This window comes from Psychrobacter sp. M4 (genome assembly GCF_055699795.1).
This window is the reverse complement of the sequence record NZ_CM146740.1, coordinates 2,018,505-2,133,847: the sequence shown is the minus strand read 5'-3', so window position 1 is coordinate 2,133,847 and position 115,343 is coordinate 2,018,505. Positions and strand designations below refer to the sequence as shown.

Annotated in this window: 104 protein-coding genes, 1 tRNA gene and 1 pseudogene (2 of these 106 cut by a window edge); 47 read left to right on the top strand and 59 right to left on the bottom strand. The window is 44.0% G+C overall.

Annotated elements, in window-relative coordinates; translation table 11 throughout:
* Nucleotides 1-848, bottom strand: the 5' portion of a protein-coding gene (otsB, locus tag ACR63N_RS08730) for a trehalose-phosphatase (RefSeq protein ID WP_367107483.1). 76 nt of this gene lie to the left of the window's left edge; only the first 848 of its 924 coding nucleotides appear in the window; its start codon is at nt 846-848; its stop codon lies beyond the left edge, outside the window.
* 382 nt (nt 849-1,230) lie between these two features.
* Between otsB and ACR63N_RS08725 the strand changes: the two genes are divergently transcribed.
* The 3 genes from ACR63N_RS08725 to ACR63N_RS08715 all read left to right on the top strand — a co-directional run bounded on the left by ACR63N_RS08725 (nt 1,231) and on the right by ACR63N_RS08715 (nt 3,171).
* Nucleotides 1,231-1,884 carry a glutathione S-transferase gene (locus ACR63N_RS08725; protein WP_472781876.1) on the top strand — a complete coding sequence of 218 codons (654 nt, stop codon included), beginning with the start codon at nt 1,231-1,233 and terminating at the stop codon, nt 1,882-1,884.
* A gap of 107 nt (nt 1,885-1,991) precedes the next feature.
* Nucleotides 1,992-2,708, top strand: coding sequence for a DarT1-associated NADAR antitoxin family protein (locus ACR63N_RS08720; protein WP_367110176.1), 717 nt, complete (start codon nt 1,992-1,994; stop codon nt 2,706-2,708).
* Nucleotides 2,709-2,733: 25 nt separating this feature from the next.
* On the top strand, nt 2,734-3,171 hold the full coding sequence (locus ACR63N_RS08715) for an SRPBCC family protein (protein ID WP_367110175.1): 438 nt from the start codon (nt 2,734-2,736) through the stop codon (nt 3,169-3,171).
* Nucleotides 3,172-3,186: 15 nt separating this feature from the next.
* Here ACR63N_RS08715 and ACR63N_RS08710 read toward each other — a convergent pair whose 3' ends face one another.
* Both ACR63N_RS08710 and ACR63N_RS08705 read right to left on the bottom strand, forming a co-directional pair.
* Nucleotides 3,187-3,504, bottom strand: coding sequence for a DUF1244 domain-containing protein (locus tag ACR63N_RS08710; RefSeq protein WP_472781875.1), 318 nt, complete (start codon nt 3,502-3,504; stop codon nt 3,187-3,189).
* A gap of 158 nt (nt 3,505-3,662) precedes the next feature.
* Nucleotides 3,663-3,938, bottom strand: a complete 276-nt coding sequence (locus ACR63N_RS08705; protein ID WP_472781874.1) for a M48 metallopeptidase family protein — start codon at nt 3,936-3,938, stop codon at nt 3,663-3,665.
* Nucleotides 3,939-3,977: 39 nt separating this feature from the next.
* Between ACR63N_RS08705 and ACR63N_RS08700 the strand changes: the two genes are divergently transcribed.
* The gene (locus ACR63N_RS08700) at nt 3,978-5,015 is read left to right on the top strand and encodes an AAA family ATPase (protein ID WP_472781873.1); all 1,038 of its coding nucleotides are present in this window, start codon (nt 3,978-3,980) and stop codon (nt 5,013-5,015) included.
* A 7-nt stretch (nt 5,016-5,022) separates the two neighbouring features.
* Nucleotides 5,023-6,009, top strand: coding sequence for a hypothetical protein (locus ACR63N_RS08695; RefSeq protein ID WP_472781872.1), 987 nt, complete (start codon nt 5,023-5,025; stop codon nt 6,007-6,009).
* A 164-nt stretch (nt 6,010-6,173) separates the two neighbouring features.
* On the opposite strand, the gene ACR63N_RS08690 is transcribed toward ACR63N_RS08695, so the two are convergent.
* Nucleotides 6,174-6,248 (bottom strand) — tRNA-Gly (locus ACR63N_RS08690).
* A gap of 270 nt (nt 6,249-6,518) precedes the next feature.
* Between ACR63N_RS08690 and ACR63N_RS08685 the strand changes: the two genes are divergently transcribed.
* Nucleotides 6,519-8,177 carry an alpha-keto acid decarboxylase family protein gene (locus ACR63N_RS08685; RefSeq protein WP_472781871.1) on the top strand — a complete coding sequence of 553 codons (1,659 nt, stop codon included), beginning with the start codon at nt 6,519-6,521 and terminating at the stop codon, nt 8,175-8,177.
* Between the two features lie 168 nt (nt 8,178-8,345).
* Here ACR63N_RS08685 and ACR63N_RS08680 read toward each other — a convergent pair whose 3' ends face one another.
* The 8 genes from ACR63N_RS08680 to ACR63N_RS08645 form a co-directional block, all read right to left on the bottom strand.
* Nucleotides 8,346-8,711 carry a hypothetical protein gene (locus tag ACR63N_RS08680; protein WP_472781870.1) on the bottom strand — a complete coding sequence of 122 codons (366 nt, stop codon included), beginning with the start codon at nt 8,709-8,711 and terminating at the stop codon, nt 8,346-8,348.
* A 124-nt stretch (nt 8,712-8,835) separates the two neighbouring features.
* Nucleotides 8,836-9,291, bottom strand: coding sequence for an acetyl-CoA carboxylase biotin carboxyl carrier protein (locus tag ACR63N_RS08675; protein ID WP_472781869.1), 456 nt, complete (start codon nt 9,289-9,291; stop codon nt 8,836-8,838).
* 210 nt (nt 9,292-9,501) lie between these two features.
* The gene (locus tag ACR63N_RS08670; protein ID WP_367111473.1) at nt 9,502-10,689 is read right to left on the bottom strand and encodes an NRAMP family divalent metal transporter; all 1,188 of its coding nucleotides are present in this window, start codon (nt 10,687-10,689) and stop codon (nt 9,502-9,504) included.
* 46 nt (nt 10,690-10,735) lie between these two features.
* Nucleotides 10,736-11,470, bottom strand: a complete 735-nt coding sequence (gene pxpA / locus ACR63N_RS08665) for a 5-oxoprolinase subunit PxpA (protein ID WP_367104241.1) — start codon at nt 11,468-11,470, stop codon at nt 10,736-10,738.
* Nucleotides 11,460-12,383 carry a 5-oxoprolinase subunit C family protein gene (locus ACR63N_RS08660; RefSeq protein WP_472781868.1) on the bottom strand — a complete coding sequence of 308 codons (924 nt, stop codon included), beginning with the start codon at nt 12,381-12,383 and terminating at the stop codon, nt 11,460-11,462. Before ACR63N_RS08660 ends, pxpA begins: the two co-directional genes overlap by 11 nt.
* A 64-nt stretch (nt 12,384-12,447) precedes the next feature.
* Entirely contained in the window at nt 12,448-13,158 is a 711-nt protein-coding gene (gene pxpB, locus ACR63N_RS08655; protein WP_472781867.1) for a 5-oxoprolinase subunit PxpB, read from the bottom strand.
* Nucleotides 13,159-13,206: 48 nt separating this feature from the next.
* On the bottom strand, nt 13,207-14,556 hold the full coding sequence (gene accC, locus ACR63N_RS08650; protein ID WP_472781866.1) for an acetyl-CoA carboxylase biotin carboxylase subunit: 1,350 nt from the start codon (nt 14,554-14,556) through the stop codon (nt 13,207-13,209).
* Nucleotides 14,557-14,624: 68 nt separating this feature from the next.
* The gene (locus ACR63N_RS08645) at nt 14,625-15,167 is read right to left on the bottom strand and encodes an acetyl-CoA carboxylase biotin carboxyl carrier protein (RefSeq protein WP_472781865.1); all 543 of its coding nucleotides are present in this window, start codon (nt 15,165-15,167) and stop codon (nt 14,625-14,627) included.
* Between the two features lie 106 nt (nt 15,168-15,273).
* On the opposite strand from ACR63N_RS08645, the gene ACR63N_RS08640 reads away from it, so the two are divergent.
* Nucleotides 15,274-15,678 carry a RidA family protein gene (locus tag ACR63N_RS08640; RefSeq protein WP_367104246.1) on the top strand — a complete coding sequence of 135 codons (405 nt, stop codon included), beginning with the start codon at nt 15,274-15,276 and terminating at the stop codon, nt 15,676-15,678.
* A 34-nt stretch (nt 15,679-15,712) separates the two neighbouring features.
* Here ACR63N_RS08640 and ACR63N_RS08635 read toward each other — a convergent pair whose 3' ends face one another.
* From ACR63N_RS08635 to ACR63N_RS08605, 7 genes are all read right to left on the bottom strand, one after another.
* Nucleotides 15,713-16,357 carry a CDP-alcohol phosphatidyltransferase family protein gene (locus tag ACR63N_RS08635; protein WP_367109157.1) on the bottom strand — a complete coding sequence of 215 codons (645 nt, stop codon included), beginning with the start codon at nt 16,355-16,357 and terminating at the stop codon, nt 15,713-15,715.
* Nucleotides 16,347-17,030 carry an ATP-binding cassette domain-containing protein gene (locus tag ACR63N_RS08630; protein ID WP_472781864.1) on the bottom strand — a complete coding sequence of 228 codons (684 nt, stop codon included), beginning with the start codon at nt 17,028-17,030 and terminating at the stop codon, nt 16,347-16,349. The genes ACR63N_RS08635 and ACR63N_RS08630 overlap by 11 nt, the downstream gene beginning before the upstream one ends.
* 145 nt (nt 17,031-17,175) lie before the next feature.
* The gene (locus ACR63N_RS08625) at nt 17,176-18,975 is read right to left on the bottom strand and encodes an ABC transporter permease (RefSeq protein WP_472781863.1); all 1,800 of its coding nucleotides are present in this window, start codon (nt 18,973-18,975) and stop codon (nt 17,176-17,178) included.
* Nucleotides 18,972-20,279 carry an ABC transporter substrate-binding protein gene (locus ACR63N_RS08620; protein ID WP_472781862.1) on the bottom strand — a complete coding sequence of 436 codons (1,308 nt, stop codon included), beginning with the start codon at nt 20,277-20,279 and terminating at the stop codon, nt 18,972-18,974. Before ACR63N_RS08620 ends, ACR63N_RS08625 begins: the two co-directional genes overlap by 4 nt.
* 330 nt (nt 20,280-20,609) lie before the next feature.
* Nucleotides 20,610-22,811 (bottom strand): FAD-dependent oxidoreductase, encoded by a 2,202-nt coding sequence (locus ACR63N_RS08615; RefSeq protein ID WP_472781861.1) that lies wholly within the window; start codon nt 22,809-22,811, stop codon nt 20,610-20,612.
* 287 nt (nt 22,812-23,098) lie between these two features.
* Entirely contained in the window at nt 23,099-24,565 is a 1,467-nt protein-coding gene (locus ACR63N_RS08610; protein WP_472781860.1) for a sensor histidine kinase, read from the bottom strand.
* Nucleotides 24,566-24,755: 190 nt separating this feature from the next.
* Entirely contained in the window at nt 24,756-25,457 is a 702-nt protein-coding gene (locus ACR63N_RS08605) for a response regulator transcription factor (protein ID WP_367109162.1), read from the bottom strand.
* A 259-nt stretch (nt 25,458-25,716) separates the two neighbouring features.
* Between ACR63N_RS08605 and ACR63N_RS08600 the strand changes: the two genes are divergently transcribed.
* On the top strand, nt 25,717-26,163 hold the full coding sequence (locus ACR63N_RS08600) for a hypothetical protein (protein WP_367109163.1): 447 nt from the start codon (nt 25,717-25,719) through the stop codon (nt 26,161-26,163).
* 392 nt (nt 26,164-26,555) lie between these two features.
* Complete coding sequence (locus ACR63N_RS08595) at nt 26,556-29,039, top strand: penicillin acylase family protein (RefSeq protein WP_472781859.1); 2,484 nt, start codon at nt 26,556-26,558, stop codon at nt 29,037-29,039.
* An 88-nt stretch (nt 29,040-29,127) separates the two neighbouring features.
* Here the strand turns inward: ACR63N_RS08595 and ACR63N_RS08590 are convergent, their stop codons facing one another.
* Together ACR63N_RS08590 and ACR63N_RS08585 are read right to left on the bottom strand one after the other, a co-directional pair.
* Nucleotides 29,128-30,258 carry an ArsO family NAD(P)H-dependent flavin-containing monooxygenase gene (locus ACR63N_RS08590; protein WP_367104256.1) on the bottom strand — a complete coding sequence of 377 codons (1,131 nt, stop codon included), beginning with the start codon at nt 30,256-30,258 and terminating at the stop codon, nt 29,128-29,130.
* 107 nt (nt 30,259-30,365) lie between these two features.
* Nucleotides 30,366-30,995: a TetR/AcrR family transcriptional regulator gene (locus tag ACR63N_RS08585; RefSeq protein WP_367104257.1), complete on the bottom strand. Its 630-nt coding sequence runs from the start codon at nt 30,993-30,995 to the stop codon at nt 30,366-30,368.
* A gap of 281 nt (nt 30,996-31,276) precedes the next feature.
* Here ACR63N_RS08585 and ACR63N_RS08580 point away from each other — a divergent pair, with 281 nt between their 5' ends.
* The 5 genes from ACR63N_RS08580 to ACR63N_RS08560 all read left to right on the top strand — a co-directional run bounded on the left by ACR63N_RS08580 (nt 31,277) and on the right by ACR63N_RS08560 (nt 39,194).
* Complete coding sequence (locus ACR63N_RS08580) at nt 31,277-32,428, top strand: acyl-CoA dehydrogenase family protein (RefSeq protein WP_367109167.1); 1,152 nt, start codon at nt 31,277-31,279, stop codon at nt 32,426-32,428.
* Nucleotides 32,429-32,617: 189 nt separating this feature from the next.
* Nucleotides 32,618-33,826: an acetyl-CoA C-acetyltransferase gene (locus ACR63N_RS08575; RefSeq protein WP_367104259.1), complete on the top strand. Its 1,209-nt coding sequence runs from the start codon at nt 32,618-32,620 to the stop codon at nt 33,824-33,826.
* Between the two features lie 206 nt (nt 33,827-34,032).
* Nucleotides 34,033-36,225, top strand: a complete 2,193-nt coding sequence (locus ACR63N_RS08570) for a 3-hydroxyacyl-CoA dehydrogenase NAD-binding domain-containing protein (protein WP_472781858.1) — start codon at nt 34,033-34,035, stop codon at nt 36,223-36,225.
* Nucleotides 36,218-37,276 (top strand): CaiB/BaiF CoA transferase family protein, encoded by a 1,059-nt coding sequence (locus ACR63N_RS08565; RefSeq protein ID WP_472781857.1) that lies wholly within the window; start codon nt 36,218-36,220, stop codon nt 37,274-37,276. The genes ACR63N_RS08570 and ACR63N_RS08565 overlap by 8 nt, the downstream gene beginning before the upstream one ends.
* 232 nt (nt 37,277-37,508) lie before the next feature.
* Nucleotides 37,509-39,194: an AMP-binding protein gene (locus ACR63N_RS08560; RefSeq protein WP_472781856.1), complete on the top strand. Its 1,686-nt coding sequence runs from the start codon at nt 37,509-37,511 to the stop codon at nt 39,192-39,194.
* Nucleotides 39,195-39,237: 43 nt separating this feature from the next.
* Here the strand turns inward: ACR63N_RS08560 and ACR63N_RS08555 are convergent, their stop codons facing one another.
* The gene (locus tag ACR63N_RS08555) at nt 39,238-41,058 is read right to left on the bottom strand and encodes a sigma 54-interacting transcriptional regulator (RefSeq protein ID WP_367110149.1); all 1,821 of its coding nucleotides are present in this window, start codon (nt 41,056-41,058) and stop codon (nt 39,238-39,240) included.
* 409 nt (nt 41,059-41,467) lie between these two features.
* On the opposite strand from ACR63N_RS08555, the gene ACR63N_RS08550 reads away from it, so the two are divergent.
* The 6 genes from ACR63N_RS08550 to ACR63N_RS08525 all read left to right on the top strand — a co-directional run bounded on the left by ACR63N_RS08550 (nt 41,468) and on the right by ACR63N_RS08525 (nt 46,426).
* Nucleotides 41,468-41,767: a phenol hydroxylase subunit gene (locus ACR63N_RS08550; protein ID WP_472781855.1), complete on the top strand. Its 300-nt coding sequence runs from the start codon at nt 41,468-41,470 to the stop codon at nt 41,765-41,767.
* Between the two features lie 50 nt (nt 41,768-41,817).
* On the top strand, nt 41,818-42,828 hold the full coding sequence (locus tag ACR63N_RS08545; protein ID WP_472781854.1) for an aromatic/alkene monooxygenase hydroxylase subunit beta: 1,011 nt from the start codon (nt 41,818-41,820) through the stop codon (nt 42,826-42,828).
* 53 nt (nt 42,829-42,881) lie between these two features.
* On the top strand, nt 42,882-43,151 hold the full coding sequence (locus ACR63N_RS08540; RefSeq protein ID WP_367104266.1) for an MmoB/DmpM family protein: 270 nt from the start codon (nt 42,882-42,884) through the stop codon (nt 43,149-43,151).
* A 66-nt stretch (nt 43,152-43,217) separates the two neighbouring features.
* Nucleotides 43,218-44,735, top strand: a complete 1,518-nt coding sequence (locus tag ACR63N_RS08535; protein WP_472781853.1) for an aromatic/alkene/methane monooxygenase hydroxylase/oxygenase subunit alpha — start codon at nt 43,218-43,220, stop codon at nt 44,733-44,735.
* Nucleotides 44,736-44,947: 212 nt separating this feature from the next.
* The gene (locus ACR63N_RS08530) at nt 44,948-45,310 is read left to right on the top strand and encodes a phenol hydroxylase subunit P4 (RefSeq protein ID WP_472781852.1); all 363 of its coding nucleotides are present in this window, start codon (nt 44,948-44,950) and stop codon (nt 45,308-45,310) included.
* Between the two features lie 57 nt (nt 45,311-45,367).
* Nucleotides 45,368-46,426 (top strand): 2Fe-2S iron-sulfur cluster-binding protein, encoded by a 1,059-nt coding sequence (locus tag ACR63N_RS08525; RefSeq protein ID WP_472781851.1) that lies wholly within the window; start codon nt 45,368-45,370, stop codon nt 46,424-46,426.
* A gap of 97 nt (nt 46,427-46,523) precedes the next feature.
* Here the strand turns inward: ACR63N_RS08525 and ACR63N_RS08520 are convergent, their stop codons facing one another.
* From ACR63N_RS08520 to ACR63N_RS08460, 13 genes are all read right to left on the bottom strand, one after another.
* Nucleotides 46,524-47,822, bottom strand: coding sequence for a M20 family metallopeptidase (locus ACR63N_RS08520; protein ID WP_472781850.1), 1,299 nt, complete (start codon nt 47,820-47,822; stop codon nt 46,524-46,526).
* Between the two features lie 96 nt (nt 47,823-47,918).
* On the bottom strand, nt 47,919-48,695 hold the full coding sequence (gene pcaD / locus ACR63N_RS08515; RefSeq protein ID WP_472781849.1) for a 3-oxoadipate enol-lactonase: 777 nt from the start codon (nt 48,693-48,695) through the stop codon (nt 47,919-47,921).
* A 50-nt stretch (nt 48,696-48,745) separates the two neighbouring features.
* Nucleotides 48,746-49,981 (bottom strand): 3-oxoadipyl-CoA thiolase, encoded by a 1,236-nt coding sequence (gene pcaF, locus ACR63N_RS08510; RefSeq protein WP_367107456.1) that lies wholly within the window; start codon nt 49,979-49,981, stop codon nt 48,746-48,748.
* An 11-nt stretch (nt 49,982-49,992) separates the two neighbouring features.
* Entirely contained in the window at nt 49,993-50,667 is a 675-nt protein-coding gene (locus ACR63N_RS08505) for a 3-oxoacid CoA-transferase subunit B (RefSeq protein WP_472782729.1), read from the bottom strand.
* Nucleotides 50,668-50,714: 47 nt separating this feature from the next.
* Nucleotides 50,715-51,434 (bottom strand): 3-oxoacid CoA-transferase subunit A, encoded by a 720-nt coding sequence (locus tag ACR63N_RS08500; RefSeq protein ID WP_472781848.1) that lies wholly within the window; start codon nt 51,432-51,434, stop codon nt 50,715-50,717.
* Between the two features lie 87 nt (nt 51,435-51,521).
* Nucleotides 51,522-52,718 (bottom strand): benzoate/H(+) symporter BenE, encoded by a 1,197-nt coding sequence (benE, locus tag ACR63N_RS08495; protein WP_367111493.1) that lies wholly within the window; start codon nt 52,716-52,718, stop codon nt 51,522-51,524.
* 97 nt (nt 52,719-52,815) lie between these two features.
* Complete coding sequence (locus tag ACR63N_RS08490; RefSeq protein ID WP_472781847.1) at nt 52,816-53,595, bottom strand: 1,6-dihydroxycyclohexa-2,4-diene-1-carboxylate dehydrogenase; 780 nt, start codon at nt 53,593-53,595, stop codon at nt 52,816-52,818.
* A gap of 96 nt (nt 53,596-53,691) precedes the next feature.
* Entirely contained in the window at nt 53,692-54,708 is a 1,017-nt protein-coding gene (gene benC, locus ACR63N_RS08485; RefSeq protein ID WP_367107454.1) for a benzoate 1,2-dioxygenase electron transfer component BenC, read from the bottom strand.
* 22 nt (nt 54,709-54,730) lie between these two features.
* Nucleotides 54,731-55,228, bottom strand: coding sequence for a benzoate 1,2-dioxygenase small subunit (gene benB / locus ACR63N_RS08480; protein ID WP_367104277.1), 498 nt, complete (start codon nt 55,226-55,228; stop codon nt 54,731-54,733).
* Between the two features lie 75 nt (nt 55,229-55,303).
* On the bottom strand, nt 55,304-56,698 hold the full coding sequence (benA, locus tag ACR63N_RS08475; RefSeq protein WP_367104278.1) for a benzoate 1,2-dioxygenase large subunit: 1,395 nt from the start codon (nt 56,696-56,698) through the stop codon (nt 55,304-55,306).
* A 167-nt stretch (nt 56,699-56,865) separates the two neighbouring features.
* Complete coding sequence (gene catA / locus ACR63N_RS08470; RefSeq protein ID WP_472781846.1) at nt 56,866-57,789, bottom strand: catechol 1,2-dioxygenase; 924 nt, start codon at nt 57,787-57,789, stop codon at nt 56,866-56,868.
* 129 nt (nt 57,790-57,918) lie between these two features.
* Nucleotides 57,919-58,209: a muconolactone Delta-isomerase gene (catC, locus tag ACR63N_RS08465; protein WP_367104280.1), complete on the bottom strand. Its 291-nt coding sequence runs from the start codon at nt 58,207-58,209 to the stop codon at nt 57,919-57,921.
* A gap of 91 nt (nt 58,210-58,300) precedes the next feature.
* Nucleotides 58,301-59,473 carry a muconate/chloromuconate family cycloisomerase gene (locus ACR63N_RS08460; protein WP_472781845.1) on the bottom strand — a complete coding sequence of 391 codons (1,173 nt, stop codon included), beginning with the start codon at nt 59,471-59,473 and terminating at the stop codon, nt 58,301-58,303.
* Between the two features lie 241 nt (nt 59,474-59,714).
* Between ACR63N_RS08460 and ACR63N_RS08455 the strand changes: the two genes are divergently transcribed.
* Nucleotides 59,715-60,644, top strand: coding sequence for a LysR substrate-binding domain-containing protein (locus ACR63N_RS08455; RefSeq protein ID WP_367104282.1), 930 nt, complete (start codon nt 59,715-59,717; stop codon nt 60,642-60,644).
* Between the two features lie 100 nt (nt 60,645-60,744).
* Here ACR63N_RS08455 and ACR63N_RS08450 read toward each other — a convergent pair whose 3' ends face one another.
* The 4 genes from ACR63N_RS08450 to ACR63N_RS08435 form a co-directional block, all read right to left on the bottom strand.
* Nucleotides 60,745-61,419 (bottom strand): flavin reductase family protein, encoded by a 675-nt coding sequence (locus ACR63N_RS08450; RefSeq protein ID WP_367109183.1) that lies wholly within the window; start codon nt 61,417-61,419, stop codon nt 60,745-60,747.
* 83 nt (nt 61,420-61,502) lie between these two features.
* A complete protein-coding gene (locus ACR63N_RS08445; protein WP_367104284.1) occupies nt 61,503-62,585 on the bottom strand; it encodes a TRAP transporter substrate-binding protein in 1,083 nt (360 codons plus the stop codon).
* 156 nt (nt 62,586-62,741) lie between these two features.
* Nucleotides 62,742-63,809, bottom strand: a complete 1,068-nt coding sequence (locus ACR63N_RS08440; RefSeq protein ID WP_472782728.1) for a TRAP transporter substrate-binding protein — start codon at nt 63,807-63,809, stop codon at nt 62,742-62,744.
* Between the two features lie 101 nt (nt 63,810-63,910).
* On the bottom strand, nt 63,911-64,477 hold the full coding sequence (locus ACR63N_RS08435; protein WP_367107448.1) for a TetR/AcrR family transcriptional regulator: 567 nt from the start codon (nt 64,475-64,477) through the stop codon (nt 63,911-63,913).
* 189 nt (nt 64,478-64,666) lie between these two features.
* Between ACR63N_RS08435 and ACR63N_RS08430 the strand changes: the two genes are divergently transcribed.
* The 13 genes from ACR63N_RS08430 to ACR63N_RS08370 all read left to right on the top strand — a co-directional run bounded on the left by ACR63N_RS08430 (nt 64,667) and on the right by ACR63N_RS08370 (nt 77,975).
* On the top strand, nt 64,667-65,497 hold the full coding sequence (locus ACR63N_RS08430) for an alpha/beta fold hydrolase (protein WP_367104287.1): 831 nt from the start codon (nt 64,667-64,669) through the stop codon (nt 65,495-65,497).
* A 15-nt stretch (nt 65,498-65,512) separates the two neighbouring features.
* A complete protein-coding gene (locus tag ACR63N_RS08425; protein WP_367104288.1) occupies nt 65,513-65,821 on the top strand; it encodes a bifunctional 3-phenylpropionate/cinnamic acid dioxygenase ferredoxin subunit in 309 nt (102 codons plus the stop codon).
* Complete coding sequence (locus ACR63N_RS08420; RefSeq protein WP_367107447.1) at nt 65,818-67,059, top strand: NAD(P)/FAD-dependent oxidoreductase; 1,242 nt, start codon at nt 65,818-65,820, stop codon at nt 67,057-67,059. Before ACR63N_RS08425 ends, ACR63N_RS08420 begins: the two co-directional genes overlap by 4 nt.
* Nucleotides 67,060-67,117: 58 nt before the next feature.
* On the top strand, nt 67,118-68,005 hold the full coding sequence (locus tag ACR63N_RS08415) for a VOC family protein (RefSeq protein ID WP_367104290.1): 888 nt from the start codon (nt 67,118-67,120) through the stop codon (nt 68,003-68,005).
* A gap of 79 nt (nt 68,006-68,084) precedes the next feature.
* On the top strand, nt 68,085-68,870 hold the full coding sequence (locus tag ACR63N_RS08410) for a 2-keto-4-pentenoate hydratase (RefSeq protein WP_367107446.1): 786 nt from the start codon (nt 68,085-68,087) through the stop codon (nt 68,868-68,870).
* A gap of 44 nt (nt 68,871-68,914) precedes the next feature.
* Entirely contained in the window at nt 68,915-69,862 is a 948-nt protein-coding gene (locus tag ACR63N_RS08405) for an acetaldehyde dehydrogenase (acetylating) (protein WP_367107445.1), read from the top strand.
* Nucleotides 69,859-70,890, top strand: a complete 1,032-nt coding sequence (dmpG, locus tag ACR63N_RS08400; protein WP_367107444.1) for a 4-hydroxy-2-oxovalerate aldolase — start codon at nt 69,859-69,861, stop codon at nt 70,888-70,890. The genes ACR63N_RS08405 and dmpG overlap by 4 nt, the downstream gene beginning before the upstream one ends.
* A gap of 5 nt (nt 70,891-70,895) precedes the next feature.
* Nucleotides 70,896-71,864 (top strand): NAD(P)H-dependent flavin oxidoreductase, encoded by a 969-nt coding sequence (locus ACR63N_RS08395; RefSeq protein WP_367104294.1) that lies wholly within the window; start codon nt 70,896-70,898, stop codon nt 71,862-71,864.
* A gap of 139 nt (nt 71,865-72,003) precedes the next feature.
* Nucleotides 72,004-73,854, top strand: coding sequence for an AMP-binding protein (locus ACR63N_RS08390; protein ID WP_472781844.1), 1,851 nt, complete (start codon nt 72,004-72,006; stop codon nt 73,852-73,854).
* Nucleotides 73,855-73,902: 48 nt separating this feature from the next.
* Nucleotides 73,903-75,234: an aromatic ring-hydroxylating oxygenase subunit alpha gene (locus ACR63N_RS08385; RefSeq protein ID WP_367104296.1), complete on the top strand. Its 1,332-nt coding sequence runs from the start codon at nt 73,903-73,905 to the stop codon at nt 75,232-75,234.
* Nucleotides 75,221-75,769 carry a 3-phenylpropionate/cinnamic acid dioxygenase subunit beta gene (locus tag ACR63N_RS08380; RefSeq protein ID WP_367107442.1) on the top strand — a complete coding sequence of 183 codons (549 nt, stop codon included), beginning with the start codon at nt 75,221-75,223 and terminating at the stop codon, nt 75,767-75,769. The genes ACR63N_RS08385 and ACR63N_RS08380 overlap by 14 nt, the downstream gene beginning before the upstream one ends.
* A gap of 62 nt (nt 75,770-75,831) precedes the next feature.
* The gene (locus tag ACR63N_RS08375) at nt 75,832-76,611 is read left to right on the top strand and encodes an SDR family NAD(P)-dependent oxidoreductase (RefSeq protein ID WP_367104298.1); all 780 of its coding nucleotides are present in this window, start codon (nt 75,832-75,834) and stop codon (nt 76,609-76,611) included.
* A gap of 263 nt (nt 76,612-76,874) precedes the next feature.
* Nucleotides 76,875-77,975, top strand: coding sequence for a hypothetical protein (locus ACR63N_RS08370; protein WP_472781843.1), 1,101 nt, complete (start codon nt 76,875-76,877; stop codon nt 77,973-77,975).
* 114 nt (nt 77,976-78,089) lie between these two features.
* On the opposite strand, the gene ACR63N_RS08365 is transcribed toward ACR63N_RS08370, so the two are convergent.
* The 3 genes from ACR63N_RS08365 to ACR63N_RS08355 form a co-directional block, all read right to left on the bottom strand.
* Nucleotides 78,090-78,929: an IclR family transcriptional regulator gene (locus ACR63N_RS08365; protein ID WP_367104300.1), complete on the bottom strand. Its 840-nt coding sequence runs from the start codon at nt 78,927-78,929 to the stop codon at nt 78,090-78,092.
* Nucleotides 78,930-79,006: 77 nt separating this feature from the next.
* Nucleotides 79,007-80,266 carry an MFS transporter gene (locus ACR63N_RS08360; protein WP_367109186.1) on the bottom strand — a complete coding sequence of 420 codons (1,260 nt, stop codon included), beginning with the start codon at nt 80,264-80,266 and terminating at the stop codon, nt 79,007-79,009.
* 161 nt (nt 80,267-80,427) lie between these two features.
* Nucleotides 80,428-81,582 carry an acyl-CoA dehydrogenase family protein gene (locus ACR63N_RS08355; protein WP_472781842.1) on the bottom strand — a complete coding sequence of 385 codons (1,155 nt, stop codon included), beginning with the start codon at nt 81,580-81,582 and terminating at the stop codon, nt 80,428-80,430.
* A 353-nt stretch (nt 81,583-81,935) separates the two neighbouring features.
* Here ACR63N_RS08355 and ACR63N_RS08350 point away from each other — a divergent pair, with 353 nt between their 5' ends.
* From ACR63N_RS08350 to ACR63N_RS08315, 8 genes and pseudogenes are all read left to right on the top strand, one after another.
* Entirely contained in the window at nt 81,936-82,712 is a 777-nt protein-coding gene (locus ACR63N_RS08350) for an enoyl-CoA hydratase (RefSeq protein ID WP_367104303.1), read from the top strand.
* Between the two features lie 103 nt (nt 82,713-82,815).
* Entirely contained in the window at nt 82,816-84,399 is a 1,584-nt protein-coding gene (locus tag ACR63N_RS08345; protein ID WP_472781841.1) for a 3-hydroxyacyl-CoA dehydrogenase, read from the top strand.
* A gap of 83 nt (nt 84,400-84,482) precedes the next feature.
* Complete coding sequence (locus ACR63N_RS08340) at nt 84,483-85,685, top strand: 3-oxoadipyl-CoA thiolase (protein WP_367104305.1); 1,203 nt, start codon at nt 84,483-84,485, stop codon at nt 85,683-85,685.
* 47 nt (nt 85,686-85,732) lie between these two features.
* Complete coding sequence (locus ACR63N_RS08335; RefSeq protein ID WP_472781840.1) at nt 85,733-87,460, top strand: fatty acid--CoA ligase; 1,728 nt, start codon at nt 85,733-85,735, stop codon at nt 87,458-87,460.
* A gap of 99 nt (nt 87,461-87,559) precedes the next feature.
* Nucleotides 87,560-88,030 (top strand): acyl-CoA thioesterase, encoded by a 471-nt coding sequence (locus ACR63N_RS08330; RefSeq protein WP_367104307.1) that lies wholly within the window; start codon nt 87,560-87,562, stop codon nt 88,028-88,030.
* 172 nt (nt 88,031-88,202) lie between these two features.
* A complete protein-coding gene (locus tag ACR63N_RS08325) occupies nt 88,203-89,195 on the top strand; it encodes a hypothetical protein (RefSeq protein WP_472781839.1) in 993 nt (330 codons plus the stop codon).
* A gap of 34 nt (nt 89,196-89,229) precedes the next feature.
* Nucleotides 89,230-89,367, top strand: a pseudogene (locus tag ACR63N_RS08320) (nitronate monooxygenase); the annotation flags it as partial.
* Nucleotides 89,368-89,808: 441 nt separating this feature from the next.
* Nucleotides 89,809-91,491, top strand: a complete 1,683-nt coding sequence (locus ACR63N_RS08315) for an NAD-dependent malic enzyme (RefSeq protein ID WP_367109192.1) — start codon at nt 89,809-89,811, stop codon at nt 91,489-91,491.
* Nucleotides 91,492-91,567: 76 nt separating this feature from the next.
* Here ACR63N_RS08315 and ACR63N_RS08310 read toward each other — a convergent pair whose 3' ends face one another.
* From ACR63N_RS08310 to pqqA, 6 genes are all read right to left on the bottom strand, one after another.
* The gene (locus tag ACR63N_RS08310; RefSeq protein WP_472781838.1) at nt 91,568-92,647 is read right to left on the bottom strand and encodes a dipeptidase; all 1,080 of its coding nucleotides are present in this window, start codon (nt 92,645-92,647) and stop codon (nt 91,568-91,570) included.
* 9 nt (nt 92,648-92,656) lie between these two features.
* On the bottom strand, nt 92,657-93,808 hold the full coding sequence (gene pqqE, locus ACR63N_RS08305; RefSeq protein ID WP_367106896.1) for a pyrroloquinoline quinone biosynthesis protein PqqE: 1,152 nt from the start codon (nt 93,806-93,808) through the stop codon (nt 92,657-92,659).
* Complete coding sequence (gene pqqD, locus ACR63N_RS08300) at nt 93,805-94,101, bottom strand: pyrroloquinoline quinone biosynthesis peptide chaperone PqqD (RefSeq protein WP_367104312.1); 297 nt, start codon at nt 94,099-94,101, stop codon at nt 93,805-93,807. The genes pqqE and pqqD overlap by 4 nt, the downstream gene beginning before the upstream one ends.
* The gene (gene pqqC, locus ACR63N_RS08295) at nt 94,098-94,853 is read right to left on the bottom strand and encodes a pyrroloquinoline-quinone synthase PqqC (RefSeq protein ID WP_472781837.1); all 756 of its coding nucleotides are present in this window, start codon (nt 94,851-94,853) and stop codon (nt 94,098-94,100) included. Before pqqC ends, pqqD begins: the two co-directional genes overlap by 4 nt.
* A 192-nt stretch (nt 94,854-95,045) precedes the next feature.
* A complete protein-coding gene (pqqB, locus tag ACR63N_RS08290) occupies nt 95,046-95,957 on the bottom strand; it encodes a pyrroloquinoline quinone biosynthesis protein PqqB (protein ID WP_472781836.1) in 912 nt (303 codons plus the stop codon).
* A gap of 70 nt (nt 95,958-96,027) precedes the next feature.
* Entirely contained in the window at nt 96,028-96,102 is a 75-nt protein-coding gene (gene pqqA / locus ACR63N_RS08285; protein ID WP_201500340.1) for a pyrroloquinoline quinone precursor peptide PqqA, read from the bottom strand.
* A gap of 577 nt (nt 96,103-96,679) precedes the next feature.
* On the opposite strand from pqqA, the gene ACR63N_RS08280 reads away from it, so the two are divergent.
* From ACR63N_RS08280 to ACR63N_RS08270, 3 genes are all read left to right on the top strand, one after another.
* Entirely contained in the window at nt 96,680-97,117 is a 438-nt protein-coding gene (locus ACR63N_RS08280; protein WP_367106900.1) for a DUF2231 domain-containing protein, read from the top strand.
* Nucleotides 97,114-98,409, top strand: coding sequence for a PQQ-dependent sugar dehydrogenase (locus tag ACR63N_RS08275; RefSeq protein WP_472781835.1), 1,296 nt, complete (start codon nt 97,114-97,116; stop codon nt 98,407-98,409). The genes ACR63N_RS08280 and ACR63N_RS08275 overlap by 4 nt, the downstream gene beginning before the upstream one ends.
* A 518-nt stretch (nt 98,410-98,927) precedes the next feature.
* Nucleotides 98,928-101,564: a membrane-bound PQQ-dependent dehydrogenase, glucose/quinate/shikimate family gene (locus ACR63N_RS08270; protein ID WP_472781834.1), complete on the top strand. Its 2,637-nt coding sequence runs from the start codon at nt 98,928-98,930 to the stop codon at nt 101,562-101,564.
* 117 nt (nt 101,565-101,681) lie between these two features.
* Here ACR63N_RS08270 and cadR read toward each other — a convergent pair whose 3' ends face one another.
* Entirely contained in the window at nt 101,682-102,095 is a 414-nt protein-coding gene (cadR, locus tag ACR63N_RS08265; protein WP_367104318.1) for a Cd(II)/Pb(II)-responsive transcriptional regulator, read from the bottom strand.
* Nucleotides 102,096-102,263: 168 nt separating this feature from the next.
* On the opposite strand from cadR, the gene ACR63N_RS08260 reads away from it, so the two are divergent.
* Nucleotides 102,264-104,411: a heavy metal translocating P-type ATPase gene (locus tag ACR63N_RS08260; RefSeq protein WP_472781833.1), complete on the top strand. Its 2,148-nt coding sequence runs from the start codon at nt 102,264-102,266 to the stop codon at nt 104,409-104,411.
* Here ACR63N_RS08260 and ACR63N_RS08255 read toward each other — a convergent pair.
* The 9 genes from ACR63N_RS08255 to ACR63N_RS08215 all read right to left on the bottom strand — a co-directional run bounded on the left by ACR63N_RS08255 (nt 104,388) and on the right by ACR63N_RS08215 (nt 113,618).
* Nucleotides 104,388-105,989 (bottom strand): sensor histidine kinase, encoded by a 1,602-nt coding sequence (locus ACR63N_RS08255; RefSeq protein ID WP_472781832.1) that lies wholly within the window; start codon nt 105,987-105,989, stop codon nt 104,388-104,390. The two genes, ACR63N_RS08260 and ACR63N_RS08255, sit on opposite strands and share 24 nt — an antisense overlap.
* Before the next feature lie 52 nt (nt 105,990-106,041).
* A complete protein-coding gene (locus ACR63N_RS08250) occupies nt 106,042-106,701 on the bottom strand; it encodes a response regulator (protein ID WP_472781831.1) in 660 nt (219 codons plus the stop codon).
* 321 nt (nt 106,702-107,022) lie between these two features.
* Complete coding sequence (locus ACR63N_RS08245; RefSeq protein WP_472781830.1) at nt 107,023-107,688, bottom strand: c-type cytochrome; 666 nt, start codon at nt 107,686-107,688, stop codon at nt 107,023-107,025.
* Nucleotides 107,689-107,737: 49 nt separating this feature from the next.
* Nucleotides 107,738-109,339, bottom strand: a complete 1,602-nt coding sequence (locus ACR63N_RS08240) for a flavin monoamine oxidase family protein (RefSeq protein WP_367106907.1) — start codon at nt 109,337-109,339, stop codon at nt 107,738-107,740.
* A gap of 69 nt (nt 109,340-109,408) precedes the next feature.
* Nucleotides 109,409-110,782, bottom strand: coding sequence for a c-type cytochrome (locus tag ACR63N_RS08235; protein WP_367106908.1), 1,374 nt, complete (start codon nt 110,780-110,782; stop codon nt 109,409-109,411).
* A gap of 78 nt (nt 110,783-110,860) precedes the next feature.
* Complete coding sequence (locus tag ACR63N_RS08230; RefSeq protein WP_367106909.1) at nt 110,861-111,103, bottom strand: YceI family protein; 243 nt, start codon at nt 111,101-111,103, stop codon at nt 110,861-110,863.
* Between the two features lie 169 nt (nt 111,104-111,272).
* Nucleotides 111,273-112,067, bottom strand: coding sequence for a PAP2 family lipid A phosphatase (locus tag ACR63N_RS08225; RefSeq protein ID WP_367106910.1), 795 nt, complete (start codon nt 112,065-112,067; stop codon nt 111,273-111,275).
* A 48-nt stretch (nt 112,068-112,115) separates the two neighbouring features.
* Nucleotides 112,116-112,589, bottom strand: coding sequence for a diacylglycerol kinase (locus ACR63N_RS08220; protein ID WP_367106911.1), 474 nt, complete (start codon nt 112,587-112,589; stop codon nt 112,116-112,118).
* Between the two features lie 432 nt (nt 112,590-113,021).
* The gene (locus tag ACR63N_RS08215; protein ID WP_367106912.1) at nt 113,022-113,618 is read right to left on the bottom strand and encodes a PepSY domain-containing protein; all 597 of its coding nucleotides are present in this window, start codon (nt 113,616-113,618) and stop codon (nt 113,022-113,024) included.
* A 353-nt stretch (nt 113,619-113,971) separates the two neighbouring features.
* Between ACR63N_RS08215 and ACR63N_RS08210 the strand changes: the two genes are divergently transcribed.
* Nucleotides 113,972-114,952: a CorA family divalent cation transporter gene (locus tag ACR63N_RS08210; protein ID WP_472781829.1), complete on the top strand. Its 981-nt coding sequence runs from the start codon at nt 113,972-113,974 to the stop codon at nt 114,950-114,952.
* Between the two features lie 56 nt (nt 114,953-115,008).
* On the opposite strand, the gene ACR63N_RS08205 is transcribed toward ACR63N_RS08210, so the two are convergent.
* On the bottom strand, nt 115,009-115,343 hold the 3' portion of the coding sequence (locus ACR63N_RS08205) for a sensor histidine kinase (protein WP_472781828.1). 1,012 nt of this gene lie beyond the right edge of the window; 335 of the gene's 1,347 nt are visible here — the last part of the coding sequence; the start codon falls outside the window, past its right edge; it ends in the stop codon at nt 115,009-115,011.

The following is a 115,343-nucleotide window of genomic DNA, read 5'->3' as shown; positions in this document are numbered from 1 at the left end:
TGTACAGAAACATGTGATTGACAAAATGCCAAAAAGCTTTTTAGTAACATTGTCACCTCGTCAATATCATTGACGTAATAATGCGCACAGGTAGGCTCAGTACCGACTTTGATACCCATGCCTCCTATGCCTTGTACCGCAGCAAATCCTACCTCATCAGTAATATCATCGCCGATAAAAATAGGAAAAAGCGCATGATCAGTTTGTATTTTGTCTAACAAGACCTGAATAGCTGTACCTTTATCAGCGCCTTTGGGCATAATCTCCCAAACATATTTACCTTGTTTTAATAGCCAATCTGGATAGCGCTCTAGCGCTGTTGACATGATCGTAGAAGCGACATCTTCTAGGTCAGGGTTTTGCCGATAATGCAGGGCAACGGAGTAGGGTTTGTCCTCTATGGTCAAGTCAGGGTAGGGCATGCACACTTGCGTGATAGCTTGCTTTACCTCACTCAGCTTAGCAGTATCAACCTGCACAGCGCTTATCATGTCATCAGCACTATTTTTGAGTGCTATCTCTAAACCGTGCGTGGCAGCAATGGGTAGGCTAAGAGGAGATAACATCTGCTTGGCTTCCCCAAGACTGCGTCCGGTGATTGCTGCGATTTTAACGCCGTAATCTTGCAGGTCTTGTAAAAGCGCCAGAGTGGTAGGGGGAATAATGCTGTCTTTGGGATTGAGAGTAAAAGGGGCTAGCGTGCCATCGATATCTACAAATAAAACATAATTTTCTATAGAAAAAGGCTGACTAGGAGCTTCTAGTTGAATGGATAAATAGTCAATAAATCTGTTTGGCTGAATATATAGAGCCGATTTATTCAAGCTTCGATTTCTTCCTGAAGTCACGGTTTTTCCTTTTAATAACTTTGCTCTTTAATATTGTTTCGCTGGACGGTTAACGTTTAGCTTTATTTTATTTTGATTTAAGTTTAACAGTGCCGCTGCTACAGATACCGTTATAGTATGATGACAAAAATGTTCAATTTGGTATCAATTTTTTTAGTATGGGTCTTTAAATTGCTTTAAATCATTATATTTATTCAGAAAAACCAACTGGTTATATATAGTTAAGGTATTAAGATATCTGGTAAAGTACCAGCTGTTAAGTATTTTGAAACTCAAACACGTCATTGTAGAGAAGGGTTGGCATTGCTATCATGAGTCTTAATAATCTTTGTCTTTAAGTCCACTGCACTCACTGATATCAATACAACTGTGAAAAATAACTATGACTTCCTCTCTGCATCGACTGTACTCTTTTCGCCGCTGTCCTTATGCTATGCGCGCTCGTCTGGCTATTTTATTTGCCGATCTGCAAGTAGAGCTACGAGAGATAGTTCTAAAAAATAAACCGCCGCAAATGCTGACGATCAGTCCAAAAGGTACGGTGCCAGTTTTGCAGCTAATTGACGGTACGGTGATTGAAGAAAGCTTTGATATCATGATATGGGCGCTTGATCAAAATGATCCGCAGGGCTTGCTTGATACAGAAGTTTTGGTGCAAGCTAATGCGCTGATCGATAAAAATGACAATGAGTTTAAATATTGGCTAGATCGTTATAAATACGCTGATCGTCATACCGATCTGACCCAGACCGAGTATCGGCAAAGGGGTGAGAAGTTTTTACAGATTTTAGAGGAGTTGCTAACTAAAAATTCTTTTCTGCTAGGAGATAGTGTAAGCATTGCCGATATTGGCATCATGCCTTTTGTCCGTCAGTTTGCTCATGTCGATCGCGAAGTTTTTTATAATCTGCCTTACCCCAATTTGCAGCGCTGGCTACAAGAGTGGCTTGCGCATCCGATCTTTTTACAAGTGATGACGAAGTATCCCCCTTGGCAAGAGGACGATGAGGTGGTGGTTTTTCCTGATTGTACTTAGTTTACTAACTAACATTTAATATCATTTATATCAAACCTATTATCAAAGCCTATTTATAGCCAACTATTGATATAATGCCCAACGCTCTCTAATTAAGATGACCAACTATGCAACAACAAAACGCTGTAGAACAACGTCCCGTATTTATGCCTAGGGTTAACAGTGACAAACTGGTAAAAACAGACATGATTCGCGTTGAGCGCCATGTGGGGTTCGCCAGTCGCCAGAAGAAAAAATCCATCAATGATCTGCATCAAGTCATTCGCAAAAAGTATGGGTTTAACCATGTGTTGGAGCTATCTAGTAAATCGGGCAATAAGTTAAGTTTTTTGCTCAGTCCGCTGACCCTAAAGCTTACCGATGAACATAATGGCAGCCAGCATAGTGTTGAGAACATCTTTTATGCCAGCAAGGTTTTTGAGCAGGGTGGCCCCTATACTGACTTGTTAGATGTCCCGCCAAGACAGGCCAAAAAAGACGAGCGCTTGCATAGCTCAGGCAAACTTATCGGCTACAATGATTTTGGGATAGAGTGGCAGGTAGAGCCATTGACTATGTTTTTTGACTGGCTGTATGTCAATGCGCTCAAGCAAAATACGCAGCTGCACACAGAGGTTATGCAGTATCAAGCCTTTACCGATATTGAGTTTAATCCCAAAAAGTCTATTGACGGCCCAGCTTATGCGCTAGCTTTGTTTGTAGCACTTAATAAACGAGAATTGCTCGATAACGTTGAAGACCCAGTAGCCTTTTATGACTTATGTGAGTCGTTTACAGTGAGTAATACTGAGCATCTTTTGGATAAGGCGAGCGATCTATTTTAATCAACCTAACCGAAGAGATCATATTATGTTTAAAATAAAGGTAGAACGCATTGTCAACAAACCAATTGATGAGGTCTTTGAGGCGCTAAGTGACCATGCCAATTATGCGTTATTTAAAGCGGTAGGTGTGGCTACCTTATTGAACCAAGGCGACGATGAGCGCAATGGCGTCGGCGCGCTACGATCGGTACAAACGGGCGCCTTTAAAGTATGGGAGCGTATCACCGCATTTGAGCGCCCCACGCATATGCAGTATCACATCGAAAAATCTAGGCCGATGAAAATAGCACACGACAAAGGCAGCATTGATCTAAAAGATTTGGGAGATGGCACCACGCAGGTGACCTGGGTGTCTGAGGGCCGAGTCATGGTGCCACTCATAGGGCGGTTATTTGATCGCAAAATGCAAAAACAAGGCACCATAGTATTCAATAGCATGCTTAAATCTTTAGAGAGCCGCTAAGAGTACCAACTCTGGTTACTCTTTATTATCCTTGTTCTTGGCAGCTTCAATTTCATTAAAACGCGCTAATTGCTCCGGTGTGGCTTTTTTCTGATATTTTTCCTTCCACTCAGAGTAGGGCATACCATAAACAAGCTCGCGCGCGTCTTCATAGTCGATGTCCATACCACGCTCTTCACCAGCCGCTACATACCATTTGGACAAACAATTACGACAAAAGTCGGCAAGGTTCATCAGATCAATGTTTTGGACATCTTTCCGCTCGTCTAGATGCGCTAGTAGGCGACGAAAGGCGGCGGCCTCTAATTCGGTGTTTGATTCTAATTTTGCCATAAGATTTTCCTTATTGTTGATGTGTGTTTGTGGTTATATGTGGTGTTTTTAAAGCAATGATAACCTTTGATCTTATTATATACTGAATACCGCGATCGCTGTGCTGTTCAATAGACCCTAAAGCCATTCAGTTTTGATATTCCTTCACACTATCAAAGCTATTCATTTAAATAAAGCTCAGCCATACTATCAAGCTCAGTTTTTACAGCTCTCGAATGCGGCATGACCTGAGTTAATAGCCGCCAAAATCGTTCACTGTGATTGTGCTCTTTGATATGACACAGCTCATGCAATATCACATAGTCGATACATTCTTTATGCGCTTTAACCAAGTGCGGATTGAGGACTAAGGTGCCTTGAGCCGAGCAGCTACCCCATTGTTTTTCATCCTGATACTTTAGAGAGGTATTCCCTATTACATCTAAGTGTGTCAATATTATGTATATACCATCTCCAACCAAATAAGAATATTTATGAAGAATTTTATAAAAAGCATTAGAATAAAAAAATTATTTGATGAAAAAGAAGTTAATTGGGAACTAAAGAAAATCAATGTTCTAGTTGGTAAAAATGGCTTGGGTAAATCCACTATTCTCAGATTGATTAACTCAGCAATTACTCGAGAAGATCATGATGTATTAGACTTATGTGAAGAAATATTAATTAATATGCAAGACGGGAAACAATATATTTCTCGTAATAATAATAAAATAAATTTTGAGGTATTGAGTGAAGTGTTTAACGAAATGTTAAATGAGATAATAGAGAGCGACAGTAAAATCAGAAAAGGACACAAAATTTCAATTAAAGAACGTATCGCTAATAATAAACAAGAAGAAGATTATGTTTCTAGAATCACTATAGATTTATTTGAAAAAATCAATGCTAGAGCGATAAATAGTGAAGACGATGCTTTAAATAAATTTTTTACAGTTAAGAATAGCAAAAAGAGTAAGAATGAAGTTAAGAAGAATAGTGAGGAAAGAATGAAAGTAGAGTTTATTTCTACTATAAATATGAGCGCGAACTCAGTCAATAATATAACCACGAGTAGTGGAAGTAAGACGACGTTTCTTGATCTTGAAATTGATAATGAAATAAAAAGACTCAATAAAAGTGAGGAAAATAAAAATATTTTACAAGATAAACTTACCAATGCATTGAATAACTTATTTGAAGAAACAAATAAGAAAGCAGTATTTAATGGAGACGAAATAGAAATAAGACTAAATAACCAAAGAGATATAAGTTATAAAAATCTCTCATCTGGAGAGAGACAAGTAGTATTTATATTTTTAAAAATTATAAATGGAGGTGTAGATAACTCTATAATACTAATGGATGAACCAGAAATATCATTACATCTTTCTTGGCAAGAAAAGTTATTAACGGAAATTACAAAAGTAAATGATACAAGTCAAATTATAATAGTAACTCATAGTCCTGCTATGGTTATGAATGGCTGGTTAGATAGTTTTGTAGATATGAAAAATATAACAACAGAAGTGTAGTGTTGATATGTCGGAATTTAGAGATTTTCTTACTGATAGGAACTATATTAGCTCTTACAATGTATTTCTGTCTGGGAGTACTGTAGATAAAGATAAAGGTATTATCTATGTAGAAGACGCTTCTGATTGGAAGTTTTGGGAAGAGTTTATTGGATACTATTACCCTAACGAATACACGTGTCGCCCATCTTCTAAAGATAGTAAAACAGTAACTGGGAAGAGGTTCTTAGAAACTATATACGACAAGGCCAACGAGAAAGTAATAATAGCTGTCGATAGTGATTATGACTATATAGCTTCAAAAGCTCAGGCTAACCATATTTTTAACTATAATAAATACATTGTTCATACATATGGCTTTAGTAGAGAGAGCGTGCAGCTTGAAAAACGGCATTTACAAAATTTTTTTGAAAGATGTAGATTAACACTACCCAATACAGTGAACTTACTAGATTTCATAGACAAATTTTCTAAAATATCGCTTAGTGCCTTAGCTAGATATACAGTTCTATTAGAGCAAGTTGATTATAGTAATACATATGAAAATGAATTTAACGCTTGTTTCAATATTCTTGATAAGAAACTTATTGATGTTAATTTGAATATAGATTTATCTGCTATAGATGAAATAGAGAACAGCCTTGATGTGTTTTTCTATGAAAAAAATATATTAGAAAATAATACAGACGAAGCAGAGAATTTCTTAAAGAGAATAGGAGTTAATGAGGAGAATGCATATAGGTTTGTGTCAGGACATGTGCTCTTCAATCTAATGAAAAAAATACACAAAGACTCACTATTACAACTAATGAAGGATGAAATTGTAAAGGTTAAAGAAGAAGTGGATAGAAAATCGATTAAAAGTAAGGTTAGTCATGTAACGAACCTGTTCAAAAACTCATTTAGCTTCGATACCTATTGTAATATGCGTTATGTAGATCCTAATGACGAGGTTCACAGGCTTATACTGTCAGCTATTGACAATATAAAATGATAATTGTTTTTTAAAACTAGATTCTTTTAGATCTTAGAAGTCAGAATCTAGGAAAAGGTAGCTTAGGTTTAAAAAATCTATACAATCCCCAAATTTTAACCAAAAAAAAGCCCCACCACTCAAATAAGAGTAGTGGGGCTTTTAGTGCTTTTGCAAGCTGTATTTGGAGCGGGATAAGAGATTCGAACTCTCGACCCCAACCTTGGCAAGGTTGTGCTCTACCACTGAGCTAATCCCGCTTAAATTATCAAATATATAACCTAGCCATAATAAACCTAGATATGCTTTGATAACAAAGGCGTATTATACGCGATTTTTTATGACTGTCAATATCCACAACAACAATTAACTAAATTAGTAATACAGCTCTTTATGTTGGCTTTAAAACTATGATATAAACTATTCTTATAGTAAGCATTCCAAAAAGTTAAACTTGAAGTATCGGATAAAGCAATATAGCTATAGTGGCTATGATAATTTTTTGACAACAACAATTAAGGACAATAACTATGAGTAAACCTTATACTATCGCTGATTATCTGTTTGACCGTATCGCTGAGGCGGGAGCTACTGAGATTTTCGGTGTACCAGGCGATTATAACCTAAGTTTTTTAGATAACATTCTTGAGTCGGACAAACTGCGCTGGGTTGGTAATACTAACGAGCTAAATGCAGGCTATGCTGCTGATGGTTATGCACGCGAACGCGGCTTTGCTGCTATGGTAACGACGTTTGGGGTAGGAGAGTTATCAGCCATCAATGCAACCGCTGGCTCATATGCAGAGTATGCCCCAGTGCTACACATCGTAGGAACGCCTACTGTGGAGCAGCAAAATGCTAGGCGCCGTATTCATCACTCACTTGGCGACGGTGTGTTCAACCACTTTATCAAAATGGTGGAGCCTGTAACGGTGGCTCGTGCGCAAATCACCCCAGAAAATGCCGCTTCTGAGATTGATAGAGTCATTCGCGTAGCCCTAAAAAAGCATCGTCCAGGCTACTTAATGTTATCGCCGGATGTCGCGAAGATGCCTATTTATCCTCCTACGACTAAGCTTGACGATAGTCAAGAAAACATCACCAGTCAAGCGGCACTGAGCGCCTTTAGACAAGCACTAATAGAGTTTTTGCCCAATAAAACCACCACTTTGATGGCAGATTTGATGGTGCATCGTTTGGGACTACAAGATCAGCTCAAAGCTTTGATTGCGGATACGAAGATTCCTTATACCACTTTGTCATGGGGCAAAACCTTGCTTGATGAACAAAGCGCGCGCTGGGCGGGCACTTATGCGGGCATGGCGTCGCGGCCTGTGGTTAAAGATGCGGTAGAAAACTGCGAGTGTTTGATCAAAATCGGTGTCAATTATACGGATACCTCGTCAGTAGGGTTCAGCCAAGATATCGATGAGAAGGTCGTAGTTGATTTGCATTATGAACGCGCTAGTATCGGTGGTAAGAACTTTGCTCCTATATCTTTAAAAGACTCGCTACAAACGCTCCATGAAGTCCTAACCTCTGGTATAGAGATCACACCCAAACTATTATCAGATGAATTACATCCGCATAAGCAACAAGGCGGTGATGACGAGGCCATTCTTCAAAATGACTTATGGCACATTGTTGCAGATCATCTGCAAAGCGATCATCTGGTGTTCGCTGATCAAGGTACGGCCTATTTTGGCATTAGCGACGTCCGTCTGCCAGCAGGCGTGACGTGTTACGGTCAACCGCTTTGGGGCTCTATTGGTTATACGCTGCCAGCAAGTTTAGGCGCTAGTATGGCCTCACCCAATAAGCGCGGTGTACTGCTAATTGGTGATGGCTCAGCGCTACTGACCATACAAGAGATTGCAGTCATGATCAAAGAGCGTACTAATCCTATCATTTTGCTGGTGAATAATGATGGTTATACGGTTGAGCGCGCCATTCATGGTGAAAACCAACGTTATAATGATATTCCGTACTGTGATTGGCAAGCGATGCCCAAAGCCTTTGGCGGCAATGATGACAATACCTTGTTGCTAAACGCTAAAACCGCAGGCGAGTTAAAAGAGGCACTCAAAAAAGCCAATGAGACTACTGATAAACTCGTTATGCTAGAAGTCATGGCCGATAAACATGATGTCCCTTCTTTATTAGCGGATATCGCAAAAGCGCTTACCTAAGCGGTTTAGCAAGACATCAGTACTTTTATAAATACAGACTTGTAGTGACAGACATATAATCGCAATTTAAGACCCTGTTCAATTGATAATATTGGCCAGGGTTTTTAGCTTCTTTGGAAGTTGATTTTATACTAAATACTAAATGGCTAGACATCAAATAAAACAGTATTAAAAGTGCAGTTTTACCAAAGCGCTAGGCACGCTTTGATTAACGCCGTCTAGACCAAATTTATTGCGCCAGTAGCTGTATTCTATGCCTACCTCTATCCGGTTGTCGATACCGAGGGCTTCTTGCAAGTTGTATTTGATTTGTGGATTGATATGCAATTGATCTTTAAGATCGTCGTTGTTAAATGAGTAGTCGACATAACCATCAACGACAAAATTATTCTTCTCCCAGCCATAGGTCAAGGTGATTTGTTGATCATCAGCATCATTAGGACCAGAGTTATTGTTAAAAACATGATATAGCGAAGCTGAGGCATATTTCATGCCTTCAATAGGGATGTTGAGATCAGCGCCGATACCAACCATGTAATTGTCCTGGTTAAAGCCGCTACTGTTTGACCCAAATTCATACTGAGCCGCAAAATTCACTTGTTTAACAAAACCCTCATCATAAGATTATGCGATTTCTCTATTTAATAACGAATAATAATTACTCAGCCAATTGCAAAATAGGCTGGCCATATTCTACTACTTGTCCTTCTTCGACTAAAACTTCACTAACTACCCCGGATTTATCACTGATGATAGGAAGCAATTTAGTTAGCACTTCAACAAAACCAATGGTTTGCTCCACTTCAATAGCGTCGCCTTTTTTCATCAAGTTGTCCGTTGCTCCATCAGCACTTAAGTGCATATAGCCGACGTAAAGGGAGAGTACTTGCACTGACTCTAAGTCTTTAAGGTCTTGATTATTTGTATCAAAAGAGGAGGTGTTCTTATCTCTTGTAGAGTTTAATGACGAGTCTATATTGTTTTGAGTAGGGCTCTTAGTAGCATGAGAGCGATTAACCACGCTAATAGATTGGTCATGGTCTTCAATCGTTATTTTATGCACTTGGCTTGATTCTACCAATGTTACCAAACGCTCAACGGCGGTAATATCCATAATATTATCCTTATCTGCTATTTAAAATTTTCCTACGTTTGAAATTGAAATGAATTTTTAATCCAGCTTTGAAAATTTACATAGGTTTTATGGAAATTCTATTTAAAGAATTTCCCTTGCAAAGCTAAAATTGCAGTGCAATTTTTAAACGCTTCTTAGGGTTAAAAACCCAGTCTACGTCTACTATTCGAAATCATTTGACTTAAATCCCTAACTAAAGCCTAAATACTGAGCAATAGTCATCGCACTGAGCACACTCATAGCGATGGCGATAACCCAACCAAAGGCGGCAATCCAAATCGGATGTTTGTAATTACCAATGATGTTTTTTCTATAAGCGGCGATAAGGATAATCACCATCGCGATTGGGAGTACCAAACCATTTAGCGTACCGACTAGCACCAGCACTTGCGCCGGTTTACCAATAGTGGCAAAAATCAAGGTGGAGATGACGATAAAGCCAATAATAAAGAAACGCTTATAAGTCTCAATGAAAGGATGAAAGTTGGTCATAAAAGACACTGACGTATAAGCTGCACCAATGACAGAAGTTACAGAGGCCGCCCAAATGACGATGCCGAAGATAATTTTACCGACATTGCCTAAGATATATTGAAAAGGTGACATAGCGGGGTTTGAGGGGTCTAAAGCGATACCTTTCGAGACCACACCTAAGACGGCAAGGAACAAGAACACCCGAATAACCGAGGCAATTAAAATACCGGAGACTGAGCTTCTAGTGACCGAATCAAGATTTTCCTCTCCGCTCACGCCTGCTTCTAATAAGCGATGCGCGCCTGAGAAAGTAATATAACCACCGACCGTACCGCCGACTAAAGTGACGATAGCAACTGCATCAATTTTATCAGGCATGATGGTTTTGCTGACCGCTTCTGCTAATGGCGGGTCGGATTTAAAGACGACGTAGATAATTAATATGATCAGAATAAAGCCCATCAGCTGGGCAAATTTATCCATGATAGGCCCAGTCTCTCGCCCTAAAAAGATAGCTACCGCAATGACTCCGCTGATGAGCGCGCCGGTAATGGGGGAGATATTAAACACTGACTCCATGCCCAGTCCCGCGCCGCCAATGTTACCGATATTAAAGGCAAGACCGCCGGCGATAATTAAAAAAGACAGCAAATAGCCGACACCTGGAAACACTAAATTGGCAATCTCTTGCGCGCGTTTCTTGGAGACGGCAACCACACGCCAAACGTTAAGCTGTACTCCAATATCCATAATAATAGAGATTAAAATGACAAAACCGAAGCTTGCCATCAAGCTTTCGGTAAAGGTAGCGGTTTGGGTTAAAAACCCGGGTCCTACCGCTGAGGTTGCCATCAAAAAGGCCGCGCCCAAAATGGCGGTATTGTGTTTTTTTAAGGTACTCATAAACGTCCTTGTTTAGGGTTTTTACTATATAGTGATTATATGACCGCTACGCCGATATCTCGATACCTTGCTGCTGGAGCTGCTCTTTGATGTCTTTGGCGAAGGCAACCGCATGTTCACTATCACCATGCAGGCAAATACTTTGCGCCTCGACGGGCACCTTTTTGCCGTCAACACTGGTCACGACCCCTTCGGTAATCATCTCTAGTGCATGACGACTGGCCTCTTTAGGATCAGTGATCAAAGCGTTGTCTTTGGTCCGTGATACCAGCGAGCCATCGTTTTCGTAGTTTCTATCGGCGAATACCTCAGAGATGACTTGCATATTGTGCGCTTTGGCGGCTTTGACTAACTGACCGCCTGATAAGCCCATAATCTTGAGACTTGGGTCAAAGCGTTTAATCTCACTGACCACAATATCCGCCAAGTCTGCATCAACAGCGGCTTGGTTATAAAGAGCGCCGTGCGGTTTGACGTAATCAAGCTCCACGCCAACCATATCGCATACTGCTTTGGTGGCACCAAGCTGGTAGCTTATTAAAGCGCGGTAGCCATCCTCGTCTAGGTCTTGCTGAACCCGGCCAAAGTTTTCTTTGTCATCAAGGCCTGGATGCGCGCCGACGCGCACATTGTGTTGTTTCGCAAGCTTAAGGGTAGCGAGCATCTCGGCATAAGAGCCGGCGTGCAGACCACAGCTCACATTGGCGGAGCTGACTATGGTGAGCAATTTGTCGTCTTGGCCGCAGCCTTCTGCGACATCAGCATTTAGATCAATTTTCATGAGCGTACTCCTTGATTCGTGCGATATAACGTTGTCTTTGTTGGCGCTGCTCTAAAGCATCTTCTATGGTTACCAGCTGAAACTGACACTCCTTACCGTAGCGAATTTGCGCCAGCAGTCCAATATCAGCGTCGATTACGCTGGCGATTTTGGGATAACCGCCCGTCGTTTGCGCGTCAGCCATTAGGACGATAGGTTGTCCTTGCGGTGGTACTTGAATCATACCGATATCGACGCCATGCGAGCTCATTTGTAGCGGCGCGCCCAGCTCAAGTGGCTTTTCGCCTTTAAACCGGTAACCCATGCGGTTACTACTGGTTTCTATTTTCCAGCTTTGCTCAAAAAACAACTTCTGGGAGTCTGAGGTAAAGCAGTCGTACTCGCTGTTTTTGACGACTCGAATGATACGAGTATCGGGTAGGGCAGTAACGCCTATCACTGGCAGATGAGCAGATGTTTTAATATTAATCGTATCATTTTCTTGAATCATCCGACCTTTAAAGCCGCCAAAATCTGCTTTGTCATTGGTGCTAGAAGAATTTAAAATTGGCTTAACATCAAAGCCGCCATGGACACAAAGATAGCTATACATGCCTTTTAGGGAACGCACTAGTTTTAAGGTTTGTCCGGCTTTGGCATTGATGCGCCAGTAGCAAGCGATACGCTTATCATCTAAATACGCTTCATAGATAGCGCCTGTGATACAAAAAGCAGTGTCCTCGGTAAATTCCAGCGTCAAACTGCCTAAAGTAATCTCTAAAGTGGGTTCATTTAACGAATTTTTGATTAAAGCATTACCCGCTTCAAAGGCCCAGCGATCCATCACGCCATTCTTACCCACGCCCATACTGCGATAGCCAAACCTACCGAGGTCTTGAATACTAGCAAGGGCATTGCAGGCTAAAACTTTCATCACTACCGCCTATTTATTATCGTCAATTTGTTGTTCTAATTTATCGTTTGCTACGCTTTATGCATCACTCATAAATATCAATAGCAGTAAATTTAAGCGTATCGCCAGCATTTAATAGCGTGGGCGATTCTTTGGCTAAATCAAATAACTTGGTCTCGGTTTGTCCCAACAACTGCCAACCGCCTGGAGAGGCAAAAGGGTAGATGCCGGTTTGCTCACCGCCAATACCGACTGAGCCTGCTGGAACTTTGGTACGCGGATTGGTATGTCTTGGAAAGTAAAGCGCTTCCGACAAGCCGCCAAGGTAGGGGAAGCCGGGCTGAAAACCAATAAAGTAAACGGTATAAGTTGCGGCGGTATGCTTCTCGACGACCTCTTCAATAGATAAACCTAATTCAGCTGCCATAGCTTTTAGATCAGGACCAAATTCGCCGCCATAATGTACCGGAATCTCGACGTGTTTGCCTTGTATTTGTTTTTGCTCGGTATTGATGCTTAATTCGGTGAGTTTTTGTTGCAGATTTTGCAGCTCTTTATAAGTCAAAGGGGTGGTAAACACGCTGAGCGTATTCATTCCAATAACCACCTCGCTAACCTCGGGTATCTGCTGAACCGTATCTGCCAGCGCCCAACACTGTTGCTGCTTCTCAAGCGTGGTCGGCTTGGGAAAAAATAATACCAGATTGGTTTCGCTACAAAGTTGCCACTGCAGCGGCTCAAATGCTGTTGTATCTTTAGCGGTACTGTCTGTAACGGTTGCGTCTTGAGTAGCCATAGATCGCAATTCCTTGTTTAATAATCTTGCTCAATAATTTTTTATTCACTAATCAATATTCTCTGCTATCCACTGCGATAAATAATGAATACTCACTTGGCCTTTATTAAATTCAGGGTCAGCAAATAGTTTTTGGTGCAGGGCAATATTGGTATCGATGCCTTCGATTGTGGCTTCTGCTAATGCTGCTTGCATCTTATCAATAGCTTGCTCTCGCGTTGGCGCGTGGACGCAGATTTTGGCGATCAAGCTGTCGTAAGAGGGCGGTACGGTATAGCCTGATTCAATATGGCTATCGACGCGAACGCCAAAGCCCGCTGGCAGGTGGCAGTAGTCAATACGTCCGGGGCTGGGCATAAAGGTATAAGGGTTTTCGGCATTGATCCGGCATTCAAACGCATGCCCTTTAATTCTGACGTCTTCTTGTGTACGGCTCAGCGTTTCTCCTGCAGCAACCAATATCTGCTCTTGCACAATATCGAAACCGGTCACCAGCTCAGTAATGGTATGCTCAACTTGGATGCGAGTATTCATCTCGATAAAGAAAAACTCGCCATTCTCATATAAAAATTCAAACGTCCCTGCGCCCACGTAATTCATTTTTTGACAAGCCAGCGCGCAGTTTTTACCGATATATTCTCTTTGCTCAGCGGTAATACCGGGAGCAGGGGCTTCTTCGATCACCTTTTGATGACGGCGCTGCATGGAGCAATCACGCCCGCCTAGATGAATAGTATTGCCATAGGTATCAGCAAGGACTTGGATCTCGATATGACGCGGCGCTTGTAGATAACGCTCCAGATAAACCACAGGATCGCCAAAATTAGTCTTAGCTTCGGCTTGGGTCATTGAGATAGCTGCGAGCAAATTATCTTCATTTTCAACCACGCGCATACCGCGCCCGCCGCCGCCGCTTGCTGCTTTAATAATGACCGGATAACCTACTTCTCTGGCGATTTTCAGAACTTCCTCTTCGTCGCTTGGCAGAGCGCCATCAGAGCCGGGAACACAAGGGACGCCAGCTTTTAGCATTTGTTTTTTTGCTGCGACCTTATCGCCCATTTTTCTTATGTTGTCTGAGGTAGCACCGATAAAAGTTAATCCAGCTTGGGCGACACGCTCCGCAAAAGCGGCATTTTCTGCCAAAAAACCATAGCCCGGGTGAATAGCTTCAGCGCCAGTGATTTTAGCAGCGGAGATAATTGCTTCTTGGTTTAGATAGCTTTTGGTAGCTAGGGCTGGGCCAATGCAGATTTTTTCATCAGCAAGTTTGACTGGTAGGGAGTCTTGATCAGCTTTGGAATAGACGATGACGGAGGTGATGCCCAGCTGTTTGCAGGCGCGAATAATACGTAGAGCAATTTCACCACGATTGGCAATAAGAATTTTTTTAAACATGCAGCTTTCCTTGCAACTAAAATCCATTTAATAGCTTAAGTATTTTAATAACTTAATTAATACTTACTTTAGCTAACACTAATCATAAACAACGCTTGATCAAACTCAACCACATCGCCATCGTCCACCAAAATCTCTTTGATAGTACCTACGCTATCGGCTTTGACTTCGTGCATGATTTTCATGGCTTCAATAACACACAAAGTATCGCCTGCTGCAACGCTATCGCCAACGCTTACAAATACATCGGCACTAGGGTCGGAGCGACGATAAAACGTGCCGAGCATGAGGGCGGTAATTTGATGGCTCTCAGTATCTGTATGGGTAGAGCTGTCTAAAGAATCGTTATTTGAGATGTCATTTTGCGAGAGGCGGCTTTGAGCAGTATTATCACTAATGCTGTTTGAATGCGAAGTTAAAGATGCGTTATTTTGATGAGTAATATTATCTTTAAAGCTTTGAGAGTTATTTTGTAAGCTAGCGTTTTGACTGATGGCAGACTGACAAACAATAGCGATGCGCTTATTACCATCAACAACTTCTAATGAATCGATATTAGCGCGCTCAGCAATTTTAATAAGTTTTTCTACATCGTTGAAATTAATATTCATATGATATATCACTTTATCAGAGTGAATGATAGATAATGAATTATCTGTTAGTATTCATTTTAATTTATAAATTAATAAAATGCTATCATTGATAAAGGAAACTAACATGACACACCAAACTATTAACCCAAGCACTATGTATGACAGCTTGCAATTTGGCTTTTCTCATGCTACCAAAGCTCAGGGCAAGACAGTGATTCATTGTGCAGGGCAATTGGCTTGGGACGCTGAGGGTAATACTGTTGGTAAAAATGATCTAGCTAAACAGACCGAGCAGGTTTTCAAAAACCTACGTACTGTACTAAAAGAAGCGGGGGCAACGCCTGCAAATGTGGTGCGCATGCGAACATATATCGTTGATTTAGAGCCAACAAATTTAGAAGTGGTGGGCAAAGCTATTGGTGACTTTTATGGTGATACAACACCGCCTGTCAATACGCTGCTCGGTGTGCAGTCTCTTGCCATGCCAGATTTGCTAATTGAGATTGAGATGACAGCTGTTATTGATTAGCTTGAAGCTTAGCTATTAGTTATCTATTAATTAGTTATCTATTAATGGTTTTAGCAGTATTGGCCTCAAGCTGTTTAAGGGTATGATAACCGCCATAAATACGAGTAAAAATCGTAATCGCGCAAGCAGTGGCAAATATGCCTGCTAGCAGTACAAAATGCTGTGGCCAAATACAAAAGGCGATAAACAGTGCAATGGTTTCAGTACCTTCGGTGAGGCCATTTAGGTAATAAAAACTTTTATATTTAAACTGCGGTTTGTCTAGCTGAAACTTTTCTGCTGCGATGGCAAAGGCTAAAAAGCTAGAACCCGTGCCGATAAAAGCGGCTAGTAGTAACGCCCCTGCGATAGCGTTTTGTTCAGGGTTTGCCAAAATAAAGCCAAGCGGTACAGCGGCGTAAAATAAAAAGTCTAGGGTAATGTCCAAATAGCCGCCTGCGCTTGAGCTTTGCTTGGCGTAACGCGCCAGCGCCCCGTCCAGCCCATCAAAAATACGATTACACACAATAGCAATAAGCGCACCAGACCACAGCTCAAAAGCGAGCAGTGGCAAGGCCAACATGCCGATAGCAAAACCAAAGACGGATAACTGGTCAGCGGTGATACCGCGTTTATGTAGGGCAGCGGCTATCGGGGTCAATATTGGTTTGATAATAGGCGTGAGGTATTTATCTAGCATGGTTTTGCTCTATTTCAGCTGCGCCTAAATGTATAACCTGACCTTCTGCTGCTTCTGCATCACTATGGTCGTGGGTAACCATAATAGCCGGCAGCTTATGGTCACGGATTTGCTCAAACACCAATTGGCGTGTCTCCATCCTCAGCTGGGTATCAAGCTTACTAAAAGGCTCGTCAAGTAAAATGGCTTTGGGCTCGCTTGATAGCGTGCGCAGCAGTGCCACGCGCGCTTGCTGACCACCTGATAAATTATCGGGATGACGCTTTGCCATACCAGTCAAACCGACTTGCTCAAGGGCGTGCTCTATTTTCTCCAGACGCTGCTTTTTACTGCTCTTTGTATGGTTCTGTCTATTTTCTTTGGGCATCGCAAAAGCAATGTTACCTGCCACCGATAAGTGTGAAAACAGTAGCGCATCTTGATAGAGTACGCCGATTTGACGTAGATGCGTGGGCAAGTGGCTGACGTTTTGAGCATTTAACCAGACTTCGCCCGTGGCGCTAAAGTCATTAGATAACGTACCGGTAATCCAGTTTAGCAAACTTGATTTACCGCTACCAGATGGGCCCATGATGGTTAATATCTCACCGCCATTAACTTCCGCATTTAGCCTAAGCAAAAGCTCACCTTGCCGATAAAGCTGTAAATCTTTTATCTGTAGAGATGATGGCATTGAGAACCCTTTTTTTCTTTTTAATAATTGAACTATTTTTGAAGTTATTTAGATTTGTAGTTGTAGGCTAGGTTTTTAATCCAGCCTACGCAATACTTTTAAAGCTATAACCTGATAATAGCCTAAAATTTCTATCACCAGAATCTTAACGCCTACCACTGCGAAAAAAGTACTTTGGTAGCATCCATGCCAGTATAAATCCAACCAGTGGCATTGCCATTTGAATCAGGGCGTAGACGGCACTGGTCCGGCGGCTGGCACCATTCGCCAAGGTGACCGCTTCGGTAGTGATGGTAGCAATACGCCCGCCGCCCGCTAGTAAGGTCGGCAGGTATTGCCCAAAGCTTACCGCCAATCCTAAAGCGATGGCAATCAAAATCGGTGCAAAAAGCTGTGGTAATTTCACTTGTAAAAATACTTTCAAAGGTGGCGCTCCAAGGCTGGCAGCGACATTGGCAAAGCGCCCATCTAAACGCCGATAACTGCTGGCAAGTGACAAGAATACATAGGGCAGTACAAATAACAAATGAGTAAAGGCTACGTTAAAGAAAGCTGCTTGATTATTGACCCATTGTTGCAACCAGACAAGGCCAAATAAAAAGGCGATGCTAGGCACCAAAAGCGGCAGGTAAATAATAAAACTGGTGAAGTTTGAAATAGATTTATGGCTTAATTGCTCCGCTTCCAAACACAGCAAAGTTAGTATAATCGCAACGAAGGTAGAGACAACACCCAGCGCGATGGTATTAAATAACGGCGTGCTCATTTGGCTAAAGGCGCTTTGAAAATGGAGTAATACCAGCTGCTCGGGCAGTGCAGCGGGGAAGCGCCAATAACCAGCTACTGACCAAAGAACGAGACCAATCAACGCGAGTGCTATAAAGCCTATGATAAAAGTCGTTAGAGCAACGGTGACTTTTTGCCAAACGCTGTCAAGATATTGACGTTTACCATTGGTCAATGAGTCTGTAAAGAATGCTTTGATAGCTTTTTCGCCACCCAGCCATAATGCAATTAAAGCGCCGGTTAATAATAGTTGTAATACCGCGCCGGCCGAGGCCTTGATACGCAAGTTTAAATCGATATCATTAAACCACTGCATGATAGTGACGGCAAGGGTAGGCGGGGTGTTTGGCCCCAATATTAGCGGCATCTCCACACTGGCGCTAGCATAAGCGAGTACCGCCAAGATAGGCAGACGCAATAGCGGATAAAGAAGAGGAAACACCGCTTTAAAAAAGGCAGTGATGGGATAATAACCTAAATTCAGCGCGACTTTATACTGCTGGCGTAGCTTTTTACCCAGCTCCGGCTGCGCAAGGATGCCCAGTGCCATAAGTAATAAAAACGGTAGCTCTTTTAGCACCAGTCCCAAAATAATACTGATGCCATAAGGGTCGTGCGGCAATATGCCTTGCGGCGCCAGCTCCCAACCGCTAAGCCACGGCGATATCAGCCGCGCCACCATACCCGAGGGCGCAATCAAAAAACCTACCGCAATCGCCGCTGCCGCGTGCGGAATGACCAAAATAGGGCTCAGTAAACGCTCGATACGGGTCAGCCAGGCGCTATTAAAAAACGCCGCCAATATCATCAGTGCCAGTATAAAAGCGAGCAAGGTGCTGATAAGTCCGGTAGCAGTGCTTAAGGCAACCATTTGCATAAGACCGGGCGTTTGCCACAGCGCCTCAAAGCCTTGTAGGCCAATCGTCGTTTGTCCAATAGCTGGTATCCAGCCAAAGGCGGGCAGGAGCACACTTATCAGACCACCGAGTACGGGCAATATCAGTAGCAGTAATAAAAACTTCGGGCTCAGCGTGGTTAGCTGCGTAAACAAATCCCTTTTATAAGGAATTGCCGTAGCACTGGTTTGGGTATCAGCTTTAGTCGTTACAGTGCTGCTATTTTTTTTAGGGGTTTTATCATCGCCGCTAGTTTGACTCATTCGCTAACCCCATAGCGCGCCTGCCAACCTTGCATAATGGCATCGACCCAGCTCGGATGCGGCTCGCTGACCGTGCGTTGAATCGCATCAAAAGGCAGGGCGCTTGGGTGCGGTTTATTGGTTTTAAATAGCGCTTGCTGCTCGGGGGTAAGCATCGACTGCACAAGGACGGTTTTGTCACCCCAAATCGATGGCTCCTGCTTTCGTGCTTGGGCCTCGGGGCTGAGTAAAAAGTTTGCCACTAACTGCGCCGCCTTGGGGTGACTAGCGTTATAGGGAATAGCGACAAAATGGGTATTACTCAAGCTGCCATCATGCATCGCGTAGCTGCGAATACTGGGCGGTAAGTCATAACGCTGCACCGCTGCTGGCACCTCAGGGCCTGAAAAAGTAAAAGCAAGGCTCAGCTCAGTATCATCAACCAAACGGCGCATTTGCGCCCCGCTTTGCAAAAACTGTTTGCCGCCGCGCCAAAGGCTGGGGTGCAGCTCATCTAAGAAGTCCCATAGCGGATCTAAAACTTGCGCGGTATTTTGCTTGGTCGCAGGCTCGTTCAGCTGGGCGCTGATATTAGTGCCGTTTGCCGCATCGTTTTGTCTATGTAGCATCACTAAAGCGTACTTTAAAAAGCTCATACCCAAAAAGTCTGGCGGCTTTGGATAGCTAAAGCGCCCGGGGTTATCCTTTGTCCAGTTTGCTAGCTCATTTAAGGTTTGGGGCGGATTCTCAAGTGCTAAGCTATCATAATAAAAGGTCAGTGATGCCTGTCCCCAAGGCGCTTCCATGCCTTCGGTAGGAATGCCAAAATCAAGGGTAACCGCTGGATTATTTTCAGGATCGGTGAGGGCAAAGTTAGGCAGGTTACTTGCCCAGTCTTTGAGTAGTAGTGAGTTTTCACTCATGGTGGCAAAGTTGGCCCCATTAATCCAAATCAAATCAACGCTACCTTGGTTGTTATTATTGGCGGATTTTTCAGCGAGGACGCGACTGACCGCTTCGCTGGTATCGCTGAGTTTAACGTGGACCAGATTGATATTGTATTTGTCATCGACCTCACTAGCGGCCCACTGAAGGTAGGCGTTAATTTGCGGGTCGCCGCCCCAAGCATGGAAGTAGACGTCTTGGTTTTTGCCCAAGCTTTCTATCTGTTGCCACTGCGGCGTATAGGATTGATCTTTAGCATCGGTTACTTCAAGTGTAGATGCAGTACTGGCTGAAATACCTGCGCAAAGTCCAAGCGCTATGGCGTAGCTGCTATAGCGGGTTAGGGTTTTTAGCGTGGGTATAAGCTTTATGACGTGCATTTAAGTTTCCGTTATAGCTATAGATTTCAAGCTGTTGTAGGCTGGGTTTTTAACCCAGCAGCGACTTTACAAATGGTTCAATGCTTGACTGAAAACACAATTTTATTATGTATTTAAAGCTCAAATTATTGGGTATCGCAAGCTCCACATCAACCTACGATGATTCATATTAAGTTAAGAGCAGGGTATTTAAATAGAGTTCTCATGAAATTCTGCAAAGTTATAATGCTGGGTTAAAAACCCAGCCTACGCCAAATTAAGTTTATTATCGTTGAATTTATTAATGATAAGGATTGTTTGTATTAACTAAATTTTTTAAACTTATAATTATTAACCCCGACGCCACGTATGATATTTTTCCACCCATTCCAACAGCTTCTCAGGCGCGTGATTGCGTTTCCAGTCGCCCGCAGCGTATTTATTACCCTCCGCCCACGTTGGATACATATGGATGGTGCCAAGGATTTTATTAAGCCCTAAACCGTGTTTCATGGCAAGGATAAATTCGCTCATAAACTCCCCAGCATTTTCGGCAACGATGGTAACGCCAAGTATTTTATCTTTGCCTTTTGGGGTGATGACTTTAATAAAACCATAGTTGGCGCTTTCCGTCACTGCGCGGTCTAAGTCTTTAAAGTCGTAGCGGGTCACTTCAAAATCAATGCCTTTAGCGATAGCGTCTTGCTCATTTAACCCCACGCGCGCAATCTCTGGATCAATAAAAGTCGTCCATGGAATGACGCGGTAATCGACTTTGAATTTCTTTAAATGGCCAAACAGCGCGTTGACCGCTGCATACCAAGCCTGATGGGAGGCTACATGAGTAAACTGGTAAGGGCCAACTACATCGCCTGCGGCATAAATATTGGGGTAGAGGGTTTCTAGATAGTCATCGGTATCGATGGTTTTGTTTTTGGTGTCAATACCCAAATCTTCCAGACCATAACCTTCAAGGCGCGCGTTACGGCCAACCGCGCAAATCAGCTCGTCGTATTCGATAGCGATTTCTTGCTGTTTATCTCCCTGTTTGCTTTGCTTATCTTGCGCGTCTGCATGATTTATGGGTTCAACAATGAGATAATTTTTACCTGCACGAACTTCACAGCGTATGGCTTGGTGGGAGGTTAAAATATTGACGCCGCTCTCGGTTAGCACTTGCTCAGCAAATTCTGAAACCTCGATATCCTCTCTTTTTATCAGTCGCGCGCCGCGTTCAATCTGAGTCACATTCGAGCCTAAACGAGCAAAGGCCTGCGCCAATTCGGTACCGATAGGGCCGCCGCCGAGCACTACCATTTTTTGGGGCAACGCCTCAAGTTGGGCGAACTTCTCCCACATAGTATCGTTGGTCACGTAACCCGTCTCTTCAAGTCCCGGTAAGTCTGGAACCACCGGACGCGCGCCGGTAGCAAGGACAATGGTACGTGTGGTGAGCCTCTGCACGCCGCCATCGTTCAATGCCACCTCCACCGTCCATGGGTCAATAATCTTGGCATAACCTTTTAATACCTCAACGCCTAGATTGGTGTAGCGCTCGACGCTATCGTTTGGGGCAATGTCAGCGATGATTTTATGGATTCGGGTCATAACGTTGTTAAAGTCAAATTGTGGCTCGGTGTTATCAAGGCCGTAGCGCTTAGCATGGCGCATATGCTCGGCGACTTTGGCGCTTTTAATCAAGGCCTTACTAGGCACGCAGCCGTAGTTTAGGCAGTCGCCGCCCATTTCTCCGGCTTCGATTAGCGTCACTTTGGCTTTTACCGTGGCGGCGATATAGCTGGTGACTAAGCCGCCAGCGCCCGCACCGATAACAATCATATTACGGTCGAATTTTTTGGGTTTAGTGTAGTTTTTATAGACGCGGCGTTTTTTAAACATATTTAAAATCCATTTGGCTATTAATGGGAAAAATCCTAGCAGAGCAAAAGAGACAATCAAATCAAAAGATAAAATCCCTGACAAGCTATCGATTTGCGCCAGCTGGGTACCAGCATTGACGTAGACAAAGGTGCCAGCGAGCATACCGACTTGGCTGACCCAGTAAAATGTCCACGTCTTAATCGCGGTCAGGCCCATCAAGAGATTAATGATAAAAAAGGGAAATAGCGGTACCAATCGCAAGGTAAATAAATAAAACGCGCCTTCTTTTTTTACCCCTTTATCAATCGATTCAAGACGCTCAGGGAAACGCTGTTTGATGGTATCTCTGAGCAAATAGCGCGAGGTCAAAAACGCTAGCGTCGCACCAATACTGGAGGCAAACGAGGCAATTAGCAAACCTTGCACCAAGCCAAACAACGCCCCGGCCGCCAAGGTTAAAATCGCCGCACCGGGTAGGGATAACGCGGTAACTAAGACGTAAATTAAGAAAAAACCACCAATTACTAATAGCGGCGACTCGGCCTTATACTCATCAAACTGGGCCATCGAGCCTTTTAAGCCTTCAAGGGTCAATAAGTCGTTCAAATCAAAGTAAAAAAAACTGATGATTAAGGCTATTACAGCAATTATTAGTATTATTTTTTTATTCATAAAATATCCGAAAAACCCAGTCGGGCAGAGATTATATCTAACTAAAGCGCCAATGAGTCTATCTGTTTGAAAAGTTATAGGTAGAGTAATAGTTGCGCTGATAACAAGGTGATGACAATGTAATAATAATGCGATGATAATGAGTGCTTGAAGGCGTATAGCTGCACCTAATCGAGGTTTTAGAGTAATGACGCTTATAAAATGACTTTGTTTAGATAGCAGGATTTATTATTCTATACTACCAGCTATACTAACGAATTGAGTTATAAAAGAGGGTAACAGATTGGTTATAAGATAGGCAAAACAATCTGTATCACTAGACCTTGAATGCCGTCTTCTCGATTATAGGCATGAATTTGACCCTGATGCGCCAGCACTACCGCATGGGCAATAGCCAGTCCTAAACCATAACCTCCTGTTTGGCGCTGGCGTGCGACATCAAGACGTACAAAGGGTTGAAAGATGCGCTGCAAATCCGCCTCAGCTACGCCGCTGCCCTCATCTAAGATACTAATTTGTAGCGCTTGCCGACCGGTAGGGGTTTTGGTTTTGACCATACTGACTGTCACCTGTGAGTTTGCAGGCGTATGGATAAAGGCGTTACGAATAACGTTCTCAAGCGCACTGTGCAGCTGCTCTTGATTGCCAAGAACGGTCCAAGTTTCTTTATCCGTAGGCGCTTGCCACTGCCAGTGTACGTTTTTATTTTGAAACTCAAAACAGACATCTTGTTCAATCTCGCTGATAATTTGCGCCATATTGACACGCTGTTTTTCTGAATCATCAGTGGTGTACTGCTGCATTTGCAAGGACTGAATATGAATGATTTGCTGGGTCAGCTCATTCATACGCTTAGACTCTTTATCGATACGGTCTAGATAGCGCTCAGCCTGCGGGGCAAAGTCGCGGGTCAGCTCGGTCGCCACCTCAAGACGCGCCAGCGGCGAGCGCAGCTCATGGGAGATGTCGCTTAACATCTGTTTGCGCGCAAGTTCACTATCGACAAGGCGCGTGGACAATTGCGCCACGTCTTTTGCCAGTAGTCCCAGCTCATCAGAACCCAGCTTACTGATATCGGCGCCCGTTTGATAATTCCCCTCAATCATTTGCCGCACTGTATTTTGCACCTGACGAATGCGCCGAATCATGGTGCGACTGAGCCAAAAGCAAACCAAGATGCTAAACAAAATAATTAAGATCAGGCGCACGATAACATTGCCGCGTTGCAATTCTACCACCTCAGCAAAACGCAGCTGCGGATGGGTTTGTAAAGTCAGCGTTTGCCCCTCTGGCAAGGTAACTAGGATATCTGCCATCTCAGGGCGATTATCGCTATCGACGCTAGCGTTGCTAATGTCAGGGTTGCGATTAGTATTGCCATCAACATCACTGAGTATAGATTTAGGTTGCATCAAGACTTGCGCGCGCTGTCTGTGCCGCTGCATACGGCCGTAGCGGGGGAAAAGAATAGCGCCTTGCTCATCATAGATGGTGATCTGCGTCATAAAGCGGCGATCTTGCTCGTATAGCTGCCTGACAGTGGATAAGTCGCCTTTTTCTAAGGCGACGACCAATTGCTCCCGCTTGTTGGATAGACGTTCAATTTGCGCTGCCATCCGCGCATTTAGCTCTCGCTCATTTAACCAGCGCTCAACCAGTACCGAGGAGACGGCGGTAAACAAAATCGTCAATATCAGGCTTAAAAACAGCCGCCAAAATAGGGTCAGACGCTGTTCGAATAGAGGTTTTTTCATCTTAACTCTTTTGTTGATATAATCAGGTCAATATAAAAGAGATACAGTGAGACTGGAACAAATTTTACTTGCGTGCTGTGTCTACGCTGACAGAGGCTGCGCAACATTTGTTCCAGTCTCGCGTTATAATCTAGTGCGTTCATTCAATTTAGTATCAACTATAAGACGTGATTCAAGTTGTTTAAACGCTTTATAAAACCAGCTGATAGCCTTTACCGCGCACCGCTTTTATTGGCTCACTATGAAAAGGTTGGAGTTTTTTGCGTAGACGTGAGACATGCACATCAAGACTGCGATCAAAAGGCTGTAATTCCCGCTGCAAAACGTTTTGGGATAACTGCTCTTTATTGACCACCTCACCTTTGTGTTTTAATAGCTCAAGCAGTAAGTCAAACTCGGTGCCGGTGACTTGCAGCTCGACACCGTCTATTTGGCACAAACGCTGGGTTTGATCAAGATGGAGTCGACTCTCAGGCAGGGTAGTGATGGCTTCTGAAGCCGATAAATGCAGGGCTATATTTTGGGTACGTTTAATCACCGCGTTGATGCGCGCGAGCAGCTCGCGCGGATTGCAAGGCTTGGTAATATAATCATCCGCGCCAAGCTCTAGGCCAATAATACGGTCGATCTCATCACCTTTTGCCGTAAGCATAATAACCGGTATTTTACTGATACTAGGCAGTTGCCGCAGCACACTTAAGCCGTCCATTTTAGGCATCATGATATCGAGCACCAATAAATCATAAGCTGACTCATTATTCATCGCTTTTAACCGCTCAATGACCGCCTCGCCGTCGTGGACGCAGTCGCATTCAACGTCGTGATTGCCGAGATATTCTTGTAGCAGCCCGGTCAGCTCTTCGTCGTCGTCACCTAATAGTATCTTTGGCATAGCTATATCCTTTTACCGCCATCATTTGCTAGACATATTATCAAGTAAACCCCTATCGATGCGCTATAAACGTTACTTTTCTTAATACTTCATAAAGGTTTGCAACCTTTGTCTGGCGTAAGATAAGTCCTATCAACAGCAAGTATGCTAGGCACAGGCGCTTAATAACCGTTGCCTATAGGGTAAAAATAAGCTACTTGCAAGATAAAATAACGCTTCATTCTTTTAATATCCCTTCAATCAGATAAAGAGTAACACCATGAAAAAACTATTAACGAGTTCAATTCTTGCCCTCTCAAGTGTGTTTGCCGTAACCGCTTGTACCAGTGTGGGCGCCAATACCGATACACAGCCGCCAACGACCCAAATGCAAAAGCAGTACCAAGGCAAGATGCATAAAGGTAGTATGAAAGACGGCCGTATGCGCGGTCCATTTGCTCAGTTGAATCTAACTGCCGCGCAACAAGCGCAAATACAAGCCATTAAACAAAACAATAGCGGCGATCGCATGCAAAAACGTGAAGCAATAATGCAGGTATTGACCGCTGAGCAGCGTAACGAGTTGGCAAGATTAAAAGTCGAGAGACAAGCCAAGCGAAAAAGCCATGGCAAAGAGATGAGAAAAGGTAAATATCAGGATCAAGGTCAACACATAAACCAAAATCAAAGCTTGCCGCAAAATCAAGGTCAGCGTATCAGCCAGTAAAAAGTATAGATGTCACAGCTTGATATTTGATAAAAGTTGATAAGTTTTAAGTCAAATAAATAGCGCGTTAGCAAGTATCAAGCTGTCCTTTATAAAACAAAAACTCCCCATAAGTTACTAGAATTTATGGGGAGTTTTTGTTTGTTAAAACCTTGTATGACCACCTACAGTCAAAATTCTAACAATCATTTTAGTCATCTAACTAGATTACAGTTAACTTATGCTAAAGAAATTCATTAATTTACTAGTAAAGAGAACAAATACTATTATATGATGAATAAAGATGCTGCTTAAGCATTGGTAATAAAAGGAATTTATTGACGATTTAAAGCGGTAACGACAACGATGTTGCAGCTTTAGATAAGACCAATTAACCATGGATGGTAACTATTATGAGTATGCATGTTCTTCATTACCGTACGCCTACCTTGACGCTACTGGCGATAGCCGTCTCCTTTGCATTATCCAGCTGCTCAGACAGCGATGATAGTTTTACCCGTATCGAACCGGTCACTCCTGCGGCGACCTATTCAGCTGACATTCAGCGTACCCAGTTTGGCATACCGCACATCACCGCAGATGACTATAAAGGTCTCGGCTACGGTGTGGGTTATGCTTTTGCTGAGGATAATATCTGCTCGCTGGCACGCGAGATCGTAGTCGCCAGTGGTCAAAGTATGCTGTACTTAGGCGAGAGTGGCGATGTTGCTAGTGATGTTTTTTATACTTGGTACAACTCTCCTGAGCGCCGCGCTAACTTTTTAGCCGCGCAAGATGAAGAAGTTATTGATGCGGTCACAGGCTACGCTGCAGGATATAGCCGCTATTTGCGTGATACCGGAGTCGACAATATCGATCCTGACTGTGCTGGCATGGACTGGGTGCGCGAGATTGATATTGATGATCTATTAGCCGTTTATGGTAAGGCTAATCTGCGCGGCGGCTTATCCAACTTTGTCGCTCCCATTGCTGCTGCTGCGCCTCCGGCCCAAAACGGGGTAATGGGCAGCAGTAGAATGGTTACAGTTGAACCAGAGGCAGGCTTAGAGTCAGATTCAGAAGCAGAATCTGATTTTGATATGGACACTATAAACGTGCTGGAGGGCGGTAGTAACGCTTATGCGCTAGGCAGCGAAGTAACAGGCACCAGCAGCGGTATCTTATACGGTAATCCTCACGAGCCATGGAACGGCGTGCAGCGCTTTTATGAGTTTCATCTGACTATGCCAGGCGAGCTTGATGTGATGGGCGCCGGCCAGCAAGGTCAGCCATTTCCAAACATTGGCTTTAATAAAGACGTCGCTTGGAGTCATACGGTCTCTACCGCTAAGCGCTTCACTTTTTATCAGCTGAATTTGGTCAACGGCGATCCAATGAAGTATAACTTTGAAAATAGCGACGGTGTCTTTGAGCAGCGCGATATCGAAGCGGTCGATGTCACTATTCAGCTGCCAGATGATCAGACGTTAGTTCAACCTATCTATCTGTCACATTTCGGTCCTATGCTTGCCGCCAACTTTGTTAATGAGGCGCTGCCGGCTTGGGGCGCTAATAATCTGGCCTATACCATTCGCGATGCGGCGTCTGAAAATCCGCGCGCACTGAACCAATGGCGCAGTATGAATAAAGCCAGCAGTGTAGAGGATTTAGTAGATAGAATGCAGGACACGCTCGGGCTTGGCTTTGTCAATACCATCGCCACCGATCGTTATGGTAAGGCGCTTTATGCTGATATCTCAACCGTGCCTCACGTCACAGCAGAGAAGCTTAATGATTGTAGTGCCAATGCTGGCCCGTTCCTTGGCGCATTAATCGCTCAAGGCGTCCCGGCATTAAATGGCGCTACCGCTGATTGTGAATGGGGTAATGACGATGATTCACCGCAAATGGGCATCTTCGGCGGCTCCAACTTGCCTTACTTGATTCGTGATGATTATGCGCTCAACTCCAACGATAGCTATTGGCTAAGTAACCTTGAGCAGCGCTTAACAGGATTCTCACCGCTACTAAGTCGGCGTCTAACGCCATTTCCGGGAACGGATAGCCCTGAGGCTGTGCCATTGTCTTTGCGTACGCGCATGGCCTTTATCCAAATATTTGATCGACTTGATAATTCAGATGATTTGGGCGGCAATACCTTTGATTTAGATAACTTACAAGAGGTGGTTTATGGCAACCGCAGTTATGCCGCTGAATTGGTGCTTGACGATGTGCTTGCTGACTGTACAGCCAATCCGATGTTACCAGTTTCTAGTGGTAGCAACGTCGATGCGACCCAAGCTTGTACTGTTTTGAGTAATTGGGATCGCCGCGATAATGTGGACAGTAAAGGCGCGCATGTGTTTAGAGAGTTTTGGGAGCGCGTTCCTTTTGACGATGCTACCATGACCGTGTTCAATGTGCCTTTTGATGAAGCCGACCCTATTAATACGCCTCGCGATTTAATTATCAATGCCACCACTCGAACCGCGTTAGGCGATGCTATTACTTATTTTCAAGATAAAAATATCGCTCTTGATGCGCCTTTAGGTAGCGTTCAATACGTGCTTGATGCTGGTAATAACAATGAGCGCATTGCTATGCACGGCGGGCTTGGCCGCGAAGGTATCTTTAACGTGGCAAGAGGACCTGGCCCTAATGATGATGGGGAGTATATTATCAATAATGGCCCCACTTATATGCAAACCGTTACTTTTGATAATAATGGCCCTATAGCAGAGGCTTTGCTTGCTTACTCGCAGTCTGCTGATAGCACGCGTCCTTATCACCGTGATCAAACACGCCGCTATTCGGATAAAAACTGGATTCGTCTGCCTTTTAGCGCTAACGAGATTAGCGAGCAAGCAGTCGGTGAGGTGATTGAGCTACGAGAGTAAGTGGTTTTAATTCCAGCAGCACTACACTGTACTGATTTTACAGTGACTTAACTAAAGCTATCTTATATGTTGCCACTTAAGCCATACTTTACAGTGTGGCTTTTTTTACCTCATCTTTAGTCTCGGCACGTAAAAACTCTAGCAAAGCTGGCATGTTTTCTCGCGCGCTACGTCCAGCGCCTATGATAGTCGCGGAAGCTGGACTTGCCCAATTGCCATAGCCAAACACCCACAGCCGTGGCTCTTTGATAGCTTGTCCTTGCTCGTTTAGTATAGTGCCGTCCTTTTCTATGACCCCTAAAGGCGCTAAATGTTTAAGCTCAGGCTCAAAGCCAGTACACCAAATAATAGCGTCTATTGGCTCCTCACGGCCATCGGGCCAGACGACGCCATGCTTGGTCAAGCGCGTAAACATCGGCCGCGTTTTTAATAACCCTTTATCACGTACTTTTTTGATGGCTGGCATCATAACGATATTGCCCTCAACAGGTGCGGCATTGTTACTGTTATCGATGTTTTTATTGCCCCTAATACGCGCCGTAGCTCTTTCAAATAAAGCACGACCATCAACATCATCGGGTAAAAACTTTGGCGGCTTACGTGTCACCCAGCTGGCATCGGCAACTGGCACCAATTCAGCAAAAATCTGCGCTCCCGAATTACCGCCGCCAACCACCAACACGCGCTTATCTTGGTAGGATTCAGGACCTTTATAATAAGCAGAATGGTGCTGATCACCGAGATAATCTTGTCGCCCTGCCATATCTGGAATATATTCGTTGCTCCACGCGCCCGTAGCGCTCACTACTGCTTTAGCCAGCCAAGTGTAGCGATCATCACTAACGCGCAGGCAGTCATTGTCCTCATCGCGCTCAACGCTTTGCACCTTATATGGACGATAAACAGGCAGCTTATAGTGCTGCTCATAATCGGCAAAATAGTAAAGCACCTCATCTCGATGCGGGGTCATACTTTCTTTGGACTTTGGCATCATTCTCCCCGGCAAGGAGCTCATCCAAGCAGGCGAGAAAAGCTGTAATGACGGCCAAAAATGCTGCCACGCGCCGCCACTTCGCTCCTGATTATCTAGGATAATAAAGTCGACCTTCGCGCGTCTCAAATAGTAACCTACCGCTAAGCCCGCTTGACCACCGCCGATTACGATCACATCGAATATTTTGGTGGCTGCTGTTTTAGCTGAAGTAGTAGATGACGTCATGGTTTTAACTCTCTTTATGCAATAAGTCGCTATAGCTTTAATAAGAGTAATCTGTCAGTTTATCAAGTAATAACTTTAACTGGCTAAATCTAAACCAATTAGCGCTATTAAGGTCTTGCCATCGCTCGCCATAAAATAGCAAATAGCTCATCGAAATCTGCATTTATCGGCTTTTGGGTTTGGCGCATAATATGCATTACTCCTAACCGGCTGACAAAGCCCATAAACACATCAAACAGGATGTAAAGCGGCACCGTATCGTCAAGTACCCCGCGCTGTTGTCCATCCTCTAAGACATTCAAAAAAGCACCGATCAGCTCCTCATTTTCATAAATAGCAATATTACGAAAGCGCGATAGTGATATTGAGGATAGCACCATAACCGCGTCAGGATGCGAATCTACAAAATCAAAGCAGACCCATAAGGTTTTGCGCAGACGCTCCTCAACGCTATCGATACCTTGCAGATGATCCATCATCCGCGCCGCCAAGCGTCCTAGCACGCGATCCATAATGGTATAAAACAGCGTTTGTTTGTCGCCAAAGTATTTATACAGCGTTTGTAGGGAGACATTGGCCGTTTTAGCAATCTGCGCCATGGTCACCTCATTAGCATCAAACCCTGCAAATAGTTTGCGCACTGCTTTTTCAATCTTGTCTAGCGTAGCAGGACGCATAGTAGATAGAGGGGCTAAAGGCTGGGAGGAGAGGGGCTGAGACGAAATAGAGTGGTTCATTGTATTGTCACTATTTGATATTAATGGTGATTATTATTTATGACGCTAAGGTGTTTGATAAACAGTAATTAAAATTACCATTGTTTATTAAGTTATTGCCAAGGCTATTTTAATCTCCTAGTATGGGTTTTATAACTTTTATCATAGATTTATAGTTATAGAAGTATGGTACATATTATAAATATTATTAACTAGGGTAATCTATATTACTATAGTTAATAGATTTTTAATCGATAATATTTTTTACTGTCAAACTATTTAATTATATCAAGGAAGAATCAATGGCTATCGAACGCTTTAAACCGACATGGATGGATGAAGAGATTGAGATGCTGCACGAGAGTGCGCTAAAGATGTTCAAAAGCTGGGACGAGCATGACGAGAAGTGGCGCGACAGCGGTATGCTTGATCGTGAAGCGTGGTTAGAGGCGGGCCAGATGGGTTTCTTATGTGCCTCCATGCCAGAAGAGTACGGCGGCGCTGGCGGTGATTTTCGCCATGAAACGGCGCTGGTCTATGCGCAAATGGAAGCCAACCAATCAGGCTTTGGTGGGTTTTTGCACTCGGGTATTGTTGCGCCTTATATTTTGCATCACGGTACAGAAGCGCAAAAACAAGAGTGGCTACCCAAGATGGCAAGCGGCGAGCTGATCGGTGCTATCGCCATGACGGAACCGGGTACGGGCTCAGATCTACAAAATATCAAAACTTACGCGACCAAAGACGGTGATGACTATATTATCAACGGCTCAAAAACATTCATCACTAATGGCCAACTGGCCAACCTTATTATTGTCGCCTGTAAAACCGATCGTAGCGCTGGCGCAAAAGGCGTCTCGTTAATCGTTGTCGAGACCGACAAAGCGCCGGGCTTTGAGCGTGGTAAAAAGCTCAAAAAACTAGGTATGGCGGCGCAGGATACCTCTGAGCTATTCTTTAACAATATGCGCGTGCCGCAAGCGAATCTACTCGGCACGGTTGAAGGCTTAGGCTTTGCTCAGTTGATGCAGGAGTTGCCACAAGAGCGTCTCATCGTAGCTATCGCTGGGATTGGGGCGATGAAATTAGCGCTGGATCTGACCATTGAATATACCAAAGAGCGCACCGCCTTTGGCACCTCTATCTGGAGCTTTCAAAACACCCGTTTTAAACTTGCTGAATGTAATACCCACTACATCGCCTCAAGCGCGCTGTGTGACGCAGCTATCGAAGCACTCCTCAAAAAGGAGTTAACCGTACAGCACGCCGCCTTAATTAAATACTGGGTCACCGAAAAGCAGTGCATCGTGATGGATGAGTGCGTGCAGTTATTCGGCGGTTATGGCTATATGATGGAGTATCCGATTGCTCGATTGTATGCTGACGCGCGCGTGCAAAAGATCTACGGCGGCACCAATGAGATTATGAAAGAGCTGGCCTCGCGTTATATGTAATCTGCTTTTTATAAGAGGTATAGTAGGTTTTAATTGAAAAAGGAAATAGAGTGGCTGGTAGAAATTTTTTGCAGCCTCTGTCTGCGAAGGCACAGCAAGCAAGAAAAATTTTACCAGCCACATGCAAACTCAATCACTATTATTTATTAAAAACTATATTATTTTTTAAAAAAGAAAAAAGGGATTTTTATGACTGAGACTGCTTATATTTATGATGCGATTCGTACTCCGCGCGGCAAAGGCAAAAAAGACGGCTCCTTATATCAAGCGTCGCCGACTTGGCTGACTCGTACCTTGTTAAAAGCGATGCAGCAGCGTCACCATTTAGATACCAGCCTAGTCGATGATGTGGTTCTCGGCTGCGTAACGCCTATTGGCGAGCAAGGCTCGGATATTGCACGTATCGCGGTTATTGATGCGGGCTGGGCTGAGAGCGTAGCGGGTTTGACGTTATCGCGCTTTTGCGCCTCAGGGCTGGAGTCTATCAATCTTGCTGCCGCCAAAGTCATGTCAGGTATGGAGGAGATGGTCGTCGCAGGCGGGGTTGAGAGCATGAGCCGCGTACCAATGGGCTCGGACGGCGGCGCGTGGTACATGGACCCGCGCGTCAATGAAGCCACGCATTTTGTACCGCAGGGGGTTGGCGCGGATACTATAGCGACGCTCAAAGGCTTTAGTCGCCAAGATGTTGATGCGTTCGCTAGCGAGTCGCATCAAAGGGCCGCTACTGCTTGGGAGAATGGCTATTATGATAAATCAGTGGTGCCAGTGACTGATATCAACGGCATGCTACTGCTCGATAAAGACGAAACCATTCGCCCTAATACCGATGTTGAGACTTTAGCTGGTCTTAATCCTTCTTTTGCTATGTCTGGTAAAATGGGCTTTGATAGCGTGATATTAGATCGATATACCACTATCGAAAAAGTCAATCATGTCCATCACGCGGGCAATTCATCAGGTATCGTTGACGGTGCTGCCCTCTGCCTAGTCGGTAGCGCTGCTGCGGGCAAAAAAGCGGGGCTCAAACCGCGTGCCAAGCTAACTATGGCAGCGGTTATCGGCTCAGAGCCTTCTATTATGCTCACCGGACCAACTCCTGCTTGCCGAAAAGCCCTAGTCAAGGCCGGTATGCAAGCGGCGGATATTGATTTGTGGGAGATTAACGAAGCTTTTGCTGCGATACCGCTAAATACTGCTGATGATTTAGGCATCTCACTTGATATCGTCAATGTCAATGGCGGCGCTATCGCTATGGGGCATCCGCTAGGCGCTACTGGCGCAATGCTCATGACTACGGTACTTGATGAGCTAGAGCGTCGCGATCTAAAAACCGCCATGATTACTTTATGTGTGGGCGGCGGTATGGGCATTGCGACTATTATTGAGCGGGTATAAATTATTTAGCGTTTATATAGTCGATTCACTTTAAAACGGATACAGTGTTACTGGGATGAACTTTACTTGCGTGCTGTGTCTACGCTGACAGAGGCTGCGCAAAATCCATCCCAGTAACAGGTTAATATCAACGTACCTATTTTATTTCGGACTGACTATAAATAGAAAGCAAAATGATAATTAAAGGATGATGTAGGGAAACGATCATGGATAATTCACAAGACAGCAATAAAGACAGTATAAGCACTATTAATAAGTTAGAAAACTTCTCAGCTAAGCGTGATAATGATGGCATCGTTACCGTTAGTATTGACCAAAGCGGCCGCAAAATGAATGTCATTGGCGATGGCTTTACCGAATCTTTTGCTACTTTGGTTGATAGCTTTATCAGCGATGATAACGCCAAAGGTTTAATTTTAACCTCCGGCAAAGAGACTTTCGTAGTTGGCGCTGATATCGATCAATTAGCTAGTCTTGAAACTGCTGAACAAGTTTTTGACTTAGTCGAAGAGTTAAAAGCCAGCTTACGTAAACTTGAAACCTCGGGCAAACCTGTAGTCGCCGCTATGACTGGAACGGCGCTTGGCGGCGGCTTGGAGCTGGCTCTAGCCTGTCATTATCGTATAGCGATTGATTCACCTAAAACTAAACTGGGACTGCCGGAGGTGAAACTCGGCTTGCTTCCAGGCGGCGGTGGTACTCAGCGTTTGCCGCGCTTGATTGGCATCCAAACCGCGCTTGAGCTCATGACCCAAGGTAAAGAGCTACGTCCGGCTGCAGCCAAAGATATCGGTCTTATAGATGCGACGGCTACTGATAATGATGATATGTTAGCGCAGGCTAAGGCGTGGATAAAAGCCAATCCTGATGCTCAGCAGCCATGGGACAAAAAAGGCTTTAAAATTCCCGGCGGTGACAGCAATCATCCCAAAGTGGTGCAAATGTTCTCCATCGCGCCTGCCATGGCGAATCAGAAATCACACGGCAATTATCCGGCTATTACTTATATTATGTCCTGTGTATTTGAAGGCTGCATTGTAGATATTGACACCGGTCTTGAGCTTGAATCACGCTACTTTGCCGCTTGCGTGCTCTCAAGCGAGTCCAGAAATATGATCAATACCTTGTGGACACAGCTTAATAGCATTAAAAAAGGTCAATCGCGTCCTGATGGCTTTGAGCGCACGCGCACCAAAAAGGTGGGTGTTTTAGGCGCGGGCATGATGGGATCAGGCATCGCTTATGTCAGCGCTAAAGCGGGTATAGACGTCGTACTACTTGATACTGACATCGAAGGCGCTGAAAAAGGCAAAAGCTACTCGGCTAAGATTTTGGATAAAGCCATTAGTCGTAAGCGTTCGAGTGAAGACAAAAAGCAAGCGTTGCTTAATCGTATCCAGCCTACAACCTCTTATAAGGACTTAGCTGATTGCGACCTTGTCATCGAAGCGGTGTTCGAGAACCGTGAGATTAAAGCGAAATGTACCGAGCAGTCTGAAGCAATTATTCCTAAGAGCGCCGTTTATGCTTCTAACACGTCAACCTTGCCGATAACGGGTCTTGCTAAAGCCAGCGCGCGTCCCAAGCAGTTTATCGGGCTGCACTTTTTCTCACCCGTTGATAAAATGCCCTTGGTTGAGATCATCATGGGCGAGCAAACCGATGACGAAACTTTAGCCAAAGCTTTTGATTATGTCGTGCAAATCGGTAAAACGCCTATCGTAGTCAATGATAGTCGCGGTTTTTATACCTCACGCGTATTTGGTACTTATGTGAGCGAAGGTATTGCCATGCTCGGCGAAGGCATACATCCGCGTAGCATCGAAGTGGCTGGACTAAAAACCGGTATGCCCATGCCGCCACTGGCGCTGCAAGATGAGGTGTCACTAAGTTTGGCTTTACATGTCAGCGAGCAGCAACAGCTCGATATGCAAAGCGAGGGTAAACCAGTCGTGGTGCGCCCCTCTTATGAGACCCTAAAAACACTGGTCAAAAAGTATAATCGCGAAGGCAAAAAGAACGGCAAAGGCTTTTATGAGTATCCCGAGGACGGTGATAAATACCTATGGCCCAAGCTTATTGATTTGTACCCGCCAAAAGCTGAGCAGCCACCGCAGCAGGATTTAATCGACCGCTTGATGTTTATCCAAGCCAATGAGTCGGCCAAATGCTATGAGGAAAACGTGGTGCGCTCTGTTGCCGATACCAATATCGGCTCTATCTTTGGCTGGGGGTTTGCGCCGCAGCAGGGCGGCACCTTGCAGTTTATCAACTCCATGGGTTTGGATAAGTTCATTGAGCGTAGTTATGAGCTAGCAGAACAATATGGCGAGCGCTTTAAACCGGCGAAAATCGTGCTCGATATGGCAGAAAAAGGCGAGGTCTTCTCTGATGCATGACTCGATGGCTGATTGCTTACAAGGGTTACGAGTCGTTGATTTGACCCGTAATCTGCCCGGACCTTTTGCTACGCGACTGCTTGCTGACTTGGGCGCTGAGATTATCAAGATTGAACCTAAAAATGGCGACCCTGCTAGAGCGGTAGGAGACTTGTTTACAGCTCTAAATCACGGTAAGACTATAGAGAAACATGATTTTCGTGACCCCAAAGGCATTGAGGCGATTAAAGCCCATCTTAAAAATGCTGACGTCATGTTAGATAGTTTTCGCCCTGGTGTGCTCGCTGGCATGGGACTTGATGCTAAGACCTTGCGCGCGCTTAATCCAAAGCTGGTTATGGTCTCGATTACCGGTTATGGACTAACGAATGGCAACGTAGATCACGACTGGGCACATAAAGCCGGTCACGATATCAATTTTATGGCGATGAGTGGGATGCTCGATCAGTTAAGAACCGCTGAGGGCGAGCAAGCCATGCCCAATATTCAGTTTGCGGACTTAGCAGGTGGTAGTGATACTGCGGTGATTGCCATACTTGCAGCTGTGTTCGCCGCCGAGCGTACTAGCAGAGGTCGTCACATTGCAATCAGTATGACTCACAGTTTATACAATCATATGATCATGCCTAAGGTTACAGGTAAGCTAGTTGCAAGCTTCGCAGGTAAAAGTCCTGCACCGCAGCAAGACTTTTTAGGCGGGGCCCTGCCTTGTTATCGGTTATATCAAACGGCTGACGATCGTTATATAGCAGTGGGCTCTTTGGAGCTAAAATTCTGGCAAGGTCTGTGTGCAGTATTAGAGCTACCAGAGCTTAAAAAGGTACATTGGCAACTTGGTATCATGCCTCACACGCCAGACAGTCAAGAAGCTATGCAAACCGTTGCTGATAAATTCGCCAGTCAAAATCTTACGCATTGGCAAAACCTCTTTGCGTCAGTAGATGTTTGCGTCACCCCTGTGCTAAGCTTAGCGGAGGCCAAAGCCCATCCCTTGTTCGCGCATCAGGACGAGCATGACGCCACATTGGGATGGCAACAAATCGAGACATGAGGCCATACCCTAGAAACTAATACTTAGAAACTGATACTTTTTTGTCACGATATGCCTGACTTTTAACTTATTATGAACTATTGTAGGCTGGTGCTTTTAGCCCAGCTTTAGAACTATACAACAACCAAATGCTGGGTTAAAAACCCAGCTACGCCAATAATTTTAGTATAGTTGAGAGTGGGGTCACGGTATCGTTTTTAAATTACTTTAACTATACCAAGGACGGTAAATTATGGATAAATTTTGGACAAAAAATTACCCTGAAAACGTGAGCACTGAGGTCACCCCGCCGCATAAAACCCTTATTGATATGCTCGATGATAAGTTTGGCAGATACGCTACAGAGGCTTTCTCTACCAATATGGATGCCACTTATAGTTATGATAAGGTCGATAAGATATCACAAAACATCGCCGCTTGGCTACAAAGCCTAGGACTGGCAAAGGGCGCAGTCGTTGCGGTAATGATGCCCAATGTCAACCAGTATCTGCCTATCGTCATTGGAGCCGTGCGGGCAGGCATGGTGCTGACTTTAATCAATCCTTTATACAGCGCGCGCGAGCTTAAGCATCAACTTGTCGATTCAAACGCCGCCGCTTTATTTATCCTAGAGCCGTTTTGTGCTACCTTAGCAAAAATCGTTGAAGAGACCCCGGTTAAAGCCATTGTCATCAGTAAAATTGGCGATATGCTTGGTACGGCAAAAGGGGCTTTAGTCGATATCGCTACCAAACATGTCAAAAAAGCCATTCCCAGTTATCATCTAAAATCAAACGATGGCTATAAAGTTATTAGCTTTAAAGCGCTATTAAAGCAAGCGCAAAATATAAGTTATTCACGCCCTGTGGTGCATAGCGATGATTTGTTGATGCTGCAATATACAGGCGGTACGACCGGTGTTGCCAAGGGTATTTTGATTACCAATCATAACCTTATGGCGGGGACTTATAAAATGGCCGAGTGGTTCCAGCCTATTTATGATGATATACCTGAGGGCACCCAAGTCAATACTATCATTGCGCTGCCACTTTATCATATCTATGCTTTTACTTGCTCGATAGTAGGAGTAAGCGTCGGTCAGCACTTCACTTTGGTGACTAATCCACGTGATATCGCAAGCTTGGTTAAAATACTAGCCAAGCAGCCTTTTCATATTTTCCCTGCCGTCAATACTTTGTTCCAAGCGCTACTGATGCATCCTGACTTTAAAAAGGTGGATTTTTCAGATACTAAGCTGACCGCAGTCGGCGGTATGGCGGCCACCCCTGAGACCGCGAAGCGCTGGATTGAGACCACAGGGTTGCCTATCGTTGAGGGCTGGGGTATGTCTGAGACCATTGGAGTAGGGACGGCCAATCGCTTTGATAGCGCGCAGTATAGCGGCAATGTTGGTTTACCGCTCCCGGGCATAGATATCAGCATCCGCGATGATGACGGCGAAGCGCTTGCATTGGGCGAGATTGGCGAGATGTGCATCAAAGGTGATAACGTTATTAAAAACTATCATAACATCGATAACGCCAAATTCTTCACCGCTGACGGCTACCTAAAAACCGGCGATATCGCCTCTATGGATGAGCAGGGTTATATCAAGATATATGACCGCAAAAAAGACATGCTGATTGTCAGCGGCTTTAACGTTTATCCGAATGAAGTAGAAAACGTTATTGAAACCCATCCAAAAGTAGCAGAATGCTCGGTGGTCGGCGTCGACGATGAACTACAAGGTCAGTCGGTCAAAGCCTATATCGTCAAGGCGGATAACAGTTTAGATGAGAGCGAGATCAAAGCGCTGTGCAAAGACAATCTAGCCGGTTATAAATGCCCGCGTCATATTGAATTTATAGCTGAGCTGCCCAAATCCACGGTGGGTAAGATACTGCGTCATGAGCTGAGGGCGGCGGCTAATAAGGCTTAGGGCATAGACTAAAAGTAAATATTCCAGCTACCCAGTTAGGTGGTCACTTTTGACCAGATTTACTAAGGCGATAATCAAGCTTAGCGCGGCTGATATTTAATAAGCGCGCCGCCTTAGAGACATTACCCTCACATTGATTTAACGCGGCATGAATAAGTTTATCGTTGAAACCCTCTAAATCAAAACCGTCATGGAATAAGGTTTCAAGCGCTTCATTGAAGCGACTATCATCGGCGATATGTAAATTACCACTGGTAGCAGAGATTTTAAGCTTTTGACCACTTGGGCTGTAGCGTTCTTGAATATTGGATAACAACAAATCATCGGTATCAATAAGGTTGTGATTGTCATTGAGAATAACGGCGCGCTCGATAACGTTTTGAATCTCACGCACATTACCCGGCCAAGTGTACAAGTTTAGGTATTCACGAGCCTTATCAGTAAAGCCCTGAATGTTTTTGTTATACATCGCCGTATACTTTTGCAAAAAGAACTTTGCTAATAACAATATATCTTGTTTGCGCTCTCTGAGTGGTGGTATGTGAATAGGGAAAGTGCTTAAACGATAGTATAAATCTTGGCGAAACTTGCCTTGCTGCACGGCAATTTGCAAATCTTCATTGGTTGCTACAATGACTCTGATATCGACTGAAATATTGTTATAACCACCGACATGATTGAGCACACCTTCTTGTAATACGCGCAGTAATGCCGCTTGCGCACGAGGCGAGAGCTCAACCACTTCATCTAAAAATAACGTACCAGAGCTTGCTGCCTCAATTTTGCCTTTTCTAGATTGGGTCGCGCCAGTAAAAGCGCCTTTTTCAACTCCGAACAGCTCAGACTCTATCAGATCGTTAGGAATACTGGCGCAGTTTATAGCGATAAAAGGATTAGCGCTACGGTCGCTGGCTTCATGTAGCGCGGTAGCAAACACCTCTTTACCAACGCCTGTCTCGCCTTGTAGCAGCACGGTCGCTTTGGTTTTGGCGACCTTTCTCATCAATGCCGTCGCGGTCTTAAAAGAAGGTGACTCGCCAATTGCGGAAAAAAAGCCTTCAGGCTTTAGGCGCGTGTTAGAGTTTTGTCTTTTAAGCTCATCAAAATGACTACGGCGCTCAAATAATTCGGTATTGAGTCGCTCAGCATTGAAGAATTTTTGTAAATCCGTATCCTCGTCCCATTCTTCAATTGGCCTGCCTTCGATACGGCAATGATCGTAGCCCATAGCGGCGCATTGCACCTCTTTAAAAGCGATTTGACGCCCAAAAAAGTAGCTGGTATAACCACTAGCATAGCCAAGTGAGCTAAAACAAACCGGCGTGTCTGAGAGGCCATGAAACTTCTTATGATAAGCCACCTCAACTGAGTTGTACCAATCAAAACTTGCAAAAAACTCCCCACTATCAAAGTCTACAATCATCTGATCGGGGACAACTTTTACCATACCGCGAATGGTGTGTAGCTGCGGTCCTGATAAAAACCCTTCTTTCCAGCTACCACCGGGACGCAGTTTTTTACTGATCTCAGCATCTTCTAATCCTGCAAAATAACCGTAGCGAAAAAACAAACGCTGGGTAATCTCACCACCAAGATTCAAACTTAATTCTTCACGTAGTTTCCATAGTGCATGAGCATGACTCAGTACCATGCGCTGGCCACCAAACCAAATCTTGCCAGAATGGACGTCAAACTCTAAATGGCTCAATAAGTCTTCAATACTTTTGGAGAACTCAATCTCTGCGCTAGCAGCGGTATCTTTTTTTACCGACTCAGATAAAAGCTTTCCACTTGCCGCTATAGTAGGGTTTAGGAAATTGGAAAGTTTAAAGTACTCATTATTCACGTAAAAATACTTAGGCATATCAGATGCAATCCTTGCATGTGGCTGGGAGACATCAATCCTTTGATTTCGAATGTTGGATGTTTATTTATCATCACATATAAACTTACATCGCGCAATTGTCTGATGCTCAATAGTTGCCTAGAAAACTCTCTAAAAAATAGAACAATTTCATCATTTCATGAAACTGATGGAAAAGTTAAGCAAATGATGAAAACATCATAGCTTTAAACAATCTTGTAATGGACATTATTTTCAATTTTTCTATATTAATACTTTTAGAATCAATAACTTATTATAAAATTTATAGAATTGGCATGTAAATTGTAGGTGTTATATTGAGAAATATAAATATTACTAAGATAGTAAGTTAATTCTTATTGTATCAAATGGTTTTAGCGATGGCAGGATGCCAGACAAGGAGTTTAGGATGAATCCCGACAATACCTCAAATAATCTCCCTTCTTTTGATGATTTGCCTAAATATGTTCGGGTGCGCAGTGCCCCTGATGCCGAATTTGTTATGTTTGATTTTGCTATTGGCGACTCCAGCCTCTTTGTCGAGTTGGTATTGCCACCCGCAAGTTTTAAAGCATTTTGCGCTAACAACAATGTTATTCATATGAACGCTGAACAGATGACTTTTAATGACGAAGAAGAGGATAAATGGCGTTATGGCGTAGAGTCTACTTTGGTAGGTGATAATCACTCTGGCGCGTCTAATGACTAAAACTTCTATATTAATTCACTATTATCATACCTTTGTTAAGGAGAACAAGTATGTCTTTAGAGATCAAAACCTCAAACCTTGAGCCTCTGCGCCACACCTATGCCAACATTGAGCGGCGCTTTGGCGACAAGCCCGCTACGCGCTACCAAGAAGCGACTTACGACGCGCAAGCAACGGCAAACTTCCATTACCGTCCGCTATGGAATCCTGACAAAACCTTGAATGATAAGAATTATACGGTCATTCAGATGGAGGATTGGTATGACCTAAAAGATCCGCGTCAGTTCTACTATGGCGCTTATGTACAAAACCGCGCGCGCCTGCAAGATACTGCTGAGGGTAATTATAAGTTTTTTGAAAAACGGGACTTAGTAGAAAACCTAAACGAAGACGTCGTAGAAGCGGTGACGTTTAGTCTCTTGCCTCTGCGCCATGTTGAGCAAACAGCTAATCTAAACTTTATGTACGGCGCCGCTTACGGTTATGGTACGGCTATCACCCAAGCATGTCTCTATGCGGGCATGGATAGACTGGGTATGGCGCAGTATTTATCGCGGATTGGACTACTTATCGATGGCAACTCTAGTGACTCGCTAGCCGAAGCGAAAGGGTACTGGATGGATGATGAGGCATGGCAAGGTATTCGCGCCCTTTGCGAGCACACTTTAGTCATAAAGGATTGGTTTGAGCTGTTTATTGCGCAGTCGTTAGTGATGGATACCTTTATCCATGTGGTTCATTACCAGCACCTAGATAACTGGCTGGTCGAAAACGGCGGCCGTGATGTCGCTATGCTGACCGAGTTTATGCAGGAGTGCTTTAAAGACTTAACGGGCTGGAGCAATAGCGTTATCAAGACGGTGGTTAGCGAGAGCGACGATAATAAAGCGCAGTGCCAACATTGGCTAGATAAATGGCAAGAAAAAGTAGTGACCGCTTATCGGCCCTTGATCGAGAAAATGTTTGATAGCGAGCAGACGCTAATGGTACTAGACGATATTCAAGGACAATTGGCAAAACGCTGTAAAACGACAGGTCTAAGCGTACCAAGTGCGGCTTAATTGTACTAAAAATTTAGCGTTATCCATTAAATTAACTTGCAGGGAAGAAGCTTATGTCAAAAGTCTATCTGGCGTTACAAGACAATGATATGTCGCGTTATATTGTTCAAGCCGTTGAAGAGGACAATCCAGAGGTGACCGTCACCTACCAGCCGGCGATGATTCGTATGGAGTGCGAGGACAAACTGGTGGTTAACCGCGCAACGGTTGAAGAAAAACTTGGCCGCGAGTGGGATATCCAAGAGCTGCAATTAAGTCTGGTGACGCTTGGCGGTAATGTCGAAGAGGAAGAAGAAGCTTTGACGTTAAGCTGGCAAAAGTAGCCGCAGTAGTTAGTTGCCACTAAACCTTATGAATAATTTATAACCTAGCTTTTTAAGGAGCACACCATGAATACTACCAAAACCAGCAAAAGATTAAACCTAAAAGATAAATATCGACTGCTAACTCGTGATCTGGATTGGGACTTTTCTTATGAAGATAGAAAAGAAGCTTTTCCTTATGAAGAGTTTGAAGGTATTAAGATTACTGATTGGTCAAAGTGGGAAGATCCTTTTCGCTTGACCATGGATAGCTACTGGAAGTATCAGGCCGAAAAAGAGAAAAAGCTCTACGCCATCTTTGATGCTTTTTCACAAAATAACGGTCAGATGAATGTCTCAGACCCGCGTTATCTAAATGCCATCAAGATATTTTTGACGGCTGTCACGCCACTTGAATATCAAGCTTACCAAGGCTATGCCAACGTGGGTCGCCAGTTTGGCGGTATCGGCGCACGTATCGCTTGTCAGATGCAATCTATCGATGAGCTGCGCCACGTGCAGACGCAAATTCATGCGATGAGCCACTTTAACAAGTACTTTAATGGCTTTCAAGATTGGAGCCACATGCATGACCGCGTTTGGTACTTGTCTGTCCCCAAATCCTTCTTTGAAGATGCACGCTCAGCCGGGCCGTTTGAATTTTTACTGGCCATCTCGTTCTCTTTTGAGTATGTGTTAACCAACTTGCTATTTGTGCCCTTTATGTCGGGCGCGGCGCACAATGGTGATATGGCAACGGTGACCTTTGGTTTTAGCGCTCAGTCTGATGAAGCGCGTCATATGACCCTCGGCCTTGAGATCATTAAGTTTTTACTTGAGCAGCATGAAGACAATCTGCCTATCGTGCAAAAGTGGATCGATAAATGGTTCTGGCGCGGCACCCGTCTGCTCGCTATTGTGGCGATGATGATGGACTATATGTTGCCGAACAAAGTCATGTCATGGAAAGAGGCATGGGAAGTGTATTTCGAAGATGCAGGTGGGGCGTTATTTAAAGACTTAGCTCGCTATGGTATCGAAAAGCCAAAATATAGTGAAGTCATCGAAAAGGAAAAAGAACACGTCTCGCACCAAGCGTGGTGGATCTTTTATAACTTTGGTCACGCAGCAGGTTTTCATACTTGGATACCATCAGATGAAGAGCTTGACTGGCTTAGTGAAAAATACCCTGAGACCTTTGACAAGTATTACCGTCCGCGTTGGGAGCTGGCCAAAAAAATGGAGTCAGAAGGCAAGCGTTTTTATAGCTCAGGTCTACCTATGTTGTGTCAGATCTGTCAGATACCGATGACTTTTACTGAGATGGACGGTAACCCTGGCGAATTTAGCTATCGCACTACAGTTTATAACGATGAGCGCTACCATATGTGCTCAGATGGTTGTCATGATATCTTCGTTGATGAGCCTGAAAAATACGTACAGGCATGGCTACCGGTGCAGCAGATTTTGCAAGGCAACTGCGGTGGCCCTGAGCTTGAAAAAATCCTTAGCGAGTATTACCGCTTTAATGTCGGTGTCGATAATATGGATTTTAAAGGATCTCTCGATGAGAAGAACTGGAAAAAATGGAAAGGCGTGGCCTAATTGCCTAGTTGGCGTAGGCTGTAGCTTTAGCCCTGAGAAACGTTAAAAAATTGCACTGCAATTTTAGTTTCGCAAGAGAAATTCTTTAAATAGAATTTCTGTAAGGTAAATTGCACTATATATATCGCAGTGCTTCGCTAAAGCGCCAGCCTACAGCAGCTCATATAAAGTTGTGAATTGGACTCATTGAATAAGCAAATAAGGAAATTATTATGGCAGTTACAGCGATCCGCCCCGATTATCAGGGCAAAGTTATGGATAAACAGGCCAACTATGGTGATAATATTTTAGTTTTTATCGGCTGGGATGAGCATCTACTGTTTTGTTCGGCAAAAGCCTTCCCATTGCCGCCAAATATGAGTTTTAAAGATTTTAAGGCGAGCGTGTTACCAGAAGGTTTTAACCAGCATCCTGACTTTGAGCATATTAAATGGAATGAGGTAGAGTGGAATTTGAATGGCGAGATGGTGCAGCCGTCAGATGAGCAAACACTAGCAGAGATTGGTTTTGATCATAAATCATTACTGCGCTTTAAAACGCCCGGTCTTAATGGCTGGAAAGGGACCGGTGTGTAGTGTTACTAGCTATTACTCCACTTATAATCTTTGATAAATATTGCAATGGAGAGCGATATGTCATATGAAGTCACTATTGAGCCGACTGGCGACGTCATTGAGGTAGAAGAGGGCCAAACTGTCTTACAAGCGGCTCTGCGTCAGGGCGTTTGGCTACCTTTTGCTTGCGGTCACGGGACTTGCGGAACTTGTAAAGTTCAGGTGTTAGAAGGCTTTGCTGATCTAGGAGAAGCCTCATCATTTGCGCTCATGGAAGTTGAGCGCGACGAAGGCAAAGTGCTGGCTTGCTGCTGTTACCCTGAATCTGATTTGGTTATCGAAGCGGATATCGACGTTGATCCTGACTTTTTGGGTTATCCGGTAGAGGACTATGTAGCGACAGTTGAGTCTGTCGAGGCATTATCACCGACTATTTTGGGCGTGCGCTTGCAGTTAGATAGAGACATGCAATTTCAAGCCGGACAATATATTAACCTAAATATTCCTGATGTCGGGACGCGCGCCTTTTCTATTGCCAACCCGCCATCACAGAACAATATTGTTGAGCTACACGTACGCTTAGTGCCAGAAGGTAAAGGAACCATGTGGCTACATAATGATCTGTCTATCGGTGATGAGATCGAATTGTCAGGGCCCTATGGGCAGTTTTTTGTGCGCAGCAGTGATAGCCAAGATGTGATTTTTATCGCTGGCGGCTCGGGACTCTCCAGTCCTGAGTCGATGATTATGGACTTGTTAGAGCAAGACGATACGCGACAAATTTACTTGTTCCAAGGCGCGCGCAATGTTCCTGAATTGTACCATAGAGACAAGTTTGAGAAGCTAGCCGAAGAGCATGAGCGTTTCCATTATATTCCAGCGCTGAGTGCTGAAGATACGCTAGGGGAGTGGTCAGGTTTCAAAGGCTATGTTAATGATGCAGTCAACGAGTATTTTGAGGGTAAATGCTCAGGACATAAAGCCTATCTGTGTGGTCCGCCGCCGATGATCGATTCTGCTATTACTACTTTGATGCAAGCGCGACTATTCGAGCGTGATATCCATATGGAGAAGTTTTTAACGGCTGCCGATGGTACAGGAGAGACCAGTCGCTCGGCTTTGTTTAAAAGAATCTAAGAGAGCTTTATCCAATTAGAATTCAAAAAAACAAACCTCATTATAAGCTTCATACTGAGGTTTGTTTTTTGACCATAACTATGCAACTATTTATTGATCACGATTGTTTTATAGCTAAATAATCTATTGCTAGTTGGCTAAGCGCCTTGGTACCTACTTTAAGTGAGGACTCATCGACATAAAAATAGGGAGAGTGATTGTAGGGCGCTTCAGCAGGATCTTGCCCTGTTGGTGTACCGCCTAAAAAGAAAAACAGACCAGGTACTTCTTGAGCATAAAACGAGAAGTCTTCAGAGGCTGTGATTTTAGGTAATTCAGCTACGTTATCTTTACCTGCTACGGTCTTGAGTGTTGGCAACATCTGCGTAGTAAGTGCTGGATCGTTAATTGTCACCGGATAGCCTTTGTTGATTTTAACATCAGCTTTGGCTCCTGACGCCATCGCTATATGAGTCGCTGTGGTCTCCATATCACTAAAAATTTGCTCGCGATTATCCATATCAAAGTTACGAATCGTGCCAATCATATTGACACTGTCTGGAATAATGTTATCGCGAACACCGCCACTTATTTTACCAAAAGAGACAATAGCAGGCTCTTTAGTGATATCGATTTGACGGCTGACTATATGATTCACTCCAGTAACGATTTGCGCTGCGGTAGCAATAGGATCGACTCCGTTCCAAGGGGCTGAGCCATGTGTTTGTTTGCCGTTTACCGTAATGTCAAAACTATCAGCACTAGCCATAACTGGACCCTGCCGGTAACCAATTTTGCCAGTATTTAAACTCGACGTAATATGTAGTCCAAATGCCACCTCAGGCTTGTACTTTTTAAATATACCCTCCTTTAACATAAGCTCAGCGCCGCCTTCTTCACCTTCAGGCGCACCTTCTTCGGCAGGCTGAAACACAAACATAATATTGCCTTGCAATTCATTTTGTACGCCAGCTAATACTTCAGCTGCGCCCATAAGCATGGCAACGTGAGTGTCGTGTCCGCAGGCATGCATCACGCCAACTTTTTCACCCATATACTCAGTAACCACTGTTGATTTAAAAGGTACATCTACTTTTTCGGTAACGGGCAACGCATCCATATCCGCTCGTAGCATCACCGTAGGACCGGGCTTAGCCCCCTTTAAAAAACCAACAACGCCGGTATATGCTATGTCAGTTTCGACCTCCATACCCAGTGATTGTAAATGCTTGGCTACGATAGCCGCTGTACGAGTCTCTCTATTACCCAATTCTGGGTGCTCATGAATATCGCGGCGCCATTCAATGACCTTGTTTTCAACACTTTGCGCTTGTTTATCAATGTTGATGTTGGCATGAGCGCTAAGAGCGCTACAGGCAACGATACCGATAACTGACGACAACAATAATTGTTTCATATGACTTCCTTGTATAAAGCTTCTTACCTATTATGGCTCTTATCATGTCCGTATAAGAGCTTAGATCAGTAATAGTGTGGAAGTTAAAAGCGTTTTTTAATTTAAATATTGACGAATAATCTGATTAAACGCTTCAGGCTGTTCAATATTTGGAATATGAGACGCCTCAATAGTCGCAAGCGTGGCATTAGGAATGTGATCGACCATATACTCCCCATCAGCAACGGTGGTGACTGGATCTTTTGTACCAGCGACCACAGTCACGGGTACGCGAATATCTTTTAGCTGCTCGCGGGTGTCCGCAGTAGCCAATGCCTCGCAGCAGCTGGCATAACCCTCGCTGCTTCCTGCAGCTAATCTGTCAGACAGTGCTTTTACCACATCAGGATGGTTATCGACAAAGCTTGGCGTAAACCAGCGCGAGGCGGCCGTATCAGCGATAGGCTGCAAGCCTTGCGCGCGAACCAGCTGCGCGCGCTCTATCCATGCTGATTCTGTCCCAAGCTTGGCGGCGGTATTGGATAACATCAAATGCTCAAAGCGATCAGGATGATGAATGGCTAGCCATTGACCCGTCATACCGCCCATCGATATGCCACAGAAAAACGCTTTATCAACATCTAAATGATCAAGCAGATCAATAACGTCCTGCCCAAGCTGATCGAGAGTATATGGGCCTTTAGGAGCTGACGAGTCGCCGTGACCACGGGTATCGTAACTAATAATAAAGTAATTATCTTGCAGCGCATCAATTTGCGGTTGCCACATCTGATAGCTGGTACCCAAAGAGTTGGAAAACAGTAAGGCAGGACTGCTTTTATCACCAAAGGTTGCGTAGTTGATATCAACGTCTTTATTACTAAATACGGGCATAATCAGTTACCTCGCTTATTTATGATTAATGGAACACTTTTTAAAAAGCGTTATACGTGATCAACACGCTCGATAATAATCGCAATACCTTGACCAACGCCGATACACATAGAGCAAATAGCATAGCGCTTGCCCGTATGTTCAAGCTGGTTAAGCGCGGTTAAAATAATTCTCGCTCCCGAAGCGCCTAGCGGATGACCCAAAGAGATAGCGCCGCCATTAGGGTTGACACGCTCACTATCATCAGGCAAACCCAAATCACGCGTACAGGCAAGCGCTTGCGCGGCAAAGGCTTCGTTTAGTTCAATGACGTCCATCTCATCAAGCGTCAGTCCTGTGTGCTCAAGCAGTTTTTTCATCGCCGGTGCCGGGGCAAAACCCATAATGCGCGGCTCAACGCCTACGGTGGTCGAAGCGATGATACGGGCACGCGGCTTTAAGTTATACTTTTTAACGGCTTGCTCTGAGGCGACCAAAAAGGCACCGGCGCCGTCATTAATACCAGAGGCATTACCAGCGGTCACCGTACCGTCTTTGGTAACAATAGGACGCAGTTTGGCGAGTTTTTCAAGGCTAGTATCAGCGCGCGGATGCTCATCAGTATCAACGATAATAGGATCGCCTTTACGCTGCGGGATGCTCACAGGGGTAATCTCGTCTTCAAAAAACCCTGACTCTTGCGCCGCTGCGGTACGCTGCTGGCTACGCAGAGCAAAAGCATCTTGATCTTCGCGGTTGACATCGAACTGTTCAGCGACGTTTTCAGCAGTTTGTGGCATAGACTCGCTGCCATACATCTCATCGAGCTTGGGATTAAGAAAGCGCCAACCCATGGTGGTATCTTCAATCTTTTGATTACGACCAAAAGAGCTATCAGATTTACCCATGACAAAGGGCGCGCGGCTCATACTCTCAACCCCGCCCGCCACGATAAGATCAGCTTCACCAGTTTTGATTGTGCGCGCAGCCATAGCCAAAGCATCCATTGACGAGCCGCATAAGCGATTGATCGTAGTGGCGGGGACTTGATAGGGCATGCCAGCGAGCAAAGACGACATACGGGCGACGTTGCGGTTATCTTCGCCGCTTTGATTAGCGCAGCCGTAGATGACGTCATCTACTTTCTCCCAATCAACCTCATTATTGCGCTCTATCAAAGCCTTAATAGGAATAGCGCCCAAATCATCAGTACGCACTGCTGCTAGGCTACCGCCATAGCGACCAAAAGGGGTGCGAATACCATCGATAATATAAGCATCTTGTAAACCAGTCGTTGTATTAGTCATTACTATTATCCTTAATTGTTGTGAGTAGCGTCAGTGAGCGTAGCACCAGTTAGGGCTTGTAAATCATTAAAACTTAAACCATCAACCATTTCAATCACTTTTAGCCCATCATTGGTGACATCAATGACGCAAAGATCGGTATAAATACGATCGACGCAGTGTTTGCCAGTGACTGGATAGGTAAGCTCACTGACGATCTTGGGATCGCCGTCTTTGGTGGTATGATTGGTCATCACAAAGACTTTTTTGGCGCCAACGGCTAGATCCATAGCGCCGCCGACAGCAGGGATGGCATCCTCAGCACCAGTGCTCCAGTTTGCTAAATCACCATTGGCCGCGACCTGAAAAGCGCCTAATACGCAAATGTCGATATGACCGCCGCGCATCATAGCAAAAGAGTCGCCGTGATGAAAAAAACTGCCGCCATCTAGCAAGGTAACATACTCTTTACCGGCATTAATCAGCTCGGGATCTTCCTCACCTTTGGCGGGCGGCGGACCAAACGCTAACAGTCCATTTTCTGAATGCAAAAATACTTCTTTGTCATCAGGTAAATACTTGGCGATCTTGGTAGGTAGACCGATGCCTAAATTGACATAGGCACCATCTGGAATATCCTCTGCCGCACGCTCGGCTATTTGATCACGGGTTAAAGCGGTATAAGAGGTATCGCTTATATCGTTCATATCGTTCATAATGTGGCTCCTTATCGATATTGTTATTGTTATTAGTATTAAGCGCTGGTTGCCGTAGTAGCGCTATCAAAACTGTTAGAACCATTAGGATCAGTAGGTTCAACTTGAACTACATGCTGGACAAAGATACCCGGCGTCACAATGTGTTCAGGATCAAGCGCGCCCAATTCAACGATTTTAGAGACCTGAGCGATAGTTGTGTCTGCTGCCATCGCCATAATAGGGCCAAAATTACGGGCTGATTTACGGTAGATAAGGTTGCCCCAACGATCGCCTTGATGCGCCTTTATTAACGCAAAATCAGCCTTAAGCGGATACTCCAGCACGTAGTCTTTCCCATCGATATGACGCGTCTCTTTGCCCTCAGCGAGCAGCGTGCCAAAACCTGTGGGCGTATATATCGCACCCAGACCCATACCAGCGGCTTGAATTCGGCAAGCTAGATTACCTTGCGGTACCAGCTCAAGCTCAATTTTGCCTGTTTGGTACAGCTCATCAAATACCCAAGAGTCCGATTGGCGCGGAAAAGAGCAGATGATTTTGCGCACCGCGCCGGTATCTAATAGTTTGGCAAGACCATAGTCGCCATTACCGGCATTATTATTGATAATGACTAAGTCCTTGACGCCCAAATCAATCAGGCCATCGATAAGCTCAGCGGGCTGGCCTGCGGTGCCAAAGCCGCCAATCATAATGGTAGCACCATCCTTTATTTGACCAAGAACCTCGGTCATACTTTTTTCAGCTTTATTAATCATATTCACATCCTATGAAAAGTCGTTTTAGTGGTCATTTTGCTATGATAATTATTGTAAGCTAGCTTAATTTAATACATGCAATACTGGTTATGAAAGTGCGGGTAATAAGCGTTTTTTTACCAAAATATAATAGGCAATCATACCGATAAGAATGCCCCAAAATACCGAGCTTAACCCCAAAAAGCTCATGCCCGATGCTGTTGCCAAAAAGGTAATCAGTGCCGGATCTCTTTGTTCATCATCTTTCATAGCGATATTGACATTAGCTGATATTGCGCCAATAAGGGCCAGTCCCGCCAAAGCAGCGACCAGCTCTTTGGGTAATAAGCTAAATACCGCTACAATACTACCAGCAAACAAGCCGCCCAATATATAAAAAATACCATTGGCAACGCCTGCAATGTAGCGTTTTTCTTTTAATTCGTGTGCGTCTTTGCCTGTACATAGGGCGGCGGTAATAGCCGCTAGGACGATAGTGATACCGCCCACACAGGCAACAGCTAATGAGGCGATGCTAGCGACACTGACGATAGGTTTGGCTGGCGTGTCATAGCCGCTTAGATTTAGGATCGCCATGCCGGGCAAAAACTGTCCAGTAAGGCTGACAAGGATAAGCGGAATAGCGAGGTTAAAGGTGGCATTCCAAGACCATTCAGGCCAGATCACTTTGGGTATGGTCAGCGCAAAATTAACCTCAACAGGGTTCATTCTGCCAAATACGACGCTCAATAACACCCCGCATAATAAGACCCAAATCATGGTATAACGCGGGGAGAAACGTTTAGCAAATAAATAACAAGCGAGCATACTAAAGACAATCAGCGGCATGGTATCGGTGGCGATAAATAACTCTAAGCCAAACTGAAATAATATGCCGGCCATCATGCCAGCAGCAATACCGTTTGGAATCCAAGTTAAGATTTTGTCAAAAGAGCCGGTTGCGCCCACAATAAAAATAACAATCGCTGAGATGATATAAGCGGATATCGCCTCATTGATGCTCATCTCAGGAAATACGGTCACCAATAGCGCAGTACCGGGCGCTGACCATGCCGTAATAATAGGAGTTTTGTACTTAATAGATAGATAAATACCAGAGACGGCCGCGCCAATAGAGACGCCCCAAATCCAAGAGGCCATCATCGCGTCCGACGCCTCAGCCGACTGCGCTGCTTGGAAAAAGATAATTAACGGGCCAGCATAAGAGATAAGAACGGCTAAAAACCCGGCAACGGTTGCTGAGAGCGACCAGTCTTCTTTTAAGCTTTGCATTACCTTTGCCATATTGCTTCCTTGCAAATCAGCACTAAGCGGGTAGTGGTCAGTTAGGCACTAAGCCCTTATGAGCCTTTATGAGATCGTATAAGTGCAATTGACGCAATTATCCCTCGTCGCCGCCACCGACAGGAATGGTGCTGCCCGTAATATAAGAGGATTCGTCTGACGCCAAAAACGCAATCGCATTGACTTGCTCATCTATGGTGCCATAGCGTTTCATAAAGGTACGATCAATGGTCTGATCAACGACGGCATCCATCCATAATTTTTCATCAGCGCTTAAGGGTTTAGCGTTACGCGGGATCTTTCTAGGCGGCGCTTCGGTACCGCCAGTTGCCACCGCGTTAACCCGAATACCATCATTTGCATACTCAAAAGCTAATGACGCGGTCATGGCATTGATGCCGCCTTTTGAGGCAGAATAAGGAATACGATTGATACCTTTGGTGGCGATAGACGATACGTTGACAATGACGCCGGACTGCTGCTCAATCATCACTGGTAGCACGGCGCGGCAGCACCATAAAGTGGGGTATAAAGAGCGGCTGATCTCTTTATTAATCTCGGCCTCAGAGAAGTGTATAAATGGCTTCATCCATATCGCACCGCCGACATTGTTAACCAGCACATCGATACGCCCATAAGTGGCTAGCGCTTTGTCTATCGTATCTTGCGCGCCTTGATAGGTTTCTAAATCGGCTTGAATAGCGACGGCTTGCCCATCACTTGCCATAACCTCGGCTAGTACGTCTTCAACTAAGGGCGAGAAGTCAGCCATGACGACTTTTGCCCCTTCCGCCGCTAAGCGCAAGGCGACACCGCGTCCAATGCCTTGAGCGGCGCCAGTCACAATACAGACTTTATTGTCAAAGCGTTTATCCATTACTACTTCCTAAAAGTAACACGGTATCATCTCTAAAAGGTACTAACTGTATATCGTAAGTTATTATTAGCCTTTATTAGCGTTAACCGTTTTTTATTACTGCTCGCTTGGAAGAAATTTTTCAAAGTAAAAATTACTAGGCTTCAAATTGCTATCATCTAACCAATGACTGACCGCATCGACCATAGCTGGAGGGCCACATAGATAAATATCAACCTCGCCGCCGTTTAACCAGTCAGACTCCACATGACCGGTCACGTAGCCTTTACGCTCATGAGCGCTATCTTCGCTGACTACGCAAGTGTAATAATTAAACCAAGAATGATTTTTCTTGACCTCATCAAGCTTTTCAAGCTCAATTAAATCAGCATCGTTGGTGACGCCATACACCATATTGATAGGATGATGGGCGCCGGACACCTCCAAGCTCTTTAGCATCGACAAAAAAGGCGCAATACCGGTACCTCCTGCTAAAAACAAAGTAGGGCGCACTACAGGGCGCAAATAGAAACTACCAAAGGGTCCTTCAAAGTCAATATCTTGACCTACCTGCGCAATATCAGATAAAAAGGTACTCATCTTGCCATTAGGAATGTTGCGTACCACAAATTCAGCTTGCTTAGCGCTAGGCATAGAGCTAAACGAGTACGAGCGCGTCTCTTTAGTGTCCGGAATATTGATATTGACATATTGCCCAGGCAAGAACACTAAGGCATCGGGGTCATCGACTTCGACCCCAAAATGAATAGTGGACTCTGATAAGACATTTAGCTGCTGCAATTTACCTTTAAACAGCGACTTGCCAACCTTGCAAGCTTCCGATGAGCTAGGCACTTTTAGCACACAGTCGCTCTCAGGGATCATCTGACAAGTCAGCACGTACCCTTCATTGGCCTCAGCTTCTGTCAGCGCCTCATCAATATACATGTCGGGATGTAAGTCATAACTACCCGACTCGCAGTGGCAGCGGCAAGTGCCACAAGCGCCATCTAGACAATCGACCGGAATGTTATATTTTTGACGATAAGCGGCCTCAGCAACGGTTTCATCATCACCGCATTTAATAAATCCAGTGACGCCGTCTTCGAACTGTAGCGCTATATTATATTCCATAAGAAAAATCCCTTTTCAACATCTAAACGTGGTAAACGTCCATGATTTGATGCACGTAGTCATCTTTTAATACCACATATTTATCCAAAATCTTGGGACTATCGCCCCGCATATCTATCTTGTACTTAGAAAAGCCCCAGTAGGTATTGGTTTCGCGATAGCGAAAAGATTTATTAATCCAATTAAAACGGACATCAACGATACCGTCATTGTCTTCAAGTAGCTCAATGTTGGATAAATTATGGGTGGTGCGCGTATCAGGAATGGTGGCTGACGAGCGCTCCGTTTCGACTCGAAATACACGGTCTTCAAGCCCGCGGCGATCTGGATAATAGATAAGTGAGATCTCCCGTTGCGGGTCGCTGATCAGCTCGCCATCATCATCCCAGCTTGGCATCCAAAAAGGACACTCTTCGTCATAACAAGCCAGCCACTCTTCCCAGTTTTTCTCATCGAGCAGACGTGCTTCACGGTATAAAAACTGCCGCACGTCCTCGATGTTCACCTTTCCCTCTTTCATAACTCATAGTCCTTTATGTGTCTTATATGTGTTTTAGTTTTACGATAGCCAATAAATTACCAGTAAAGTTTTTGCTTAAGGCTGATCCTCAGCATGTAACTCTTGCTCTTGCTCCAGCGCTTTTTTCATCTGCTCATGCCAGTAGCCGTGCTGAATGACATATAAACCTTCATCTTCAGTTTTAGCGCCGCTCAGTAAAGGCTTTAGATCGATAGCTTTTGCGCCTTCATCCGCGCCCTCAATCCAATGCTCAGAGCCGCGGCACATATCGTTCCATTCAAGCTTAATACCGTTATAGCCTTCTTGACAGGAGCGAAACTCTTCAAGATCATCGGGCGTTGCCATGCCGGTCACGTTAAAGAAGTCTTCGTACTGACGGATACGGCGGCTGCGTGATGCATCGCTTTCGCCTTTGGGCGCGATACACCAAATAGTCACTTCAGTTTTGTCAACAGCGAGCGGTCGCAGCATACGAATTTGCGAGCTGAACTGATCCATAATGTAGACGTTGGGATACAAGCATAAGTTACGCGAGCGTCCAATCATCCAATCTGCCATAGCCTCGCCATATTTGGCGGCATACTCATCTCTGTAGACAAAGTTTGGACGATCTTGCGGGTTCTCCCATGTGGTCCACAATAGTAGATGGCCATTTTCAAAGGAATAAAATCCGCCGCCTTGACGGCCCCATTTACCGGCGTTCATGGCTTTGATGTTGTCTTCTTTTTTCGCTTCCTGCTCTTTGCGGCGTGCGGTTGTGGCCGCATAGTTCCAATGCACCGCTGACACATGATAGCCATCAGCGCCATTCTCAGCTTGTAGCTTCCAGTTGCCATCAAAGGTATAAGTTGAGGTGCCGCGCAGTACCTCTAAACCTTCTTCAGACTGGTTGACAATCATGTCAAGGATTTTGGTCGAGCCGCCAAGCCACTCTTCGACAGGTGGGACATCATCATTAAGGCTGGCGAATAAAAACCCTTTGTAATTGGCGAATTTAACTTGCTTTAAATCGTGCGAGCCGTCTTTATTAAAAATCTCCGGATAGCCGGCTCCGCGAGGGTCTTTAACTTTTAGCAGTTTTCCTGAATTGTTATAAGTCCAGCCATGAAAGGGGCAAGTATAGGTCGACTTATTGCCTTTTTTATGACGGCACAATTGGGCGCCGCGGTGGGAACAAGCATTAATCATGCAATGCAGCTCGCCGTCTTTATTACGAGCAACGATCACCGGCTGACGACCGATGTAAGTGGTGTAGTAGTCGTTGTTGTCAGGGATTTGGGTTTCATGAGCTAGATAAACCCAATTACCCTCAAAGATATATTTCATTTCAAGCTCAAATAGCTCTTCGTTGGTAAAGGCGCTGCGATGTAGGCGATAAATGCCTTTGTCTGGAGATTCTTCTAAAAAATCATCGATAGCAATGTCTGATCCTTCAGGGACAATATTGATGCGTTCGCTTACGGCGGTCATGATAATCTTCCTTGTCTATAAGATAATGCGATAATGATGATATGGTTTACGGGTAATATAGGGTTTGATACCACAGCAGCGTGTGGTATCAAACCGTCATTTCAATGGTTAATACTAATAAACCAATACTAATGATTGACAGCTAATAACTAGTAAACCAATAGCTATTAACCATGGACTCGGCGGCGCTCAACATCGCTACCTTGGACATCTGACTTAGTGTCTTTTAACAGATGAAAGTCAAAATCGATGGAGGCATAAGGCTTATCAACACCTTTTTCTTTAAGCTTTTCAGCATCCTCAACCATAGTGATCTCCGGCACCAAGCCTTCACGGCTAGCAAAGGCAAAGTCGTCCCACAGATACTCATCACCATCGATATTGATCTGAGTGGTCAATTTGCGCATACCATCGGCGCTGGCAAAAAAGTGCACGTGAGCCGGGCGATGACCATGACGCCCAAGGGCAGTTAACAGCTTGTCAGTCATGCCTTCGGGCGGTACTGAGTAACCTAAGGGCACAATACTACGAAAGCCATAACGGCCATTTTCATCGGTGATGATAGTACGGCGTAAATTAAAGTCAGACTGCGACTCATCAAAGAAGGAGTAGTTACCCAAACTATTAGCATGCCATGCTTCAACTTTGGCATTGGGGATAGGGTTGCCATCTTCATCATAAACGGTGCCCTGCATAAATAGCACCGTACCCTCATCATCTTCGGTGCCATCATCTAAACGAGCAAAACCATGCTCTTCGGGCGCGCCAGCGACATATAAAGGCCCTTCAATGGTACGCGGCGTACCGCCTTCAAGACCAGCGGCCTGCATGTCCTCTTCAATCATCAAATCCATGAAATGATCAAAACCAAGTCCCGGTGATAATAGACCCGCTTCTTTACCTAAGTCGCCGATATATTCTACCCCGCTCCAGTATTCATCAGCGGTGATATTGAGATCATTGATAGTTTTCATCAGATCAGTGACAATGCGCAGAGTGATCTCTTGCACGCGTGGATTGACTTTGTCTGGATAGTCGATTTTACCTTTAACAAACTTCTCGGCCAGTTTTTCGATTTGCTTATGTTCCATGTCTCTCTCCTTGTTGAGGACTATTTTGGGAAGGTGTCATTGAGTAATCCTACTCAATGTTGTTAATATAACTATATACTTATTTAGTTGCTTTGGGGTTGATTAATTTGTTTTCTAAACAACCTTATCTTAGCTGTCATCGTCACGAATAGAGGAGGGATGGCGTAGTAGCGGGGTTACCTCAACTTTCATATAAGGATAGAGCGGCAGTGACATCATAATGTTATGTAGCTCTTCATTACTCTCAACATCAAAGATACTAAAGTTAGAATACTCACCAGCCAAGCGCCAGATATGTCGCCATTTACCTTGTTCTTGCAGCTTTTGTGAGATCTCTTTTTCGGTAGCTTTTAGCTTATCAACCTTATCAGCATCCATATCTGTCGGTATCAGAACATCCATTCGTACGTGATATAACATCGTTGTTTCCTTATTGATGGTTAATAAATAAACTAACTATAATTGATTTTTAACACTCATTTCTTAACGAGTATTTATACAATGGCGTAAGTTAAGATTCAGTAGCAAACTTTCCTGATTTAGCGTTTGGCTGCGACATTGTAGGCAAAGTGATATTACTGCGCTTGGCATAATAATAAACCTTGTCTGTGTCTACCTCGATACCAAGTCCTGCACCCGTTGGTACCGTTAGACCAAAATTGTTGTAGTCCAGTGGACGCACTAAAATGTCTTCGGTCAGCAGTAAAGGGCCAAACATTTCAGTATCAAAATTTAAGCTCGGATAAGTTGCAAACACATGCGCTGATGCAGCAGTGCCAATCGGTCCCTCTAACATCGTACCGCCATATAGCTCGATACCGGCTAGATGTGCCATTTGTCCAATCAAGCAAGCGGCTTTTAGACCACCTGCTTGGTTAATCTTGACGGCAAAGACATCTGCGCAATGCTCGGAAGCTAAATGAAAAGCATTTTGTGGATCTTGGACGATCTCATCCGCCATAATCGCCACATCAAAACGATCCTTTAGGCGTTTAAGTCCGGCTCTATTGCGCATGGAGATGGGCTGCTCTATCAGATCAACGCCGCCGGCTTCTAGTAAGCTGATACCTTGCATGGCTTCAAGCTCTGTCCAAGCCTGATTGACATCGACGCTAATACGGCATTCAGGTACTGCTTTTTTGATGGCGAGAACGTGTGCGACGTCGTCAAGAATAGGGTTGCTACCGATTTTTAATTTAAAAATACGATGGCGTTTTTGCGCGACCATCTCTTTGGCTTCCGCGATATCTGTTGCGGTATCGCCGCTGGCAAGCGTCCAAGCGACCTCGATAGCATCACGAACACGGCCACCAAGCAATTCACTGACAGGTATACCTAAGCGCTGACCTTCAATATCGAGTAGGGCGGTTTCAATCGCACATTTTGCAAAGCGGTTGCCAGTAATATGTAAGCTTAATAGTTGCATAGCTTTGGCAGTAGAGGAGGGCTGCTCTTTTAGTAAAAGAGGCGTAAAATAAGTATCGATATTGGTTTTAATGCTATGAGGGCTTTCTTCTGCATAGCTTAAACCGCCAATAGTGGTGGCCTCGCCCCAGCCTGCAAAACCATCTTCGGTCTGAATATGGACGAGTACCAGTACTTGTTCTCTCATTACCGTACAAGCTAGCTTATGCTCTCGAATAGTAGGTATCGGTACTAGCAAGGTATCAATTGAGCGAATCATAGTTGTCCTTAATAGATCATTAATATGTCCTTATACTTAATAAGTACTATAAAGGGCAAACAGCACCCTGTCTAAGACCTATTTGGTTTAATTTTAATACCTTCTGGGTATATTGTATGAAGAATTATAGGAGTCAATTGTGCTATGTTATGTTATTTAGGTATAAAGTTTACTGGTGACAAAGAACCTTTATCGTGGCCGGTTTGACCCATAGCCGCTAGCATAATCAAGGATAAGAAAAATGGAGCTTAGACATTTACGCTACTTTGTGGCTGTAGCAGAGGAAAAAAGTTTTAATAAAGCTGCCGAACGCCTTTATATCTCCCAGCCCCCTCTAAGCCGCCAGATCAAACAGCTAGAAGAGGAGATAGGCGTTACTTTAATCGATAGAGACAATCGTCCTTTAAAACTTACTGAGGCGGGCGAGTTTTTCTATGAGCATGCCATTCAAATTTTAAGAAAATCTGATAACTTGCGTGCTATGACTATGCGTAAAGGCGCGTTCGATAGCTCGTTGTCGATAGGCTTTGTTTCATCCATTCTCTACGGAATCTTGCCCAGAGTTATTGCGCGCTTTCGTCAAGTCTATCCTAACATAGAGCTTAAACTGCACGAGCTAAATTCGTGGCAACAAACTCAAGCGCTGACTAGTGGCAAGATAGATGTAGGCTTTGGTAGGTTGCTATTTGAAGATGCGTCTGTTAGACGTATTTTGCTCAGAGAGGAGAGTTTGGTTGTTGCTGTACCCTTAAGTCATCATATGGCACAGGAGCAGCTTAACGCTCAGCGTATTGATGTGAATCTTACCGATCTGACAGAGGAGCGCTTATTACTGTACCCAAAAGCGCCGCGGCCTAGTTTTATCAATTACGTACTAGAATTATTTGAGGCTCGCAACTTAAAGCCCAGCCATTTTACAGAGGTCAGTGAGCTACATGTGGCATTAGGACTAGTTGCCGCAGGTGAAGGGGTAACCATTGTTCCAAAAACGCTGGAGCATCTGCGTAACCAAGAAGTGACTTATATCCCATTTGAAGATGGTCTACTGGTATCTCCTGTTATCATGAATGTCCGGCATTTTGATAAGTCAGAGCTGCTGAAAACTCTACTAGAAGTCACGTATCAGATTTATGACGAAGAAGGATTTATTTATCAGCGGGAACAGATTTAGGTGAATTTTTAAACCGAATGATACCACTAGAATAACTAGTTTAACCCCAGCTTCAACAGTTAGTTAAAACTGGGATTAAGTATGGTTCAATGGAGATATTCTAGTCTGTTCGTCCTTCCAAACCTGCAAGCTCACCTTCTGAAGCTCCAGGAGCCTTCATCTCAAATATCTTTTCTACGACCGTATAATCATAGTATCCAAGACGCGCTAAGGGCTTGATCGCTTCAATATCGATCTTACCATTGTCCATAATGAACTCATCTTTAATATGGACATGCGCCACACGACCGATAATAATATCGAATGTTGAAACGGCGTCCCCTGTTGGAATACGGATAGACTGCACATATTCAATCTCAAAGTTGATGGGTGATTCGGCCACTCGCGGCGCAGGTGCCTCAATGCAATCAGCCTTGGTAACACCAGCAAATTCAAACTCATCTTCGCCATAAGGCAGCGCTTTGGCAGATTTGTTGACCGCTTCACGTAAGTCATAAGTAGCCATATTCCAGACAAACCACCCGGTTTGTTCAAGATTACGTACCGTATCCTTGCGGCTTTGACCGTCATCTACGTTGGACTGGTTGGCGACAAACATCACCATCGGTGGATCCCAAGTTAAGTTTTGGTATTGGCTATAAGGAGCAAGGTTGGGCTTGCCATCTTTAGATATCGTCGAGATCCAGCCGATAGGACGAGGGACGGTGCTGCTTTTGAACGGATCAAAGGGCAGACCATGGCTACGCGCGCCATCTTTTTTGGGAGAATAATGCATAAACTATCCTTATTAATGCGTTATTGAAGTTAAAAACACGCTTTACTATACAACTACCCTTAATTTAAAGGTTTTTAAATAAATTAAGTCTCACAAGCCGTACTAGCCGCTTGCGCTTTTTGGTAGGTTCCTTGAGCATCTAGGCCAGCTGCCTCAACATCGTTTAGATATTTTTGTGTCGCCTCTTTCAATACTGGACCCCAATTTGGATCATTCAAAGGATCAGGAATATCTATCATTACATCGCCTTTGGCTTTTGACTCAGCGCGAAATTTGCTGTCCTCTTTGTCGAACATCTCACCTGCAGCCATCGCCATAGAAACTCCTGAGTTATCATCAATGACTTTTTTAAGATCATCAGGCAGGCTGTTGTATTTATCTTTGTTCATAGCCATTAGCAAAGCGGAGCTATAGATAGGCATATTGGTGTGGTTGTTGACAATCTCAGTCAACCTAAATGAACCGGCAGGGCTCCAAGGTAGGCTCATGCCATCGATAACACCGCGCTGGAGCGAGGTATAAAGATCAGAAGCTGGCAAGCCAACTGGAGACGCGCCTGCAATTTCAATAATATTACCCGCAATATCTGAAGGACGGCGGATACGCAGACCCTTCATATCAGCTGGTGTACGAATGGCTGTATCAATGCTATGAATAACGCTAGGACCGGCGCCAATCATAAAGAGCAGTTTAGTATCCTCATACTCGCTTGAGATATCGCCATCATCATAGAGCTTTTGTAGCATACAGCTCATTTGCCCAGCCGTATTAGACAGCCCTGGCAGCTCAGCAACCTGAGTTAGGGGAAAGCGGCCATTGATATAGCCTGGAACCTGAATACCAATATCAACAGTACCCTTGGCAATAGAGTCATAGGTCACGTCAGGTTTGCTAAGCGAAGCAGAAGGGTAGATCTCAACGAGTAGCCTGCCATCTGATTCTTCGGCAATTTTTTGGGCCCAAGGTTCTACGACCTCAGTATGCATAGCCGCCGTGCTTGGCCAAAAATGTGACAGACGTAAAGTAGTTACCTCTTGAGAGCTAGTAGCTGTAGTGTCTGCTGTACTTGTAGCTTCTGTAGCGCTTTGCTGCGAGCAGCCCGTGATGCCCATCAAAGCAGCTAGCGTTATACCTGCAGTAAGCTTGCGTTTTGTTACAGTCGTCATAATTATGAATTCCTTTTCCATAGTAGATAATGAGGCTAATACTTAGTACTTAGGGGTACTAAAAGGTAAAAATATACTCCAAATCAAAAATCAGAAAAGGGCTGCTATATCTACTGACAAGCTTTGATAACCAGCCCTAATAAAAAATACTTTAAATTAAGACTGACAAAACTCACTGGCTGCTTGCGCTTTTTGATAGACCTCTTGAGCAGGTAGTCCCGTTGCTTCAACATCGTCTAAATACTTTTGGGTCGCTTGTGTAAGTATGGGTCCCCATGCTGGATCGTTTAAAGGATCGGGTATATCTACCATGATGTCGCCTTTGGCTGCCGCTTGATCGTGAAACTTATCGTCTTCACGGTTAAACATCTCGCCCACTGCGGTAGACATCACGGTTCCTGAATTATCATCGATTACTTTTTTAAGATCATCAGGCAGGCTATTGTATTTGTCTTTATTCATAGTCATCAGCAAAGCCGAGCTATAAATAGGGATGTTGGTATGGGTGTTAGAGATCTCGGTGAGTTTGAAATCGCCAGTAGGACTCCATGGTAGGCTAGTACCGTCAATGACGCCGCGCTGTAAAGAGGTGTATAGATCCGAGACCGGTAAACCGACAGGCGATCCCCCTGACATCTCGATAACATCACCTGCGATCGTTGAAGGCCGGCGGATACGCAAACCTCTTAAATCATCTGGCGTGCGAATAGGGTTATCAACAGTATGAATAACACTAGGACCGGCCCCAATCATAAACAACGGTTTAGTATCTTCAAACTCATTAGAGATATCGCCGTCGTCATAAAGCTTTTGTAGCATACAGCTCATTTGGGTACCCGAATTGGCAAGGCCTGGCAGCTCAGCAATCTGGGTGAGCTGGAAACGACCATTGATATAGCCTAAAACCTGAGCGCCAATATCAACAGTACCATTTACTACAGAATCATAAGTGGTGTCAGGCTTACTAAGAGTAGCAGAAGGAAAGAGCTCAATAACCAGTCTGCCATTAGAGTCTTCTTCTATTTGTTTGGCCCATGGCTCCAAAACTTCCGTCTGCATAGCCGCCGTGCTTGGCCAAAAATGTGAAAGACGTAAGGTAGTCACGTCTTGGGAGCTTGCAGTTGAATTATCTGCGTTTGTACTTGTTGTCTCGCTTTGCTGACTACAGCCAGTAAAGCTAATTAAGGCCGCTAGAGCAATCCCTGCGTTCAACTTTAATTTCATCATCAATTCCTTTTCGATGGTGGTTAATGGTACTAATACAAAATATATTAGCGATACAACTACAGTGATTAAAACGCCACTACCTACAGTAACGTTTTAAATTACAACAGCGTTTCAAATATTCGCTCAACATGCTCGTCAGTCTGCTCAGTTTCGATCATCGACATCCCTAAGATGGTGTAATAAAACCTCGCAGCCATCAGCTCAGCTTGCGGTTTATCGTATTCTAAAGCTTCGTAAATCTCAGCAATAAAAGTAAGACGGTAGTTATCAACATCATTTAAGCTTTTTTTCACAATACTGTTATTCTGTGACCAATTACGTATTGCCAGCTCCAATGCAGCGCCATCGATGCGTCCTGTCTGCCGATGGGGCAGTAAAAACAATTCCTTTAAACGTCCTTTTGGCGTTAAATTAGCACTATTGATACGATTAATAATGGCACTGGTAGAGCGGGCACGCCATCTGGTTAATAATTGTCTAAACAGATCGTTGCGATCGCTAAAATGCCAATAAAAGCTGCCTTTGGTCACCTTTAGTTTCTTCGCTAACACTTCAACCTTTATTGCAGATATACCGTGTTTAGCTAGCTCAGACTCTGCTATTTGTAGCCAGTCTTCAGCTGTCAAACTACTTGATTGTGAAGGTTTTTTGCTAGTCAAGCTCACTCAATACCCTCCCAAAGTTGTAGATTATATGGTCAACAAACATAGTGAATTTGAATACTGTGACTAGAGTTTAGCACAAAAAAAAATAAAAACATACGGTGGCGTATTGACACGATGAATTAATTACATTACTGTAAATAAGAAGGAAAACAACTATTTAAGAGAACTAGATATCAAGGAAGATCAAATATGCAAGTCACTGACTCTGGCAAAGGTAAAACAATTGAAGCGTTTGGACTGCAAACTAACTATTTAGAAATGGGCGCAGGCGAGCCTTTATTATTGCTTCATGGTTCTGGGCCTGGCGTTTCTGCTTATACCAATTGGCGCAAAATCATTCCTGAGTTGGCCAAACACTTTCGCGTCATCGCGCCAGATTTGGCAGGTTTCGGTCATACCGAAAGAGATCCAAATTTTTCTTATGACATCAAACACTGGGGTAAGCACTTACTTGGGTTTTTAGATGCGCTTGAGATCGATAAAACCAATGTCATTGGTAACTCCTTTGGTGGCTCGTTGACCCTAGCCACAGCTGCACGCTTTCCTGAACGCTTCTCCAAGCTCTGTTTGATGGGCACCCCTTGTGACAAATTTTATATGACTCCGGGCCTGCGTTCTGGCTGGGACTATACGCCATCACGTGAAAACATGCGTAAAGCGATGTCACACTTCCCTTATCATCCAGAGACCATCACCGATGATTTGGTGGAGGAGCGTTATCAAACCAGCCTTATTCCGGGTGCTCAAGAAGGTCTGCGTAAGCTGCTCATAGAGCCAAATGAGGAAGGTGAGACCGAGCTTTCGGGGATGCCTGAACATGTGGTCGCCAAAATTGAGCACCCGGCTATCGTTATTCATGGCCGCGAAGACAAAGTAGTGCCAACAGAGATGGGCTTTAAGCTGGGTCGTTCTATGCCGAATGCGGACTTACATGTATTAGCCAACTGCGGACATTGGGTGATGGCTGAGAGACCTAAAGAATTCTTACAACTGGTTATAAATCATTTTTCAGCAGAATAATAAGGTAGAAAAGTTATGTTTCATGTCGGTAAATTAGATGATTTAGAGATCGGTGAAGCGATCAAATTGGACCAGTTTGCAGCGCCTATTGCAGTCATTCGCGGCGAAAGCGGTGAGGTATATGCTATCGATGATACGTGTACGCATGCTCAAGCCTCATTTTGCGATGGTTTTGTAGAAGGGGACACGGTTGAGTGTCCGCTGCATATGTCGGTGTTTTGCCTAAAAACAGGAGTGCCTGAGAACCCGCCTGCGATGGAAGCGGTTAATACTTATGCAGTCGAGATCAAAGATGGCGAGATATACATTGAGGTTCCTCAATGAATGAGGTTGAGTCGGTCATCGTCATAGGTGCTAGTGCAGCTGGGATAAACTGTGTTCGGCAACTACGAAATGGTGGCTTTTTGGGTGACATTACGCTGATTGATAAAGACAAAAATGGTGCTTATGAAAGGCCGCCATTGTCTAAACAAATTCTGATGAATGCAGAGACTACTAGTAAAGACGTCGCTTTAATAAAAGATGACGAATTAGTGGCGTTTAATATCAACACTCAATTTGGCGCGTGTGTTGATCAAGTAGATCCTGTATCACGTAAAGTCACTCTTGAATCAGGCGAAGAGTTAAGCGCTGATGTCATAGTATTAGCAACAGGCGGGGAAGCCAGACGTTTACCTATAGAAGGTGCTAATTTATCGCAAGTATTGGTGCTACGCAACTATGAAGATGCTCATAATTTGCGTCAAAGAATAAAACCCAATGCTCGCGTCGCAGTTATTGGCGGCGGCTTTATCGGAGCTGAAACTACGGCTTCTTTATCTCAGTCTGGTGCTTTAGTGCATTGGTTAGATGCGGTTGAACTGCCTATGGCGCATCTATTACCTGAGGCGCTTTGCGAGAAAATCGTAGAAAATCATTGCGGACAAGGGGTAGAGCTGGTTACTAACTGCCGCATCAATAAGTTTATAGAGCAGACAGATGGTCAGGTGTCTATCTTGTTTGACGATGGCACCGCAATTGATGTCGATGCTGTAGTCATGGGCGTAGGTATGATTCCAGAAACGCCTTATTTTTCTGATGCGATCAAATCGCAGATTTTGAATAAAACGACGGGCGGCATTCAGGTCGATGAAAACCAAGCTACCATGTTTCCGGGCATTTATGCCGCTGGCGATGTGGCGGCAGTGACTCAACCTGATGGCTCCACTATACGCCACGAGCACTGGCAATCAGCACAGTATCAAGGCGAGCGTACTGCGGCATCGATTCTAAACGAAGCGCTTCCACCAGAGCCCGTTGATTGGTTTTGGTCAGATCAAGGCGACTTACATATAGAGATGGCCGGTAAGATTTTGCCTACTAAAGAGCATTTAGTCGTCAGAGACGAGGGCGATTGGCCTGTGTACTTTAGTGTTGTCGATAATCGTGTTATTGGGGCGGTAAGTGTCAATAATCCCAATGCGGTGCGTGCGGCGATGCGCATGATTAAGAACGATGTACATATCGAGCCTTCACAGTTGGTTGATATAGAGGTACCACTGCGTAAGCTGATGCGCGGTTAAGATAAAGCGTAAACGATCCAGTATTTAAACGATAAAGCAGTTAAAAAGGAACTTTAACATGTCAGAAATTAAAGCTTTGGGCTATCTTGGATTTTCTATCTCCGACCCAAAAGGCTGGCGCGATTACGCTGAAAACATACTTGGCGTCAGTATCACAGATGATGATAACGGCGATATGTTAATCCGTATCGACTCTTATGCTTGGCGTATTCGTTTAACAAACGCTGAGCATGATAATCTTGATTATGTGGGCTGGGAGGTCAGCGATCAGCGCGACCTAGAGAGCTTAAAAGCGCGTTTGACTGCTGAAGGCGTTGATTTCGAGGTAGGTTCAGAGGAGCTAGCCAAAGCGCGACAAGTCAAAGAGCTCATTGTTTTTAGTGATCCTGACGGCACGCGCTGCGAAGCTTTTTATGGCCCATTGCAAATGACCAATAAACCTTTTGTCAGTCCCAGAGGCTTTCGCTTTGTCACCGGTGAGCAAGGCCTTGGTCATATCGTGCTCATTAGTAAAGATCACGCCGCCCAAGAAGCTTTTTATACCCAGCTTTTAGGGTTTAAAGTCTCAGATTACATCAATACCGAGGTCATTCCTGGTAAACCTTTGAACATCTCTTTTTTACGCTGTAACGGTCGCCATCACTCTTTGGCACTGGCACCAGTGCCCATTCCTGCAAAGATCGCGCACATTATGCTGCAAGTCGATGATATCGATGACGTTGGCCGAGCTATGGACGCCGCTGAAAAAGCGGGCGCGCATTTCTCATTTACCCTAGGTCGCCACTCCAATGACGAGATGTTGTCCTTTTATACTATGAGTCCTTCTGGTTTCGATGTCGAATTCGGCTGGGGTGCTATAGAGGTGGATGATGATAGTTGGCACGTCAAAGTTCATCACGTCAATTCCGCTTGGGGACATAAATTCCAACGTCCTCCGCGCAAATAACATTCATAACTTGCAGTTATAAGTGCTGTAGACACGAAAATTATAAATATGAAAACAGTTAACACGAGAATTATAAATTATGAGCAATAAGCATAGCCTAGCAAACCTAGCCCCCTCACTTTTTGATGCTTATAAAAAAGGAGCAGTCGCGCCGCTGCGTCATCAAGTGGACGTTAAAGATATTGCCTTGGCTTACCAAATCCAGCAAGAGAATCACCGCCGCTGGAGCGAGCAAGGCAGGGTCACTATTGGCCGCAAAATCGGTCTGACTTCAACTGCGGTACAAGCACAGCTGGGCGTTGATCAACCCGATTACGGAATGGTCTATGCCGATACTTGCTATTGTTCAGGGGCACAGATACCTGCAAGTCAGTTTTTGCAGCCCAAAATAGAAGCTGAGATTGCCTTTGTGCTCAAATCTGACTTGGACGCTGATAATCTCACTATTATCGATGTCATCAATGCTGTTGATTACGCTGTTGCTGCTTTGGAGATTGTCGATAGCCGCGTTGAGAATTGGGACATCAGCTTATTTGATACTATCGCTGATAACGCCTCTTATGGCGGGATTATTATGGGAACCACGCCGGTACCCTTAAGCCAATTAGATTTAGAAAATTGCCAAATGCAGCTGTCAAAAGGCGATGAAGTAGTCTCAGAAGGCGAAGGCCGCGCCTGTCTAGGCAATCCTTTGTTAGCCACGCTATGGCTCGCTAATATGATGATCGAAAATGGTCAACCACTTAGAGCAGGCGATGTGGTGCTATCAGGCGCTTTGGGGCCTATGATAGCTGTGGAATCAAATGATACCTTTAGCGCTACTATAGATGGTCTTAATAGTGTTTCAGTGAGTTTTACCGAATAGTTAAGTGCATAGGAAGTCCATTAATCGAAAAGGATGTCAATAATATGTCAGATAAAACGAAAGTCGCGATCATAGGTTCAGGCAATATTGGAACCGATTTGATGATCAAAATTCTCAAGACCTCTCAAGATTTAGAAATAGTCGCTATGGTGGGTGTTGATCCTGAGTCTGATGGATTAGCTCGTGCCAAAAGCATGGGAGTAGGGACTACTCACGAAGGTATTGATGGTCTAACGGCAATGCCTGAATGGCAAGATATCGATATCGTTTTTGATGCCACCTCTGCCTCGGCTCACGCCAAACATGCAAAGATCTGCAATGAAGCGGGTAAGATTATCGTTGATTTGACGCCAGCAGCTGTGGGCCCCTTTATCGTGCCTGCGGTTAATGGCGACTCTAATATTACCAAGCTTAATGTCAATATGGTCACTTGCGGTGGTCAAGCTACTATTCCTATGGTTCACGCCGTATCACGAATAGCGCCTGTCCACTACGCCGAAATCGTAGCTTCTATTTCTTCAAAATCAGCTGGACCCGGTACTAGGGCCAATATTGATGAATTTACCGAGACTACCTCCAAAGCGATTGAAGAGGTGGGCGGCGCAAAAAAAGGCAAAGCCATCATCGTGCTCAATCCTGCTGAACCACCGATGATTATGCGCGATACCGTACTGACCTTTTCTGAAGACGCTAAGGAAGACGATATCAGAGCTAGTGTCGCTGAGATGATAAAAGAAGTACAAAGCTATGTACCTGGCTATCGCTTAAAGCAAGAGGTGCAGTTTGAGCGCTATACCGAGCAAAACCCTTTACATATACCAGATATCGGTACGCTAACGGGACTAAAAACATCCATATTTCTTGAGGTAGAAGGCGCCGCTCATTATCTACCTTCTTATGCAGGCAATCTAGATATTATGACCTCAGCTGCCCTGAAAACAGCTGAAAAGATTGCGCTAGCCAGACAAGTACAAGATGGAGAAAAATCATGAATAATCATATAAGTGATAAAAAGTTATATATCCAAGATGTGACCCTGCGTGATGGCATGCATGCTATCCGTCATCAGTACGGTATCGATCATGTACGTGATATTGCTAAAGCGCTAGAAGATGCTGGCGTTGACGCTATTGAAGTTGCCCATGGCGATGGCCTGAGCGGTAGTAGTTTTAATTACGGTTTTGGCGCGCACACTGATTGGGAGTGGTTAGAGGCGGTCGCTGACGTATTGGATAAAGCGGTATTAACGACGCTTTTACTGCCCGGTATTGGCTCGGTAAAAGATCTAAAAAGAGCTTATGATCTTGGCGTGCGCTCAGTGCGAGTAGCGACCCATTGTACTGAAGCTGACGTCTCAAAGCAGCATATCGAAACCGCCAAAGAGATGGGCATGGATACCATTGGCTTTTTAATGATGTCGCACATGTCAGCGCCTGACAAACTTGCTGAGCAAGCTAAGCTTATGGAATCTTATGGTGCTGGCTGCGTTTACGTAGTAGACAGCGGCGGCGCTATGAACATGAACGATATTGCCGATCGGGTCAAAGCGCTACGTGACAATTTAGACAGCAGTACTGAGCTTGGGATCCATGCTCACCACAACTTAAGTTTAGGCGTTGCCAATAGTATTGTGGCGGTTGAAAACGGGGTAACTCGGGTAGATGCGTCATTAACTGGTATGGGTGCAGGCGCAGGTAATGCGCCACTAGAGGTCTTTATTGCTGCTATCAATCGTTTAGGATGGCAGCATGGTTGTGACCTCTACAAACTCATGGATGCCGCTGAAAGCCTAGTCAGACCACTACAAGATCGTCCCGTTCGTGTGGATCGAGAAACGTTAACGTTGGGTTATGCTGGTGTCTATTCTAGCTTTTTGCGCCATGCTGAAAAAGTAGCTGAGCAGTACGATATCGATGTCAGAGAGATATTAGTTGAAGTTGGCAGACGTAAGCTTATAGGCGGTCAAGAAGATATGATTGTCGATGTAGCTTTAGATTTAATCAATGCACAAAAGGGTTAACAATCATGGCCAATAGAGAAATCGTATCCTCACTATATGACAAGATGAAATTGCCCGTTATCGTTGCGCCCATGTTCTTGATATCAGGTCCTGATTTGACTATTGCTGCTGCTAAAGCGGGAATTATAGGCTGTTTCCCTGCTCCCAATGCTCGGACGATTACTGATCTAGAAAATTGGCTCGATAAGATCGAAGCCGAGCTTAAAGGTACAGACTATGAAGGCATGTGGGCGATGAATATGATCGTCCATAAAAGCTATGATCGCTTTGAAGACGAATTACAGTTAGTTGAGCGTTATAAGCCCAAATTCGTTGTCACCGCGCTTGGCAGTCCCAAACGTGTCCTTGATAGGGTACATGCCTTTGGCGGTAAGGTGTTTGCAGATGTGATCAATGCTGAGCAGGCTAAAAAAGCAGTAGACGCTGGCGTCGATGGACTTATCTTAGTTTGTTCTGGTGCAGGTGGTCATACGGGTCAGTACTCAGCTTTTGCCTTTGTAGAAGAGGTGCGCCGTTTTTATGATGGGCCTATTATCGTTGGCGGCGCTATTCAAAGTGCCAAATCAATTGCTGCTCTGCTGGCTCTCGGAGCCGACTTTGCCTACATGGGTACGCGCTTTATTAGCTGTCCTGAGAGTTTAGTGACCGATGATTACCGCGATATGCTCGTTAACTCATCGATGGCAGATATTGTCACCTCGGATGTGGTCTCAGGCGTCATGGCCAACTGGTTAAAGTCCAGTTTAGAGAAGTCAGGCTTTGATCTAAAGTCATCAAAAGGCAGTACAGAAATTGATTTTTCTGACATACACGGTGAGAGTAAAGCCTGGAAAGATACTTGGGGCGCAGGTCACGGCGTAAGCGCAACTGAATCTATTCAAAGCGTAGCAGAAGTCGTTGATTCATTAGTAGCTCAATTTAAGACGGTAAAGTCAGATCTTAATGCCGAGCTTGCCGAGTGGCCTAAAGCCTAGCAGTAGACAAAGACCAGTAAGGTAGACAATAGATAAAGAAGGTTAGATAAAGGCAGCTTAGTAGTAATTAGGGTAAAAGAAAGAATTTAAAGGATGAAGAGAGATTCAAACGGATCTAAACCATGGAAGGACAGTCGACATGATTGAATTTACGTTCACAACGGACTCAGAGATAAAGCTTGGGCGTCACGATGTTATCGCAGAAGAAAATGCTCGCGGTGAAGTTATATTCCGTAATAAAGAGCCGCTTAATTTAGACGACTATACGATGCTAGATTGTATCGATTACTGGGCACAGCGCGCGCCGAATACAGTCTGTATGCGCGAGAGAGCAGCCGATGGTTGGTTGGAGATATCCTATAAGGAGTTTGCAGCCAAAGTCAAAAATATCGCAACGCATTTAGGATCGCTTGACATCTCAGAAGATAAGCCGCTGATGATAGTAGCACCAAACTCTATCAATCATGCTTTAGTAGCCTTCGCTGCCATGACTATTGGTGTGCCAGTAGCGCCTATCTCTATTGCTTATGCCTTATATGGTGAGACCTTCGGACGTCTTCATAGTGTTATTGATGTTGTAAAACCAGGCGTTATTCATTTTAGTAATACTAACATTTTCAAAGATGCGGCAAAGTCTGTACTTGAAAATTACGACATACCTTGTATTGCCTTTAATTCCGATATGGAAGAGGTGCCAGCTATTCGCAGCCTAGCGCAAATTACTGATGAAGAAGTGACCCAAAAAAGAAGTAGTGTTACTCAAGATACTATAGCTAAAGTCATGATGACCTCAGGCTCTACAGGCAATCCAAAGGGCGTTATCAATACGCATAGAATGATGTATAGCAATCAGTTCGCCCTTTATAAGATGTGGCCTTTTTTAGCAGATATGAAGCCAAGCTTAGTCAGCTGGCTACCTTGGAGCCATACCTTTGGCGGCAACGTCTGCGTCAATATTGCTCTATTTAATGGCGGCACTATTACTATCGATGATGGTAAGCCTGTACCAGGGCATATCGGCCGTACCATTGAAAATATGCTGCTTATTGAACCCAATATTCACTTTAATGTCCCGGCTGGTATTGAAGCTTTATTAGCAGAGTTTGAGGACAATCATCGCCAAGCGCGCAAGTTCTTTTCAGCGGTCAAGGTTATTTTTATTGCCGCCGCCGCGTTACCTGACAAGACTAGGAACAGATTGGCTGAGCTATCAATGGAGCTTGTCGGTACTAGCCCAAAACTGCTGGCAGGTTGGGGCTCTACAGAAACCGCGCCTTTCGCTACTTGTCTGAATTTTGAATCGGACTCAGCGGTGAATATTGGTGTTCCCTTACCAGGGACGGATATCAAATTAACCCCTGTACAAGATAAATTGGGACTCTCAGTACGCGGCCCTAACGTCACTCCAGGATACTGGCGAAACCAAGAAGCCACGACCAAAGCCTTTGATGAAGAGGGGTTTTATTCAATGGGAGACGCTGGACGCTTAATTGATCCAGATGATCCGTCAGCGGGGTTGGTATTTGATGGCAGAACCTCGGAGAACTTCAAGCTAAATTCGGGTACTTGGGTCAACGTCGGTGAGGTCAGAATAGGAGTCATTAGCACCCTAAAACCTTATTTTCTAGATGCGATTGTAACGGGTCATAATCAACCAGAGCTTGGCTTGCTGATTGTGCCAAATATTGAGCGCTTGGCTAGTGAGCACGGTTTGAGTGAGGAGCAGAAAAACGCAAGCGAGCTGCAAAAAGTTGAGAAATTGGTCGATCAAGTAGTCATGCTATTAAACGATTATAACGAGATCAATTTTAGTAACAGTAAAAAAATACGTCGATGTGCATTTTTACCTGAGCCGCCATCCATTGAAAAAAATGAGATCACCGATAAAGGCTATCTAAATCAGCGAGCTTTGCTAGAGAATTGGTCGAAACTTATCGAAGATATGCATAGTAAAGAGATAGGCTCAGACCTCTACTTTCACTACTTTTAAATAATTATTTTTACAATCCAGTAAATCATTTATCGTCAGGAGATAAATATGTCAATAAATATACGATCGCTAGTAGATTATGAAAAGGGCTTAATAGATAGACGCATCTTTTGGGATGACGCTATTTATCAGCAAGAGCTAAAGCAAATATTTGCTCGTTGCTGGCACTTTGTAGCGCATGAGTCGCAAGTCAAAACTTACGGCGAATTTATCACCACTTATATTGGCGAAGATGCGGTGATTGTCGCTAGAGCCAAAGACGGTAGTATCAACGTCATGCTAAACGCTTGTCCGCACCGAGGCAACAAAGTCTGCTTTGCCGGTGAAGGCAAGATTCGCTCATTCGTCTGTAACTATCACGGCTGGGCATTTGGTTTGGATGGCGCACTAAACGGCATGCCAGCCAATGAGCTTTATGATAATACCGAAGGTTTTAGAAAAGAGGACTGGGGACTACATAAAGCGCGCGTAGAAACCTATAAGGGCTTGGTGTTTGCAACTTTCGATGAAGAAGCGCCATCTTTAGGAGATTACTTAGGGGATTTTCGTTGGTATTTAGATGCGATTTTGGATGTAGATGACAAAGGCACTGAGTTTATCCCTGGTACCACGCGCTCATTACTCAAATGCAATTGGAAATATCCTGCGGACAATTTTGTAGGTGATATCTATCATGCTTTATGGACGCACTTAGGCGCAGCAGAGGCGACGCTTAAAGAAGCTGGCGGAATCGTAGTCACTAATGAAAACTCTTATCAAGCTAGTGTCAACGGTCATGGCTGGGAGTTCTCATTAGCCAATAATTTTGGTAATGCAGCGACGATGGGCGACAAAGATATTATCAAATATCTGCGCGCTCGTGAGGCTGAGATTAGCAAACGTCTTGGAGAAGTACGTGCAAAACTGCTAGGTTCTGTAGCCTCAGCCTTGATATTTCCGAACTTCGCATTTTTGCCAGGCTACCTTACCTTTAGAACGTTTTTACCCAAAGGGCCAATGGAGACGGAGCTACATAGCTGGACATTGGTGCCTAGTGAAGCGTCGGATGAGATAAAAGATAAATGGCGATTGGGAGCTATGCGTACCTTTTCTCCTAGTGGCATTTTGGAGATGGATGATGGTGAGAACTGGGAGCAGGCGACCATGAGTAATGCTGGATACGTGACTCGCCATCAAAAACTTTTCTATGGCATGAATCCAACTAAAGGCGAGGCGGTTCCTATTGATTTGCCCGGTACGGTTACCAAAGGTCAGCTTACGGATGCTAATCAGCGTTTATTCTTTAAACGCTATAGCGAGTTTATGGAAGCTGAGAGCTGGGCCAATATTCCACTAGCAGAACAAAAAATGCAACAAGGAGCTCATCATGACAAGGGATGAATTGCTAGCGCTAGAAGCTAAAGGTGAACATGTTGATTTGCAGACCTTTTTTGAGGTACAAAAGGCTATCAATCACGAAGCCTATCTATTAAACCATGAGCTGCTTACTGAATGGGCAGATAATCTAGAAGATGATCTAATCTATTGGGCACCGCTACGTGAGAATATCTTACGTAGAAGCCGCACCCCAGAGATTACCACGGCTAGAGTATCTTTATTTGAAGAAGACAAAGAGTCGATCATGATGCGTCTAAAACGTAATGATAGCGGTATGTGCTGGACAGAAGATCCACCAACTCGCCAAGTGACCGCTATATCAAACTTAGAGGTCTTTCATACCGATAAAGCGGACGAGTTGGAAGTGCATACGGTATTTACGCTATATCGCAGCCGCTTTGAGCGTGATGACTCGACACTGATGGGACGACGTAAAGATGTTTGGCGTAAAGTTGGCGAGGACTACCGATTAGTTGGACGCCTCATCCTTTTGCAACAATCTACGCTTATGACCAAGAATCTAAACGTATTTATGTAGCTTTTTATACTGTGGTTTATGCTGTTTTTATGCAACCTTTTATTCCATCTTAAGGCAAAATTATGCAGATGCTACTTGATAGACGAGTCATTGTTACCGGTGCTGGTAGCGGTATCGGTAAAGCAATAGTGACTAGGTTTTTGGACGAGGGTGCACGCGTCCTTGCCGTCGTCCGTAAGCCTGAACAGATTGAAGAGTTCTTAAGTCATGATAATTTTTGTCACGTGGTAGGCGATGTCAACGACTATGCAACCAACGAGCTGGCAGTAACGACTATAACTGAAAAGTGGAACGGTCTCGATGTTATGATCGCCAATGCTGGGGTGTGGGACTTTTTTAAAAAGCTACAAAAGATGTCCGCTCAAGAATTAGAAGAAGGTTTTGAGCAAATCATGTCAACTAACGTTCGAGCCGTATTAATGGCTGGTCATGCTAGCTATACGGCTCTGCAAGAGTCTCATGGCTGTCTTATAACCACGGGTTCTAACGCTTGTTTTCGACCCGGCGGCGGTGGTCCTTTATATATCGCCTCCAAATATGCGCTGCGCGGGGTAGTGGCTCAACTGGCTTTAGACTTTGCGCCCAACGTTCGTGTTTGCGGTGTCGCGCCCGGAGCCACGGATACGCCTATCAGTGGTACCGATGCGCTAAATCAACGTGGCAAATCAATGAATACTGATCGCGCCCGTTTAGAGTCCATGGGCGATCATATACCTTTAGGACGCGTGTCTACTCCTGAAGAACATACTGACCTTTATGTCACGCTAGCTAGTGCAACAGGAGCGAGATATGTGACAGGAACTATTTTGGTCAGTGATGGCGGCTTGACCGCCGGTCAATAGTATTTATTAAAGAGTTTTTCGAAGTTAGATATGAGTTATTTTAACTTTAGTAGTTACTTATAGCTTAAAGAAAAGTCTATAGTTTCTACGTTTAGTTTCTACGTTTAGTTTTCAAAACATTGACATAATCATTAACCAAGCCATGAAGGAGGAAGGCACAAAAAGAAACTGTATTAGGAGCTGTACTAAAATTGCGCTAAAGAGTAGCGGCAATTGGTTTTAGAAATGGAATTTACTAATACGTCAACAGGGAGTTATAGATCATGTGTAATCTAAAAAAGCTAACCTTAGCGTTAGCAGCGCTAGCACTATGTAGCAACGCACAAGCTATTGAATTAATAAACGACGGCGACACCACGGTAAATTTGGGCGGGTTTGTTAAAGCAGAAGGGGTATTTACCTCTGCTGATGACGACGTCCCTGAGAATAATGTCTCAGATTTTGAAGGCGACGTGCGTGAATCACGCATCAACCTTGAAGCCAAAACCGTAGTCGATGATAGAAACCTAAAAGCGTTTATTGAAACCGACTTTTATGGCGGCGATATTGCCAACGACCAAGCGGAGCTGCGCCTGCGTCATGCCTTTATACAAGTCGATGATGTCACCTTTGGTAAGACGTGGAACGGACAGTTCTTTGCTGTCGCGCCGCTATTAACCGAACAGCTGGACTTTTGGGGCGTCGCCGTCGGTACTGTTGCGGGTAGTGGCCTCAATGTCCGTCCCGATCTAACCGTACACTATGCCAAAAACGGCTTTCGAGTTACCGCGCAGGAGCCTGTCAATGATGACGCCGATCTACCAGACTTAGTGGCAAGCTATACTGCCAATACCTCTGATTTTGGTTATGCTAATGCCCCTGATCTGGACTTTATCGTCGGGGTGATGGGGCGAGATGTGAATAAAAGCGTTGAGGACGATTCAGACTCAAAGATCGGCATAGGCGGCTCATTAGCAACGAGATTAAATCTAGCTGAGAATCGGTGGGGCAAAGGATCGCTACACGCCAGTGTCTATACCGGGGATGGTATGGGGGTTTATTCTGGACTATGTGCCTCAGGCCCGCTAAACCCAGTAGTAGAACAAGGCTGCGATGCTGAGGATGGGGATCTGGTGTCGCAAACCGGCTTTAGTGTGGGCTATCGGCAAGTGTTTTCACCTAAACTGCGCGCTAACCTACGTTATGGTGAGGTCAATGTAGACAATGAGGACGACACGACTTTAGATGTCAAAAGCGTCAACCTGATCTATACTTACTTGCCCGGTCTGGATTTTGGTGTCGAATGGCGCGATCGTAGTCGTACTACGCTGCCTTGGAGACTGGGCGGTCAAGAGGTTGAGGTGATGGCGAGGTATAAGTTTTAATAGTGTATTAAAACTACACTGAGAAATTTTGCTATTCTTTTATCTCAATTACAGTTATGTTTAATGTCAGTATCCTAAAAAGGACGCTGACATTAATTTTATAATAATTCTAAACTAGCCAATATAAAGGTTACTAGCAATATTATTCTTCATATGCAAAAGACGCGGCGCAATGTCTTCTTCTAGTTTGCTGCGGCTAAGCATAAAACTGGGCGCGCCGCAATTAAACGTTAGCAAACCCTCGGTTGGGTGCATAAGTGCAGTGGCGACGGCATTGACATCCTTTTGCCATTCGCTGATCGAAAAGCAGTATCCGTATTCCTCATAATCTCTAAAAGCTTTGTCCAGTCCGCGCCTGATCTTGAGCCAATCGTCTTTATACTTACTGCGAATTGCATCAAGGATGAATTCTTGTTCAGCAGGTGGCATACTGGCTAGGCAGGCGCGCCCCATGGAGCTTAAATGAATGGGCAGGTAGGAACCAACATTACGGCGCATGGTAGTAGTACCTGTACTTTGCACCACATTTAAATAAACCATTCTTAGTCGGTCGCGCGTAGCCATGGCAACAGCGCTATTAGCATAATCTGCCAACTCTTCCATATAAGGTGTGGCTAAGTTATTGATAGTCATGTTCGCCATCATCGTGTAGCCGAATCCCAACACCCCAGCTGCAAGCTGATATTTGCTGCTGGTGGTTTGTTTTAGATAGCCGAGTTTTACTAGGGTGTAAGTCAACCGCGTAATCGTGCCTTTGGGAAGCCCTGTTAATTGACTTAATTCTTGATTACCCAAAAAAGGGCGTTGCGGCGTAAAACAGCGCAGCAGCTCAAGACCACGTGCTAAAGCAGTCACAAACTGCCGATCATTTTGATCTTTCATCTCGCTAATAGGTTCTAGTAGCTCGATATGAGCGGTATTACCAGTATTTTCATTATCAAGGGTAGTAGTCATATATGGTTTATTGATCTTAGATAAAAGGTTACCGCTATTATAAGCTATTTCGCTATGTACTATTAAACTCAATAGTATTATGCCTTTTGCGGATCATACTGCTGCTCTTTAATAAATAACGTCGGAATAAGCCCACATAAGAAGTATGCTCCTGCCATAAGTAGTAATCCTGCGCCGATAGAGTTTTGCATGGCCATATAACCGATAGCGACTGGTGCAATAACTGAGCCCAATCGTCCGATATTAAAGGCACCGCCAATGGCCGTACCTCGAATAGCAGTTGGGAAGCTTTCAGTTAAATAAGTGGCGTTAATAGCATAAGGAATACCGTATAAGAATCCAAAAGCTATCATCATCCAGCCGATATTCTCGGGAGTGTGCATATACACGAGTACTGGAATAAACAGCGCAGTACCCATAGTACCAAAAGCAAAGACTATCTTGCGGCCAATCTTATCAGCGACGATGCCCGCTATTAATTTAGCAAACATCATAGTCAAATAAGTACCTGCCATATAAATGGCCATCTCTTTAAACTTAATACCGAGTTCAGTTTCTAGATAGGAGGGTAGCCAGTTACTGACCCCAAAATAGCCAAATAGTAGAAAACCTGAGCTCATAGTCCATAAAATAAATGTCAGACGATGTTTTGGATCTTCAAATATAGCTTTATAAGGGTTTTCACGTTTTGTAATAGTAGTGCTCAAGCCTTTTAGTTTAAGGGCGCGAGCTTCCTGCCAAGAAAGCGGCTCAGGAATAAGAAAATACATCGCTATGGAGAGAATAATAGGTAGAAACGTCAGCAGATATAGGGTGCGCCAGCCATAGCTGGGAATGATCCAAGCTGAGACACTAGTGATCACTAATGATCCTAAGGTAAAACCGGTCATCAATAGCGCCAGTACCGTAGTGCGATGTTTGGTGGGTACCATCTCCGACATCAAAGTATTAGTGGCAATATATAAACTACCTAGACCTAAACAGGCGACGAACCGTAATATTGCAAATTGCTGATAGCTTTGCACAAAACCACTAAACCCCGATAGTAGAGAGAAAGTAGCAGTAGCAATAACGATAACTCGTACGCGCCCAAAACGATCACAGGCCCAGCCGCCAAAAAAGCCGCCAATTGCCATACCTAACAATGACCAACTGCCTAAAGCGCCAGCTTGGACATTGGTCAAGCCAAATTCTAGCTTTAGACTTGAGAGCGTAAAGGCAAGAATACCTATATCGGCTCCATCGCATAACAAAACCAGAAAACAAAAAAAGAAGGCCAGTTTCCAAGGTTGTTTTTGAGTAGTACTTAAAGGGGAGGTTATAGCTGGACTTTTCACAATAAATGTCCTTATTGTTGTGAGAAAGAAACTTGATAGGGATAGTGGCTTTAATCAGGTATCTGCGTCCTAGCAAATACCTTGATACGATTTAATAAACTAAATAGTTTTTAATAGTCAAAGACAGCCAAATAAAAGACAGTTACGCGCAAATAAAAAAGTTACTCGCTGGCTTCTTTGATCATATTACGCGCGATGATAATTTGCTGAATCTGCGTAGTACCTTCGTATAAGCGATACAAGCGTACGTCACGATAAAAACGCTCAATGCCATAATCAGCGATGTAGCCTGCTCCGCCATGAATTTGTACCGCTCTATCAGCCACGCGGCCGCACATCTCGGTGGCAAACATCTTGGCACATGATGATTCGGTAACAACATCCTTACCTTCATCGCGTAGACGTGAGGCGTCTAGTACCATAGATTTAGCCGCATAAATCTCAGCTTTTGAATCAGCGAGCATCGCTTGAATGAGCTGAAAATTAGCAATTGGTTGACCGAACTGTTTACGATCCACAGCATAACGTAGTGCATCGTCTAACATGCGAGAGGCTGCTGCAGTACTTGCTGCCGCGATATGTAAGCGCCCTTTATCAAGAACCTTCATCGCGGTTTTAAAACCAACACCTTCAACGCCACCAATTAACGCATCGGCAGGCACTACGCAATTATCAAAGATAACGTCGCAGGTATGGGCGCCTTTTTGGCCCATTTTTTTATCAATTTTACCCAAAGTAATACCAGGCGTATCGCTCTCAACGATAAAGGCAGAGATACCACCAGCCCTTTTGTTGTTGGGATCGGTGCGTGCCATTACTGTAAATAGACCAGCTTCAGGCGCATTGGTGATATAGCGTTTGCTACCATTGATAACGTAGCTATCGCCGTCTTTAATGGCCGTGGTTCTTAAAGAGGCGGCATCGGAGCCTGCTTCTGGTTCGGTTAGACAAAATGAGCCGATAATTTCACCGCTGGCGAGTCTCGGTAGGTATTTTTGTTTTTGCTCTTCGGTACCATCGATGACCAGACCGGAGGAGCCAATACCATTATTGGTGCCTATCAATGAGCGAAACGCAGGGGAGGTGCGCCCCATCTCAAAAGCGACGATAACCTCTTCTTCCATAGTCAGACCAAGCCCGCCATACTCTTCAGGAATGGTCAACCCAAACAATCCCAACTCGCGCATCTGACTAATAATGTCTTCTGGCAAGCGGTCATTTTCTGCAACCCAGTCTTCTTTAGGTATGAGTTGATTATTTACAAATTGGCGCACGGTATTGACGATGTGGTCGAGGACTTCCTTATCTCTAATCATGTGATTTTCCTTTGTCAGACTGATAGTTAATGTTTCTCGTACAATGAATGTCTTTCATACAAATAGCATAATCGATAATTTATTCAATTACAACACTTTTGGTTCAAAAAACCGCAATGCGGTATTTACGATGGTTAAGATTCCTAATATCTAATATATTTTCAAAATTATCTTCAATTTTTACTTCACAAAGGGGAAAATATAGTATAAATTGATATTTAATATCGCTATGCGGTACTATAGTTTATAATCAATAGATTTTAAGATGATTAGGTTTGAGAACTAATAGAATTAAAAACATAGATTTAAAACACTGTTATTTTGTTCAAGTAAATTATTTAAAGGACAGCATCATGGAAGAGCAAATCATTATTTGTGAAACGTTAGAAAATGGCGTAAGTCTGATAACACTCAATCGTCCCAAAGTTCGTAATGCTTTAAATGCTGAACTACGTGAGCAAATGGCAAAGATTTTCATCCAATTAAATGATGACCCACAAACCAAGGCTATCGTGCTAACTGGCGGCGATAAAGTGTTTGCAGCGGGTGCTGACATCAATGATTTCTTAACCGCAAAAACGGTCGATATTTATCTACGTCGTAGCGAGCAGTATTGGGATGCTATAACCAATTGTCGCAAGCCAATTATTGCAGCGGTCAATGGCTATGCGCTTGGCGGCGGCTGTGAGCTGGCTATGCACGCTGACATTATTGTTGCGGGCAAGTCTGCTAAGTTTGGACAACCAGAAATCAAAATCGGCTTAATGCCAGGAGCTGGCGGCACGCAGCGGCTGTTTCGTGTGCTTGGCAAACACAAAGCCATGAAGCTGATATTAACGGGCGACATGGTAAGCGCTGATGCAGCGGATCAAATGGGACTGGTCTCTGAAGTCGTTGAGGATGAGGCGACTATTAAGCGTGCTATTGAGATTGCTGAACAACTAGCAAGTTATTCACCGATTGCTTTAGAACAAATCAAAGAAGTTGCCAATCTTGGCGTAGATATGCCGCTAGATGCCGCGTTGGCTTTAGAGCGTAAAGCCTTTCAGATTTTGTTTGATACCGAAGATCAAAAAGAAGGGGCGAAAGCTTTTTTGGAAAAGCGTGACGCCAATTATAAAGGTCAGTAACTGGCTGAGAAATAGCAAATATACTTTGAAAACTAGATTATTCAACAAGACGATATAAAACAACAAGAGCTCATAAAGTAACGAGACCATGTAAAGGATTATTATGACTGTTAAATCATTGGCCATTATCGGCACCGGTATTATGGGCATGGGTATTGCGCAAATCGCTGCCCAAGCTGGCATTCAAGTGCTGTTATTTGATGCCAAAGCGGGCGCCGCTACACAAGGCCGCCGTGCCCTACAAGCCACACTCGAAAAATTAGCGGCCAAAGGTAAATTTACTGATGAGCAGCTACAGTCTACTTTGTCCAATCTGACCGTAATTGAAGATATAGCCAAAATCGCTGAGGTAGACGTCGTTATTGAAGCGATTGTTGAGAATTTAGAAATAAAACAACAGCTTTTTAAACAATTAGAAAGCATTGTCCCTGCCGAGACTATTTTGGCAACCAATACCTCATCGCTAGCGGTAACCGCGATTGCCTCCGATTGTGAACACCCAAAGCGCGTAGCAGGATTTCATTTCTTTAATCCCGTGCCACTCATGAAAATCGTGGAAGTTATTCCGGGACTCTCTACTGACCATCGTGTTGTAGAGACGCTTACGGATTTAGCCAAACGCATGGGACATTTAGGGGTCGTCGCAAAAGACACACCAGGTTTTATTGTCAATCATGGAGGCAGAGCTTATGGCACAGAAGCATTAAAAATATTAGGCGAGGGAATCGCTAGCTTTGAAGATATCGATCGTATTTTACGTGAAGGCGCTGGCTTTCGGATGGGGCCATTTGAGCTGCTGGATCTCACTGGTATCGATGTCTCGCATCCGGTCATGGAGTCGATTTATAACCAGTATTACTTTGAACCGCGCTATCGTCCGCATCCCTTGACCCGTCAAATGCTAGAAGGAAAAAAGCTTGGTCGTAAAGTTGGCGAGGGTTTCTATCATTATGAAAACGGTCAAAAAATAACAGCAGACACGCCACAACAATCATCGCTTGAGACATCAGTGTCCAAAGTAGGGTCTGATGTATCAAACATAACGGTTTGGATTGGCGCGGATTTAGTAGAAGATAAAAAACAGCTGGTTGCTCATTTAAACGCTAACAGCATCAATATCGACGACAGTGATAAGCCAAACCCTGACAGCTTAGCATTGCTGGCAATTTACGGCGAAGATACCACCAATGCGGCTATTCGCTATCAAGTGAACCCTCAACAAGCGGTCGCCATTGATATGCTGACTGACTTATCCAAGCATCGTACTTTGATGCCAAGTATCGTTACAGAGGATAAATTTGTGACGCAAGCTTATGCCTTGTTTGGTAGAAATAATAAGTTTGGAAATAGCTTGAATGAAGGCTCAGATGGTGCTTCGCTAATCACCGAAAGCACGGGCTTTGTGGCGCAGCGAGTCGTGGCTATGGTCATTAACTTAGGTTGTGATATGGCGATGCAAGGTATTGCTTCTCCCGAGGATATCGACAATGCCGTCAAGCTTGGATTGGGCTATCCGTATGGTCCTATCTCATGGGGGGACGAGCTTGGTGCCGAGCGTATTTTACTTATCTTAGAGCGTATTTATGGGTTAACAGGTGATCCGCGCTATCGTCCAAGCCCTTGGTTACAACGCCGCGCCAAGTTAGGTATCTCATTATTCACTCAACAGAGCAATTGCCAATGCTAGATTGTTGATGCTAAGAGCTAGACCAATTTAATAAACGCTATATTTTGATAATACAAATTCTTAAAACCCAACAAGGAAAAGTTATGTTAGACGCTTATATTTATGATGGATTAAGAAGTCCTTTCGGTCGTCACGTTGGTGCCTTAGCCACCGTACGTCCTGATGATTTGATTGCTACGGTGATTAAAGATTTAGTTAAAAAGCATCAATTGCCTGATGATATTTTTGATGAAGTTTTGCTCGGTAGTGCTAATCAAGCGGGTGAAGATTCACGCAATATCGCTCGTAATGCCACCTTACTAGCAGGACTTGATGTAAAAACGCCAGCTCAGACCGTCAATCGTCTGTGTGCCTCGGGATTATCCACCGTCGTTGATGCTGCCCGTAGTATTACCTGCAATGAAGGCGATATCATTTTGGCAGGCGGGGTGGAATCTATGACCCGCGCGCCCTTTGTATTTGCCAAGACCGAAAAGCCTTTTAGCCGTGATTTTAAGGTATTTGATACCACCATTGGTACTCGTTTTCCCAATCCTCAGCTTATTAAAGAATTCGGCGGCGATAGCATGCCACAAACGGGAGATAACGTTGCTCATAAATACGGCATTACTCGCGAAGAAGCGGATAAATTTGCCGCCGCTTCGCAAGCTAAATATGAAGCGGCTAAACAAGCTGGATTCTTCGATGAAGAGATTACCCCGATTACCGTCACGCAAGGCAGAAAACTGCCGGATAAAGTAGTAGCAGAGGATGAGCATCCCCGTCCCAGCTCTACTGTGGATGCTTTGCAAAAACTGAAACCTTTAAATGAGAATGGCGTAGTTACGGCAGGGAACGCATCGGGCATTAACGATGGCGCGGCTGCGCTGATTATTGGCTCAAAGCAAGCAGAAGAAAAGTTAGGCTTTAAGCCTATCGCCAAAATTCTATCTTCAGGCGCTATGGGTGTTGAGCCCAGTATTATGGGCGTAGGCCCTGTTGAGGCCATTAAACTGGCATTGAAACGCGCTGATTTGACCCTTGATGATATGTCCATTCTTGAGATTAATGAAGCATTTGCCTCGCAGGTACTGGGCTGTCTAAAAGGTTTAGAGATTGACTTTGATGACCAGCGCGTTAACCCCAATGGCGGGGCGATTGCCGTCGGACACCCGCTTGGCGCATCAGGCGCAAGGCTGGCGTTAACTACCGCGCGTGAGCTACAACGCATAGGTGGACAATACGCAGTGGTCAGTCTATGTATTGGTATTGGGCAAGGGCTTGCCATGGTGATTGAACGAGTCTAACTCCATTAGTACTCTTACCATACTATTTTATTATCAAGGATGACCTTATGACTACGATAACTGACACCACTACCATACTCAACCAACATGAGAACTACCAACAAGCCGAAGAAGCGTATGGTTTTCCTTTGATTATCAAACAGCTGCTAAACCGTGCAAAGATTGCTTCTAATCAGCAAACCATTAGCTATGCCGATAAGGTGACTTATACTTATGCTGAATTTTTTAAGCGGGTTAACCGCTTGGCAAACGTACTTAAAAATATGGGTTTGCAAGCAGGCGATGTGGTTGCGGTCATGGATTGGGACAGTCATCGTTACCTTGAAGCGTATTTTGCCGTGCCCATGTCTGGCATGATTTTACAAACGGTCAATGTACGCTTGGCTGAAGATAAAGTGCTGTACACCATTAACCATGCCAAACCAAAAGCCTTGTTATTAAATGCTGAATTTGAGCCCATGGCTAAAAATTATCGTCATGAAGCCCCTTCTATTGAGAAGATTATCTGGCTCGATGATGCTGGTTTTGATGATGCTAAGTATAGCGATGACAATATAAAAGCTAAGCAAGCTGACATGCCAGATTATGTCGAAGGTGAATATGAAGCCATGCTAGCTGCGGTCAGTGATGAGTTTGATTTTCCAGATTTTGATGAAAATACCATCGCTACCACATTTTATACCAGCGGCACGACGGGCGATCCAAAAGGCGTCTTTTTTACCCATAGACAGATTGTATTACAGACGCTATCGAGTACTCTAGCATCTGCACTCAGTGCCGAAGGTCAAGGCGCTCGCTACAATGATGTCTACATGCCGATGACGCCATTATTCCATGTGCATGCATGGTGTTGGCCTTATGGCGCAACCATGATAGGGCTCAAACAAGTTTATCCAGGGCGATATCTTCCTGAAGTATTGGTCGACTTGATTGAACACCATGAGGTGACCCTCTCACATGGTGTCCCAACCATTTTACAAATGTTAATTAAAGAGATGGCAACACGAGGACGCAAGTTCAACGGTCTTAAGTTGTCAGTAGGGGGCTCCAAATTAAACGAAGGCCTAGCTGAAGCTGCTCTTGAAAGTGGTATAGAGTTTATCTCGGGGTTTGGGATGTCAGAGTCCTGTCCTGTCCTTGCCAGAATGGCATTCGGTGATCAGACAAATACTATGACAACGACAGAACAGATCAATTATCGTTGTCTTTCTGGCTCACCGATTATGCTGGTATCGATGGAGATTTGGGATGAGAATGGCAAAGCCTTACCCATGGATGGTGAGTCGACAGGGGAGCTGGTTGTGCGAGCGCCTTGGCTGACCCAAAGCTATTTTAAGAATGCAGATGCTGGCAATGAGTTATGGCGCGGTGGTTGGATGCATACCCAAGACATTGCCTGTATTAGCCCTGATGGCACGCTAAAAATTACCGATAGACTCAAAGACGTCGTTAAGTCTGGCGGCGAATGGATATCCTCGCTGGAAGTCGAAAATATTTTATCCTTTCATCCGAGCGTTGCTGAAGTGGCCATAATTGGAGTAGCGGATGAAAAATGGGGCGAGCGTCCTTTGGCATTAGTAGTCTTAAAACCTGAGCATGCCGATACCAAAGCGGAAGATATTTTAGCGATAGGTCATCAAGCGGTTGAAAAAGGCTATTTACCAAAGTATGGCGTGCCAAGTGAAATAAAATTCTTAGTAGAAATGCCAAAAACCAGTGTGGGTAAGCTCGATAAGAAAAAGATGCGCATAATGTACACAGAAAAATTGATTTAACCCATATCGATAATTGCAAAAAAATCATTTGAGCTTACTGATAATTTTAACGTTTGTTAATAACACCTGTGTTAACTGGCATGACTAGAAGAGAAAACTATGAAGGCTGTAGCGATATTACCAGAAATACAAGAGACGCTGAATAAAGATGAACACCATCCCATGCATGGTTTTGCAGTTGTTTATTCTCAGCAAGTAGAGTGGGGCGATATGGACTCCTTTGGCCATGTCAATAATGTGGTCTATTACACTTATGCCCAAAACGCTCGTATTCACTATAACACTCAATTAAATCTATTTAATGAAAACACCTTTTCAGTCATGGCAGCGTCTTCCTGTCAATATTTTAAGCCAGTGACTTATCCCGATACCTTATGGATTGGGGTTCGAGTCAAGAAAATTGGCAATGCCAGCGTGATTCATGAATATACCTATTATAGTACGGCTATGAATACTATCGTCGCGAGCGGTGAATCAGTGCTGGTATATCTTGATAAAGCCAGTGGACAAAAGAAAAATATCGATGAGACCAAAAAAGCCACGATTACTGCTTTTGAAAGTTTTAACTAAATTAGGAGGTAATTTTTTTATAAGGAGAGAGTACTGGTATTTATAGGGTTAAAAAATACGGTAACAATAGAGATTTAAAGGGATTTAAATTAACTTAAATGGATTTTAAAACAACACAAGGAATGTGTAAATGATACTTTATATCAAAAAGTTGTCTTTTGGTTTGGTTGTCTTGGGAGCATGTGTACAAGCACAAGCAATAGAGCTTGTCACCAATGGCGATACTACTTTAAGTATCGGTGGTTATGTTAAAGCAGAAGGTATATTTTATTCTCCAGATGAAGGGGAGTCTGAGTTTAAAGGAAGTGGACGGCAATCTCGGATTAATCTTAAAACCACCAAGAACATAGAAGATAAAAAGTTAACAGGGTTTATTGAAGGCGATTTTTATGGCAATGCTGCAAATGGTGGTTCCGACTTGCGGCTTCGCCATGCTTATGCTCAAATCGATGATTTGACAGTCGGTAAAACATGGAATGGTCAATTCTTAGCAGTCTACCCACTTTTGACTGAGCAGCTCGACTTTCGGGGTACGGGTTTTGGCACCATCACTGGTGGTGGTGCTTATATTCGTCCAGATTTGACGGTGCATTATACTCATAAAGGGTTTCGTTTTACAGCGCAAGAACCTGTTGATGAGGAAGCTGACTTGCCTGATCTGGTGATAAGCTACAAGGATGATCTATCTGATCTTAGCTATAATTTGGCGGTCACTGCTCGTGAGGCCAAAAATGGAGAAGATTCGGATATAGGCGTCGGTGTTTCTTTGGCAGGCAAGCTGAAACTAGGCAATGATTCGCTACATGCAAGCGTATATAACGGCAAAGGTATGGGCGTCTATTCTACCGTATGTGTGGGAAGAGCCGTTGATATAACTGGTGATTTAGATTGTGATGCCGAAGACGGTGAGCTTGTATCGCAAACGGGTTACACGGTAGGGTATAGGCATAAATTTACAGAAAAACTGATGAGTAATATGCGCTATGGTGAAATTATGGTAGATGATGAGGCGGATACCTCTGTGAATGTAAAAAGCATCAACCTCATCTATGAATATTTCCCAGATCTAGATATCGGTATTGAGTGGAGAGATCGAAGCGACAAAACGCTTTCACGAGTCAGAAAAGATCAGCAAGTTGAAGTAATGGCCAAATATGAATTCTAAGCTGGATATTTGAGTTTAGAATTAAAAACCGAGAGGCTTAGGCATTATTACTGCCCTCACTCAGCCCACGCCTGAAGCACTAACCAAAGAGATCGCTCGTTGCCGCGAGATGACCGATAAACCTTTCGGCGTCAATTTAACGATCCTACCCTCAATCAATCCGCCTCCGTTTATTACTGAGTGTAATGAGCGTTTAACTATAGCCGCAAGATATATGGAGTAAGCCGATAAAATATCGATGCCACTACTAGTAACAAACGATTTGAAAACACTTTTTTTAATATCTTTATACAGTTTAATAACTTTAATTTCAAAAACTTCATGACTAATAAAAATGCTGCTTTGATTAGATAATTAGCCCTAGGTATAAAGGACTAATGAATTTTACAAAAACAGTAGTAGCCTCTAGCTCATATATATCATAGACATTAGCCATAATACCTAATAAGAAAATATCGTTTAGAGTTTTACATAATGTTCTAATCAAGATTAAACCCAAGTATTTAGCACCTTATATAAATAAAATACTAAATAAGGAAAAGGGACTAATGCTATGTATAATATAGCACTAGGAAAATTTTTCACTTATACGCCTTATTAAGAAGATTTTATTATGCTAAACAAACGTCCGTTGTATATTCCCTTCGCTGGACCAATACTATTAGAAACTCCATTATTAAACAAGGGCAGCGCTTTTTCCTCAGAAGAACGTGATAGCTTTAATTTAACAGGATTGTTACCCCATAATATTGAGACCATCGAAGAGCAATCTCTGCGTGCTTATCATCAAATGCGCTCCTTTACTAGTGATATGGACAAACATATTTACTTACGTAATATTCAAGATACCAATGAAACCTTATTTCATCATTTAATTGAGCAGCATATTGAGGAAGTCATGCCGCTCATATATACCCCAACGGTTGGCCAAGCTTGCGAGAAATTCTCACAAATTTATCGCCGCAAACGCGGTATATTTATCTCTTATCCTGAGCGCCATAAAATCGATGACATGCTGCAAAATGCCACCAAACAAAAAGTAAAAGTGATCGTAGTCACTGACGGTGAGCGTATATTAGGCCTAGGCGATCAAGGCATTGGCGGTATGGGCATTCCCATTGGTAAATTGTCTTTATATACCGCTTGTGGCGGTATTAGTCCCGCTTATTGTCTACCGATCTTATTGGATGTCGGCACCAATAACCAACAACTGCTTGACGACCCTATGTATATGGGCTGGAGAAACCCACGTATCTCAGGCGATGAATATAATGAGTTTGTCGATCTATTTATTCAAGCGGTTAAGCGGCGCTGGCCGGAAGTATTATTGCAATTTGAAGATTTTGCGCAAGAAAACGCGACGCCACTATTAAATAAATATCGCGATCAAATATGCTGCTTTAACGATGATATTCAAGGAACGGCTGCGGTCTCAGTCGGTGCCTTGATTGCCGCCTGTTTAGAAAAAGGTGAAAAGCTTAGTCAACAAAAAATAGCGTTTTTGGGTGCAGGATCCGCAGGCTGCGGTATCGCCGAGCACATTATTCGTCAAATGCAGCGTGAAGGTTTGACTGAGGAGCAGGCGCGCAGTCAGGTATTTATGGTGGATCGTTATGGCCTGCTGACCGATGACATGACAGAACTACAAGCTTTTCAAATACCGTTGGCGCAAAAAAGATCTGCTATTAAGCACTGGGACAAAAGTCAGAAGCTTGGACTGGCGCAAGTGGTTAAGCAGGCAAAGATAACAGTATTGTTCGGCGTCAGCGGGCAAAAAGGTCTATTTACTCAAGAAGTGATTGAAACATTATGCGCTAATACTGAAAATCCAATTGTATTACCGCTATCAAACCCAACGTCTCGTGTCGAAGCCACACCGCAAGAGATAACCAACTGGAGCCAAGGTCGCGCCATTATTGCAACGGGTAGTCCTTTTGCTAATACCACTTATAATGGTCAGTCTTTTGAGGTTTCTCAGTGTAATAACAGCTACATATTTCCAGGTATTGGTTTAGGGGTGTTAATAGCACGGGCGACGGGAATCAGCGATAATATGCTGATGGCGGCAAGCCAAGCCCTAGCAGATATCTCAGTAAAGTATGAAAAAGCTCCTGGTGCTATATTACCGCCCATTAACGTCATCAGAGAGATCAGTGAAAAAATAGCTTATGCAGTAGCATTGCAAGCGGTACAAGATAAGCTTGCCTTACCAGTAACGATAGAGAACCTACAACGTCGATTACAAGCTAACTTCTGGTTACCTAGATATCGTAGTTATCGTCGTACTTCTTTTTAGGCTTATAATCTCGATAAAAAGCCGAATGTTATGTCTATTAGCATTCGGCTTTATCTATTTAATTAACTTTTACCTATCATTGCCATATTTTATCCAAAAACTCAAACCAATTTCTTGCAGTGATTTTTTCGATCAGTGTATCTGAGAAGTGACGCTGTTGCATACGTGCAATTAGCTTATCCATGTCGCTGACATCAGCTAGCTCATCAGGCAACAGACAGCCATCAAAATCCGAGCCAAAACCTACTTGATCCTCACCCAAATGATCCACTAAATAAGCAAGATGATCGACAATCACATCAAGCGAGGTTTGCGTATCGCGCTGCCCGTCGCTACGCAAAAAAGCCACATCAAAATTGATCCCAACGAGACCGCCGCTATCTTTAATAGCAGCCAGTTGTCGATCGGTCAAATTTCTGGCTTGTGGGCATAAGGCGTGCGCGTTGGAATGGGTTGCGACAATGGGCTGTTGAATCACCTCTAACGTATCCCAAAACGCGCGCTCATTCATGTGCGAGACATCGATAATCATGCGCTTTTTACTACACGCTAAAATGAGATCTTTGCCTTGCTTGGTGAGACCTGATCCCGTATCTGGAGAATGCGGAAAAGAGGCATTTAAACCATCCCCAAAGATAGTTTTTCTATTCCAAAGTGGACCGATACTTCTAAGCCCAGCATCATAAAAAGTATCTAATAATTCAGGTTTAATCGCTAAAGCTTCTGCGCCTTCTAAATGTAGGACGATAGCTAATTGTTGATTGTGCTGACAAGCTTTAATTTGCGCCAGCGTGGTACAAATTTGAATCAGGCCTTCAGAGCGATCTTGTAATTGCTGAGCAAGCTTTAATTGTGTATAGCAAATATCAATGACTTGCTGCGGAGTAAAGTCCGAGTCAGAATCGGAATCAGAATTTAAGTTTGATGGGCTTGATAATTTTTCAGGATGATTGTTTTTAACGTAAGCATACGGTGGCAAAAAAATAGAAAATAATCCGCCCATCCAGCCCGCTTGACGACAACGTTGTAAATCTAAGTGCCCCGGTAGCGTGCCATGAATAAAGTCATGCACAGGATCACCTGCAGCACTCAGCCAAAGGCGGGTTAATAAATCATTATGACCATCAAAGATGACAGGCTGAGTATTCATGTTCATCCATTATTGTTAATCTATTAAGGTGCGCGTAGGAATCAGCTGATTCTCACTTAACTGCTTAGAATTTTTCGGATTTCTAAATAATAAATCCTCAAAAGGTACAGGCGCGGCGCTATTTGCACGAGCCTCTTCAATTAGATGATGATAAGGCGATTTACCACACACCGGATCGGCATTGCTCGCGTCCCCTGTGAGCATAAACGCTTGGCAGCGGCAGCCACCATAATCGCGCGCTTTGTCCTCACAATTTTGACAAATATCTGGCATCCAGTCGTCACCGCGAAACTGATTGAAGCTCGCCGACTCATACCAAATATCTGCCAGATTGCTATCTCGTACATTCGGGAACGTTATGGGCAATTGGCGGGCAGCATGGCAGGGCAGAGCCGTACCATCGGGTGCGACAGTTAAGAAAATCTTGCCCCAACCATCCATACAGGCTTTTGGACGCTCCTCGTAATAGTCCGGCACCACAAAAATAAGTTTGCATTTGATGTTTTGCTCTGCAATTTTTTGCCGATACTCATTGGTGATGCGTTCAGCGCGTACTAACTGATCTTTGGTCGGTAATAACCCTTGCAAATTCTCAAACGCCCAACCGTAGAACTGACAAATAGCAAGCTCAACTGTATCGGCTTCAAGCTCTAAGCACAGCTCGATAATCTGTTCAATCTGATCTATGTTTTGTCGATGAATGACGAAGTTAAGCACCATTGGATAGTCGTACTGCTTGACCAGTTGCGCCATCTCATACTTTTGCTCAAAGGCGCGTTTTGATCCTGCCAAGGCATTGTTAACTGTGGGATCGCTCGCTTGGAAACTGATTTGAATATGATCCAAACCCGCTTCTTTTAATTTAGCAATTCGGGCCTCATTCAAGCCCATCCCCGATGTGATCAGGTTAGTGTAAAAACCTTGATTGTGAGCATAAGCGACCAAGTCTTCTAAATCTTGACGAACCAGTGGCTCACCGCCAGAAAACCCAAGTTGTACAGCGCCCATTTGCCGAGCCTGATCAAAGACGTCAAACCATTCTTGCGTGGTCAGTTCTTGCTTATACTGCGCATAATCAACAGGGTTGGAGCAATAAGGACATTGTAGTGGGCAGCGATAGGTCAGCTCAGCGAGGAGCCATAACGGCAGCCCTACGGAAGTCGTCATAATAAATTAATCCAATGTTCACGCTGCGCCACCAGCATATATTCAATAATGTCTTGCTTAATTTCAGGTACATCACCAAACAGGGCTTGCACCTTTTTGATAATATCAGCGATAGAGGCTTGCCCATCAATGTGTTGACCGATGATGCTGGCACTGTCATTGAGTTTGATCATGCCTTCAGGGTAGAGCAGCACATAAGCGTCCTGCGCAGGCTCAAACTGAAACCGATATCCCGGGCGCCATGTGGGCACAAGGGATAAATCCAGCTCGGGTAAACTAACAGGGGTACTCATTTGAATAATCCTTTATGCCAAACTTTATCAGCGGTCACGCTTTGGTAAGGGGCTTGGTTATGCACATAAGCCAAGCTCAAAGCATCTAATATCGTCCACAAGATATCGAGCTTAAACTGTAGAATCTCCAGCATACGCTGTTGTTGTTCAACCGTCTTGAATGAGTCTAAAGTAATGGTGAGACCATGCTCCACATCGCGGCGAGCTTGGCTCAAACGCGAGCGAAAATAGGTATAGCCCTGCTCTTTGATCCAAGGATAGTGCTTTGGCCAAGACTCGAGACGCGACTGATGAATCTGCGGCGCAAACAGCTCTGTAAGTGAGCTACTGGCAGCCTCCCGCCACGTTGCGCGCCGCGCAAAATTCACATAAGCATCGACAGCGAATCGCACACCGGGTAATACCAGCTCTTCGGAGATGACTTGCGCGCGTGTCAGACCCACTGCTTCTGCAAGACCCAACCATGCTTCACGGCCACCGCCATCAGGATAAACTCCATCTTGGTCAATCATGCGTTGAATCCACTCTTGGCGCACACGGTGATCAGGGCAATTGGCCATAATAGCCGCATCTTTTAGGGGAATGTTGATCTGATAGTAAAAGCGATTGGCCACCCAAGCTTGGATCTGCTGCTGCGTCGCGTGCCCTTCATGCATCATGATATGAAAAGGGTGGTAAATATGGTAATACTGACCTTTAGCCAAAATCGCTTGCTCAAACTCTTTTGGGCTTAACGCTGTTTTTTCTTGCATTGTCTTTACCTTACGATTGCTGTTCTTAGCTTATAGTCAATCCCAGATAAAACTGACATATTCAGCCACGTGCTGCTGGTATTAATTTTACTTGCGTGCTGTGTCGTTGCTGCCAGAGGCTGCGCAAAATTAATACCAGCAGCACTGAATGATGACACTTTTAAAGTGACTCTACTATATAAGGTTCTCGCCTTACAATTCTATCTGCATCCCATCAAAAGCCACTTCAACATTATGCGCTTTTAATGTAGCCGCTTGCTTGGATTCTTCATTTAATATCGGATTGGTGTTATTGATATGGATCAGTACTTTACGTGAATTTTCGAGTTGATCTAAATAATTGAGCGAGCCGTTCTCGCCACTAATATGCAAATGACCCATATCTTGCCCCGTTTTGCTGCCGACGCCGCATTCTTGCATCTCATTATCAGTCCAAAGAGTGCCATCGATCATCACGCAATCAGAAGCTTTCATAATCTGCATAATATCATCATCAATTTTACCCAGACCTGGCGCATAGAAGAGTTGTTTTTGGGTTTTTAAATCTTTCACAATCAGCGCGATATTATCGCCATCATAAGGATCATTACGATGTGGCGAGTAGGGCGGTGCGGCACTTTTAATAATCAACGGCATAAATTCTAGATCGCTAAAGCCTGCAATGTTGAAAGTCTTTTTGGGGTCAATTTGATGATATTGTAGGCCGCCATTCCAATGCCTGAGCATATTAAAAATAGGAAATCCGGTGGTGAGATCTTGATGAACCATTTCGGTACACCAGACATCAATAGGACAGCCTTCGCGCAGGGTCAATAGCCCCGTCGTATGATCCAGCTGACTGTCCATTAGGACCACGCTATTGATTCCTGTATCTCTGAGTCCGTGTGCTGGCCACGCCGCCTTAAATTCAAATAATTGCTGGCGAATATCTGGTGAGGCATTAAACAAAATCCAATCTACTCCATTTTCTGATATGGCGATAGAGGATTGGGTTCGGGTCTTAGCTTTAATGGTCCCATGACGCACGCCATGACAATTATGGCAATTGCAATTCCACTGCGGAAAACCGCCACCCGCCGCTGAGCCTAAAACATGAATATACATAAAACGATACTTCCAAAAAAATAAAAGCCCTAATCATCTAGGGCTTTTAAGGGATCAAGATTGATTGGTTCTAACGGGCTTCGAAATACATAGTGACTTCGAAACCAATACGGATATCTTGAAAAGCTGGTTTAGTCCATTTCATAGCAGTACTCCAAAATGTTCTTACTGGCTACTAGGTAAAAGTAGTGTAAGTAGTATATAGGGAATCTTTGATAGTATTCTAATTTGTCCCCTGCTGTCAAATCCATAGCAACAACCGTAGATGGTTTGATTACAAAATTCAATGATAGTCGTCAAAGTAGGCTTATCTTGGCATAAACCACCCTTGGTTGTCAGGTGCAGTGAATACATATTCTCGTAACAAAAATGTAATGAATCAAATCATTAGCGCTGCATCAATAAGGTATAAACTTGACTTGATTGGCAGAATACGAACATTTGATAACTCATCCGCGTTCTGCAAATCGTAAGCTTGAAAGTTGTTTTTAGTAGCTGCTGATTATAATACTGTACTACCTTTATGGTCTCTAGTTCATGTAATAAAAGTCGACTAATTTTCATAAAAAAAACCTAAAAACGGTGGAGGAGTTTTTTTGGCTCTGCTATGTTTTAAGCGACAACTCTATCTTGTAGAATTTGAATTCCATCAAGCGTAGTTCGGGCCGATAAAATCAGTACGGTCGATCGAATCCTCTTTTACCTACAATAAGGAAATTGCCATGATTAGTGCTGTTGCCCGACGCTCTGGTACCGCCTTGTACCCGCTGCACCCACTGCATGCGTTTTTTCTAGCTGGGATGGTGCCACTTTATATCGGAGTTATACTAAGCGATTACGCTTATTGGTCCAGCTATGTGCTGCAATGGAAGAACTTCGCCTCCTGGCTGCTGATAGGTGCACTTATATTCAATGGTTTGGCCTTGTTGGGCTCGGTTATATCGCTGGTCCGCAAGGATGAGCGAATGGGTAAACCACTGATTTATTTTCTGTTGCTATTGGCAACCTTTGTGCTGGGCGTCATTAACTCGTTCATTCATGCAAAGGACGCGTGGGCTAGCATGCCAAGCGGACTTATCCTATCCGTAATCACTGTCATCTTGGCTTGCGCTGCAACCTGGATTGGCCTCGCCAGCTGGCGTAGTAGAGGTGTACGATGAAACCAATTAATGTTTTATCAATTATCATAGTCGCTGCGCTGTTGAGCGCATGCAGCGAAAGCAAAATAGATGACTCGGCACAGCTTGGACCAGATCCAGAACTGCCTGAAGCGGAGCGCGGCTTATTACCAACCCTGAAAATCGCTGACCCTGCAGGCTGGGGGGATCGCAGGCCTATAGTGCCGTCAGGCTATAACATCACAGCCATTGCCACTGACCTGCAGATTCCACGGCAGACGCTGGTCTTGCCGAATGGTGACATTTTGGTGGCCGAGGGCCGGGGTGGTAATGCTGCAAAGCTGCGTCCTAAGGACGTTATTGCTGGTTATTTTAAATCTAAAGGCACCACCTCAGTCGAAAGCGGCGATCGTCTGACTCTGCTGCGCGATGGCGATAATGATGGCACTTACGAGACACGTAACGTCTTTGCCGAAAATTTGAATGCGCCTTATGGGCTGGCGTTAATCGGTGACCAACTATACGTTGCCAACCAAGATGCAGTAGTGCAGTTCGACTATCAGCCCGGTCAGACTGAGGCTAGCGGGCCACCGCGCCAACTTACCGCCCTGCCAAGCGAGGTCAATCACCACTGGACTAAAGCGATGACTGCCAGTCCGGATGGGCGCTTACTGTACGTTGGCATCGGCTCCAATAGCAATATTGCGGAGAATGGCCTCAATGTTGAGGAGAATCGCGCTATGATCTGGGAGATTGATGCTAAAAGCGGTGCGCACAGGCCTTATGCAACAGGTCTGCGCAATCCAACGGCAATGGATGTTCTACCCGGCACTAACCAGCTATGGGCGGTCATTAACGAGCGTGACGAGCTGGGTCCACGACTGGTACCCGATTATCTAACCTCAGTTCAGGATGGCGCGTTCTACGGCTGGCCCTACAGCTATTGGGGTCAGCATGTTGATTCGCGAGTCAAGCCACAGCAACCCGATATGGTAGCCGCTGCGGTTGCTCCGGACTATAGCCTTGGGTCGCATAAAGCGCCTTTGGGCTTGGCATTTTCAACGGCAACAATGGGCGGCAAGTTCACAGAAGGCGCATTCATTGGCGAGCATGGCAGCTGGAACCGTTCAGACCCAGCGGGTTACGATGTCGTGTTCGTGCCGTTTAGCAACGGCAAGCCAGCTGGCGATCCAGTTGACTTTGTCACCGGATTCCAGAGCGAAGATGGCAAGACCTTTGGTCGACCAGTAGGGGTAACTATTGATCCAAAAGGGGCACTCATTGTCGCTGACGACCTTTCTAATACTATTTGGCGGGTGACCCCAATTCAATGAGCCGCATTTAGAAAACCTCTTGCGCGGGTCTCTTTAACCCCTATAGGAAGCGGATTATTATCCGCACTTATCGCCATGAACGGCGGCACAATCCTCTCGAAAAAATGTATCAGAATTTTTGAGGTAGGCACGTTGACTTGAATAGTCAGGGCAGTTCAAGGAGCTAATTATTTAGCTATGAAAAACTTAAGTAGTCCGAACTGCGCTTTTTTTAATTTATAATAAGTTATTTCTGTATTTGTAGTCTAGCATGAGGCTGATCTACTTTAGCCTCCAAGGTATTTGAGATATAAAGTAGCTGTTAAATTTCACAAAAAATACTATTTTAGTTAGAAACCATTTTTCCTAACTTACCTCATCTTTACTGAATTTGTATATCAGTGCTAAGATAAAGCTCAAAACGTTATTCAACGTTTTATTTATTTGTCACTTATGTATGCAATGATGGACGCCTAACGCTCGTTGGGCGTCCATCATTGCATGCCAATCTGCTTTTATGTAAACAGGTAGTCCCGTTTATGGAAAAATTCGTAGCTATTATTATGGCATTGTTTGCCGCCCCTTTGCTTATTGGAGGGGTCTATTTACTCTCATTAGGTGGTAGTCCGTACTATGTGATTGCTGGTATTACCATGCTTGTCACCGCATTCTTACTTTTTAAAAGGCATTGGAGCGCATATGCGCTCTATACGGTTTTTATTATAGCGACCATGGCTTGGACCTTTTGGGAAGCTGGTTTTTATTGGTGGGCAATAGCGCCTCGGGCCGGCTTTCCGCTGATTTTTGGTTTATTGATGTTGTTGCCTTGGGTATCTAACAAGATGCAAAAGAATAACATCCGAGTATCGACAAATCCTACTAAACATCCTATTGATAACTCTACCTCACACTTATCCTCTGATGGGCTAGTCAAAACTCCGATCAAAGGACATAAAACCAAGGCAAGAAATCCTATTTATTACTGGGGGCTGCTGACCACTGTAGGCGCTAGTGCGCTGCTATCCTTTGGCAGTTTGGCAAACAATGCCACCGACAAACTGGGCGAACTAAATTTGACGGCTGGGGACGATACCAATACAGATACTAGTTTAGCTGGTACTTCTGCGAATCTGGGTGACCCTTTATCGGATGGCACACCAACGTTAGAGGGTGAATGGACAGCGTATGGCAACACTAACTATGGACAACGCTACTCTCCCCTTAACCAAATTAACACCAGTAATGTCGAGAATTTAGAATTGGCATGGCAAATTCAAACTGGGGATGTAAAAGGCCCTGATGATATTGGTGAGACTACCTATGAGGCCACTCCTATAAAGATTGGTAATGCCTTGTATCTGTGTACGCCGCATAATTGGGTATTAGCTTTGGATGCAGACTCTGGTGAAACGTTATGGAAGTTTGATCCCAAAGTAGGAAAAAACCTGCAACGTCAGCATCAAAGCTGCCGAGGGGTGTCCTATTATGCAGGTCAGGCAACTACTAACAATACGCTTGAAAATGCTCGTTCTAATATTCCAAACGTAGATAATGCTAATAATAATAGCAACGTTGTTAACCGTACTAATCAAGCAACAACCCGTGGGTTAACGGTTCAAAAAGTTGCTGGCAATACCTTTGAGAGTGCCTCAACTCAGTGTGATGCAAAAATATTTATTCCAACCTCTGATGCTAAATTATATGCACTGCATCCAGAAACTGGGCAGCGTTGTGAAGGATTTGGTGAGGATGGTGCGTTAGATTTAATGCACAATATGCCCTTTAAACAAGCGGGTTATTATTATTCGACGTCGCCTCCAATAGTGGCAGGCGGTATGGTTGTTGTGGCCGGAGCGGTCAATGACAACTACGATGTGAACTCTCCTTCTGGTGTCATACGGGCTTATGATGTCAATACTGGGCAGCTTATGTGGAATTGGGATTCAGGCGACCCTGATAACACCGCCCCTTTTGATGTCAATGATCCGACCCAAACCTATGAAACCAGCTCACCAAATTCATGGGCGGTCGCTAGCGTTGATGAAGACCTTGGTTTGGTGTATTTCCCTATGGGTAACCGTACCCCCGATCAGCTAGGGAGCTACCGTACCCCTGCTGAAGAAAAATATGCCTCTTCTGTTGTTGCATTAGACCTTAGCACGGGTGAAGCGCGCTGGGTGCAACAGTTTGTTCATCATGATCTATGGGATATGGATACTCCTGCTCAGCCAACGCTAGTTGATTTAGATACCGCTGATGGTGTGCAGCCCGGGCTTGTGATTCCTACCAAACAAGGGGATGTATACGTACTAAACCGAGAAACAGGGAAGCCGATTATTCCGATTAAGGAACGTCCTGCGCCTCAAGACTATCTGCTTCCAGACGAACATGCAGCGCCTACTCAACCTTACTCAGGTTTGAGTTTTGAGCCTGCACCACTCACTGAAAAAGACATGTGGGGAGCTAGCCTCATTGATCAGATGATGTGCCGTATTGAATTTAATCAACTCAACTATGATGGTCGTTATACGCCGCCATCGACCAAGGGAAGTATAATCTATCCTGGTAACTTCGGTACCTTTAACTGGGGCGGTATCGCCGTTGATCCTGAAAATGGGGTGATGTTTGGCATGCCAACCTACTTGGCATTTGTATCAACACTCATTCCTAAAGAGGATATTGATGAGACAGAAACCAACAAAGGCGAGCAAGGGGTTAATGCTAACAAAGGCGCAGATTACGCGGTAGAGATGGGACCCTTTTTATCGCCACTTGGCGTTCCGTGTCAGCAGCCGCCATGGGGCACAATAGCTGGTGCTGACCTAAGCACAGGTGAGATTGCCTATCAACGTAAAAATGGCACCGTACAAGACTTATCGCCTCTGCCATTGAAATTTGAGCTGGGTATTCCTGGTATTGGTGGACCTATCATTACCAAAGGTGGATTGGCATTCTTGGCAGCTGCTACTGAAGACAACTTCCGCGCGTATGATTTGAAAAATGGCGACGTGTTGTGGAATGTTCGTATCCCAGCAGGGGGTCAAGCCACGCCTATGACTTACTTGAATTCTAAAGGTGAACAGATGGTAGTGTTAGTAGCTGGTGGACATGGTTCAGTGGGCACTACTATTGGAGACTATGTGGTGGCTTACAAACTGGCTGACAAGGCCAAGTAACGTCATACCTTATCAAGTATTAATAAGGGATAGCGTTTAGATGTTTACCTAATTAAGCAATAACAAACCCTTATAAGCCAATGGCTGTAAGGGTTTTTGCTTTCCAATATATAATCATTAACTATAGTGGCAGGAGTTGTCAGCAAGAGCATGTAGTATTCCGCATGATTCAGCTGGTGCTTCTTTAGTACATTTTTGCCGCAAGTCTAATAGATGCTGCTTTAATTGTACTAACTCTTCCATACGCGTTTCTACGGCATCGATATGTTCATCCAATAGTCCATTGACCTTGCTACAATTTTTGTTTGGTGTATCCCAATACTGCAGCAGAATTCGTACTTCATCCAAAGTCATATTGAGCGTACGGCAATGTAAGATAAATTGCAGACGTTCAACATGCTTGTCACGATACAAACGATAATTGCCTTGGCTACGTGCAGGCTCTGGCAATAACTTCTCTTTTTCATAATAGCGAATCGTCTCTACAGTCGCTCCTGTGCGTTTGGCAAGCTCGCCGATTTTGATAAGCATTCTTATCTCCTTGAACAGCAATTGTCGTAGATAGCAACCTTAATCATTTAAACCTTAAAGTAACTATAAGGTCTGATAATAAAAAAATCAAACCAGTTGGCTATTAAAAGCCTTGACCCTAAAGCCACTACAGGGTTCATAATATCTTCAAAAAGAGGGTAAAATATTATGCAATATCATATTGAAGGTATGGACTGCGCCAGCTGCGTTAGCAAAATTGAAAAGGCACTAGTGCGTATGCCAGGCATCTCTAACGTTCAGCTAAACTTTGCCACCCAAAAGCTAGAGCTGACCTTAGCGCCTGATACAGCCACTGAGACTAGAGATATCGAAAGCACTATTAAGCGCCTTGGATTTGGTGTTTCAGATTTAGCCGATCAACAACATAATGGGAGCAGTGCTGGCAATCAGGCAGCTATAAATGATCAGCGTTGGTGGCAAAGTATAAAGGGCAGACAGGTCATTGGGATAGGTATCTTGATGAGCTTAGCATATGGATTGTCATTGATTTTTCCTGAATATGGCGCTTGGGCTTTTATTGCCGCTGTCATTATTGGCGTGCTACCATTCGCTCGTAAAGCTTTTGCACTGATGTCAACAGGCACGCCTTTTTCAATTGAAATGCTCATGTCTGTTGCTGCCATTGGCGCCCTTATCATAGGGGAAGCTGAAGAAGCGGCTGCCGTGGTCTTTTTATTCTCTGTCGGTGAGTTATTAGAGAGAGTCGCAGCTGATCGTGCCCGCGCTGGTATTAGAGCCTTATCGTCGCTAGTACCAAAGACTGCTATTTTGTTAGATGCCCAAGGACAGCAACATCAGGTGCCAGCAACTTCACTACAAGTAAATGATAAGGTGCTAGTGCGTCCAGGTGACAGGGTATCTGCGGATGGTACGATCATGGAGGGCGTATCAAGTCTGGATGAATCGCCTGTGACTGGGGAGTCCGTTCCTGTTGTTAAGAGCGTAGATGATGAGGTCTTTGCAGGCTCCATCAACGTCTATGGGGTGCTACAAGTACGCGTGGAAAAAATAGCTGCTGATAATACCATTGCGCGTATCATTGAGCTTGTAGAGCAAGCGCAAGCGTCCAAAGCACCCACAGCCCGTTTTATTGAAAAATTTAGTCGCTACTACACCCCAGCAGTGATGGCTATTGCCGCGTTAGTTATTATCGTTCCACCATTAGCGTTAGGAGGAGAATGGGCGACATGGCTATATCGTGGTTTGGCGCTATTACTGATTGCTTGTCCTTGTGCGTTAGTACTCTCGACACCAGCTGCTATCGCTTCTGGATTAGCGGTTGGCGCGCGTCGCGGACTGCTTATCAAAGGTGGTAATGTTATGGAATTGGTAGGTAAAGTGACTACCGTTGCTTTTGATAAAACCGGAACCTTGACCGAAGGCAAACCGCGGGTAACCGATGTTGTTGGCTTCACAAAAGAGTATACAGACGCTGAAGGTCAAGACAAATTATTGGCGCTGTTTGCAAGCGTAGATTCAATTTCTAGTCACCCCCTTGCCAAGGCTATTGTAGAGTGTGCTATAGCCGCTAAGGTGGCTATCTTTGACGCTACCAATGCTTCTGCTACTGCGGGCAAAGCGGTACATGCAACGGTCACAGGACGCTTTTTAACCATCGGTTCGCCAGTCTATATCACTGAGAGAACCACCTTGTCAGCTACGCAGCAAATGCAAATCGAAACGTTACAAAATGAAGGTAAGACGGTGTCAATTTTGTTTGATGAGCAAAAAGGTGAGACGCTTGGATTGGTAGCTCTGCGTGATGAGCTACGCGAGGATGCGCTGCAAGCTATTGCTCTGCTTAACAAAATGAATGTGCGCTCTGTGATGCTGACAGGGGATAATAGCCGTACGGCAAAGGCGCTTGCCAGTCAGTTAGATATAGAGTGGGAGGCTGAGCTGTTACCTGAAGACAAGCTACGTCTACTAAGCGCGATGCAGGAGAACACCAAAATAGCGATGATTGGTGATGGTATCAATGATGCACCAGCATTAGCAACGGCAGATGTGGGTATTGCGATGGGTAGTGGTACGGATGTGGCTATCGAAACGGCTGATATTGCCTTATTAAAAAGCTGTGTGATGGATGTCGCCAATCTTATTGCTTTATCGCGCGCTACAATGAGGAATATCCATCAAAATGTCGTATTTGCGCTAGGTTTAAAAGGCGTGTTTTTGATAACTACTATGTTTGGTATTACAGGACTTTGGATTGCCGTATTGGCTGACACTGGCGCTACTGTACTAGTCACGCTCAACGCTCTAAGATTACTACGTTTTAAAGGGACTAGCTGAGAAGATCAACGTTATACAAAGTCCTCGATTACCATTTAAGTTTAAAATTTCAGAATTAGAGTCCTTCATAAAGACATCGATACTTGCCTGCTCACAAATTGACTTGACGATAGAGAGTCCTAGACCTGTTCCCTGTATTTCTTGTGCGGTATTGCTGGCACTATCTGATCTTGAAGCGTTTATAGTATCGCTGAATTGATCGACTGCATTAGTCACTTTATTAAGCCGTATAAAGGGTTCAAAAGCTTTCTCATAATCACTAGGGTCAATGCCTGCACCTGAATCTATGATCTGTAACACTAATTTGTTATCTAGCGTCTTGGATAGATTACTTAATTTTCCAGATTGAATCACATGTGAGCCAAAATTATATTGAGTATCTAAAGCTAATTTATCTGACCTGTTTGAGTGTGGCTTGACTTGGTACAGTTTAACCACGACTTGACCACCAGCTGGCGTGTAAATAATGGCATTTTGAATCAGATTTTTGATGAGCAACAACAATGATGTCTCATCCATATTTACTTTACTATTAGACTGTATATCAACCGTTAGTTCGATGTTCTTATTATCAGCAATAGGAATGAGTAACCCTATGACTTGTTCGATAATAGATTTAACATTGGTTGCTGTTGTCTCGGTACCAAGCTCGGTATTGATATTACCAGCACGAGCGAGCGTTAATAATTGCTCAACCAAACTTTGATTACGTTTCAAGCGAATAGCGAGTTTATCAAGGCCTTCCGACATAACGGCATCGGTAGTAATACGCTGTAATCGCTGTAGCTGTAATGAGATAGCAGTGAGCGGCGAGCGCAGTTCATGGGCAGCATCAGCGATAAAGCGTTGCTGACGTTCAATACTGATTTTGACTATAGCCAATAATCTATTTAAAGATTCGGCTAGTGGCAGCAACTCAGAAGGCAGTTTTTCAATCTGTAAAGGACTTAGGTCATTCTCATTACGTGCGCTTATCTCATGATGCAGTTGGCGCACAGGTTTCATCATGCGCCACATGATAAAAGGCAGTAAAAGCAGTAATAATGCTATACCGATAATAAGCGGTAAAAAAGACTGTAAGGCACTGGCTTTGGCTAAATCGTCTTGTAGATCCGTTTGTTGGCGTAAGATTAGTGCTACTTCTTCATCAGTATCTAAAGACTCAATCTTGACATTACTTCTATAAGTTCGCCAAGAATGACCGTCAATATCTTGCTCGCTTATCCCTTGTGGAATGCTATTTACTAATGCTATCGGTATAGGTGCTGAGTAATCATGCTCATCATCGCTTTGATCGTTCTGATAATCTTGTACCCCATTATCGAGTGAGGCAGAGAGTATGACTATATCAACGGTGATAGCACCATCATCGTCATCGGTATCAAAGTGAATGTTGCTGCGGGCATGCTCTTCATTGTCTAAAGCAGCCGCATTACTATTTAAACCGCTAATATTGAGCGACTGCTCTAACAAAGCGGCAGTGTTTTTTAAATTATCATCCTGAAAGTCATTTATCTCGTTATAGCTGTACCAAAATCCGTAACCACCAGCCACTACTGCCAATAGCAATAATGACATAACAGACCAAAAGATCAGTTGGAACTGTAGTGAGTTAAAGAGCTTACGAAATTTAGGCATTACTGATATACCATCCAAGGCCACGGACATTTTTGATTCTATCTTGTCCGACCTTTTTGCGTAAACTATGAATCAAAAACTCAATGGCGTTACTCTCAACTTCACCGCCCCAGCTATATAACGAATCCTCAAGCTCACTTTTGGACATGATTTTTTCAGGTGACAACATAAAGGTAGTGATGAGCATGTACTCCTTTGCGGTTAAATCGATAGAGCTACCATCCATCATGACCCGTTTGTGCGCGGTATCTAGACTGAGATTACCAACCGTCACTTGATTGTCAGCCTTGCCTTGAGCTCGGCGAATAAGCACTCTCATGCGTGCAAAGACCTCTGCTAACTCAAAAGGCTTAACGACATAATCATCAGCCCCTGAGTCTAATCCTGCAATTCTGTCTTTTAATTGATCGCGTGCGGTGAGTATCAACACGGGTGTGTCAATCTTAGCATCACGAATAGCGGTCAACACGCCCATACCATCAACCTCTGGCAAGCCCAAATCTAATAAGATGATGTCGTAAGGTTGCACTCTTAATGTCAGTATGGCTTGACGACCGTCTTTGACCCAATCGACGGTATAAGCCTCATCTTGCAAGGCTTCACTCAGACTCTCGCCAATCATCAAGTCATCTTCGACTACCAATACGCGCATGGGATATCCTTATAGATATGGTTCAATGCTATTATTTTACTCCTCTTTGTCTAACTAGCTACTGATAACCTGACCTATCATGCTATCTATCATTAAAGCATCTATCTGTGTGCCTCTAGCAATTTCAATTTCGTAAAAACGGTTGTCAGCGGAGTCAATATGAGTCCATCATACAAAATAAGATATAGGAGAAGCTTAGCGCAGATTAAGCGTTTGATTAGAGGTTAAAACCCACTGGAAAAAAGACCCTATAATTTATAGGACAGAAGCTTCGGGTGAGTTAGTATTAATTATCAAGCTTTTATTTCACGACAGGTAAACTCATTCACTCGGATCAGCGCCTGGCGGAAAATCATGACGCAATTGTGTGACGTTAGCAGCTGTGACAGTATCGTTATAATTATTTAAATGACTATGCACATACTGCGTGACTGCCGCTATCTGCTGATCGTCCATCATGCTATGAAAAGAGGGCATACCGCGCAGCCCATTCATAACGACGCTAATAATATAGTACTTCGATTCCATCTTACTGTTATTAGCTAGCGGAGGATAGTAACCTGCACCCTTTGCGCCTTCGCCATTAGACATATGACAACCTGCACAAGAGTCGTTATATAATTTCTTGCCATCGCTACTAAAAAAGCCTGTTTTACCTTGCGTACTGCCTTCGAATTTGGCTAGCCATTTTTGCAGATTAGCATCATTGCTCATCTTCGTTATTGAGCTGAAGTCGACTATATTTATAGGCGGACGGGTTAGCTCTTCTTTGGACATGTAAACTGCGCCCCAAGCGCCGTTGTTGCGACTGGCCTGATTGTCAAAATTGCTGTCAAAGGCTACTGGCACCGTTTGTAAGCTGGCGATAGTTGGAGCATTATTCTTAGTATATTGGCTACAGCTGCTCAGTGCTCCGATAGTCAATAGACTAGCTATTAACGTCAAGTTATAGGTCTTCATTGAATCAAACAAGCTATGGTTTTTCATAGTAACTGGCCTTTAAGTAAATCATCATAAGCAGATATGTTGAGACGTATTAACCTAGTTTTTTTGCTTTTTGATGCAAGCGTTTAGCCGCGTCCATGCCTGATAATATAGCGCCTTCTTGCCAAGCAGGAATGTGCGAGCAATGCTCGCCTGCCAGTACGATACGGTGATCTATACTGCATAAAGTATCGTAATACTGCTCACGGCTTGATTCACTCCAAAGCCCGTAACAGCCAAGCGACCAAGGGATACGGTGCCAAGCAACCGAAGTGCCTGAACGAAACTCTTTAGGATATTGCGGATGAATACGCTTGCCGTACTCAAGCGCGGCACTAATGCGTTCTTTTGGCGTTAGCGAATTGAACTTATAGGACGCCTCGCCAAAGCCATAAGCGCCTAGTAACACCCCTGTTCCTGAGGTAAACAAATCTTGTGAAGGGTAGGAGATTTGCGTAATAGGTAAGTCAGTATAAGTGATGCCGCCATAGATCCATTCATCCTCTTCCCAAAAACGCCGTTTGAATTCAAGGCCAACCTTGTAAGAACTATCATAAGGCACTGCGGCCATCGCTTGCTTCATAGGCTCTGAGACATTGATATCAATTTGGGTTAAGACGGATAGTGGAATGGTACAGATACACCAGTCAGCGCGCACTGTTTTAGGCACGCTATCAGGATTAGTGCTATCAATATAATCAACAGTGACACCAGTCTCATCTTGATTGATTTTAGTGACTTTGGCATTAAAAGTAATCATATCGCGGCATTCGCGGGTAAAAGCATCACCAATCTTGCCCATACCGCCAACCGGCTGAAACATCGCGGGCTGATGCACATAGACGGTATAATTAGCATACAGATCGGCCCACATGCCTGAATTTAGTAGTTTATGCATCGGAATAGGTGTTGAGGGCTTAGCATTAGGCATCAGGCCGCCACCTGGATAAACGCTATAGCCACGATGTTTGCTAGTCTCATGACTTTTGACATAACGATAATTATTATCCAGTACGCCCCAACCTTTGAGCCCTTCTAATAACTTCTCTTTATCCTCTTGAGTGACGGTATCATCTAAGCTGCCTTTGTTAACGGCTTTAGATAACAGCTCAGACACGTAACCACGAATATCGCTTTGCACGTCACCTAAGCGCTGCGGTGCGCCATTGAAATGATTAGTACGATGCAGATAAGCGCGATCATTGGTTTGAATAAAAGGTTGCAGGGCGACATTGAATTTTTTGCAGTAATGAAACACCGCATAGTGATGCACAGGTAATCGCCAAGGTCCACCATTGAAGTAATTGCCTTTTTTGAAGTCGCAAGTGACTTCCTCACCGCCAAGCTCCGTATATTTGTCACCACTATTAAGCGTCCAACTGCGTCCGCCACCGCGGTTTTGGTATTCAAGCACCGTGACTTTGTAGCCCGCTTTACATAGCTCATAAGCCGCTGTCAAGCCGCCTAAACCGGCACCAAGAATGACGATACTAGCGTCAGCGGGAGCGCCTTTTAGATCCATCTCTTGCTGAAAGCTCGACTCGGAGGCGAAACCTAGTGTGTTCATTGCCTGATACATAGCGGTCGCGCCAGCGGTCTTGCCAATCATGGCGAGCAATTGACGCCGCGTAAAAGAGGGCAGTAGATCGTTCATTTAACTATCCTTGTCGTGCTTGGTTTTGATATTGAAAAAGAAAAATAGCAGGTTTACACAATCATAAGTTCAGCTCTTTTCTTTAATAATGCGTTTAACCTCGTCAGCAGTGACTTGGCTAGTTACCAGTCCACCGAGGTTCATACGCACATAGTTGGCGATACTAGCAATCTGGGCATTACTTAAATCCTCTTTAAAGCCTGGCATCTTCGGAGCCGTATTAAAAGCACCTTTGGCACCAAAAGCTATCACTCCGATTAGCGCATCAGGTTTGGCGCGGCGAATACTACTGAGACCGACGATAGAGGCATAACGCGCATCAGGCTGCGCATAGCCATCGACGCCATGGCAGCTAGCACAATTCGCTAGATATAAGGATTTTGGTGAGTCATTATCCTGTATTACGCGGTTTTGGCTACTAATAAAAGTAGAGATATTGGCTTTCGTTTGCGCTAGATAGGATTTTTGTTCCAGTAGATCATAAGTAATAGAGTCGCTAACAGGCGTGGGCAAGCGGGCGACATTGACAGGTATTAGGTAATCATCAGTCTTTATAGCAGGCACGACTTTTAGGTAGTTGGCTATCGCGCTTAAGTCTTCATCAGTAAGGTAACGCGTACTATGAGCGACGGCTTCGGCCATCGGACCACCCGCATAAGCGCGTTTATCAAGCTTGCCCATGCGCAAATAAGTGACGATATCAGCCTCACTCCAACGTCCAATTCCTGTCTCGTTGTCAGGAGTGATATTAGGCGCAAACCATTTACCAAGTGGCGCGCCAGAGAGGTAGCGATCTTTATCAAGCCCTTGGGTGAGGTTGCGCGGCGTATGACAAGTGCCGCAGTGCTCAAGATTATTGACTAGATATTCGCCGCGCTGCTGCACAGGAGTCAGACCTGTACGGTTCTCGGTTGAGGGTACATTGATGACATTCCAAGCGAGCATTAGCGTGCGAATATTCAAAGGAAATGGCAGATGAGTGGTTTTTTCAGGAGGAGCTTCTACTGGTGGCACGGTTTGTAGGTAAGCAAATAACGCGCTTATATCGGCGTCAGTCATACCGTGATAAGACGGATAGGGCATAGCAGGATAAATCTGATGACCAGGGGCACGGCCTTTACGCAGCGCTTTTTTTAGATCAGCTTCGGTATAGTTGCCGATGCCATACTTTTTAGAAGGCGTAATATTGGTTGAGTAAATATTGCCAATAGGGGTTTCTATAGGGCCACCGCCGCTGTAGTCCTCACGATGACAAGCCATACAATCTGCGGTTCGCGCTACATACGCGCCGCGATTGGCCAGATCACTATTAGAGGGGCTGACATTGGGTAGACTTATTCTAGGTGGCAAGTCAGTTTGCAAAACGCTGATATTGTCAGCATGAGTGGCGTTTATAGTAATAAAAAGGGCCGATGCCAATGCTAGCTTGGAAAGTGGTTTCATAATATCCTTATGATGCTAAGCAAATGATGCTCGTCAATCGTCCTTGATTATCTACACTGAACCAGTCGTTAGTAGTAGCTACTTTTCCATTGCTTCAATTTGAACTTTTAAATTATATTGCAACTGTCCTTTGACGTTGTAGAAGCCTCCAGTTGTCGCAGAAGTCTTAAAATGTTCGATAGTAAAGCGCACGCTAGTTTGACTGGGATTTATGACATAGCTAGTAGTATAACTAGCATCAATAACACTCATTATAAGTAATGATAGTAATAATTTCGCATACAAGTACGGTCTTTTTTGAATGCTAGATAAAACCTTCATAGCTACATCCTGTATGGGCTATTTCACTTCGCCTAGTCCAAAAAAGCAACCAGTAAGTAATTATTTATATACTATTTTTCGTGACTTTAGTAGATTTTTTTTAGTAAAAATACTGGCGTTTTTTCGATCAAAATTTTGCTATAAACTGTTTATCGCAATCTAAAGAATGTTAAGGCGATGAATTCGTTTTGGGAGCAAGCGTTTTATACGTGTTGGTATGATTAAAGGCTTTATTTTGAGCTTTATGCTTAGTTGTCCTTTTAAAAAATAAGCTGGCAAACGCGCACGCAATCGTTAATGACAGCAGCATCGATACTAAGGTATGACTAAAAAAATGATCACCAAACATCATTTTATATATGCCCATTGTCCAGCCTAATACGGTTACGATTTCAAATATTCGATAGCGATACTTATAAAGAGTAGGTAAAAATGCTAAGCCATACAAAGAAAATCCTGCGCTGGCATGAGCTGCTGGAAAACATTTTGCATCGGTTTTAGTAAGCATGCTTTGCCAAAGATTAAGATAAGGTAGATCCCCGCTAAATAGCGTTAGATGGTTAGGGCAACTTACATGAGTAACACCTTTTAATAGCGCAATAGTAGAAGGCACCACGATAAGAACAATAAGTAAATAACTTATCTCACGAACTGAAAACGGCACAATAAATCTATCGAGCTTGCTATTGTTAATGGTAGAAGTCGTATTTAAAGGTTGTCTGTATTTAACAACTAACATGCCTAATAAATAGATAGCCGATAAGATTAATAGCGCTTTGGGGCCATCATAAAAAATAAAAGCGTAAGGCTGAGCGCCTTTTTGTATAAGCCACTGACCATTATTATAGAAAAACTCACTGATACGAATATCAAATTGGCTATGCTCAAAGGTTAAAGCGGCAATGATCGTTAAGCAAAAAAGCTTAAGCCACATCCAGTTAGATGAGTTATCTTCTAAAATCATGAGCTTACCTTACTTAATGTATTAAATTGAGAAAAATCTAAGCACTCTTTAAAATAAAAGATTGGATAACGCCATCAGCCATAGAACGAAAAGTAGCAGCAGTGCCAAAAATTGCGCGGCAGAACCCACGTCCTTGGCTATTTTAGCGAGGGGATGATGATCCGTTGAAGTATGATCGACGCTCGCTTCAATTCCTGTATTAATAAGCTCCACAATGAGGGATAAGAACGAAGCAACCACAAGCACCATTTTGGCGCTGACGTTAAAAGGCATAAATATGATGACCATGAACAATAAGAGATTGAGCCAGATAACTTGTCTAAATGCTGCTTCAAACTTATAAGCCGCCTTAAAGCCATCTATAGAGTATCCTGTAGCTTTTACAATACGAGCTAGCCCTTTTTTACCTTTAGCCTCATTTGCAAAACTATCCGCTACAAAAGTATCATCAGATACAGGCTGATTTTTATAATCAAGATTTGTATGTTCGTGGCTCAGAGCAGTAGTCTTGGAATTATTCATATCGATAGCTTAGTATTTATTAAGATTAGAATAGCTGGCAGGTCTTAATGATATTACGGTGCATGTTAAGATCGCGTTAAGATGAATTTCATATAATAAAAAGCAATAGCGAATACCGAGTTTGATTAAGGTATTGGCTACTACTGACTATTGAAGTTACAGTGAAAATAAGAAAAAGTGCAATCACCGATATATTTATTGTTGTAATGATCCCAGTGTAGGAGGGCACTGGTTAGCACTTGGGTATCAGTATGTGCTTGGAGCTGTTAAGAAAGCGTTAAGATAAAAAATATTTATAAAATTATTTGGAAAGGGCAATATTAATATCAAAATTTAATATATACAAAAAAGCAATAGCCGACACCTTGTTTATCAAGGTATTGGCTACTGCATCCCATTAATGAAGAGTTAGTATTTAGCTTTGCTTACTTTTTAACCATCATCCTCCATGTCAACTTGGCTGCTTAGAACTTTGCCAGTATTGGCGTCTATACTCACGTCATATATCTGATTGTCTTTGACAACTTCGATATCGTACAAAGCTTGACCTTTTTCAAGCTCGAACTCAACACCGATGACTTTACCATTTACGCTTTGAGTGGCTTTTTGCATGGCACTAGTTAACGTAACTTTGGCCTGCTTCATAGCACTGTATTCAGCCATGTCCTCTTTATCTAGTTTTTCTTGCTCAGTCTTGAGAACTTTACCCGTATTGGCATCAATCTTGACTTCATAAGCTGTACCGTTTGATACAAATTCAACTTCATACTCGCCCGTTACAGCACCCTTGCCATTATCATCATCGTCGTCATAATCGAATTCTGCGCTGATCAGATCACCTTTAGCATTCTGTTTAGCTATATCGATTGCTTGCGTTAAGCTGATCTTACTTTGCATGGCGCTAACGGCTTCACTTGAACCAGTTACCGCTTTGGTATTGGCAGCAGGGGCAGCGATAGCGGTTGCACCTACGCCTGCAATAGTAAGGGCGATGATTGCTGATTTGGTTAGCGTTGATAAGTTTTTCATAAGAGTCATCCTTTGTATTAATTAATTTCTGACAAACCATTAGTGGTTTTGTCAGCTACCTCGTGGGTATAAATCTATAATACGAGAGACGACATAGAAGAAACTTAGCGGAAAATAAGAGTTTGCTTAGCGAGTAGATATAATAAATATTGCTTACTTATCTGAGTTAAATCACTATCTAAATAGTATTAGCTACACTCTAAAGGACATCTATCTGTTAACTTAATCATTGTTGTAGCGTATTTTGGAATAAAGAAGTCATCAAATATCAAATATTTAACCACTCTTATTTTTGGCTTGAATAGCAACCTTGCTAAGTTTTGATTAAAGGTGTGTCTATAGGAGGAAAAAGGATGTCAGACGAATTCTTAAAAAATACGACGCTTATCGCTTATTCACCTTCAACAGTATCAAAAGTACCTTGCGAAGATATCTTAATTTTGAACTTTGAGCCTCACGGCGACGAAGTTTTTTGGCTCAATACTTATGGATTGAGTGAATTAAATGAGATGAAACAAGTTGTCATCCAGAACCAGTTTGATGATTTTTTAATTAAATTACTGCAAGATGATGAACATGCCAATAAGGTTATCGAACTCGATAATGTCCTGTTTATCGCTCTAAAGGTATTAAAAACTGATGACAAAAATCTAGATAATGAACAACTGATTTTCGTTGTATCGTCAAATATGTTATGGAGTTTGCAAGAGAATCATAATAATCATTTTCAGTGGATTCGTGATCGCTTAAGTGAAGGCAAAGGACAAGTTCGAAGCAAAAAAGTAGATTATTTGCTTTTTCTGTTGATTGAGTCATTGATAGCAAACTATGAAGAGACGTTTGAGACCTTATTGAATGCTGACGGTGACTCGATAAAGGTGACCAATATTAATCCAACGCCTTATTTTACTAAAAAGGTTGAGGAGCAAAAACGTCGCATGTTGAACTTTAAGAAAGCGACGCTGAGCCTTCGTAATACGGTTGTAAAGCTTGAAACGATTAATATTATTCCTATAGATAGTAAGTATTTCACCGAACTTAAAGAGCAAGCCAACAATTTGATTGATGAAATTGATTTTGAGTTGTTTGAGCTTGATAGTAAAACCAATCTGATTTTCTCAATTCAGGGCCATCGTTTGAATGAAATCATGCGTACCTTGACTTTGGTGTCAGTCATATTTATACCATTAACATTTTTGGTAGGCGTTTACGGCATGAATTTTGACTATATGCCTGAGTTAAAATGGAAGGAGGGTTACTTTGCCTTGTGGGGTGTGATGGCAACATTGACTGTGGCCATCGTTGTGTATTTTAAAAGTAAGAAATGGTTTTAAACTGTACTGCTAACTTGTAATGCCTTAGTCTTTTAAAGACTGTTTCTTAGTAGAACTTATTTATAATAAATACTAAAGGTACTACCGCCTGAAACATTGGCTTGATGGGTTAGCTTCCAGCCCATATGCGTCATGATGCGCTGAACAATACTAAGACCCAAGCCCGTGCCTTCAACCTTAGTGCTTGTAGAGTATTCTGACAAAGAATCATTTGCTAAGGGCGTATCATTATTCTGCTGTTGCAGGCGCTCGAACCTTTCATAGAGTAGAGGCATCATTGCTTCAGGAATACCCAAGCCAGTATCGGTAACGGTGATTTTTTCATCGTCAATCATAATAACTACCTCACCCTCATCCGTGTATTGAAAGGCATTTTTTATTAAGTTGCCTA

What these genes read in the sequence shown, in the direction of transcription:
- ACR63N_RS08250 (WP_472781831.1), bottom strand. Translation starts at nt 106,701, where the DNA reads ATGCGCGTATTGGTAGTCGAAGATGACTTGATGATTGGCGAGAGTCTG.
- ACR63N_RS08625 (WP_472781863.1), bottom strand. Translation starts at nt 18,975, where the DNA reads ATGAGTCAAACTAGCGGCGATGATAAAACCCCTAAAAAAAATAGCAGC.
- dmpG (WP_367107444.1), top strand. Translation starts at nt 69,859, where the DNA reads ATGAATAATCATATAAGTGATAAAAAGTTATATATCCAAGATGTGACC.
- ACR63N_RS08715 (WP_367110175.1), top strand. Translation starts at nt 2,734, where the DNA reads ATGTTTAAAATAAAGGTAGAACGCATTGTCAACAAACCAATTGATGAG.
- ACR63N_RS08260 (WP_472781833.1), top strand. Translation starts at nt 102,264, where the DNA reads ATGCAATATCATATTGAAGGTATGGACTGCGCCAGCTGCGTTAGCAAA.
- ACR63N_RS08675 (WP_472781869.1), bottom strand. Translation starts at nt 9,291, where the DNA reads ATGGATATTACCGCCGTTGAGCGTTTGGTAACATTGGTAGAATCAAGC.
- ACR63N_RS08330 (WP_367104307.1), top strand. Translation starts at nt 87,560, where the DNA reads ATGAAGGCTGTAGCGATATTACCAGAAATACAAGAGACGCTGAATAAA.
- pqqE (WP_367106896.1), bottom strand. Translation starts at nt 93,808, where the DNA reads ATGACGACTTCCGTAGGGCTGCCGTTATGGCTCCTCGCTGAGCTGACC.
- benE (WP_367111493.1), bottom strand. Translation starts at nt 52,718, where the DNA reads ATGGCAAAGGTAATGCAAAGCTTAAAAGAAGACTGGTCGCTCTCAGCA.
- ACR63N_RS08575 (WP_367104259.1), top strand. Translation starts at nt 32,618, where the DNA reads ATGACTGAGACTGCTTATATTTATGATGCGATTCGTACTCCGCGCGGC.
- ACR63N_RS08460 (WP_472781845.1), bottom strand. Translation starts at nt 59,473, where the DNA reads ATGATTCGCTCAATTGATACCTTGCTAGTACCGATACCTACTATTCGA.
- ACR63N_RS08355 (WP_472781842.1), bottom strand. Translation starts at nt 81,582, where the DNA reads ATGATTAGAGATAAGGAAGTCCTCGACCACATCGTCAATACCGTGCGC.
- ACR63N_RS08420 (WP_367107447.1), top strand. Translation starts at nt 65,818, where the DNA reads ATGAATGAGGTTGAGTCGGTCATCGTCATAGGTGCTAGTGCAGCTGGG.
- ACR63N_RS08725 (WP_472781876.1), top strand. Translation starts at nt 1,231, where the DNA reads ATGACTTCCTCTCTGCATCGACTGTACTCTTTTCGCCGCTGTCCTTAT.
- ACR63N_RS08695 (WP_472781872.1), top strand. Translation starts at nt 5,023, where the DNA reads ATGTCGGAATTTAGAGATTTTCTTACTGATAGGAACTATATTAGCTCT.
- ACR63N_RS08600 (WP_367109163.1), top strand. Translation starts at nt 25,717, where the DNA reads ATGAAAAAACTATTAACGAGTTCAATTCTTGCCCTCTCAAGTGTGTTT.
- ACR63N_RS08605 (WP_367109162.1), bottom strand. Translation starts at nt 25,457, where the DNA reads ATGCCAAAGATACTATTAGGTGACGACGACGAAGAGCTGACCGGGCTG.
- cadR (WP_367104318.1), bottom strand. Translation starts at nt 102,095, where the DNA reads ATGCTTATCAAAATCGGCGAGCTTGCCAAACGCACAGGAGCGACTGTA.
- pcaD (WP_472781849.1), bottom strand. Translation starts at nt 48,695, where the DNA reads ATGCCCGTATTTAGTAATAAAGACGTTGATATCAACTACGCAACCTTT.
- ACR63N_RS08375 (WP_367104298.1), top strand. Translation starts at nt 75,832, where the DNA reads ATGCAGATGCTACTTGATAGACGAGTCATTGTTACCGGTGCTGGTAGC.
- ACR63N_RS08610 (WP_472781860.1), bottom strand. Translation starts at nt 24,565, where the DNA reads ATGAAAAAACCTCTATTCGAACAGCGTCTGACCCTATTTTGGCGGCTG.
- ACR63N_RS08210 (WP_472781829.1), top strand. Translation starts at nt 113,972, where the DNA reads ATGTCAGACGAATTCTTAAAAAATACGACGCTTATCGCTTATTCACCT.
- ACR63N_RS08225 (WP_367106910.1), bottom strand. Translation starts at nt 112,067, where the DNA reads ATGATTTTAGAAGATAACTCATCTAACTGGATGTGGCTTAAGCTTTTT.
- ACR63N_RS08450 (WP_367109183.1), bottom strand. Translation starts at nt 61,419, where the DNA reads ATGCATTATTCTCCCAAAAAAGATGGCGCGCGTAGCCATGGTCTGCCC.
- ACR63N_RS08590 (WP_367104256.1), bottom strand. Translation starts at nt 30,258, where the DNA reads ATGACGTCATCTACTACTTCAGCTAAAACAGCAGCCACCAAAATATTC.
- ACR63N_RS08640 (WP_367104246.1), top strand. Translation starts at nt 15,274, where the DNA reads ATGACACACCAAACTATTAACCCAAGCACTATGTATGACAGCTTGCAA.
- ACR63N_RS08405 (WP_367107445.1), top strand. Translation starts at nt 68,915, where the DNA reads ATGTCAGATAAAACGAAAGTCGCGATCATAGGTTCAGGCAATATTGGA.
- ACR63N_RS08315 (WP_367109192.1), top strand. Translation starts at nt 89,809, where the DNA reads ATGCTAAACAAACGTCCGTTGTATATTCCCTTCGCTGGACCAATACTA.
- ACR63N_RS08595 (WP_472781859.1), top strand. Translation starts at nt 26,556, where the DNA reads ATGAGTATGCATGTTCTTCATTACCGTACGCCTACCTTGACGCTACTG.
- catA (WP_472781846.1), bottom strand. Translation starts at nt 57,789, where the DNA reads ATGGAACATAAGCAAATCGAAAAACTGGCCGAGAAGTTTGTTAAAGGT.
- ACR63N_RS08310 (WP_472781838.1), bottom strand. Translation starts at nt 92,647, where the DNA reads ATGAACATGAATACTCAGCCTGTCATCTTTGATGGTCATAATGATTTA.
- ACR63N_RS08720 (WP_367110176.1), top strand. Translation starts at nt 1,992, where the DNA reads ATGCAACAACAAAACGCTGTAGAACAACGTCCCGTATTTATGCCTAGG.
- ACR63N_RS08615 (WP_472781861.1), bottom strand. Translation starts at nt 22,811, where the DNA reads ATGAATAAAAAAATAATACTAATAATTGCTGTAATAGCCTTAATCATC.
- pqqD (WP_367104312.1), bottom strand. Translation starts at nt 94,101, where the DNA reads ATGAGTACCCCTGTTAGTTTACCCGAGCTGGATTTATCCCTTGTGCCC.
- pcaF (WP_367107456.1), bottom strand. Translation starts at nt 49,981, where the DNA reads ATGACTAATACAACGACTGGTTTACAAGATGCTTATATTATCGATGGT.
- ACR63N_RS08580 (WP_367109167.1), top strand. Translation starts at nt 31,277, where the DNA reads ATGGCTATCGAACGCTTTAAACCGACATGGATGGATGAAGAGATTGAG.
- ACR63N_RS08335 (WP_472781840.1), top strand. Translation starts at nt 85,733, where the DNA reads ATGACTACGATAACTGACACCACTACCATACTCAACCAACATGAGAAC.
- ACR63N_RS08645 (WP_472781865.1), bottom strand. Translation starts at nt 15,167, where the DNA reads ATGAATATTAATTTCAACGATGTAGAAAAACTTATTAAAATTGCTGAG.
- ACR63N_RS08635 (WP_367109157.1), bottom strand. Translation starts at nt 16,357, where the DNA reads ATGCTAGATAAATACCTCACGCCTATTATCAAACCAATATTGACCCCG.
- pxpA (WP_367104241.1), bottom strand. Translation starts at nt 11,470, where the DNA reads ATGAAAATTGATCTAAATGCTGATGTCGCAGAAGGCTGCGGCCAAGAC.
- ACR63N_RS08215 (WP_367106912.1), bottom strand. Translation starts at nt 113,618, where the DNA reads ATGAAAAACTTATCAACGCTAACCAAATCAGCAATCATCGCCCTTACT.
- ACR63N_RS08275 (WP_472781835.1), top strand. Translation starts at nt 97,114, where the DNA reads ATGAAACCAATTAATGTTTTATCAATTATCATAGTCGCTGCGCTGTTG.
- ACR63N_RS08530 (WP_472781852.1), top strand. Translation starts at nt 44,948, where the DNA reads ATGGCAGTTACAGCGATCCGCCCCGATTATCAGGGCAAAGTTATGGAT.
- ACR63N_RS08455 (WP_367104282.1), top strand. Translation starts at nt 59,715, where the DNA reads ATGGAGCTTAGACATTTACGCTACTTTGTGGCTGTAGCAGAGGAAAAA.
- ACR63N_RS08545 (WP_472781854.1), top strand. Translation starts at nt 41,818, where the DNA reads ATGTCTTTAGAGATCAAAACCTCAAACCTTGAGCCTCTGCGCCACACC.
- catC (WP_367104280.1), bottom strand. Translation starts at nt 58,209, where the DNA reads ATGTTATATCACGTACGAATGGATGTTCTGATACCGACAGATATGGAT.
- ACR63N_RS08415 (WP_367104290.1), top strand. Translation starts at nt 67,118, where the DNA reads ATGTCAGAAATTAAAGCTTTGGGCTATCTTGGATTTTCTATCTCCGAC.
- ACR63N_RS08520 (WP_472781850.1), bottom strand. Translation starts at nt 47,822, where the DNA reads ATGAAACAATTATTGTTGTCGTCAGTTATCGGTATCGTTGCCTGTAGC.
- ACR63N_RS08390 (WP_472781844.1), top strand. Translation starts at nt 72,004, where the DNA reads ATGATTGAATTTACGTTCACAACGGACTCAGAGATAAAGCTTGGGCGT.
- ACR63N_RS08410 (WP_367107446.1), top strand. Translation starts at nt 68,085, where the DNA reads ATGAGCAATAAGCATAGCCTAGCAAACCTAGCCCCCTCACTTTTTGAT.
- ACR63N_RS08710 (WP_472781875.1), bottom strand. Translation starts at nt 3,504, where the DNA reads ATGGCAAAATTAGAATCAAACACCGAATTAGAGGCCGCCGCCTTTCGT.
- benA (WP_367104278.1), bottom strand. Translation starts at nt 56,698, where the DNA reads ATGACCGCCGTAAGCGAACGCATCAATATTGTCCCTGAAGGATCAGAC.
- ACR63N_RS08445 (WP_367104284.1), bottom strand. Translation starts at nt 62,585, where the DNA reads ATGACGACTGTAACAAAACGCAAGCTTACTGCAGGTATAACGCTAGCT.
- ACR63N_RS08685 (WP_472781871.1), top strand. Translation starts at nt 6,519, where the DNA reads ATGAGTAAACCTTATACTATCGCTGATTATCTGTTTGACCGTATCGCT.
- ACR63N_RS08230 (WP_367106909.1), bottom strand. Translation starts at nt 111,103, where the DNA reads ATGAAGGTTTTATCTAGCATTCAAAAAAGACCGTACTTGTATGCGAAA.
- ACR63N_RS08620 (WP_472781862.1), bottom strand. Translation starts at nt 20,279, where the DNA reads ATGCACGTCATAAAGCTTATACCCACGCTAAAAACCCTAACCCGCTAT.
- ACR63N_RS08550 (WP_472781855.1), top strand. Translation starts at nt 41,468, where the DNA reads ATGAATCCCGACAATACCTCAAATAATCTCCCTTCTTTTGATGATTTG.
- ACR63N_RS08570 (WP_472781858.1), top strand. Translation starts at nt 34,033, where the DNA reads ATGGATAATTCACAAGACAGCAATAAAGACAGTATAAGCACTATTAAT.
- ACR63N_RS08365 (WP_367104300.1), bottom strand. Translation starts at nt 78,929, where the DNA reads ATGACTACTACCCTTGATAATGAAAATACTGGTAATACCGCTCATATC.
- ACR63N_RS08380 (WP_367107442.1), top strand. Translation starts at nt 75,221, where the DNA reads ATGACAAGGGATGAATTGCTAGCGCTAGAAGCTAAAGGTGAACATGTT.
- ACR63N_RS08240 (WP_367106907.1), bottom strand. Translation starts at nt 109,339, where the DNA reads ATGAACGATCTACTGCCCTCTTTTACGCGGCGTCAATTGCTCGCCATG.
- ACR63N_RS08535 (WP_472781853.1), top strand. Translation starts at nt 43,218, where the DNA reads ATGAATACTACCAAAACCAGCAAAAGATTAAACCTAAAAGATAAATAT.
- benC (WP_367107454.1), bottom strand. Translation starts at nt 54,708, where the DNA reads ATGGAATATAATATAGCGCTACAGTTCGAAGACGGCGTCACTGGATTT.
- ACR63N_RS08395 (WP_367104294.1), top strand. Translation starts at nt 70,896, where the DNA reads ATGGCCAATAGAGAAATCGTATCCTCACTATATGACAAGATGAAATTG.
- ACR63N_RS08630 (WP_472781864.1), bottom strand. Translation starts at nt 17,030, where the DNA reads ATGCCATCATCTCTACAGATAAAAGATTTACAGCTTTATCGGCAAGGT.
- ACR63N_RS08280 (WP_367106900.1), top strand. Translation starts at nt 96,680, where the DNA reads ATGATTAGTGCTGTTGCCCGACGCTCTGGTACCGCCTTGTACCCGCTG.
- ACR63N_RS08540 (WP_367104266.1), top strand. Translation starts at nt 42,882, where the DNA reads ATGTCAAAAGTCTATCTGGCGTTACAAGACAATGATATGTCGCGTTAT.
- pqqB (WP_472781836.1), bottom strand. Translation starts at nt 95,957, where the DNA reads ATGTATATTCATGTTTTAGGCTCAGCGGCGGGTGGCGGTTTTCCGCAG.
- ACR63N_RS08385 (WP_367104296.1), top strand. Translation starts at nt 73,903, where the DNA reads ATGTCAATAAATATACGATCGCTAGTAGATTATGAAAAGGGCTTAATA.
- ACR63N_RS08670 (WP_367111473.1), bottom strand. Translation starts at nt 10,689, where the DNA reads ATGAGTACCTTAAAAAAACACAATACCGCCATTTTGGGCGCGGCCTTT.
- ACR63N_RS08270 (WP_472781834.1), top strand. Translation starts at nt 98,928, where the DNA reads ATGGAAAAATTCGTAGCTATTATTATGGCATTGTTTGCCGCCCCTTTG.
- ACR63N_RS08255 (WP_472781832.1), bottom strand. Translation starts at nt 105,989, where the DNA reads ATGTCATTATTGCTATTGGCAGTAGTGGCTGGTGGTTACGGATTTTGG.
- ACR63N_RS08555 (WP_367110149.1), bottom strand. Translation starts at nt 41,058, where the DNA reads ATGCCTAAGTATTTTTACGTGAATAATGAGTACTTTAAACTTTCCAAT.
- ACR63N_RS08490 (WP_472781847.1), bottom strand. Translation starts at nt 53,595, where the DNA reads ATGGATAAACGCTTTGACAATAAAGTCTGTATTGTGACTGGCGCCGCT.
- ACR63N_RS08350 (WP_367104303.1), top strand. Translation starts at nt 81,936, where the DNA reads ATGGAAGAGCAAATCATTATTTGTGAAACGTTAGAAAATGGCGTAAGT.
- ACR63N_RS08505 (WP_472782729.1), bottom strand. Translation starts at nt 50,667, where the DNA reads ATGAACGATATAAGCGATACCTCTTATACCGCTTTAACCCGTGATCAA.
- ACR63N_RS08525 (WP_472781851.1), top strand. Translation starts at nt 45,368, where the DNA reads ATGTCATATGAAGTCACTATTGAGCCGACTGGCGACGTCATTGAGGTA.
- ACR63N_RS08560 (WP_472781856.1), top strand. Translation starts at nt 37,509, where the DNA reads ATGGATAAATTTTGGACAAAAAATTACCCTGAAAACGTGAGCACTGAG.
- ACR63N_RS08565 (WP_472781857.1), top strand. Translation starts at nt 36,218, where the DNA reads ATGCATGACTCGATGGCTGATTGCTTACAAGGGTTACGAGTCGTTGAT.
- ACR63N_RS08430 (WP_367104287.1), top strand. Translation starts at nt 64,667, where the DNA reads ATGCAAGTCACTGACTCTGGCAAAGGTAAAACAATTGAAGCGTTTGGA.
- ACR63N_RS08660 (WP_472781868.1), bottom strand. Translation starts at nt 12,383, where the DNA reads ATGAAAGTTTTAGCCTGCAATGCCCTTGCTAGTATTCAAGACCTCGGT.
- ACR63N_RS08370 (WP_472781843.1), top strand. Translation starts at nt 76,875, where the DNA reads ATGTGTAATCTAAAAAAGCTAACCTTAGCGTTAGCAGCGCTAGCACTA.
- pqqC (WP_472781837.1), bottom strand. Translation starts at nt 94,853, where the DNA reads ATGCAAGAAAAAACAGCGTTAAGCCCAAAAGAGTTTGAGCAAGCGATT.
- ACR63N_RS08500 (WP_472781848.1), bottom strand. Translation starts at nt 51,434, where the DNA reads ATGATTAATAAAGCTGAAAAAAGTATGACCGAGGTTCTTGGTCAAATA.
- ACR63N_RS08680 (WP_472781870.1), bottom strand. Translation starts at nt 8,711, where the DNA reads ATGGTTGGTATCGGCGCTGATCTCAACATCCCTATTGAAGGCATGAAA.
- accC (WP_472781866.1), bottom strand. Translation starts at nt 14,556, where the DNA reads ATGTTTAAAAAAATTCTTATTGCCAATCGTGGTGAAATTGCTCTACGT.
- ACR63N_RS08345 (WP_472781841.1), top strand. Translation starts at nt 82,816, where the DNA reads ATGACTGTTAAATCATTGGCCATTATCGGCACCGGTATTATGGGCATG.
- ACR63N_RS08440 (WP_472782728.1), bottom strand. Translation starts at nt 63,809, where the DNA reads ATGAAATTAAAGTTGAACGCAGGGATTGCTCTAGCGGCCTTAATTAGC.
- ACR63N_RS08220 (WP_367106911.1), bottom strand. Translation starts at nt 112,589, where the DNA reads ATGAATAATTCCAAGACTACTGCTCTGAGCCACGAACATACAAATCTT.
- ACR63N_RS08425 (WP_367104288.1), top strand. Translation starts at nt 65,513, where the DNA reads ATGTTTCATGTCGGTAAATTAGATGATTTAGAGATCGGTGAAGCGATC.
- ACR63N_RS08700 (WP_472781873.1), top strand. Translation starts at nt 3,978, where the DNA reads ATGAAGAATTTTATAAAAAGCATTAGAATAAAAAAATTATTTGATGAA.
- ACR63N_RS08245 (WP_472781830.1), bottom strand. Translation starts at nt 107,688, where the DNA reads ATGAAAAACCATAGCTTGTTTGATTCAATGAAGACCTATAACTTGACG.
- ACR63N_RS08585 (WP_367104257.1), bottom strand. Translation starts at nt 30,995, where the DNA reads ATGAACCACTCTATTTCGTCTCAGCCCCTCTCCTCCCAGCCTTTAGCC.
- benB (WP_367104277.1), bottom strand. Translation starts at nt 55,228, where the DNA reads ATGAAAGAGGGAAAGGTGAACATCGAGGACGTGCGGCAGTTTTTATAC.
- pxpB (WP_472781867.1), bottom strand. Translation starts at nt 13,158, where the DNA reads ATGGCTACTCAAGACGCAACCGTTACAGACAGTACCGCTAAAGATACA.
- ACR63N_RS08340 (WP_367104305.1), top strand. Translation starts at nt 84,483, where the DNA reads ATGTTAGACGCTTATATTTATGATGGATTAAGAAGTCCTTTCGGTCGT.
- ACR63N_RS08235 (WP_367106908.1), bottom strand. Translation starts at nt 110,782, where the DNA reads ATGAAACCACTTTCCAAGCTAGCATTGGCATCGGCCCTTTTTATTACT.